The sequence below is a fragment of the Staphylococcus sp. HMSC62D11 genome (assembly GCF_001839145.1).
Taxonomy (GTDB): domain Bacteria; phylum Bacillota; class Bacilli; order Staphylococcales; family Staphylococcaceae; genus Staphylococcus; species Staphylococcus lugdunensis.
In genome coordinates this window covers 54,799-155,911 of the sequence record NZ_KV840197.1, presented here as the reverse complement: position 1 = coordinate 155,911, position 101,113 = coordinate 54,799, and the positions used below count along the sequence as shown (strand labels likewise).

Below are 101,113 nucleotides of genomic sequence, written 5' to 3'. Positions count from 1 at the left end.
AAGCATTTCTACGGACAACGCAAGCTGGGGTGGGCCCATCATTATGAACTTCCTTAAGAGACTCAACAGATAATGTAAATCGGGACAACAATATAAAACATCATAAATAAAGAAACCAGTAAATGAATTTATAAAAAACTCATTTACTGGCTTTTTTCGATGAACGATGCCCCGCCTGGTACGCATTTGTAAAACTAATTGACAAGAGACTGGAACATAATTATGTTTTAAGTTATGAACTCTATATTAGCAGTAGTTGACTGGATTAAAAATACGCTTATACCAAGCTTTTTCAATCCTAGTCATCATTTTCAAAAAGATTAATACTTGAAAGTAAAATAAGATTTCTATCCAGAATATTCTAGTTTATATCACAAATACATCTATAAAAAACCATACAATCATGATAAACATGATGATCGCTTTGGCAATGTTGCTGGTTAAGAAAGCTACGATTGAACCCAAGCTTGCTTTAAAAGCTTTGTTCACATCGAAATCTTGCATAAGTTCAACTGCAAAAACTGCTACAAAAGGAATAATGATAATGCCAAATGGTGGGAAGACAAAACAACCAACGAGCACACCTATAAGTGCAACATACTCACTTATCTTTGAACCACCATATTTATTAACAAAATATTTATTCATTGCAAAATCAGAGATAAACATGAGTACCGTTAACACTATCATTGACACATAAAATATCCACGATAATTCACCATTATTAAATGCGAATTGATAAATTAAAAAACCAACCCACAACATCAAAACAGAGGGTATCACAGGTTTAATAAGTCCAACAAATGCCAAAATAAATGCGAAAATAATTAATAACCACAATAAGACAGTCATATTAAGATATCACCTTTTCTTCAGTAAATTTTTGATCTTTCGTGAAAAAGATTAGCACCATACCAATAAATATTGAGCTTGCTGATACAAAAAAGACATTTTCTAAACCAACCCACTGACTCATGGCACCACCTAATAAATTCCCACATAGCTGCCCAATTACCATCGCATTAGCAAAAAGTGTAGAAGCGTAGCCGGGAAAATCAGGTAAAATATCTTGAAAATAACTGATGCCTAAGCCAAGTAAAATCGCTAAAAAGAAGGCCAGAAAAACTTGCCCAAGCATCATCATATATATGTTATTAAAGATACCAATGCTAAAATAAAACGCACCACCACTTAGTGCTCCAACAATCAATAATGTTCTAGTTTGCAACTTAGTCGCTAACATTCCTAAAATCACCATGAATGGAACTTCTAATCCTGCGCATAAGCTTGCTAATGTCCCCACATAATCTTCAGAAATATGCAACTGTTTTGTTACAAACAACGGCATATTCATGGTATACATCCATTGCCCAATATGTAGCAAAATAAATGCTACAAAAGGCAAAAACAAGGTAACATCTTTCAACATATTCGGCGCTGTGGTTTCAATATGTGCTGTTCCACCAACTTGTTGTTCTCCTGTTAACTTTAAATCTTGATAAAAGAAGACCTGCAATAATAACGTAAATAAAATAATAGCAACTGTTCCTCCGAAGAGTCCAGCGTACCCATTAAAATGGATAAGACGTGAACCTATCAACGGCCCGAAAAGGAAGCCAAAAGAAAACATTGATCGTAACACTGTATTGGCAAATTTAGCATTTTTTCTGGAAGACGATATATTGATAGATTCTCTAGCAGAAGCATATAATTGAGGCATTGCTGGTGCAAATAAACCTTGAAAAATCGCATATGTAATAATAAATAACCAAATATCATGAATATAAAAATATATAGAGAAACTAACTGCCCCCATAAATAAGGCAGTAATAATTAAAAACTTACGATTAATATTATGCGTGTCTGAAAAGCGCGCGACTATAGAATTTATTGTAAATTGACTAACCGCAGCAAGCGCTAATAAAATGCCGAACTGATTGGTTGTCATACCTAATTCATTCGTCGCAAATAATACAAAATAGGGTACCGTAATTGCGATACCCATACCGAGAAGCATCATATTTACCACAAATAATTTATAGTTTTTAATATGGAGTAATGCTTTAAACATAAACGTACCCTCTATCCTTAAAATTAATTAATCTAAATGCCGACAAGGTTAACATGATACATATTGCGGCACGATATCCTATAAATTAGCGTATAAAGTTATACATTAAATTAACAAATGAATCTACTTGTGGCAACTGCAACATATTCGCTTCGTAACTCATAAATGTAGAGCGTATCAGTGGCTGACCTTCAATTAATACTTTTTCACATTCAAATTGATTTTTATCAATGTATTTCATCATAACCTCAGGTAAAATAGTTACTCCTACACCACTCAATAACATCTCTTTACATGTTCCAACTTGATCAACAGTAATGGTTGCATGGAAATCTTGTCCTAAGTTATCATTGTACCATTCTTTAATTTGATTAATATAAATGGGATCTGCTTGAAACTCAATAAATGGAAGTTTATCTACTTCTGCCCGCTTATCTTTAGGGTAAATAAAGTAATGTTCATCATTAAATAAATGGGTGTTTGTTAGGTTCATAACCTTATTTCCCCGCGTAATCATAACATGATAATCACGATGATGTGCTTTGATATGTTCAGTCGAACCTACTTGAACTTGTATTTCAACATTTGGAAACTGTGTATTATATAAACTTAAGACATCTGGAAGCAATGTTTGTCCTATCAAAGAAGAACAACCAATAGATATCGTACCATTGACCTCTCCAATATGCGCCTGCATTTTATCGTAAAATAAACGTTCTCGCTTTAACATATCGCGAGCATGCTCAATAATCATAGCCCCTTCTGTTGTAGTAATGAGTTGCTTTTTTGTACGAATAAAAATATCTACGCCAAAATTATTTTCAATTGCTTTTAATCGCTGTGTGACAGCAGGTTGCGAAATATATAATAATTCTGCAGCTTTGCGCAATGTTTTTGTCTCATCCAATGTTATAAGTAATCTATAGTCTTCAATTTTCATAGTTTCCCCCTACAATCCTCTTGCTTATCCATACATAATAAAGTCATAACTAAAACGTTTAGGATTTAAACAGCGCCCATCATAACAATACTTTATAAAGTAAAAGTACTATTAGTGCATAAGTCATTATTTTGGTAAAACATAAAATAATTAAGTAGATAAACCTACATTATAAAAATACTAATTGTCTAATGTAAAATGTATTTTTAAACTCTTGCTAATAATGACAAGCTTCTGTAGAAAGTCCCATCCCTAACTTGCTTTGCTTGTTGAAATATTAACTGCATTTCTTTGTGTTGGGGCCACCCCAACTTGCGTTGTCCGTTGTCTTTCGCTTCGAAAGTCTTTGTGTTGGGGCCCCACTCCAACTTGCGTTGTCCGTTGCTTTTTGTTTTGAAAGTCTCTATAACGGTTTCTCTTGGCTAATGTTAAACATACATGATTTAAATCTTAGTCTTCTGTAAAGCGTTTTTTTCTTTTATGACGTTGCTGTGGTTGAGGTGCTTGATGGTGATGTCGTTTCGCTTTATGTTTCTTTTGATTCATTTTGCGGTAACAATGCATGATTCGTCGTTCAAGTTCATCAAAATTATCATTTATCTCAATCATCAATTGATGTGCTATCATATAGGCTTCATGATACTGTCTTTTAGTGATTTGTTCATTAACTAACGCATTCATTAAGTCATCTTCATCAACAAGCTCATACTTACCAGTAGGCAATACTAAGACATCTAGAAATAAGTCTAATGTTCTAGCATTACCTTTTTGTGTAATGTTTTTGATATTTATATCGAAATAATATTCTAACGGTTGGCCTTTATCATCAAACATTGCTGTAATACTGTACCGTTTCTTTTCGGGTAAAATCTGCAGCCATTGATAATGGTCATCAGCCACAACCATATGCTTTCCAACTACCGTCACCTCAAGCGGTTCACGTACTTTATTCATCGTCACTAAACCGATAATGCCCTTGAATCTTTTATTATTCACCTTAACTTCTATATATTCCCTTTCTATAAGGCGACGCCAGTGACGTTTATCAATATATTTTACTTTCACAGCCACCAACTCCTTGTCATTATTATATTAGACTAACTATCGTCTGTCATCTTATCCGAAACTTTGTATTAATTACATGCATTTATTTGACTTCGATCATTTATATTCTACTATATATTTATGAATTTTTGTAAAATCGATAATATTACTATGAATTTTGAGATTTAAACTAGATTTTCAAAAATTAAAATTTAAACAAAAGCATATCACTTGGTCCATAATGTATATACTCACATCTAAGCTAAAAATCACCTTCACATATCATTATATAATACCGTTAAACCACAAGAAAAATTCTAAAAAAAAAAGAACACCTTGTGCCGTTAATAAGCACATGGCATTCTTATTTAATATGAAATCACAATTGTGTTTCAAGTTATGCGTCTATTCTACTGCATAAGCTTTAATAATCTCTTGGTGTTGAGGATACTTTTCTAATAATATTGCTTGTGCCAATAATTCAAAGTGTTCAAATTCAAATGCAGGTTGACACATGCAACCAACAATACCGTATCCTTTAGAATGTTTTAAACTTGAGGCAAATATCGTGCCTTTAGGAACAACACATTGCAAGACATCACCATCAGCAACATTTTGTCCTAACTGTTCAACATAGTATTTACCCTCTGTTGTAATCATATGAATTAAAAGCGTTTCACCACTATGGTGATACCATACCTCATCCGCATCAATACGATGAAAATGAGACACATCTGCATCTTTTAATAGAAAATATATACTGCTATATGATGCACGCTTTTTATCATCCGGTCGTAGCGTTTCTTTATAATAGCCTCCCTCGGGATGAGGCATTAATTCAAGTCGATTAATCCATTCTTCTGCAGATATCATTATTTTAAATCCACGTTATGGAAAACGTTTTGAACGTCTTCCAACTCTTCAAGTGCATCAACTAATTTTTCAAATGTTTCTTGATCCTCAGCTGATAATTCTATATCCGTTTGAGGTAACATTTCAAATTCTGCTACTTTGAACTCTTCTACACCTATTGCACGTAATGCTTCTTGCACTTGCGCAAATTGATCTGGTTCTGCATAGACAACATTTAAGCCATCTTCATCAATAACATCTCTCACATCAACATCTTGTTCCATTAATGCTTCTAATACATCATCCGCAGACTTTCCTTCAATAGCAAATGTAGCAGTATCATCAAACATATATGCAACAGAACCTGATACGCCCATGTTTCCTCCATTTTTACCAAAAGCAGCTCGAACGTCTGAGGCTGTACGATTTACATTATTCGTTAACGCATCGACAATTATCATAGAGCCGCTTGGACCAAAACCTTCGTATCTAAGATGGTCAAAGTTTTCTTCTCCTGCACCTTTAGCCTTATCGATTGCCTTGTCAATGATATGATTAGGTACTGAATATGTTTTAGCACGTTCTAACACTAAGCGTAATGCTTGGTTTGAATTTGGATCAGGCTCGCCTGATTTTGCTGCAACATATATTTCTTTACCAAATTTAGCATAAATTCTGCTAGTGTTTTTATCCTTTTGGGCTTTTTTCTCTTTAATATTATTCCATTTACGACCCATAATGTCATCTCACTTTCGTTCTTCTAAATTAACACTATTTATTATACATGATTTTCCAACGATTATATATAACATACAGCACGTAAACATGCCAATTTAGTAACAATTCTATTATATCAATATATGTCCGCCTATCATTAACTCATCTTATATCCGATTGTTTTTATATTGATGATTGAGCTTAAATAAAATTAAAAATACTGACAAAGTAAACTTTGCCAGTACAAACAAACTTAGATTTCTAATAATTCTTCGACATCTTTAAATAAGTCATTAAAACTTTCAATATTGTCATCATTCATATAAATGAAAATTTTACGCTCATCTTCTTCTGAACGTTGTTTACTTAATTTTTCTTTGTCGATAAGTCGACGGATAGAAACAAGTAACTTCGTTCTACTTAAATCTAATTCTTCAATCGCTAATTTTAAAAACGATTGCATCAATACTTTCTCTTCTGAAGTATAATCTTTAGCAAGTTTTAATACTGCTAAATCATTAAGCGTCAGCTTATATTTTTTATCTATATATTCTGACAATAATTTATGCTTCTTATAAAGATTTAGTAATTGATTTAATTTATCTTTACTCAATACTATTGCACCTCCAAATATAAGCGGACAATATATTATAATTATCTACTATGTTTTAGAGGTTGTCGTTTTCATTTGTTTAATATTCATTGCCAAAATTACCAACACATTTGAATTGAATTGCACTACGCATTAATTGCACACTATTTGAATATTTTTATGATTCTTAATGAATCATAACCTAAATTAACTTTAAAATAGTCTTTCCTGAAGTCATGTTCAATAATTCTCATAGTCGTATGTAAATGATCTTCAATTTCTTTTAATAATTCCTGAGTCCAATTGTATTTTTCACGAATATGGCGATTAATGATGTGATTGATATTACCATTTTTCTCGTCAACTTTTTCCGACTTAATTAAACGAATCGATTGTTCGGCTACTTCTTCAAAATGAATTAATACTTCTGTATCACCAAAATAGGTAATTGATGCTTCGCTTTCAAATACTCTCCAATCATATAAAAATAATGTATACTGTGCTTCATTTTCTACTACAATATAATTATCTTTAATTGTTCTGGACTGGTTCATCATCCATTTAATTTGACCAATGATGATGCCTAACACCGTTTTAAAACCATTTTCATCAAAGATATGAATTGCATTAAACGAATTTCTACTAAAATATAAGTTAACACCCATACCATCAAATAACTCTGCCGTTTTCAAAAAGGTTTCAATAATTAATGGGGCACTGTTACTCAAGTCGTTTTCATTATTTAAAAATTGGTGGTTCTCTATATTTAAAAATATAACTTTGCTATATGATAAATCAATTTGTGTTAATATTTTTTCGATATTCTGATACTCTAAAATATTTTTTAATAATAAATGTTGACTATCTTCTAGTAAATATGGTTGTTCAAGGTGAGCATTATCAATAAATAAATAATCAAAACCGATACGTTTTATTTGTGATTCTAATGTTTTAAACATGACTGTTTCGTTAAGCAAACAGCTAATGTCTAAACCAAATCTTAAACCAAATTGCTTATTTTGAATTTTTAAAATAAGCCGATAAATTTCTTTTAGTTCTATTACTTCCATATCAAATACAAGCATGATAATACCACGATCACCATTTGCTAATGATTTCTTATAGTTTAAACGTTCTACTACTTGTACATAAATGCGCTCGATATAATCCATAATTTCTAATGATTGAATTTTAAAGGCAATATGCAAATTATTTGCCGCAATTTTTTTAAACATATCTCCAATTTCAGCATCACTCAGATTATTAATTAATGTTCCAATACCAAAATTAACATAGATAATTAAATTTCTGTATTAATATTAGCTTTTCCTTTGATTTTAATAAAGAATAACTCTTTAAACTCTTCAACAGTATTAATCTGAGTTACAAGTTCAAAATTTTGATTTGTTTTTACTTTATTGTTGTCTATAAATATTTTACGTTCAATATTTTCTTGATAATAATTAATCTGTTGTCTGAGTACTGTTTTTAAATGTTGTTCATTATCCTCACTTAACACTTCATAATTCATTAATAAATATTTATCCTTTATATTTAAACTTCGATAATCATTAGGTGTAATACCAATATAACTTTTAAACATTTTCGTATAGCTAGCCGAATTACTAAACCCTAATTTATCGCTAATATGACTAATGGTTGAATTTTCAGTTAACAAGTATTCAATTGATTCAGCAATTTTTAGTGAATCAACGTATTGTTTAAAACCCATGTTTAAGTTTTGGTGAAACTGTGCGGAAATATTGGATTTTGAGGTGAATAAATTTTGAGATAGTGCATTTAACGTTAGTTTTTCATGAGAGTGTTTATTAATATATTCTAGTATTTGGCTAAGTTCCCCATAAAATAAAAATTTATATTGATTTTCAGCTGTTTCTAAATCAACACTTCCTTCTGTTGCTATTACTTCCACCATTTGTTTAATGTAGTTTTCATTACTAGTTATGGGCATTTGATTAATATAGTTAATCGCAATTTTAAGCATCAGTTGTTTTAATTTATTGATTGATTTTAGTAAGTTCACAGAATACTTATAATCAAAAAATACATAATCGTGATTTTTAAACCAATCGCTCGTAATGTAAAGCATTAATGATTTATGATTCTGTTTAATTGTAAAAATATCTTTATTATTTATGATATATATTTCATCACTAATCGTAGTAGAATTAGCAAAATGCTGAATCGTCAGATCCCCTTGTATAGGTAAAATGACAATAATACCATCGATACATCGTGTTGGTTGATATTCTTCTTTAGTGAGGATTCGAAAAAAAGTATTAGTCATATATCTTCCTCTTTCTAATCTTGCTAGCTCATAACCCTTATATTTTACTTAACATAAAGTCCGCTTTTCCTATAATAATAAGCATAAATTTAACACAATCTAAATATATTAGCAAAAATAAACTAACATATTTATTGTTATGTTTTTTCTATTTTATTGATAACTATAAAATTACATAAAAAAATATTGCGCTTTGGGTTAGTGTAATTCTTTCGCTGATTATTGGCATGCTGTTGCCAAAACTTTACTACACTAAACAAGTAAAACAAAGCGCAAACATCTTTTGATTTAAGATATTTATTTTTCGATTAATTTCGAAAACGGTTTGCTAAGCTTAAAATATCAAGAATAATATTAAGCAAATTAATAAACAGATTAAAGCCCATTTCTCTCGGTGAAAATTGACCCCGTTTCATTCTATTAAAATCATATAAAGTATATAGAAGAAACAGAAACAAGCTGACTACCGTGATAACCGTATAAAATACTGGATTATGAATAAACAGTCCAATAAGAGATGCTACAATCAGTGCCAGTAATGTTACAAACAAATATCTTCCTATACTTGATGCATCTTTTATAAAGAAAAAACCTATCACTCCAAAAATAACAAATGCACCAATAGCTAAGACAATATTTTTATAAAATACATCCGCACCTAAATTTTGTAAGTATGTTGTAAACATCGCGTATGATAATAGTCCCACGATAATCGCATAGATATGAGAAATAATCAAACCATATTTACGCGCTCTTTTAAATATTAAGGTAGAAAAAATAAGAACTAACAATCCTATAGACAATGGCATTCGCCATTCATCAGGAAGGTATTGTCCAAAATAACAACCAATACCAAATATAAGCCAATAATACATAAAATATAACCATACTTGCGAATACGCCCATGATTTAGATTGACTGTGATCTGTCATATGTCTTTGTTTCTTTGAAAAATCATTCATGCTATTGCTCCTTCCTTCAATAGTTATTTATAACACTAAGACAATAAGATAAACATTGTTTTATTGAAAATGAATAATCCAGTTGGATAAATGCATTTACATTTCATTTTTTATTCTCGAAATATTACAAATTAAATTTTTATATTGAAAATAACTTTCATAATTTCCATTTCTAACCCTTATGCAGCAACGTTTATAAATATATTTACATTTCATCGTCATTTATTAATAATATTACAAGATAGTAACAATACCCACAAAGAAAACTATTTTTGATAATATGGGGGTGTAGTGATAAATCGGAAATTAAATATTTAAATTAAAGTGCATGACTTAATGTGCATTTAAATATAAGGAGGACATGAACGTGAAAAAATTAGCATTTGCTATTACAGCTGCATCAGGTGCTGCTGCAGCGCTTACACACCAACATGCCGAAGCCGCAACACAACACACCGTTAAATCTGGTGAATCTTTATGGAGTATCGCTCAACAGCATAACACAACTGTTAACGATATTAAACAAAGTAATAATCTTTCAAATAACTTTGTATTCCCTGGTCAAGTCTTATCAGTTGGTGGAAATAATACCAACAGTAGCCAATATAGTGGTCAAAATTCTTCAGCAACATCTCATACAGTTCAAGCTGGAGAATCATTAAATCTTATTGCCAATCAATATGGTGTGTCAGTTAATGACTTAATGCGCGCTAATAATTTAAATGGCTATTTAATCATGCCAAATCAAACATTAAATATCCCAAGTGGTTCTGGCAATGGTGCTGGTTCTGGTGGCACAACAGTAACACCTTCAAATACAAACACAACACCAACATTTAACCATTCTAATCTATATACTTCCGGTCAATGTACTTGGTATGTATTTGATCGTCGTTCTCAAGCCGGCAAACCAATAAGCACTTATTGGTCAGATGCAAAATATTGGGCTGGAAATGCTGCTAATGATGGTTACCGTGTAGATAACTCACCTGAAGTTGGCGCAATTATGCAAAGTACACCTGGCCCATATGGTCATGTTGCATATGTTGAACGTGTTAATGGCGACGGTAGTATTTTAATTTCTGAAATGAATTATACTTATGGTCCATATAACACAAATACTAGAACTATCCCTGCTTCAGAAGTTTCTAGTTATGCATTTATCCATTAATATAACAATAATCAAAGCGTGAGACCTAGCTCTTACGCTTTTTTATTTTGTTAAAAATTATCTTTTAAGTCCATTTCACTCAAAAGATATAAATAGATAGCTTTGAACTTATTTATAACGGATTAAAATCTAACCGCCTAAAGTTTCTATTGTTAGCGTTATTGCATCATCATTTTATACATCAGACATCACATTCACTTAGTTTAAAGAAAGCCAACGGACAACGCAAGCTGGGCTGGCTGAGACAGCCCGAGTTATACACTACGAAGCAATGAATATGAATAAGCCAGTAAATGCATTTACTAAAAACGCATTTACTGGCTTATTTTTCTAAAAATGATGTCCTAGCCTGTTTTAGCAATATTTTAATTAATAACTTATTATGCTTTATAAGAAAATATGCATAATCAAATAGATAATAGCTGCCAATACAGCTGAAATAGGTAATGTAATTACCCATGTGATAACCATACGTTGCGCTGTACTCCATTTTACGCCTTTCACACGATTAGCTGCACCTACACCTAGAATAGATGAAGATACAACGTGCGTAGTAGATAATGGGAAATGTAGTGATGAAGCCACGAAAATAGTTAATGCTGATGATAAATCAGCTGCTGCACCGTTAGCAGGTCTAATTTTCATGATATTACCACCTACAGTTTTGATGATTTTCCAACCACCAATTGCAGTACCTAAGCCCATTGCGGTAGCACAAGCTACTTTAACCCATAACTGAGGTTCTACTTGGTGTTGCACATCAGCTACGATTAAAGCTAAGGTAATAATCCCCATTGATTTTTGAGCATCGTTTGTCCCGTGTGAGAAGGATTGCAATGCTGCCGTAAAAATTTGGAAAAATCTAAAGTTACGGTTAGATCTTGTTAAATTCGCATTTTTAAAGACAATTTTCACAATGGAATACATGATATAACCTACACAAAATGCAATGATTGGTGAAATAATCAATACGATAATAATTTTGGTAAATCCTTGATAATGAATATCCATGAAAGAACCTGTTGATGCAATTGCTGCACCTGCAATTGAACCAATCAAAGCATGAGATGATGAACTAGGTATACCATAAAACCATGTTACTAAATTCCAAATAATTGCTGAAATAATTGCTGCAAGTACGACAACGAGCCCATTATGTAATTCAAATGGATTTACAATATCCTTTGTAATTGTTCCTGCCACACCAGTAAATGTTAAGGCACCAATAAAATTCATAATTGCAGCTAATAGTATAGCTCTTCTCGGCGTTAAAGCACGAGTAGATACCGCTGTAGCTACCGCGTTTGCAGTATCGTGAAAACCGTTGATAAAGTCAAATATCAATGAAAAAACAACGATAGCTATCGTAATAATTAATACGTAATCCATCTTTAAGAACTCCCTTAGCTATTTTTCATAATGATTGTTTCAAAGTTATTTGCTACAACTTGGCATTTATCAGCGATTTCTTCCATGCTTTGGTAAATGTCTTTTATTTTAATTAATGTCATTGGATCAGTTTCACTATTAAATATATGCTTCATTGATTGACGTAAAATACCATCACAGTTTGTTTCAAATTCTTTAATATTAATAGAATGAATGCGCATATGTGATAATTTTTTATCTACAAGTAAGCCGACCGCTAATTTCATTTCAGCTACTGCTTTTTGAATGTTTTCAACAAATTCTGCCATATATTCATCAGTATATTCGATTGAATACATTTCAAACATTGCAGATGTTTCTTCCATTGCATCTAATACATCATCGATTGCGTTGCATAATGATAGGATATCCTCACGTTCAATAGGTGTAATGAATGTTTGATTTAAATCTGTAATAACTTGATGCATTAATTCATCACCGTGAGATTCATAAGTTTTGATATTGTCAGAATACGCTTTTAAATCTAAATGTGTATTGAAATCCATTTTACCGAATTCCATTGCTGCACGATCTAAATTGAAAACCATTTCTTCAAGTTGAACCATGAACTTATCCTTTTTCTTTGTAAACATTTTAAATCCTCCATTTAAGCGATTGAAAATCATCACTTCCGTAATTTAATACTACTAAAGACAATCCCTATTAAGAAAATTGTTACATTATAATCACTCTAACCCGATTCATTTTCTGACTTTTGTAAATATTTTGTAAGTATGTCATTATGCATCGCGAAAAAATGTTCTCAAATACTGACTTTGTCCCTCTTTGAAAATAGCATAAAATTTACAATATCACAATTCTATTTACAAATTCTTTACAATTAGACAATGTAATCGTAATGCTTGATGCAATAAGTAACTGGAATACACTTTTTAATGACTGTATTTTAAAGCAACTTAATATATGGCCATAACACCATATCTATGAATGATATATTGGCAGTAGTTGACTGGATTGAACATATGCTTATATCAAGCTTTTTCAATCCTAGTCAACCTTGCCGGGGCAGGACTACGAATTCATAATGAATGCTGTCCCGCTCCCTCTCTGTTGGGGCCCACCCAACTTACGTTGTCCGTTGAATTGCTTGGCACATTTCTTTCTGTTGGGGCCCCCACCCCAACTTGCTTTGCTTGGGGAAACTAATTTTATTAGTTTCTTTGTGTTGGGGCCCCTATATCGAGTGGCTGATGGTGCGTTTGGTGTGGTTGTATGTGATGATTGCAAATATGGCGTATATGGTGCTGTATATGGTCATAACGATGTATATAGGGCTTGTATTATTGGTTCCTATGATGTCCATGAATCCTCTTGAGATGAAGTAGGCGTGCAGTAGTGCAATGATGAGTGGTAGACCAAAGTTGAATGTGACTTTAAGTTTTAGTCCTTTTGTCATATCGTATTGGTTGAAACCTAATTTACGCAGTATGGAATAGTTTTCGAGTTCATCTTCGGTTTCATCCATTTGTCTAATATATATAATACAGCCTACTGCGATGAGAAATGTGATGCCTAAAAATGATGTCACAAATAGCACAATTCCTGTTATGCTGGATACTTCGCTTACAATCTGACTACGTGTTTCTAGTTGATGATTCATATCATTAACAATCATCTCCAGTTTAGGTACGTCTTTCCGATGTGTTAAATCAAAGCCATATTGTACTATCTTATCTTTCTTTTTAGCATGTGTTTTAATTTTCTGATAGTCTGAATCATTCAATATAAACGTTGGGTCTCCTAAATCATTATCTTCTTTAAAATAAACGTCATGTATTACCTTGTTTAATTTCACATTAATATGATGTTTTTTAGTACCTATACCTGTAGTACCATGTGGGTAATGTTTCATATACTGTCGAATTGTTCCATCAGGGATAATTAAATCTGCTTCACCTTTCTCTACGTTCCGATTAGGGAAAAAGGCAGCACTTGTGACATTAACATAATATGGTCTAGCAGTATCGCTATTGAATAATTTATTTTTATAAAGGTGTGTATAAATTAATTCTTTATAATTATAGTAATGTTCAATCTGTCGTTGATTTAACATATATGATAATTGATTAGCAGCAGCAGTTTGATTCGTTGTAACATCATATGGAGAGGCCAATAGTACTTCGTTCGTTAACGAGCTGCGACTTATTGCAGCAATACAAAGAACTGTAACAGTAATAGATGAAATAATCGCCATTACCGTTAAGGAAAAGGCGTTTTTACGCACACGATAGACTAAAGACGATGTAAATATGACATCACTCACATTCACAGACCCTTGCTTAAACCTTTTTAATAATTTTAAGACTAAAGATACAGAACTTCTAAAGAAAAAATATGGCCCTATTAATAATAAAATACAAATGATAAACAATACTGAAATATGTACAAAATCAACAAGATGATTCGTAATAAAGTAATAGCTTGTTGCGATCATCAGTAACCCTAATATGCCGAAGATCACTTCCTTAAAACTCAACTTACTATTTCTCAATGCTTTAACTTCCGTATCTTCAAATAATTCTGTAAGCGAATATCTATAAATAAAAATAATCGATTGCACCATAGTTAAGATAAACGCACTACCAATAAGCATACCAGTTTGTAACAGGGCTTCAGCACTAAATACAATTGGCGCAGTCGCTTTAGCGCCTAACAATTTCAAGACAATCATCAATAAAATTTTAGTGCTAAATAAGCCGATTAGAATACCAATAATAGACGTTACGAAATAAATAGCAATCTGCTCAACCATTACAATATGTACTAAATTACGCTTACTTAAGCCTATCACTTGATATAAAGCAAATTCTCGAAAGCGCCGCTTAACAAATAGCATATTTGAATAAATGATGAAAATAAGAATAATCACAAATAAAAAATAACTGCCAAATTGTGTTCCTTCACGGATGACATCGAAAGATTGATTAATATTAATATGGCGCACATACCTAATTGTGACAAAGCTAAAATATAAGACAATACTAATAATAAGTGACAATAAATACAGCGCATAATGCCTCATATTTTGTCTAAAGTTTTTCAAGATAATATGATTAAAATTCATGATGAACCCCACCTAAAACACTTTGTGTGCGAATAATTTCACGATAAAATGTTTCATCGTCATCATCCCCTTGATAGAGCTCAGTAAATATTTGTCCATCTTTCAACATGACTACACGATTAGAAAAGCTTGCTGCTAATGGATCATGCGTGACCATGATAATTGTCGTTTGTCGATATTTATTCATATAGACAAGTCGTTCCAATAAATCTTGAGAACTTTTGGAGTCTAAAGCGCCTGTAGGTTCATCTGCAAAAATAATTTTAGGTAATGTAATAAAAGCGCGTGCGGCAGATGTTCGCTGCCGTTGACCACCAGAAAGTTCTGAAGGGTATTTATCACCCAATTCTGCAATATTTAATGTTTCAACAACTTTATGATAACGCTTCATTGCCATCTCTTTACTAATTTTTTGTACAGATAACGGCAATAAAATATTCTCTTTTACCGTCAATGTATGTAGTAAATTATAATCTTGAAAAATAAACCCAATATCCCGCTTACGCATATCAGATAGCGCTTTATTCGACATTTTTTCTAGTTTATGTCCAGCTAATTCTACTGAACCTTGTGACATATAATCAATTGATCCCAAAATATTTAATAACGTCGTTTTTCCAGAGCCAGAAGGTCCCATTATTGAGACAAATTCACCTTCATCAACTGAAAGATTAATACCTCTTAAAACTTCCTGCTGCATATCTTTACTTCCGTATATTTTAGTTAATTCTTTAACTACTAATATTGACACAACAACACTCCTTACATCCATCTTCACTCTTAATTATAACGAGTCGATATATGTAACGCCGCTATCTTAAGTAACAATACACTTATTTAATATGACAATTTTGTCACTTCTGACAACCGTTTCATAATCTCATTTTGTTTTGGGAAAATTAAAATAAATGTCGTACCTTTACCTATTTCAGACATCACTTCAATTTGGATACCTAATTGTGCTTTAACACTGTCAACCAAATATAATCCCATACCCGAAGAAGCTGTTTCATCACGATTAGCAGTTGATGTATAACCTCGATCAAAAATTCTTGGCAAGTCTTTCTGACTAATGCCTCTGCCCTCATCTTGAATTTTCAAATGGACGTGTTCACCTTTAATATAGCCTGACATATGAATATCAGAGTTTTTACTATATTTTAAAGAATTTGACAAAATTTGCCGAATCATCATGCGGCACCATTTTACATCTGTGTAGACCATTGTATTACCATCAAATGATAAGTTATAGCCAATACCTTTTGCTTGGCTAATGTGTCTTGTTAATTGTATTTCATCAATCACTAAACGTTTTAATGATACTTGTTCAAAGTACATATCTCTATTTTGAGACTCTAAGCGCGTTAAGTATAATTGTTTATCTAACATTTCATTAATTCTAGACCACTCATAAAGCAATGACTGTTTGCGCTGTTGATTTTGTTCCTGATCAATTAACAATTTCATTGCTGTCACAGGCGTTTTAATATCATGAACAAATTCAGTTATTGATTGTTCCGTTACTTTAATCTGATGTTGCTGTTTTGTTACTTTTTCCTTTTGTAAATTCAATTTGCGATACAAATAATCCACGATTTGTTCTTGAAACGGGCTTTCTGCGAGTCCTTTATGCTTTATTTCCTCTATTTCTTTATTTTCATAAAAATGTTGATATAACTTAATTTCTTTTAAAAAAGCAAAGAGTAAAAAGATAGCAGTCATTCCAATGTTTAACACCACTAAATAAATCATACTATCAACAGAAATATCGTAATCAATATAAGAAATACCCAGCATCATTAGGTTTAAAAATAAAAACCATAGCACCCAATTCTTACGTGTCTTGATAAACAGCCAAAACCATTTCACGTTATTCATGAGCCATATATCCTTTACCAACTTTTGTTTCAATCGCAGTATCCATATCTAATTCAGCTAATTTTTTACGCAAACGATTAACATTAACAGTTAAGGTATTATCACTAACAAAGGCTTCGTCTTCCCAGAGTGCTGTAATTAATGTGTCACGCGTCACGATTTGATTTTGTTTCGTAATTAACATTTCTAAGATAATCATCTCTGTTTTAGATAAATAAATCACTTTATCGTCTTTTTGAATACTATCTTTTGATAAATCGACAACTGCTTTTTGCCAATTTAAAATACGCTTTTCTTCTACGCCAAACTCATACACTCGACGATAAATCGCTTGTAATTTTGCAATAAGCACGTTGGTATAAAATGGTTTTTGCATATAATCGTCTGCACCTAATTCCATACTCATTACTTGATCCATTGGGTTATCACGAGATGATAAAAATAAGATGGGCACGTTAGACACTTGGCGCATTTTTCGACACCAATAGAATCCATCATATTTAGGAAGTTGAACATCCATAATAACAATCTCCGGTTGAACTTGTTCATATGTCTCCATCACATTGCTAAAATCTTCTACTCCCATAACGTTAAAATCCCATTGTTCTAGTTCTTTTTTCAATTCTTTAAATAGCGTCTTATCGTCTTCTACGAGTAATATTTGCATGAATTTTCACCTTCATTATTTTGTGTATTTAATCTTTTCTCCATCCTGTATACGCCCTTGAAAATGTTTGATTCTACAATCAATTTCAAATCCACGCATAATTAATCCTTGTAATGGAGCTTGAATAACATAATATATTGGCCAAAATAATCGCGGAATGTAATCATATAAATGTACAATAACCATTTGGGTTCCTTTTAATTGTCTAAATTCCAATTTGCCCTGTTTTTTCAAATTTGGATGTACTAGACGACCTCCAACAAGGTTTAAAGTAATCATGCCATCTACTTCTGCACCAATTTTTATAATGGCAAGTGGTTTATGTTTAACTTTACCATAGATAATGTAATTATCTCCTTCTTTACACGTATTAACAAAAGTGCCTTTTGTATTACCTAGCCAAGTCATAAAATAATCTACTAATTGACTCAGTGTCCATTTTTTTGGCAAAACAATATGCATTGCATTTCTGACATCGTCATACTTAGAAACTTGTAATTCAACGTTAATATGTGGCCGTTTGACTATGTGCTCTGTTTGTTGTACGTTAACACCGTATACGCTCAGACGCTCCACCGTTTCTTTGTCAAAACGACTACCAGTAATATATATAATAGTTGCCACGCTTGTCTTGGCGGCAGCACGTCCAAAATTATCAGCGGCAATTAGGTTTAAATCTCTCGCTGTTGCTTGTGTTAGCTTTGCTGAATGTTTATTTGGATCAATGTAGAAGATAGCGATGTCCATCCCTTCCATTGCACTTAGGACATCTTTATAATTATATATATCTTTCTTTAACCAAGTAATACTTTCAATTTTTGTCTCTTGAGGGTTTGGATATTTAGATAAAGCATATAAAGTTGCCTCATGTTCAATGGCAGAACCAATATGTTTACCTAAAAAGCCACTACCCCCTGCAAGCAATACATTTGGTTTCATCTTAATATCCCCTTTAACAATCACTAAAGATATGAGCAATTATACTTTTAATATACTATACTATAGTAGAATGATAAATTCTAAACGATTGGAGGTCTACTATGGCTCCTATTATACGCGAAATAAGCATTAAAGATGTAGAAAACTTCATACAACTATTGTCGACAGTATATGATGAATCTGAATTCACATTATATAATCCAGGTGAATATGCTCCTACCATTCAACGTGCAAGTAAAAACTTAGAAAAATTTATAACATCTCCGGCAAATACGATTTTCGTGGCCGAACAAGATGAACAACTTGTTGGCTATGCCTTTGTAACTACAAAAAATTATGAACGTACAAAACATGAGGCTATTATATCCTTAGGCGTAAAATATTTATATCAACGTAAAGGTATTGGACAAGCCTTGATAAACGCTGCAGAAGCATGGGCATTAAATCGTCATATTCGTCGTCTTGAAGCTTCTATAGTTCCAGAAAATCAAAGCGCTGTCATATTGTTTAAAAGTTTAGGTTTTATTATTGAAGGCGAGTTGAGAGATAAGCTGTTCATAAATGGTAAATATTATAGCAAGTATGTGTTGGGCAAATTGTTAATTTAGTCCGTAATACCTATATAGCGTTAACGTGTTTTATACTATGATAAAGTACCACTGCTGAACCATATAATTTTATACATAATATTTAAATACGCTATAACGCCACGACCTATAATGTACTTTTTGGTCGTGGCGTTAACTCTTATTTATCATTACCTAATCGGAAATACAATTATTGTTATCATCATTCGATAGGTAGCAGATTAACTGTATTATTCTCTGGTGTATGCGTGTCTAAACTATGATTATTGCCTCGTTCAACACCTGATGAAGACGTATTTCGACTTAGAAATAGCAATACCCGCTTCATGTTTTCTTTAGATTCCGGCTTTTCTAAATGAAATTGATATTGATGATGTAAATGATGTGTACCATCGTAAAAAAGTGTCGTAGTAGGTACATGTTTACTTTTAAGTTTACGGATAAAACTTTCATTTTGGCTGTAAAATGGATCGCCGTCACCTACAGATAAATAAGTGGGAGGAAATTGCTTTGTCACTTGCTGAATCGTCGACATTTGTGAAATATTTTTAAAATCTGTTTCCCAATTGGCAGAACCAGTATAACTGCGCATAAACATTTGAATACGAGGAAATTCAGTTGCACGTACCGTCTGCATATTATAAAAGCCACCGAAAAAAATTGCTCCTTTTAACTGTTCTGGCGTGAATTGTTGTTGGAAACGCATTTCTTCACGCAATTTATCATTTGTTTGCATTGCAGTATATTGACTCATTAATTGGGCACCTGCCGAGTCCCCACCTAATATGACTTGGTCAAAATCAATTGGGAAGTCATGTTGATTATCTTTCATAAATTTTACCGCTGCATCCATTTGTTTTAACGGTGTTGGATATTTATAGTTAGGTGCTAAAGCATAATTAACATTTACAACGACATAACCCTGTTCAGCAATTTTAGAAAGCAATGGATTTTTATACTGCTTATCTCCTGCAACAAACCCACCGCCATGCATCCAAAAGATGATTGGTAACTTGCTATTTTCATTAACTGTTTCAGGTGTAATGATATCTAATTTGCTATTAGGATAACCATGGCTATAAGTAATATCCGTAAAGACTTGGACATTTTTATTATTAATCTGTACTTTATTGTTTGTTCTATGATTATTTTGGTCTGAATCGTAATGATATTTTAAGTCAAGCGCAACCAAACTACCAATAACTAACACGCATATCAACGTAATCCAAGACCATTTTCTAGTCTCTTTCATTTTCTATCCCTTCATCCATAATCAATAGACTTCTTCTACTCAATTTAACATTGTAAAATTAAAGCAACTCGCCTTTTTCATAGTGACGAATTGCTTTTAAGATTAAAACAACTTAATTTAATTGTAAAGCGTAATTGCCATGATTCTTTACGCAATATGTTTTTTATTGTCATTTTTACGTTTAAAATATTTTATAAGTACTGCAACAACAATAAATAATCCTACAACTCCCATAATATTATAAAGTGAGTTAATTAAATCAGCAAAGCCTACGAAGCTTAAAATATATGCTGCAATCATCATGATTATTATAAAAATATGATACTTCTTACTGTACGGTTCAGTAAAACGTGCAGCAAATGAATAGCATAAACCTAATATCGTATTATACATGACAGCTAACATAATTATTGTCAATATCAATCCTAACCAAGAATTGATTTCATTAGCTAGGTTTAATGTAGGTATTGCCGCATCTTTAATATTTGGATATTCTGTTTGTAAAGCAAAGTTAATAAGTGCTAACAAAATAGTATAAACAATACCTCCAAACATTGCACCTGCACCTGAGACGTGACGTTTTGAAGCATCACCCCCGATAGCTACAATGGTACTAAATCCAACAGCAAATGCTAATCCTCCGTATTGTAAACCTTTTAATATGCCCCAAACGATACTTGTTTTAGGAACAACTTGATCAACTTCATTTAAAGGTACTGTGCCTTTAAATAAGTACACAATAGCGATTAACACGACCATCACAATTAAGAATGGCGTTACTATTCCTAACGCCTGTACGATTTTATTGAAGTCTAAAAGTAATGTGCCGTAGATGACCAGTGTCATAATTAATGCACCAAGCCATGTAGGAATACCAAAACTCTCAGTAAATGTAGATCCTGCACCTGCAATCATTGTAACTGCAATACCAAATAAGAAAAAGACAAGAATATAATCGAATATTTTACTAAACTTTTCACCAAAAATGTACTGAAGCGTTGATTCATGGTTTGTCGCTTCAAATGCTGTACCAATTTTAGCTACTTGGCGCCCAATGAATCCTAATATTAAACCAGATAAAACTACACCAATATATGACCATAAACCATAAGGTGTAAAGAATTGCATAACTTCTTGACCGGTTGAAAATCCTGCGCCGACAACAATGCCGACGTAAGCGAAACCTATTTTAACAGCTTCTTTATTCAGCCCCATGTAAATAATTACCTCCTTAAAATTTAGACATTGAGCATTATAACGTACTGATTGCAATATGCAAGTATGCATAAAGCTGTTGTGACGGTGCAAATCAGCGTTATTGCCTATGCTAAACAGCAATAGAGCTCGTTGTAATATTACCCATTTTTTTGTTATGTAGTGCATCTTTGCTTCTGAATTTCTAATTAACCTTAATACTATAACAGTAAACACACGAAAGTAGAAGATAAGATGCAAACCGTTTTCAACAAAAGAAAAGCCCTAAACTCATCAATTGACAAGTTTAAGGGTTTTCTAACGCAGCTTAAATGATATTATGAATGTGCATCTTTATAGCGATTTAATTCGTTGAAATCTACAACAACGTTATCCATACGTTTAGCTGTCTCTTTAAGAATATTTCTTGCCACACTATTCGATGGATCTAATTTCAATATTTGTTTAGCTACTTTAAGTGCTTTTGCATCTGAAATGACTGGCTCAGGAATTGCATGTAGTAACAGCATTTGTAATAAGCTTTTCACTTCTTTACCTTCAGTTAATTGAATAGATGCTTGTGCATGATAATATGCAGAATTCAACGCACCTTCTGCTTCACTCAATGGGTAAACAAGTAATAAAAATGCTAAATCATGTAATTCAGCTGTTTCTTCATCTTTTATCATATCTAAAATGCACGTATAAAACATCATGCTTTCAACTTCATGCGCACTTGAGATATATGCTTCTTCAAATTCTAAATAATCTGCTTCGGACATTAATTCTCTTACAGCATCAAAGTTACCATTTAAAACTAAATTCTTTATTTGTTCTTGCATACTAATGTCCTCCTTTCACAGATGGACTCATTTTCCTTAGTTTAACATAAACCTTACATTTTCGCATGCACTATGCAAAAATTTCACAGTATAACTTTTACATTTTAATTTTATAATTAAAATGTTGATTTTTTGAATGAATATTGTTCAATATCATTTAATATTTTGTCAACAGTTTCTCCCATTGACAAATTTACTGTTGCGGTAAAACTACCCTCCACAATTGGCGCATTCACTTTATAAATATGAAAACTTCCATCATATGCCTCAATTGCTAAGTCTAAATTCATATCTGCCGATCCTAAGTCATAAAAACACAATGCATCTTCTTCTAATTGATTCAGTATTGTTAAAATATCGTCTGCTGACGTTCCATACTTATGATTTTCTCCACCATATGCAATAATATTAACATCTTTTGAGATATCCTTCAGTAAGTCTTTCGTACCATTTGCAATCGCTTCACTATGACTTACCAAAACAATTGCTGTCATAAGTCATCTCTCCCTGCATTTAGTATTTTTACCTTCTGCCATCTATCACAAGTTGTATTACTATAAATTATATAAAATATTACATATGAAATGCCAACATTAATTGTACTTTTCCACTTAAAACCCAACAAGATTCTACCTTCCGTTTTGACCAGGTCATATTCACTTATAAAATATACGATACATGCATTAAAATCAATCTTTCATCATTGTCGAATTTTCATTTTAAGAAACCGCTTGATATATCATTTATGGCTATATAAAGGATGCATAATGTTTTAACTGCATATCACATATTTACTACAACTACTACCAACACATAAATATAAGGAGCGGTACAAAATTCATTATGAATTCGTAATCCCGCTCCCAGCAACATCAAGTTATCAATCGTAATGTAATTTATCAAAATATAAAAAAGCAAGCACATTGGCTCATTAATACTTTTACAAATGGTATTAGCTGTATTGACTTAGCTAAATATTTTACCTTTTTGATTCATTCCAACACGAATTTTATTAAATAGATTTAGCTTTATACATTAAAAATAGGAAATAAGGTGCACCGATAATGGCTACTACAATGCCTGCAGGTATACCTGTTGGTTCTAAAACTAATTTACCAATTGTATCTGAAATAACAAGCAAGAACGCACCTATTACTACTGCTATAGGTAAGAAAAGTTGATGTCTTGGACCAACAATTGTCTTAGCAATATGTGGCCCCATCAAGCCAATAAAAGCAATCGAGCCAGCAACAGCTACGGCAACTGAAGAAAGTATTACTGCTACAAAAAACAACACGATTCTTTCACGTTCTAATTTAACACCTAAGCCTTTTGCAATGTGTTCATGTGTGTTAATTAAATTTAATTCATTAGATTTAAATAATAAATAAGGTAAAATAATCACAATCCATGGTAAGAATGCAAGTACAAATGCCCATTCGTCTCCCCATATACTTCCTGCAAACCAATTCGCGATGAACTCTGACTGATCTTCATCAAATTTAGAAGTTAACGTAATCGAGCCGCCATACAATGCTGCTTGCATTCCAACACCTACAAGCACCATACTCGATGGCGTAATGCCATCTCTTTTATTTAAACTAAATGAAAAAATCAAAAGTGCAGTTGCTACACCACCAATAATACTAATGAGTGGTAACACATAAATGAAATTATCTGGATCAACTTGCCCTATAGAAACAAAAATGGCAATGGCAAAACCGCCACCAGCATTAATACCTAAAATACCTGGTTCTGCAATTGGATTTTTAGTAACACTTTGAATAATCGCGCCACTCATACTTAATGCGGCGCCTGCTAAAATAGTAATAATCATTCTTGGAAACCTAAATTCCATCAAGATAAGCTGGTCAGTATATTCTCCAAAACCAAATAACGTCTTAAAAAAACGATCCATAGGAATTTTATATTCACCGGTCGAAACACTTAGGGCACATGCAAAAAGTAATAACACCGTGATGATAATAAATGTAATGATTTGTTTACGTCTAAGTCTTGGATCAATCATATCGAACGCCCTCCTCTTTTAACAAGATATAAGAAGTAAGGTACACCGATAAATGATATGATTGCACCCACTGGAGCATCTCCTAACATGCGCGCTACTGTATCCGCTACAATCATCAGCAAACCACCCATAATCGCTGTCAATGGCAATACTTTAGCATAATCCGTACCAACTAAAAATCGAACTATGTGAGGTACCATTAAACCAACAAATGCGATTTGCCCTACCATAGAAACTGCCACACCAGCAAGTACCATTGATAAAATTAAACTTAAGCCTCTAATCAGCGTTACATTCTGACCTAATCCTTTTGCTAAAGATTCACCTAGGTTTAAAATCGTCAACTGCTTACTTATGGTTAACATCACGATGATTGCAACAATAATGATCGGACCACTCCACCATAATTGATGCCACGTGGTACCTGATACACCTCCAGCTGACCAAAACGTCAACGATTGATTTAATCGAAATACCAATGCTATCCCTTGACTCAAAGCCGTCAACATTGCACTGACCGCTGCACCAGCTAAAATAATGCGCATGGGATTAAATCCGTCACGTCTTGACCTACCAATCATCAAGACAATCAATCCACCTATCATAGCTCCCAAAAATCCAGCCAACATCATGATTAAAAAAGGTGCACTTGGATAAAAAGCAAACGTTGTTGCCAATCCAAATGATGCACCTGAATTTAAACCAATTAAGCTAGGGTCTGCCAATCCATTTTTAGTTACGCCTTGAATGACAGCACCAGCGACTGCTAAAGCCATCCCAACAAGGACAGCACCTAAATCTCTTGGTATACGAATTTCACTAATAATATTATGCTGCTGATTATGTGGATTATAATTAAAAATTGCTTCCATGATAGTGCCAAAATCAATTTTAGCATCCCCTATTAGGATGGAGCATAATAATGCCATTATTAGCAATATTATTGTCGCTATCAAATAAACAATAAAACTGATTCTTTTCTTACTTACTTTGCTCGACATAAAAACGTATCCTTTTCAAAATATCTTTATGAGTATGTTTTACTAAACAAATCATAGGTAACTAATAATGGTTTGCCTGTACGTGGATCTTCACTTAACACAACATCAATATTAAACACCTGTTCTAAAATTTCCTTTGTAAGTACCTCTTTAGTTGTACCGTTTGCGACGATTTCCCCATCTTTCATAGCAATCAAATGGTCTGAAAAGCGAATAGCCTGGTTAATATCATGTAAGACCATCACAATGGTACACCCTTGTTCTTCGTTTAAACGCTGAACAAGTTCTAAAATTTCTAACTGGTGACAAATATCTAAGTATGTTGTAGGTTCATCCAAAAATATAATGTCGGTTTTTTGTGCTAAGGCCATTGCAATCCATACGCGTTGTCTTTGTCCACCACTTAAGTCATTAATTGAGCGGTGACGGAAGTCATATGTTCCTGTTACAGTTAATGCCCAATCAATTTCTTTTTTATCTTCAGCTGAAAGACGACCAAATCCTTTCTGATGCGGAAAACGGCCATATGAAACAAGTTCACCTACCGTTAAACCATCAGCTACTTCTGGAGATTGTGGTAAGATTGCAATCTTTTTAGCAATTTCTTTTGTTGACTGTGTATGAATACTTTCACCATCAAGTATAATTTGTCCTTTTTTTATCGACAGTAATCGAGATAAAGCTTTCAATAACGTAGATTTCCCACATCCATTTGGTCCAATAATTGATGTTATTTTACCATCAGGAATTTCTACATCAAGGTTATTAATTATCGTATGATCACCATATCCAATTTCAACTTGTTGTCCATTCAAGCGACTCATAATTCCCCAACTTTCTATTTATTCTCATTTATTTCTATTCTATATTTTAATTGTCACAACGCAATTGATAATCATTATCATAAAAGCTATTATAACATCTTTACAAGTTATTGACTAACAAACTTTTTTATTTATACAAAATGGTTGAGACATCAATATATTTTAGGCGATGAACACTATATTGACAGTAGTTGACTGAATTGAAAATACGCTTATACCACGCTTTTTTCATTCCTAGTCAACCTTGCCGGGGCGGGACTACGAATTTATAATGAATGCTGTCCCGCTCCCAACAACAATCATGTGGGATTCAACAAATATAAATAAGCACTACGTGTTCCAACATAGCATGATTATTGTGCAAAACAATACAACCTTTGTTAAGAAGTTCGATTTCTGTTCTATTCCTTTGATTATTCTTCGACAAGAAAACCATTCCCATAGACATCACGCACATCGTGAATCACTAAAAATGCATGATCATCAATACGCTTAATAATGCGCTTTGCTCTTGACACTTGCGTCTTACTGATGACCACGTATAAGACATCTTTTTGCTCTCGTGTATAATACCCATGCCCATTTAATATGGTCAGGCCTCTTCCTACCTGCTCACCAATTGCTTTAGCTACATCTTCAGACTTACTTGAAATAATGGTCATTGCTTTTTTTGTGTTTAATCCTTCAATGACATATTCCATAACTTTAGTACCTATATAGAGTGAAATAACAGTGACTAATACCATTTCTATTGGTAATACTGTTAAAGAAATCAGCACCACAATTAAATCAAAAAAGAGCAAAGCATAAGGTGTACTAACGTCTAAATATTTATTAGCAATCCGTGCAAGAATTGTTGTCCCAGCAGTTGTTCCTCCGGCTAACACGATTATCCCAATACCAAGTCCCACCGAACCACCACCAAATATGCAATTAATAATGATATTTGACGTTTTAATATGCCAGTTTTCAGTTAATCCTAAAAATACAGAGATTAATATGGTTGCCAAAATGGTTAAATACGTGCTTCGTTTACTTAGAAACTTGTAACCTGCGATGATTAAAATAGCATTAGCAACAAAATTAGTCACTGCCGGCGAAATATGAAAGGCATAGTAAAGTATGATTGCCATACCTGTCACACCACCTTCACCTAAATTACCGGAAATAATAAAGGCATTCACACCAGCAGAAAAAATAAAAGAACCTATAATAACAAATACTATATCTCTAATAAGTTTATTCACTATACTCATCCCCTCTGCAATGTCTTAGGTAAAAGCTGTAATATATAAACATCATACGAGACTTTATATGAAATTTAAACCTGTGATGATTAAATTTTCTAAAAGTTGAGACTAAAGTCGCTACTTTTAGAAAATAAGATATAAAAAAAGCGAAAGCAAAGTTCGTTACTTCTTTGCTATTTCGCTCTATTCTTTCTTAATTAATTTACAAGTCAACCGAATTTAATATAAATTACGTAAGTATATATTTCATTGAAGCTTAGAATAAAAAGATTAAAAGTGCTGTAGCGATAATTATGATATTAAATAAATTGATAAAAACGCTAATGTAGCAATGATTTTTCAAGTCATCATTGTATCGATAATAAATACTATAAATTATAGATAATAGTAATAACAGTAAACTTGTTGCACTAAAGGTAGCAACAATGTAAAATCCATAACTACTTAACGCATCTCTAAAGATAAAAATCATAGTTAAAACGATGATATAGTTAAGGATATTAATACCATATATTACACGTTCCATATTATATTCACCCACTTATATAAGTGTCCTATATGTACTTTTTATCGCCTTGCTTAAGCATTTTTTACATAATCCTTTCGATTATAATATAAACATACCCTCTATATAACTACAAGTAGTATGAGCTTTTCAACACTTTTATGATGCACTTCATTTTCAGTTCTATACTTCTGATAACTATTCATTATAATTATTAAAAAAGTAAATACTATGCGTGCCATAAAATCAAGTTAAGCAATGAATTTATAAACAAATTTAAATTTTCTGAATTTTCTATTCACATTTTAGTTCTCTTCTGTTATAATGTGTATAACTTCTTATTAAGAGAAGTTATCTCCTTTGTGTTGTTTATATTAACAAACAAATTTTGCTCGAAGTACTGTGACAGTACCTAGTCCTTACCGTTACAAGTACATTAATATTCATTTCCCATAAAAACCAAGTGCAAAGAGTGTGTCCTTACTGTTCGTGCTTGGTTTTTATCTATTTACTAAACATAAGTACACCCCAATACTATACATTTAGTCATGTAATAGCATAGGGGCTTTTTATTTTTCATTACCAAGCAAATAAGCCAACAAAAGCAGCTGTTAATAATGACACTAAAATACCAGATAATAACATCATAGGCACATATTTAGACACAAAATCTGATGTCTTCTTATCGACAATGCCTTTTAATGTTCCAATAATCATTCCGATTGTCGAGAAGTTTGCAAAAGATACCAAGAATGTTGAAATCACTGCACGTCGATGTGGACTATATGTATCTATGACACTCGAAATTTTCCCCATTACAACAAATTCATTTGTCACAATTTTCTTAGCCATATCTTGTGCCACGTGCCAAGCTTGGTCTATTGGTAACCCTAATAGTAGCGCAAATGGATACATAATTGCACCTAGTATTTGGTCTAAACCAAAGCTAAATTTGAAGCCCATCCAACCAGCAATTAACCCTGTTATAAGATTAATAAAACGATCAAACAAATCTGCTAATGCTACAAAACTAATTACAAAGGCGATAATAATCAGTACTAACTTGCCTGCAGCTAAGACAGAATCGCCTAAAAATGAAAAGAACGGTTGACGTTCTTGTTTATTCGTATTAATACTATAGATAATATCTTCCTGTTCTTCAACCGTCACTGGATTGAGCAATGACGTTACAATAATAGCATTGATAATATTAAGCGGTATTGCCGTTAAGACTAAATCTCCTGGAATCATGCGAACGTAAGCGCCAACAATAGCTCCAGAAATCGAACTCATCGACATCATTGCTACGGTTAACACACGCATTTCATTCATACGCTTTAATTGCTCATTCGAAACAGCTAAAGCTTCTGTATTACCTAAAAACATCATTTCAACACCAAAGAATGATTCAAACTTTGGCTGACGCGTAATTTTTGCTAGTAACCAACCTATGCCCCCAATAATTTTAGGTAACACGTTAAAATACATTAAAATATCAAATAATGGCACAATTAACAAAATAGGAAATAATGCACTGACTGCCATGTCCATCATTTTCCCACTCACAAAACTTTTAAAGGCAAAGCCAGTTCCTTCATTCGCTGATTGAATAACCCAAGCTATCGCGTTAGCTAAACCTCTAACGACTTTTCTTCCCTGTTCAAAGTACACAAAGAACCATGCCAAAAAGAGATTAAGTGCAACTAATATTCCTATTGACTTCCATTGAATATGTTTCCGATTGCGCGAACATGCATAAGCAATGCCTAAAAATACAAATAACCCTATAATATTGATAATTAAAAACATAAGGCACCTACCTTTTTATTTCACCTTAGATGAACAATCTAAGATGAGATTTTGAATACACTTTTTAAAGTAAACATGTAAAATATCTGTAAATTCTACATGAAATATTATACCACGGGCTTACCATAAGAGGATATGACGTTTTAGCAAATTCATAATTACAACAAAATAGTATTCAGTATATAAATTGTTTCTAAACAAAGAAAATGGCAATTTCTACTTTGTTTTTAATAGAAATCGCCATTTTTTTATTAATATTATATTTATCGTGTTGTAGATCTAGTATTTTTCTGGTATTTAGTGATAATTTATCAAATTTTATATAAATAGCTATTGACTGAGGCAAGTCTTCAAGGAAATTAGTATCCATCCAAAGTTATGATAGCACCCTTGAAAATTAAGACAATACTATAAATCATTAATATAAAAACACCCTAAATGAATTCTGACAATACATTTAGGGCGTCTCATTCTATGATTAATATTCTAAATTTGATTGGCGATTAATTATACTATTGATGACGATGAATATCATTATAAATATGATCACCAATAAACTGTGAAGCATGACCTTTCTCAAGTGAACAAAAGTCTTGATAAAACTTCTCAATTTTATCTTTATAGCGTTCTTTATGTTTATCAATGTGTTTGAGTTCTTCAGCTAATTTAAATTCATCAGTGATAATTTCTCCTGGTAAATCATTCATATAATCCATATAGAAGCCACGAAGGCCTTTATCATATTTTTCAATATCATAAGCAAAGAAGAATTGTGGTCGTTTTAGAATACCATAATCAAACATAACAGACGAATAGTCGGTAATTAAGGCATCTGAGATTAAATATAGTTCTGAAATATCATTGTAATTAGAAACATCTATCGCGAAATCTTCATATCCATTTAAATCTAAAGCATTTGCAATTAAATAATGCATACGCAATAAAATCACATAGTCATCACCGATTTGCTTTTGTAAGTTAGCCAAATTGATTTTTAAATCAAATAGATATTGTCCTTTTTTGACAAATTCATCATCTCGCCAAGTCGGTGCATACATGATTACTTTTTTATCTTCTGGGAGATTTAAATCTCTCTTAATTTGATTTAGATAATCTGTATCATTTTGACGTGTGACTAAGACATCATTACGTGGATATCCTATTTCCCAAATACGGGCCTCATCCATCCAAAAAGCAGTTTTAAAGATATTTGTAGAATATCTATTTGGAGACACTAAATAATCCCAGCGTGAAGCTTCAGAATAAAAGTTCTTCTTATAATTTGCTGTTGTTGTTCCTGGCATTCTGACAACTTTCATATCATTAGCCAAACGCTTAAGTGGTGTACCATGCCATGTTTGAATATATACTTGGTTTTCTTTTTTATTTAAGTACAGTGGTAGACGAGCATTAGAAACCCAATATTTTGCTTTAGCATATGCTTGATAATACGCCCTAGAACCTTTTTGCACTTTAATAGCATTTCCTGGAATGACAGTTTGTTCTGGTCTAGTACAAACCCAAATATAATTTAACTGTGGGTAGTGTTGTTGCATATATTCATAAATATATTTCGGACTGTCACTATAATTTTTACCACCAAATGATTCAAAGACAATTGTCTTGTCATCTACAATATCTTTATCATCTGTCAATTGATATCTTGAGCGTTCTTTCGCTTTACTATTAGTAACAATATCTTTGACTAATCTCGTTTTTTTACGTAACTTATTGATATATTTCGCATGGTCCACATCATTCATAGCAAGGAAAAGCACTTCAAGATTATAAAGTAATTTACCATCTCGAATAATATTCCATTTCACTGCTTTAACCACTTTAATTAAACTGTCTTCCAATGCAACATAACGCGCTTTTATATCTCTTAATGATGGATCAAATCCTTGTTTAATTTCATTTTTCATTTTATCTATTAAAAAGCTTTGAATTTTTTTATTATCAGTACGTTGCATCGCATCGAAAAAGCTCTCCACATAATCATCAAATGTCAAAACAAAATCTTGATCACTTAATGTATTGCCATTAAATGGATCATAAACTTCTCCACGATAATAAAATGGGAAGTCAAAAACTCTGACAAAATGTTCAGCGTATTTCAAATATTCCAGTGTAAATGACATATCTGTAAAAATTCTTAAACTTTCATTGAATCTAATGTGATGGGCTTTAATAATAGCTGTTCTGAATAATATATTACAAACTGTATGTTTTCGTAAAAAAGAATTAGGATTTGTTTGGTGTGATAAATACTCTAAACGTACTTTATCTTTATCAACGTACTGTGGTCGATGATTGGTAAACTTATGAATGGGAGCAATCAAGCCATCAAGTCCATTCACATGGTTTAAATAAAAGTCTATTGCATAGCTTGCTAATTGGTCATCCGCATCAAGGAACATCACATATGGGGTATCAACATAGTCTAATGCCACATTTCGTGCATGTGCATGACCTGAGTTATGTTCGATTTGAACGAATGTCACATCTTTATCATACGTTGCTAATTGCTGTTGTAATATTTCTGTCGATGCATCTATTGAACCGTCATCGACAATAATGATATCAAAATCTTGATTTCTCTGTTTTTTTAAACTGGTGATACAATCACCAATATGGTCTTCATTGTTATAATATGTCACAATAACCGATAATTTATTCAATATGTTTCGCTCCATTTTACTTTAGTTACTTATCTCTTGGATAAGTTTTTGATAGTTTTTTACCGCTGCAGCTTCACTAAATTTTTCACTTAATTTTACATCTTCACGCTTGATATTTCTAACTTTTTCTATTCCATTAGCAAAAGCGGTCACGTCGCCCGCATCAATTAATAGCCCATTTTCACCATCAATAATCAGCTCACTAGGTCCATACCGAACGTCATATGATACCACAGGGCAACCGTTATGAATACTTTCCATAATCGTCATGCCAAAGCCTTCATATTGGCTGGTCAGCAATGACGCTGTAGCATGTTGAAAGACACGCTCTGGCTGATTTGTATGCGTATTAAACACTACTTTATCACAAATACCTAATTCAGTTGTTAAGTCTTTTAAAGATGACACTTGATTATCAACATCTTCTCCATAAATATGAAGTTGACTATTATATCCTTTAGCCAAATATTGTTGGAAAGCATGAATAAGATGATCGAGCTGTTTTTCTTTAGCAATCCTGCCAATAAAACAGAAGTAATCATCAACTTTCTCGGATGGTTCGGTCAATAATTGATGTTGAAAATGTGGAATCACTTCAATCTTATCATCACTTATATTAAATTGTTGCTGAATATCTGCCTTTTGATAGTGAGTCAACACAAGATATTTATAAATAGACGCGCTATTTTCTAAAGCCAAACCATAAGACTTTCGGATTTTACCATGTTCAAGATGATTGCTATGAAGTACTAAAATACGTTTAATATTATTTTCACACTGAATCAATGAACGATCTAATAGTCGTGCATCATTGAATACCACGCTGCCATCTGACAAAACATGATTAAAATAATAGGTAAACATTTCTTTTTCAGTATTAAAGACCCGTCGAGACTTATGCTTTGGATAATAAATAATTTGAAACAGTTTATTTTCTTGATCATTTGAAAAATGTTTTTCTAAATAAAGCGTACCCTTTTTTTCATAGTATTGTTCTTTCAACTTGAAGGTGTTTTTGGGGTTATACGTGACGATTCTATGCAGTTTACCGTTTACAGTGTAGTCTTTACGTTGAATTTTAACTTTCGTTTCAGTTGCAAGTAACTCCTCTGTTTTCATTACGTTAGAATGCTTATAATATTTTCTAGTCATTACGTGTTGTTCATGTTGATAATAGTTAACCGTATTTCCCTTTACTTTAGAAGTCAACCCAGGTATTTTAACTGCGGTTTCCTTTGGTCCTCGGTGCAATAGTGACTTCGTTTTTGGTTTTTCTAACAATTTATAATCTGCTAGCCAATCATAAATATTATCAATCTTCAAATTTTCCGTAATAATCCCTTGTTGTTTGAATTTATCATACACTTTTTTATAGTTAGGATTATAGTTTGTCGTCAATATTGTCGATGATTTGTTCAATTTTTCCTCTAAAAATTTAATCCTTTTTAATAATGATTTCGTTCTTCCACCATGCACTGGCGGTAAGGTTGAAGTCACCGTATATAACACATAATCTCCTCCAATATATCAAAGCATCACGCACAGTGATTAACGTCTGCATCAATAGCAAAAAATTTGCAAGTGATATAAAAGCCATTATAGCGCCAACTTCATATTGTCATCTTAACTTAAGATACAAATGAATTTGACGCTATTTAAAGTCGGTATTTTTGTGTCTCAACTTTAATCATCTTTGCTTTAGATATAGTTAAATTAGAGTTGATTATTTCATATTCATAAAATAATTTCAAATTAAATCTATTAATTCGTAGCTTAAAGATTGTTTATCATTTCATTGTTTTAAAGTCTAGCTCTAAAATTATTCTGATAAATTTTGAGTCGTAACAAATTTACGATATTTGTCATGCTCAGCCATTAGCTCTGAATGCGTACCCTCACCAGTTACTTGGCCTTGATCAATAAAGATAATTTGTCCTGCCTTTTTAATTGTCGATAAGCGGTGAGCGATTACAATCGTTGTACGTCCTTTCATGAGCACTTCTAACGCTTCTTGAATTTTTTGTTCACTTTCACTATCTAGATTTGCTGTGGCTTCGTCTAGTAATAAAATATCCGGATTTTTTACAAAGCTACGTGCAATATCGATACGTTGGCGTTGACCACCAGAAAGCTTAAGACCACGTTCACCTACTAACGTGTCATATCCATCATCAAATTGCATAATAAAATCATGACAATTAGCTAACTTACTATATTCAATGAGTTCTTCATCAGAAATTTGTCTATTAATACCATATAAAATATTATCGCGAATGCTCCCACTCATCATGGAGTTAGACTGCATCACATATCCTATTTTATTACGCCATTTAGACAGTGAGATATCATAAATACTTTGGTTATGATACTTGATATCTCCCCCATCAATATCATACATGCGCTCTATTAAGTTGAAGATCGTACTTTTACCAGAACCTGATGGACCTACAAAGGCACTAACCTGACCTTGTGGAATACGAAATGATACATCCTTCAATATATCCTTTACATCATATTTGAATGTCACATGATCAAATGTTAATTCTCCATCGTCAACGATGTTAATTGCTTCTTCGTCAGTGATTTCAGTCTGTTCGGTTGGCTCTTGCATAATTTCATAAATTCTATTACTAGCACCTACTGCTTTTTTGTAATCGGTAACTAATGTCGATAAATTTATCAATGGCATAGATAATTGAATCACATAAAAAATCATCGCAATCAATGTCCCGGCAGTGATGGCACCACTGGCGATACGTATGGCACCAAATCCTAAAATGACAGCAATCGTGATCAGCATAATCACACTCGAAATGGGTTGAATAACTGCTGTAATTTTAGCTTGTTTTAAACCTAAATTATAAATAGATTGCAAGTTTCTGTGCGCGTTATCTAATTCTTTTCTCTCAGTATTAGATACTTTAACTAAACGCATTTCAGTTAATACACGGCCTAATAAACCACTAAAATTAGCAATTTCTGTTTGTGTATTTTTAGAAATATGTTGCATGATACGACCCAAAGGCATGATGATCGCAATAAAAATTGGAATCGTAATAAAGGTTAATAATGTCATTTGCCAATCCATGATAAATAGCATGATGAGAGAACCCACGAGCGTTAGAATTGATGGCAACAAATCAGGTAATTTTTGTGAAATAAATTCATTAATTACCTTTGTGTCATCTGTTAAACGACTCATAAGCTGACCGCTCTCATTTTTATCAAAAAATGGCATTTTTAGTTTAATAATATGTTCCCACAACAAAGAACGTATGGCGTAAATTACTTTTTCACCAATTTTACTTAGCAAATATAGGCCGATACCACTTAACAAAGCATTTAAGATGAAAATGCTACCAAAAATGACGGCAGTACGCCAGTTAACACTACTCATTGAAAATTTATCAACCATCTTACCGGTAAATAGTGGAATTAATAAACCACTAATGCTACCTAAACTAGTAATAATAACTGCTCCTATAATCAACCCAACTGGCCAATTAAGTTTTTTGAACAGGAAAAATAATGGATTTTGTGCTTTCATGCTTTTACCTCTACAATTTTTATCTTATTTATTATGAAGCTTGCTATTTTCTGTTATTTTGACTGTTTTCAATCATTTCTTATTTACTATCACAGTTTATTGTTACTATAACACTGCTAAGCTCCGAGTTCTATAGTATTAGTATAATACTAATATTAAAAAAACACACATTTAATATTTTTTTAAATTCAATAAAGTACTAAAACATCTTAATTATCAGATTTATAGTTTTATTAAAAGTATATTCGTGGTAAAATGTGAGCATTCTAACTTCAAAGAAAAGGACTCAATTTATGAAAAAAATTTTTATAATACTTATATTGGTGCTTGTTAGCTTTACTCAGTTTACCCCTTATCTATTTGCTGCAGAGTCGGATGCTGTGTTAAGCCCAAGTCAAATCGCTACCCAATATGGCTATACTGGCATAACTGCTGCATACGATCCAGAAGGTGCAATTAATGTCAGTCAAACTGGACAAATCTTGTATAATTACCATGGAAATAAAAAATGGTATCTTGCCTCGATGACTAAGCTTATGACGATGTATTTAACATTAGAAGCTGTCAAAAAAGGAGACTTATCGCTTGATGATAAAGTGAAAATCACACAAAATCATTATCGCATGTCAACGTTACCTGAATTAAGTAATACAAAACTCTATCCTGGAGAAGTGTATACCATTGCAGAATTACTACAAATTACTGTATCTAATTCAAGCAATGCAGCTGCATTAATATTAGCTAACAAAGTATCAGGCAACGTCACTTCGTTTACAAAGCTTATGAATAAAAAAGCTAAAGAGCTTGGAATGACGCATACATATTTCACTAACCCAACTGGGGCAGAAAACACGCAACTGCAAGAATTTGCACCTAAACTAACAACAAATGATAATAATTCAACATCTACAGCAAAAGATTATGCAATTCTTGATCAACATGTCATCGCAGATACACCGAATATACTTCACTTTACAAAACAACTCGCACCAACGCAACACGGTGTAACGTATTATACATTTAATCATTCATTAGAAGGTGCTAGCTTAAGCTTACCAGGAACAGATGGTTTAAAAACCGGTTCTAGTGATATTGCTAATTACAACCATACTATTACAACAAAACGTGGTAAGTTTAGAATTAACCAAGTTATTCTAGGCGTAGGTGATTATAATAATCTCGGTGGCGAAAAAGAGAGAAATAAAATGGGCAACGCTATAATGGAAAGTTCGTTCAATCAATATGCATACAAAAAAGTACTTTCTAAGGGCGAACATAATATCAATGGTAAAACATATTATATCAAAAAAGATCTTTACGATGTTGTTCCTAAAACATTACACGCTAAAGACTACCAATTTGTCATTAACGATGGTGAAGTCCATTTAGATTACAAACGTCAATTTATTTCTAAACAATACGGCCCACCAACCGTTCAAGTTCAGAAACCTATGATTCATAAAGCAGATACCATAGCTAAAAGCACATGGAAAGATCATCCAATCATAACATCCACCGCTATTGGTTTACTTATCATTGCCATCGCACTGATTGTTTACCAAGTTATAAAACGTTTGTTTAAAAGAAAATAATAACAACCTAGGATACCTAGTTTAAGGAAGCGGGACAGCATTCATTATGAATTCTTAGTCCCGCTCCGGCAAGGTTGACTGGATTGAAAAAAGTTTGGCGTCCGCGTATTTTCAATCCAGTCAACTACTACCAATATTTAGTTCATAGCCTAAAAAATAATAATGTCCTAGACCCTCTTCATTATTTTTATATTAAATGTCATTGCGAAACGCTTGAGGGAACAAGACAACTTCAGCCACCAATATGAAGTATTGATTATAAAAGAAGCACAAAGACGATTGTAAATTTCAAATCATCTTTGTGCTTCTTTAAGGATTTATATCTCTAACTTTTTATTTTGCATCTTTACCATAAAGCTCTTGTTTAATTTGCGTTGTAGAAATGCCTTCTGTACGTTTTAAATAAACTACTTCGCATTTATCTTTTAAGAAATCAAATTCGCCTTCCCAATCATGACCCATAACAAATGTATCTATCTCATAGCGCTCAACATCTGTTTCTTTTTGACCCCAGTCATTCTCTGGAATTACTAAATCTACGTAACGAATTGACTCAAGCATCATTTTACGTTGTTCATAATCATAATATGACTTTTTATGTTTAATCTGATTAAATTCATCTGAAGAAAGTGCCACAATGAGATAATCTCCCATTTCTCGTGCTCTTCTTAACAATTCAATATGGCCATAATGTAATAAGTCGTAAGTGCCATAAGTAATGACTCGTCTCATGATATGTTAAACTCCTTATCCTTAACTAAAAATTTACAATCTTAATGTAGCATAAATAATTTCTTTACACCATCTTTTAGATGTCACTTTATAATTATTGCATTATTTTTTTAATAACTTCTTGATTCTCTGTTTACTAGTGAAACGCACTTTTTTAGGGGTTACACTAAATTCAAAAGCCAATAAACGCTTAGGTCTTCCAACGCCAACTTCTAACAACGTTTGTCTCCACAATTTATAAGTTTCTTTAGTCCAATGCGATGCACCCTGTTCAACAGCTTGAATCACTCTAAATAAAGCATCTCCTGAATAATGCGTATGCTGCATATCTCTAATATATTGAATGATTGCTTCAATCACAGTTATATCAATTTTAGGATACTTTAATAAATAATTTTGGATCAAATAACTAACAATGAGATTATCTAAACGATGGCTATAATATATCTTCTCATTATCTAATAATAGAATTGACATCATTCTAGAACGTACTTGTCTAGCATCATTTAGATAAGGTAAAAATTGGTCTGCAATTTTAGCAGTAATAGAGTCTTCTCGTTCATTATAGCCTAATACCACGTCTGGAATTAATTGAATATCCCTAGCCTTTAAGAACACACGCCCCATAAATGTATGTTCTTCACAGTAGACGACATCTTCATCAAAGCGCTCATTTTTAAATTTAGCACTAAATAACTTAGCACTTGGTCCGATTGACTGTAGAACTTCCGGACATTCTGCTAATGTAACCCGAGCTTCTTGTTTTAAAACTTCATGCGTAGGAATATCACGCCAATTCCCTTCTTTTCCTCGTACCATTTGTCCGATAACAACATCCGTATCTTCATATTTGTTAAAATAGTGCACTAGTTTGTCGATACTTCCTGATAAATATTGATCATCCGCATCAAGGAATAAGAAGCCCTCGATATCGGCAGACATGGCTTCCAGTGCAATGTTTCTACTCGCAGCAGCACCACGATTAGCTTGTTTTATAATTTTCATATTTTTTACTTCTTTTTGGAGTGCTTCTAATACTTCATGCGTAGCATCTGTAGATCCATCATTTACACATATAATTTCAACATCATGCGTGGTATCAATAGATTTTACTGCCTGACGTATTGTTGTCTCAGCATTATATACAGGTATGATAACTGCTATTTTCATTTTTTCACCAACTTATCAATAAAATTCATCAATAACATTAAACTCTGTGTTGAATTATAATCATGCCAACTCTCAAATAACGGTTTAAGTTGTGTACTATCATTCTTCAATTTATTAATTATCTCCGCTTCATCTGTCACTTTGTAAACTTCAGGAATCGTCCAATAAAATTGATTTAATCCACGCTGATCATGATATTCCGTTTCATCATAAACATAAAATAATGTTGGTTTGTGTAATAAACTTGCTTCAATGGGCAATGAACTATAATCACTGATAAGCACATCAGCCATAATCAATAACTCTTGCGTAGATATTCCTGAAGATTGATGGACGATGCTTGGATGAAATTGACTAATCACACGATACTCTGGCAATGCTTGTTCAATCTTTTCACTGTTTATTTTGCGATTGTTGCCATGGTCTTCACGATATGTAGGAACGTAAACGATGAGTTTCTTCGTTATCCCATGCTGCTGTTTGAGATCGCGCTGCCTTTTTATCATATCCTGCTGTTGATAGTCTACTAAACGAGGCAGCCCAAATTTAAGCATTTGTGCTGCCTGCGCATCAAACGCACCTTCAAAGCACTTCCCCATTTCTTCTCCACCAATAAGATAATAATCTGTCGCATCGTAAACTTTTTTATATTGTGTCACCATTTGTGTGTTTGCAGTATCTACTTGATGATCTTGGAGACCAAATAATTTAAGAGCACCTGATGCGTGCCAGGTTTGAATAATCGTTTGGCCTCTTTTTTTTCGATAACCACCTAACATAAGATAATACGTATCTATTAATATTACCCTAGCTGAGCTTAATGCTTTAATATGTTGAATGACACCTTTATTACCAGCAATTAAGTAGTTTAGATGACCTAATGACTCAACCTCTTGTTGATATTTTTTAGGTCCAATAACCGTAATTTGATATGACTGTTGCACTAATGCTTTAATGATGGGCATCATATCTTCATAAAAAGTCATAAATACAACAATATGTTGCTTATTCACTTTTACAGGAAAAAACAACATATTTAAGCTACGAATAATGGCCATATAGAGTTTCTTGATTAAAATTCTCATAAGTCACCGCCAAAAATATAATATGTTTAAAATTATAAATGATTCTACAATAGATAGAAAATAAAAGCTGTACAATATGCCATAACTATTTCTTAGAAACAAGGCACGATTTTAACGTAATTCTTTTGTTGGAACCCAACTTCTTTTGCTTGTGGAATTTCTTGTCGAAATTCTCTTTGTTGGGGCCCACCCCAACTTGCCTTGTCCGTTGGCTTTCTTTTGGAAAGCCTCTTTGTTGGGGCCCCAACCCCAACTTCCTTTGCTTGTGGAAATGCGTTTCGCATTTCTCTGTGTTGGGGCCCCCGCATTTTTTTAGGCTGGGACATGTTTGGATGTCTCAGCCTAGTGGATGTTGATTATAGGAAGTCTGCAAAGTGATCGCGATAGCGTTTATGGAGTATTGATCCAACGATGAAGAAGAATAGTATGACTATTATATTGTATACTAATAATCTCCAATGCTGAATAAAGTACCATTCATGGAATAATATTGCGGCACGATAAGATTGAGCAATAAAGTAGACTGGATTTAATTTCATAATATTATGGATAATGCCACTCACACCGTGGTCTTTCGGCATCCATAATATAGGTGACATATAAAATAAGATCCTCATAATCGCTTGCATCATCATTTGTGTATCTCGAATTAAAATCCCAAGTGTCGATGTTAATAAAGCTACGGATGCTGTAAAGAAGAACGCAATCGGCACATAAATCAACAATTGTATGATATGAATAGATGGATAAATCCCTGCACCCATACATGCTAAAATAATTAATGTTAACAAGCCAATGTGTCCATAGAACTTACTCGTCACAATATATGTTGGAATAATAGATAATGGAAAGTTCATTTTAGCAACTTGATTAAATTTTTGAGAGATAGAACGCGTACCATCTAATGTTCCTTGATTGATAAAAAACCACATACTAATACCCACTAATAACCATAGTACGAAAGGCACGCCATCAATAGGATTGTTACTTCTAATTCCTAAACCAAACACAAGCCAATAAACCATAATTTGTAACGCTGGATTTAATAATTCCCATGCAATTCCTAAATAGTTATTATGGTTAGAAATTTTAATTTGGAATTGTGCCAAACGTTGAATTAAATAAAAGTTTTTTATATGCTCTTTTAACACAGTTAAGACTGCTGACATCGTATAAACCACACTTTCAAACGTATTACATATTTCTATTTTTACTTGACTGTCCACTGTTATTTGCGCATGCATAACCTGTGTTACACACTCATACGATAACCTGTAGTTGTAAACAGTTACCTTTTATTGTTGCACACGTTTACTTTATTACTTAACCATTATACTATCATTTAACTTAAAAAGTAGCTTTAAGTTGGCAAATATCGATAAATTTCATCCAAACTTATCGTTTTAGCAGTATCTTTCATCAATATGTAATCATCTTAATAGTCGAGTGATATCTTTTATGATGTATCACTGAAATCTTCTATTCACTTTACACCAGGTTAATAAATTTCACAACTGATGTGTGATATATTATAATCTATACAAATGCACGTAAGGAAGGTTTAATTATGAACGTATCGGTAAACATTAAAAATGTTACAAAAGAATATCGCATTTATCGAACAAACAAAGAACGCATTAAAGATGCGCTAATTCCAAAGCATAAAAACAATACCTTTTTCGCTTTAGATGATGTTTCAATTACTGCTCATGAAGGTGATGTGATTGGTCTAGTTGGAATCAACGGTTCAGGCAAATCTACGTTAAGCAATATGATTGGCGGCTCTCTATCCCCTACATCTGGCGATATTGAGCGTCACGGTGATGTAAGTGTCATCGCCATTAACGCTGGACTTAATGGGCAACTTAGTGGTGTTGATAACATTGAGTTTAAAATGCTCTGCATGGGCTTTAAACGCAAAGAAATTAAGAAACTTATGCCACAAATTATTGAATTCAGTGAATTAGGTGAGTTTATTTATCAACCTGTGAAAAAATATTCAAGTGGTATGCGTGCAAAATTAGGTTTTTCAATCAATGTAACTGTTAATCCTGACATATTAGTTATCGATGAAGCTTTATCTGTAGGCGACCAAACGTTCACTCAAAAATGTCTAGATAAAATCTATGAATTTAAAGAACAGAACAAAACCATCTTCTTTGTAAGTCATAACATTCGTCAAGTTAAAGAATTTTGTACGAAAATCGCTTGGATTGAGGGCGGTAAACTCAAAGAATTTGGTGATATTGATGACGTTTTACCTCAATACGAACAATTTTTAAAAGAATTCAGGAAAAAATCCAAAGCAGAACAAAAAGCATTTCGTAAAAACTTGGATGCAAATCGCTTTATCATAAAATAATGACACTAGCTCAAAATTTATGAAACAAAAAAATTCATAAATTTTGAGTTTTTTACTTTTCAAATAACCTAATCAGTACTATGATATAAACAGATGTAACAAATTAGACACATTTTATGCGTTTGGAAAAGTAGGTGATTGAGTCATTACTAACAAGACATCACAACAATTTGCAAACCTTGTACGTGCATACCGTAAGTCATATATCGGTAAAGGCCCAGAAAATATTAAAGTATTCTTTAAAGATAATTGGGCTGTCTGTCACATGACCGGAAGCTTAAGTAAAGTTGAAAATTTCTATTTAAGAAATGACGATTTTAAAAGCATGTTGAAATATGGCAGAACCGAAGAAATAAAAGCTTTATATCAGCAAAACCCTCCAACTGAAATGGAGAAACTTGTTGGTGCAAAATTTGTAAAATTATTTACAGATGTTGATTTAAAAACGGATGAAGTCGTTTCTATATTCGTCTTTGACAAAACAATCGAATAATTATCAATCTAAGGGATTGGTGTAAGGTACTCAGTGCTGTTTGCTAACCCACTTTTTCAAATATGCTAATCAAAGTATGCATTTTAGGAGGTGGTCGAACAAGACTGAGTATTTTTTTTTACTAATTTTTAATATATTCTCATTAGCCATGAGATTAACATTTTAATTTATATAAATAGGAGCGGATTAATTATGAAAATTGTGGCATTATTCCCAGAAACAGAACAAGGTTTAGATAATCAATTATTAAATACAACAAAAGCAATCGGTCTTCCTGATTTTCTTGAACATACAGAGCATGAGCTTGTCATTTTAAAAAATGGAGAAACAGACTTAGATCAACACTTAAGTGATGCAGATATTATTATTAGCGCACCATTCTATCCTGCTTATTTAACTAGAAAACGTATCGAACAAGCACCAAAACTAAAACTTGCTATTACTGCTGGTGTTGGCTCAGACCATGTCGATCTTGAAGCAGCTAGTGAACATGACGTTGCCGTTGTAGAAGTAACAGGTAGCAATACGGTAAGTGTTGCAGAACATGCTGTTATGGACTTACTCATTATTTTAAGAAACTATATGGAAGGTCATCGTCAAGCTGTTGAAGGTGAATGGAACCTTTCTAAAGTAGGTAATCAAGCACGTGAATTACAGCACAAAACAATTGGTATTTTTGGATTTGGCCGTATTGGACAGCTTGTAGCAGAACGTTTAAAACCATTTAATGTTAACATTCAACATTATGATCCTATCAATCAAAAAGATTCTGAACTGTCTCATTTTGTAGAGTTTGAAGAACTTGTACGCACAAGTGATGCAATTACAATTCATGCGCCATTAACACCTTCTACCGACACACTATTTGATGCTGATGTGTTATCTCAAATGAAAACAGGCAGCTATCTTGTTAATACTGCACGAGGTAAAATCGTAGATACTGACGCACTTGTTGCTGCAGTTAATAGTGGTCATATTCAAGGCTATGCTGGAGATGTATGGTATCCACAACCTGCACCTGCAACACACCCTTGGAGAACAATGCCACGTAATGGTATGACGATTCATTATTCCGGCATGACATTAGAATCACAGCAACGTATTGAAGATGGCGTTAAAGATATTTTAACTCGTTTCTTTAACAATGAACCTTTCCAAAAGAAAGATATTATTGTTGATAGTGGACGTATTGCTAGTTCAAGCTATACAGCAAAATAATACTCATAACTAAATCTGTTACGTTATCTTGCTCCCCCTATTCGATCATTGCAATATAACGCCCCTGTTTGAAATTAAATGATATAAATAAAGGAAAAAGTCGAGACAAGTGCATATGGCACATCGTCTCGACTTTATTTTTGCTTATTTCTTATGCTGCTCTTTATGTTCTTTATACTGTGTTTTAGCAACCTTTAACATAAATATAGGGATGCTTTTAAGACGTCCGATACGTTTCCAATCAATTAACAACCGATAAACCCATTCTATATTTAATTTTCTAAATACTTTAGGTGCTCTTTTTTTCATGCCACTAAAGACCTCAAAAGAACCTCCAACACCCATCATTACCGTATGCTTAAACTGATGTTGCTGTGCGACAATCCATTCATCTTGTTTTGGAAAACCCATACCAACAAAAATATAATCGGGATTTAATTTTTTAATTCGTTTTAATACTGTCTCATCATGTGTATCAACATATCCATGATGACTAGCAAACGTAATATATGGATAACGTTGTTGTAAACGACGTTGTGCTTTAGTCACAACTTCATTTTTCGCTCCTAATAAGAATACACGTTGACGCTTTATATTAGCCATTTTTAAACATTGATCCATAAGTTCTATCCCAGGAATACGTCGAGCTAATGGTCGTTTTAAACGCTTTGATGCTTTAACAATGCCCGTGCCATCTGCTACGACGTAATCGGCTTGATTGATTAAGTTTCTATAATGTACGTGTGTAGACGCATAATCAACAATTTCTGGATTAGCAGTTACAATCCACATATTATCGTCTTGCGCTTCATTTTCAACATATGCTGTTATGTTTTCTACCATTTCCAACATGGTCACATTATCAAATCGAACACCTAAAATATCTATTTTGTGAGGCTTGTCGTGATTACTCATAGCAGTATGCTCCTTCGAGTTTTCTATCTAATTATCGACATGCGTGATAACTATATACTTTGAATATATAGTTTATGATACATTATTCCCGTTTGCAATTGTATTCTTAAAAATACATCTAAAGTCCAAAAGTTAAAATATTCAAAGTAGCGTATAATAAAAATATCATGTACTAAAAACAAAAGATTACGAGGTTTATTATGTTGTATTTAGAAGATTTATTTACCACCGTGATAACTTTAAAATTTTATATCATTGTGTTAATTGGTATCTTATATATTTTAATTCATCATTACAGATATCATCCTGTTCTTGCCTATCTTGATATTTTATTAAATTACATACCTGTCTTAACACATGAATTTGGACATATTCTATTTAATAAAATAAGTGGCGGTCGCGCTAAAGATTTAGTTATTGTTACGCGACCATATGAAAGACAGATGACATCACAACAAGGTTATGCGATTACACAATCAACTAGTAAATTAGGTCATGGAATAACAACATTAGGTGGCTATATTTTGCCTCCAATTATGTTACTTGTTGGTGCTGCTTCGGCACATTCTGAGCATCCAATCATTTTTCTAATATGCTATATTGCTATTTTTATCTATTTTCTAATTTTAACGTCTAGAAAATGGTCTCCCATTATCATTTTGATATTGTTGGTAACATTATTATATTTATTTTTACAGCAAGCGCAGTATACTTTTACACATACAATAATGTCTTATAGTTATCATTTTATTTTAGGTGTACTGTTAGGCGAAGTCATCCAATCATCTTGGACAATTGTTAAATTAACATTTCAACGTCCTAAAACCCAATGGGATGGGCAGGCATTAGCAGATATGACACATGTCCCTAGTATCGCATTCAGTTTAATTTGGATTTCGATAAACGGTTACAGTTTATATCTGTTATTCCAATACTCATTTTACTAATAACTACCCCCATCTTATAGCTTAATTTGCATCAGTAAAAATAAAAGGAGCGAGAAATCAAATTCTGACTTCTTGCTCCTACGATATATTTATTCTTATTTTAATGAATATCCTTTGTATGATGCAGTTTTAACGCGTGACCAAAATCATTACGCTTGCTCAACAAAAATATTCTCCGCATTGTCAAAACTTAAGATTGACGTATTATCAGTCCTTTTTAAAATAAGCACTTTATTCGTCTCATCTTTAGCTACTATTTCCACTTCATTGCCAATTGAGATGTCTTTACTTGATAAATAAACCAATAACTCCGTCTTATCTCTCACACGTCTTATTATCACATGCTCTCCTGGTTCAAAATTTAAGATAGAAGTTGTATATTTCTCTTTGTATTCATTACTCCGTGGAATAATACCTCCATGTGGACAAGTGTCTGGATAGTTTAAAATCGCATCTAAGCGTTGTACAAATAAATCAGAAATTTTATGTTCTAATACCTCTGCTTCTTGATGCACTTCTTCCCAATTATACTTCAACACTTCAATTAAAAATAATTCTAACAAGCGATGACGTTTAATAATATCTAATGTATGAATTAAACCTTCTTGAGACAGTTTAACTCCTTTATACGGCTTAGTTTCCACATATCCAGCCTTTTCTAGACGACTCACCATTTCACTAACTGATGGTGGCTTAATTTCAAGATAGAGCGATAACTGCTTATTGGAAACAAATTGATGATCACCATCATTTGCAAGTATAGCTTTAAGATAATCTTCTTTTTCTTCTGTTAACATTTCTTCACCTCACAGACACATTCACCTAATTGTACCATGAAAATACTTGACATGTTAAAAGTTCAGAGTTTATCATGAAATAAATTAGGTTAACCTAAACTTTTTATTAGGGGGGTGTAAACATTTTAGAAGTCTCTAACTTAACACTTCAACTTGACGGTAAAATTGTCTTGAAAGATATTTCTTTTAAAATACCAATACAAGGCGAAATAATTGGTATTATAGGTCCTAACGGTGCCGGCAAGTCATCATTAATTAAATCACTGATTGGTGAGTTTCAAGCAAGCGGGAAACAAACATTATTTAATAAACCGATACAACATCAGTTAAAATCTATGACCTATATTCCTCAAAAAGCCAACATCGATATTGATTTCCCTATTAGTGTAGAACAAGTCATCCTCTCTGGCTGTTATAAGGAAACAGGTTGGTTTACTAAAATTCCGAAAAGTGCACGTCAACATCTCGTCGAAGTTATGGACGATTTAGAACTAACACCGCTGCGCCATAAACAAATCTCACAGCTAAGCGGAGGACAACTACAACGTGTCCTTGTAGCACGTGCTCTAATGTCTGAAAGTAGAATTTATTTTTTAGATGAACCATTTGTTGGTATAGATTTTAGAAGTGAAGATATCATCATGCAAAAATTAGCAGCGTTGAAGCGAAGTGGTAAACTTATTTTTATTGTTTATCATGACTTATCTAAAACTGAAGCCTATTTTGATCGTGTGTTGTTATTAAACAAAACATTGCGCTATTTAGGTCCGACTAAATCCGTTGTTAATAGTGAACTCATCTATGAGACATTCCTCGGAAAATAACACTATTTAAGAAAGGAGTACCATTGCTGTTTATGATAGATTTTCTAAATCAAATATTAGATTACCAATTTTTACATCGTGCCTTAATTACTTCAATTGTTGTAGGTATCGCATGTGGTACTGTCGGTAGTCTAGTCATCTTACGAGGATTATCACTTATGGGTGATGCCATGAGTCATGCAGTGCTACCTGGTGTCGCGGTATCCTTTATCTTACATATACCGTTTTTCATTGGTGCAATGATTTCAGGTATGCTTGCAAGTTTATTTATCGGTTTTATTTCTGATAAAAGTAAAACTAAACCCGATGCAGCTATAGGAATTTGTTTCACCGCTTTCTTGGCACTCGGAGTTATCATGATTAGTTTAATTCAAAGTTCAACTAATTTGTATCACATTTTATTTGGTAATTTATTAGCGATTACGAATCAAGCATTTTTGTCAACACTGATAATCTGTGGACTGATTTTAGTATTAATTATTATTTTTTATCGTCCATTGAAGATTTCAACGTTCGATCCTACATTTAGTAAAATGAGCGGTTTGAACACATCATTGCTACATTATTTTGTCATGCTGCTACTTGCATTAGTTACAGTTGCCAGCATTCAGACTGTGGGTATCATTCTCGTTGTTGCCCTACTAGTTACGCCTGCTTCGACTGCATTTTTAATCACGAAGCAACTATCTACAATGATGATGGTTTCTAGCTTATTGAGTACGATATGTTCAATCATTGGTATGTTCTTTAGTTATCTATACAACTTACCTAGTGGTGCATCTATCGTTATCTGTACGTTTATTACATACGTTATTGTATTTACTTTTAAAAAATTAGCTAACAAACAGAAAAGAGGTATTTCATCATGCGAAAGTTAATTCCCTTTATACTTGCACTGTTATTAGTATTAACAGCTTGCGGAAGTAAAGATACATCGCACAATCATAAAAAACTTAACGTTGTAACAACAAACTCTATTATATATGATATGGTCAAACATGTCGGTGGTAATAATGTAAATATACATAGTATTGTTCCAGTAGGACAAGACCCTCATGAATATGAAGTAAAACCGAAAGATATTAAAAAGCTTACAGATGCTGATGTCATTTTTTACAATGGTTTAAATTTAGAATCTGGTGATGCATGGTTTGAAAATGCTTTAAAACAAGCCGGAAAATCACTGAAAGATAAAAATGTTATTGCTGTTTCCAAAGGCGTTAAACCCATTTATCTAAACGGAGAAAATGGCAATAAAGACAAACTAGACCCACATGCTTGGCTAAGCCTAGACAACGGTATTCAATATGTCAAAAATATTCAACAAGCCTTGAAAGATATTGATAAAAAACATGCTTCATCTTACGACAAGCATGGCAATAAGTATTTAAATAAACTTACAAAATTAAATAATCATAGTAAAGCAAAATTTAATGACATACCGAAAAAAGAACGAACGATGATTACTAGTGAAGGCGCCTTTAAATATTTCTCAAAACAATTCAATATTCATTCAGGATATATTTGGGAGATTAATACCGAAAAACAAGGTACACCTGAACAAATGAAACAAGCAACAAAATTTGTTAAAGATAATAAAGTAAAACATTTACTTGTTGAAACAAGTGTAGATAAAAAAGCTATGCAAAGCCTTTCTGAAGAAACCAATAAAGATATTTATGGCGAAGTTTTTACCGATTCAATTGGTAAAAAAGGAAGCAAAGGCGATTCATACTACAATATGATGAAATATAATATTGATATCATTCATAATAGTATGAAGTAATAGCAGACCTGCTTGCCCCAATCACCTTTGAGGTGAGCAGGTCACCTTTATAATATTAGTATGCTTTGTAGTCCCATATCGTGTATAAATCATACTGACACACTTTGTGTTGTAAACATCATCCTCCGTAAAACTTATAATCAACCTATACACGATATGGTGGTATAAAGCTTATACCATATAAAATTAGTGCGCGTTTGTGTAACCCATACACTCCCCAAACGCGCACTCTTTTTGTTTTAATCTGTCAAACTATCAACGATAACCATTTCATCATAATTAATCGCTTCTCTAATTTTTAATGCAGTACTTTCAGTGATTTCTTCATCTTCAACTAATGAATTTAATACGCGACGTTGCTCTCGTAATGCGTTGAGCTTGATTTTAGTCATTGTATTTTCTGCTTTAGTATTAAAGAAATTATCAGGTGTTAAGTTCTCAATACGCATTAAGTAACCATCACAGACCATACCAATTTCTAAAGTATTGTCACTTGTTGCTTCTTTTGCTAAACGACTTACGACATTATAATGTACTAATTTATTGATTCTCGCCAACTCTGTAAGGTTATCTGTAACGCTCAAAGAAGAAGATGCATTGATACGTGTCTTTACACGACTTTTAAGTAACATACCTCTCACAGCAACAATCATACGTCGGATTAATGAAGCTTGACGATAGACTTGCGTACGTTCAGCATAGCGCATATAGTTTTCAAGTGCACTCGTCGTAATGTTACCTTCCTCAGCAAGATTTTCTAATGTTTTTGTTTCTACATTAAATGCAATTTTTTGTAATCGCTCTAGTTCTTTAGAATTTTCATCATCTTTCGACATCGTTTTTAGAAATGTTAATTTATCATGATATTCTTTAATCACATTACCATATTTATAGCTAGTATCTAATGTCGCATGTTGATTTAAATAATCAATCACATTTTCTAATATATATATTCTTGCTTCTTTAAAGTTTAAACTACCGATTTTCGCTTTAGGTGCATTCGGTGTTATTAGTGGCAAAGCCACTTGAGCAATAACTAAACTAATGATGACCATCCCAGATGCAATAAATAATAAATCATTACGAAACGTAAATGCATGATGATCTGCCAATACATATGGTAATGTCAACGCGATAGCCAATGAAATGGTACCATGTACGCCACATATCGTCATGATTAAGGCATACAAACTTCTCTTTGGCGGTTTTTCATCTGTCTTATCTTCTTCTTTAGACATCATCTTTTGAAAAGGGCTGACAGATAAATAAAAATATGGATATAATACATAAACCCAAATAAACCTAAAGACATATACAGCCAAAGCAATCAGCACGGTTATCGCCATTAAAAATGGTAAATTATGTGGTTCATTATCAATAATTCTAACCACAACTTCAGGCACTAAAAAGCCCAAAATAGAAAAAACAAAACCATTTAGTGCATATCCTAGAATATTCCATGTATGGTTATAGCTCATTTGCAATTGTGTTCTCGTTTGGGCAATACGATCTCTTTCAAAGCCATGAACTAAGCCAGCCACAACCGCCGCAATAATACCTGAAGCATGAAACATTTCAGCAACTAAGTATGTCACAAACGGTGTTAATAGTTGTATGAAGGTAAACATATTAATATTTTCAATGCCTCGACGTGTTAATGTTAAGCGGAATCTTACCAAAGCAACACCGATAATGACACCGACAATGGCACCACCAATTGAGGCAATTAAAAATTGTTCAATCGCTTCAAAAATTGAAAATACACCTGTAATTAAAACGCCCACTGCTATTTTAAATGAAATGATACCTGCAGCATCATTAAGTAAAGACTCACCTTCTAAAATAGTCATTGAACCTTTAGGTAGTATTTTGCCATTTGTTATTGCCTGCACAGCAACTGCATCTGTTGGACAAAGGATAGCTGCTAATGCAAAGGCCGCACCAATGGGCAATTCCGGCCAAATCCAATGTACAAATAATCCTACACCAAGCACTGTCGTAATTACTAAACCTAAAGCCATTAACATAACTGGTTTAATATAACGTCTTAAGTGCACTCTTGATACGTTAACACCCTCTACAAATAGTAATGGTGCAATTAGTGTAACCATAAATAATTCGGTATCAAAGTTAAATTCAACAGGAACAGGAGTTAAGAAAAGTAGCATGCCAAATGTAATTTGAATGAACGCAAGAGGTACTTTAGGTATAAAAGTATGCACAAAAGAGCTTATGATGACGACACCGAGAAATATTAGAATCGTTTCAAATATTTCCAATCTTTCACCTCTCCATTTTTTCTTTGCATAATTGAGTTATTCAATACATTGAGTAATTGCAATCACAATGTCTCTTTTATGTAGATAACAATAAACATAAGCATAGAGGATGACCATAAAGGAAGGAACTGAGCCTAATATTGTTCTATGTCATGCATTGATTAAATTTCAATTAAACTTGTAATAAATTTTAACATGTTGTATACATTATTTTAAATGACTTGCTTAAATAATATATTTAGGTCAATATGTCATTTAATTTCTTCTAGCAGTGTTATGATGAGACCTGCTCGAAGATCATAGTTCTTATTTATCATCGCTATAATCTGATGAATCAGTTTGTTTCTTTTTTCCAACATCTTTTTGCGTAAAATCATAATATAATTTCTCGCGCCGTTCTTCTCTTAATTTAGCACGTGTTTTTAATTCCTCAGGTGTGTTAAATTCCTTTGAGCTCAGCAATATTGTTGACTGTCGTGGCACATCATCTTTGCGATACATATAAGCTCCAGTACGATAGGCAGCACGTGCTACCAAATGCATTCCTACTGGAGAAGTTAAATTAATAAAGACGATAGATAATAACAATCTCACACTAAAGAAACTTTGTTCATTAGTAAAAAATATTAATACTCCTACCAACGTTAATAGCACTGACAATGTAGAACTTTTAGTTGAGGCATGGCTTCTTAAAAAGACATCCTGAAATTTGACTAGGCCTATTGAACTAATCAATGCAATCATACTACCTAGAAATATTAGAATTGAGGCACATAAATTAATTATTTCTTTTGTTAGTTCCATTAAACACACGCCCTCCTCCTATAAATCTAGAAATTGATACAGAGCTTACAAAGGATATGATAGCAATGAGCATGATAGAATCCAAAAATGATACTGTACGATTAATAACACTCAATACGCCTACGATGGACATGATAACAGCACTCGTTGTATCAAAAGCCACTACACGATCCGCTGTTGTTGGCCCTTTAATTAATCTAAACATAGCGATAAGTAATGCAATACCAAAAACAATTAACGCACTCGTCGTAAAGAACATGGTTAAAGTCGCTATCATTATTGCATCACCTCCAAAATTAAGTCTTCATAATGTTTGATATTTCTGAGTAAAGTTGCTTTATCCTTGTCCGACACATCAATACTATGAATAAAAAATTTGTTCGTTTTCTTTGAAATGCGTATAACCGTAGAACCAGGCGTAATAATAATCAATATCGTTAAAAAGGTAATAGCCCAATCATTTTTCAATGTGGTTTCATATGTCAACAACCCAGGATTCATATCATTCGTCTTAAACAAAATATAATTAATGGTCGAGATACTTGATGTAACTAATTGGTATAAATAAACCATTAAAAATTTAAATGCTACCCACAGTTTCTTAGGATAAAATTCTTGATTGAAAAAACGATGCAAAATGTAAATAACAACGATACCAATCACATATCCAGAGAAGAACGTTGAGAACAAGAATGAATCTTCATCTTGAAATAAGACCCATAAAAATGCAATTAAAATATTTAAAACTACTTGTCTCATTTTAGTTCCTCCTTCAAGTGTGGATTAACTAGTTGATGAAATGTGTGTCCATCCATATTCATCTTTGTAGCATCTTCAGTAACATTAAGGACGATCGGTGCAGCAATTCCCATTGTAATGACAACTACAATTAGTACGCTTAAAATACTTTTACGATGTGTCGGTAATGGATTGAAATTTACTTGTTCACCATCCGCATCACCCCAATACATCACAAAAAAGATTCTAAATAAGCTGTACATCGCTATTAAACTCGTCAAAATCAATAACGTTAAACCTATATAATTGCCATTTTGAATGGCACCTTGAAAAATAAGCACCTTCCCTGGAAAACCACTAAATGGCGGCACGCCACCTAATGCAAAAATCATAATGACAAATGCTACACCATACAATGGTTCTTTTTTAGCTAAGCCATTTAAATATTTATACTCCCGATAACCAGTCATATAAACTAAACTACCTATAATGAAAAAGAGCATTGTTTTAACAACCATATCATTAGCTAGATAAAAAATAGCTCCATTAACGCCATCAAAAGTATTAGAACCAAGACCTAGAATAATAAATCCAATTGATAAGACTACTTGATAAGAAGCGATTTTCTTTATGTCATGATAAGCAATCACACCAAACGCACCAATAAGCATCGTGATGCATGCCATAAATACCAGCAATGGATGCGTGACTCCAGTATGTTGATTAAACAGCAAAGTGAAAAAACGAATTAATGCATAGGCACCTACCTTGGTCATTAATGCAGCAAATAGCGCAGCCAACTCTGTATTTAACACAGCATAAGCTTTAGGCAACCACATAAAGATGACCAATGCAGCTTTGGAACCAAATGCAACTATAAAGACTAATGAAATAATAATGATTGTTTTATTATCCTGCATTTGATCAAGCCTTAATGCAATTTGAGTAAAATTCAACGTTCCTACCGTTTTGTACAACAAACCTATACCCAGCAAGAAAATCCACGAACCAATAATATTAAGTACGACATAAATAATTGCCGCTCTTAATTGTTCAACAGATTGTCCTAACGTAACTAGTACAAATGAAGCCAATAACATAATCTCAAACATCACATATAAGTTGAACAAATCAGAAGTTAAAAAGGATCCAATCACACCAACAGTTAAAAATAAAATAAACGTTGGTAAATAATAACGGTTAACTCGATTTTCACCACGACCAAACCCGTATGACATAATTAAAGTAACCACAAATGACGTTATTGTTACCAACAATAAACTAAGAGAATCGCCTAAAAATTGGATGCCGAAGGGTGCTTTCCAACCTCCAAAATCTAAAGTGATTGGCTTATGGTTCAACACATATATTAATAATGCTAAAGAAATAACGGTCGTAACAGACATCGTCCCAATATATAATATTTTTGAAGTATTGTTTTTATTTTTAGTAAAAACTAAGACAAGCGCACAGAGAAAAGGAAGAAGAATGGGTAAAATAAGTAAATTATTGCTCATGATTCTCTTCATCTCCTCTCAGCAAGTTAATTTCTACTTCTTTCGTTACACGATAAGTTCTGTATACTAAGACGAGTAGAAAAGCAGTCATCGCAAAGCCAATAACAATGGCAGTCAAAACAATAGCTTGTAATAAAGGATCAACATAATTCGTATTCGAAGTTCCAATAAGCGGCTCCGTCATATGACTACTATATTTACCCATGCTCATAATAATAAGATTCCCAGCATGCGTGTAAATTGAAATACCAATAACAATTCGAATTAAATTAAGTGATAGGATCATGTATGTTCCTATAAATACTAAGAATCCTATAACTAATAATAAAATGATGTTCATGACTTACCACCACTAATGGATAACATCACTGTAACAATCACGCCAACCACCGTCAGCAAGATGCCTAATTCAAATAAGGTAACCGTAGTTAGGTGCAATTCATCGAAAATAGGCAAATGTAAATGCGCTTCAGATTGATATAAAAACGGCTTGCCAAAAAACATAGGAACAATGGCAGTCGTAACAGAAATTAATGCACCTAAAATCATCAACTTTCTAAAATCAACTGGTAAACTTGCCAATACTTCTGACACGTCAAAGGCCAAGAACATTAGAATAAATGCCGAACTAAAAACAAGTCCACCAATGAAACCGCCACCTGGGTTATTATGCCCAGCCAAGAAAACGTAAAAACCAAATGTTAATAAAATAAACACTACAATTTTAGTAACTGTTTTTAGAACTACATCATTTTCTTTCATCTTGACCCCTCCGATCTTTATAGTTAAGTAATGTGAAGATACCTAATCCAGCGATAATTAAGACCAAGCCCTCAAACATAGTATCTAATGCACGAAAATCTCCTAATATAGCATTGACAATATTTTTTCCACCCGTTAGTTGATAAGCATTAAGATAATACTTAGAGATTGAACTGATGCTTTCTCCATTTTGTGTGATGAAAATAAGCATCATTACTGACCCAGCAACAATCAATGAAATAATAATTTTAATCGTTTCTTTCATCATATTGGGTGCTTTACGAGCCACGTTTGGTAAACGTGAAAAGCTGACAATAAATAGTATCGTTGTAATTGTCTCAACAACAAGTTGTGTAAGTGCCAAATCAGGGGCTTTCATTGCAATAAAAAACAATGCCACAGAAAAGCCAATCACACCATTTAAAATAACCATTGTCAAACGCTGTCTAATAAAGACAAGCGCAATACCAACAATGCTAATTAATATAAGTAAAATCACTTCAAGGGGGCCAAATTCTGAAACATGAACTTCTGCCACTTTGGGAAAACCAACTTGAATCATGCCATAAGCAACAATCACAGAAAAAATCATCAACGTAATAATCAAATAATAATTCAAGCGATTACTCATTAATTTTCTAATACTTTGTCCAGAATATCTTTCAAACCATTGATACACTGAGCGATACGATTGTGTAATTGAAGCCGTTTTTAACATGCCTAAACGGAGATATTTCCAATCAATAAACAGTGTTCCAAGTAAACCTACAGCGATGATAACAATGGTAAAAATTAGCGGTAAATTTATGCCATGCCATTGTGAAACGTGTGGTGCGATAGCTTCAACTTCTGTACCCAACTGAGAAACACTACGTAGTGCAGGTATGACAATGTGTTGCGTAAACAAATTGGGAATAAAGAAAATAATCGGAATAAGCAGACCTAATATCACTGCAGGTATACTAAATAGCCACGGCTCGTGAATATTTTTTCGAGGGACTTTTTGCGTATCAAATTTACCCCAAAAGGTTTCTTTAACCATGTATAATGCATAAATAAAAGTAAAGAGACTTGCAATAACACCAATCGCTGTAACGATGATTGTTAACGTTATATCAAATTGTGCTAGATTACGCGCATGCACTAGTCCGTCGAAGAACATTTCTTTACTTAAGAACCCATTCAATAACGGGACCCCTGCCATGGATAATGCTGCTAATGTCATGACAATATGCATCTTAGGAAAATGATGCCTCATACCTCCAAGACGACGAATATCTCGTGTACCTGCTTCATGATCAATAATGCCTACACCCATAAATAATACACATTTAAATATGGCATGATTCATTAAATGAAATAAACCAGCAAATAAAATCATGATGTATAATTCTGCCATTTTACCTGTAGTTTGTTGTGCAATTCCACCTCCAAGACCAATCATTGACATAATCATGCCGAGTTGACTAATAGTAGAATAAGCCAATATCCCTTTTAAATCATATAATCTTAGCGCTGCGATAGCTCCAAATATCATCGTAATTAAACCGACAAATGTCACAATATAAATATAACTATCACTTAAACCAAGTAATGGTGTGAATTTATATAACAGAAATAATCCAGCTTTCACCATTGTTGCTGAATGCAGATATGCACTAACCGGTGTGGGCGCTGCCATCGCTTTGGGCAGCCATACGTGGAATGGAAATTGGGCTGATTTTGTAAATGCACCAATTAGCATTAGAAGCATAGCGGGAATAAATAGCGGTTGTTGGGAGATGTGGTGTCGTTGCTGTAAAAGCTCAGTAATCGTATTTGTTCCAGTCATCATATAAAGCATGATAAAACCTGCAAGTAGCGCTAGTCCGCCAAACACGGTGATCATAAATGATTGAATAGCACCTAGCTGACTATTTGCATTGCTATACCAATATGAAATAAGTAAAAAAGATGAGATGCTTGTTAATTCCCAAAAAACGTACATCAGAATTGTATTATTGGAAACAACAATACCTAACATAGCAAACATAAATAATAATAAATAGATAAAAAACCGAGGTAAATTATCTTTTCCAGAAGTAAGGTACTGTGTCGCGTAGAAAAATACTGCCACCCCAATGAGTGAAATAATCAAACCAAACATTAGTCCAAGGCCGTCTAAACGTAAATCTACATTAATGTCTATAGATGACATCCAAGGTATATGGATGGCTGGATACTGTTCTTTTAATACTATAGGTATGTGATAAATAAAATAGCTTGATGCCATTATAGGTGCAAGTAGTGCAATGTAACCAGTATATCGTTGACTTGGCTTTATAAATAAAGTGCCTAAAACGACTACCATAACAACGATGAGTGCACCCATAAGATAAACAATGCTCATCAAAAGCCTCCTTTTATGTAAGTGATTACTTATAAATTCAATGCAATCACTGTTTGATTTTTCTCAATTTTCTTAATGCCAATAAACTTCATTGTTTCTTGCGTCGTCTGGTGACCTAAATATTTTTGTATTATCGAAATTGAAATACCCGATTCATAGGCATGATATGCAAATGTTTTGCGCAAAGTTGTTAATCCTATATGTAAAATACCTAATTCTTCTGCTGCTTGATGAATAATTCTATAGGCCTGCTGTCTTGAAAGCGCCTGATGTGTACGTATTGATTGGAATAATAATTGCTGATTAGCCAATTGATAGTCATCAATATAATCTGTCAGTTCTTGACGTAATGTTTCAGGCAACTTAATCTTAATTGACGGTACTGTGTTTTCAATCCAAGCTGTTTTAATATTCCCTCTTTGCGGATTTTTAATATCTTTCACTTCTAATTTTAATAAGTCTGTCAATCTAATGCCGGTATGAATTGCTAATTTGAAAAATAAATAATCTCGCTTAGATTTCATGCTAAGCACTTGATACATACGCTTAATATCTTCTTTATTTCTAATAGGTTCTACTTGATTCATTTGGCCACCTCATAATTGTTTCTCATTTAATAATAATACATATTTAAGTTACATAAAAGAATTATGCTTATATATTCAAATTCATTTGGCTCTTTTGATAATGCGCAACGATATATAAAGTGTAAGGAGGTGAAAATAATGAATCAAATCAATCAACTGACTGTTCAGCTTACTGAAATCAAACTTAATGATGCAGGTAAAGCACAAGAACAAAAACGACGCTTTGCAAAACTGAATCCACAAGCCACTGCAGACCAAATCAAATCATTTTCTCAAATTATAAGTCAACTTACTGGTTTAAAATTTGATAAAGTGGAAGCGATTAAAACTGAAGAAATTGTATAATAAGGAGGACTTATCATGCCAAAAACTCTAGAATTAGTATTTAAAACGGCTGATAATAAAAATGCTAGACTGCAAGTTCCAAATATCGTTGCAACAACCGATGCAGATCATGTTAAAGAAGCCATGAATAACTTAATTGCATTGAAAATTTTAAATCCAACAACTGGTTTACCAGTTAAAGCTATTGCGGCTTATCTCATTGACAAATCAACAACTGCCATTTTTGAAGAAAAGTAACTTGTTCATACTAATATCCATAGCAATTGATTATTATTAACCATTTTTGACGGAGTCTGGGGCATCATTATTTTTCAGGCTCTGAACTCTATATTGATGGTAGTTAACTGGATTGAAAATACGCTTACACCAAGCTTTTCAATCCTAGTCAACCTTGCCGGGGTGGGACTACGAATTCACAATGAATTCTGTCCCGCCCCCTATCTATTTTTTAACAACTATCTTTTATCGTACTTTTATTTCAGCTATAATAAGGCCAATCACTTATTTTAAAGAAAGCGTGTTTACTTATGATATTACTATTTATATTCGGTCTTATTGCCGGTATGGTCGTACCTATTCAAACGTCAATTAATTCAAGGCTAAGCTATTATACGAAGTCATCATTTTATGCATCGACCATTTCCTTTTTCACCGGAACACTTTTTTTAGTTGTGCTTAATTTAATATTCAATCCACAGCTACTACATATCATACATACTCAACAAACTTCTTTTAATTACACATGGTTTGTAGGTGGTTTACTTGGCGTTTGTTTTCTAACAGGTAACTTACTGTTATTACCACGACTGGGTGCTGCTTTGACAGTTGTCATGACCGTAACTGGGCAAATTTTCATGGGGGTAATTATCGATACCTTTGGCATACTTGGAGCTCAGCAACATACGTTCACTACGCTCAAAGCTTTAGGTACATGTTGTTTGCTTTTAGGAATTATTTTAATGAACTATTTGCCGAAATCAAAGTTGACTGAAACCAAACAGCCACGTTTTTATTTATGGCTTATCATTGGTCTCATTTTTGGTTTTGCACCCCCGTTACAAACAACAATTAATAGTTCGCTAGCCCAACAAGTGCATTCCTCCCTTTTTGCATCTCTAGTGTCTTTTAGTGTTGGAACAATGGCTTTATTCATCTTAACATTATTATTTCATCGTAATTTACGTCTTGAGCGTTACCATGAAACGCAAGGAGCATTGCATCCGATACATTTTATCGGAGGTCTGCTAGGCGTAGCATTTGTCACTGCAAACATTGTCCTAATGCCTCATTTAGGTGCAGCTTTAACTACGATTATAGGTATGTTAGGTCAAATGCTTATGGGTGTTATTATTGATCATTTCGGTTTATTGGGGACACCTCAAAATCGTATCACTATAAGAAAAACATTCGGTCTTATCGCCATTGCTTTAGGGATTATTTTGCTGCGGCTTTTTTAATAGACATTTGTCTTGTCTCAAGCCTTAGAACGTGAAATCATTTAATATCGTTCTGAGGCTTTCAATATAGCCAAAATATTGTATAATATTTTTATAAAATAACCCCGAGGTGATTTAACTTGCCCACAATATTCAAACATCGTTTTATTTTCCCCTTACTCCTACTATTAATTGTTCTAGCTATTTGCCTGATGGTTTATCACACGTATTTTAATCAGCCTAAATCTTCCCCAACTTTAATAACCGTGAAACCATACCAATCAGCCTCATTTACCGCTATGGAACAACCTAAATCCTTTTATGAATTACGTTATCACTCAAGCTATGGCTATATAGATCATATTTATGTCAAAAATCAGCAACTCATCCAAAAACAGACACCTTTATTAACTTACTATAATCCTCAATTAGAACCCCTTATTCTTGCACAAAAGAAATTGCTTACTCAAATTAATCATTCAAACGTTTCTAACACATTTAAAGATCAAGCCCGTTTAAAATTTATTAGTGATATTGCAGTTGAACAAAATCATTTAGTAACACGTTTAACTTCTCCAATCAAGGGGTATGTTTTGATAAACAACACGACGCCCTCAAAAGAAAATGATATTATCTTAACGATTACAAGTGAAGAGCATATCATCGTTGGAGATTTACCAGAAACATTCCGCAATAAATTTAAAATAGATGAAGAAGTTACATTACTAACCAGCAATAATCAACAATTTTATGGCAAAATCAATAGTATTTCTCCAATTCCTAAGGCATATCATACAAAAAATTCTGTTTATCGCGTTATAATAAAATCTGATAAAAATTGTCCTCTTGGCACACACATTAAAGTTGCACCGTACCACACAACTTTTGAACTACCACAGTCAGTATTAATTCAAAAAGATTGCGTTTTGATTTCAAAAAATAACAAATTAATTAAAAGAGAAGTAAAATACACTAAGAGTTCAAAAAAAGGGTATATTATTATAACGCAAGGTTTAAATATTAATGACCGCGTTGTAAGACATCCTGAAGCCAAAGATATTTATGATTGAGCACACTTAATGACACTTAACTAATTTTTTTATATAATGAGACTAAACTAAATTACGCCGACATTAATTTGTAATATGAAAATTCTGTTAAATAAAAACTAACTTATCTCAAAACAATATTTTGTTTTATTAAGTGTTTTTATGTTTACTTTTTATTTTTATTTAGTTATAATTAACTAAATAATATAGCATTAAGTGCATTTAAATAAGTTTTATTGACTTCAAACTATCCATAGGCAACGCTTTAATTTTTTTATAAATCTGTATGATTATTAAATTGGGTACGGTGTCTTATAGTAAATGAGGAAATATATTGGGGAGGTTTCACATATGGCAGTTTCAAAAATCAATGATTGCTTTGAATTATTAGCGATGGTTACTTATGCTGACAAATTGAAAGGTATTATAAAGAAAGAATTCTCAATTAGTTTTGAAGAATTCGCAGTTTTAACATATATCAGTCAAAATAAAGAGGATAAATATTATTTGAAAGATATTATTAATCATTTAAATTACAAACAACCACAAGTTGTTAAAGCTGTTAAAAATTTGTCTCAAGAAAACTATTTCGATAAAAGACGTAACGAACATGATGAAAGAACTGTATTAATTTTTGTTAATGCAACACAACGCAAAAAAATCGACAAGCTATTAGAGCAAGTAAACAACCGTATTACAGAAGCAAATAAAGATGCATAAGTCAGCACATAATAATGCAATATTATTGCATAAACGCGATCAGCTATAAGCTAATCGCGTTTTTTATTGACTAGAAAATGAGTGTAATAACAAACTTATTCTAGTTTTACTAATAGTATGATCAAAACACATTTCACTACACAAATTAAGCCATTAAAAACATATTTGTCCATAATCTTTTACTATAGACTATTAAATTTCAATAGATCTCAATCTCGCTTATTATCATGTTAAGAATGACTTGCATCAATAAACTGAGTTAAAAATGACAAAAAGTGATCAGGTTCTTCAATGTGTGGTGCATGTCCTGAGTATTCAAACAACTCCTTTTGGACACGCGTAAAATGGTTATCAATATCATCGTCACTAATTAATGGATCATATTTGCCATCAATAACCAATGTTGGCACATGTATAGTCGCTGGTTGTTCAGCTTGACTATTGCTTATTGAATATAATGCTCTACTGGCAGTCGCATTGTCTTCTGACGTAGCCTTATGATATAAATATTGTGCTTGGAACCATTTCATTGCCCGACTTTGTTCCTTGAAAATGTAAGGAAATAATATCAAAATAGCCTCTGAACGATTGAAACCTTGAATCTCTTCTTGATGCTCAATCATCAACTGTGTAAAACCATGGACGACGGCCTTACGTTTAGAAGAAATCAACGTTAAAGACAACACTCGGCTAGGATATTGTTCAGTAAATTCACGTGCAACCATGCCCCCCATCTCATGGCCGACTAAATGAGCCGTACAGATTCCCAAATGACGCATGATTGCTTTTAAATCCCCAATATGGTCAGATAAGTGATACACATCTGGTCTCGAAGACTTACCATGACCACGTAAATCATATGTAATAACTCGATACTGTGTTTTTAACTCTGCTGCTAAATTATAAAAACCCGCTAAATTACCATTTAAACCATGTAGTAAGATAATGGGAATGCCCTGACCTTCGTCTTTATATACTAATTCTTTTTGGTCAAACGATTTAATTTTGTCCATGACGGCACCTCCCTTTACTAATCTGTATACCCACTCCCGCTAAGAATACGCTAAGAAGTTTAAAAACACTTTATTACTTTTGTATTTATATTCATTTATTATAAAAAGCTTAGCCCATAGCATCCTACATAACATAGCAATACCTATGGCTAAGCTTTTAAAATTTTTATATTTTGGTGCGTGATGATAATTGAATTGTATAGTATATCACTAATACAACAATTAATATCCATATTACTAATGAAAATATTTGAGCTTGATGAGGGTTATGAATAACTGCATCGATTGTTTTTTGTGCAAAGAGAAGGCCTATTCCTGTAAACTCATACCGCTTTAGAAACATGCCTAATAAACTTAGCGCAATTCCTACAAAGAAGACCACTTGATGGCCATACATCGAAACTGGCACAATCCCCAAATTAAAATTGAATGCGCGCATTACAATTAAAATCATAGCTAATATAGCGATAACAACTCCCATAATCATCTCGACACGGTTGCTATATAAATAATTTTTAGCTTCTATTCTAAAATGCAGTAAAACTGTCAATGGAAATAATATAATACAATAACAAATAGACATCGTTGTTGCTGCTTGATAAATAACAAATTGTTTATCATATAAATATGAGATAAGCACAAAATTAATGATGAAGAAAATCGCCGGGTTGATTTGTAAACCAAAAATATTGCGTTGAATGGTCAAGATAATTTGTGCCGGCGACTTCCCTCTATACTCAATATAATCCTCGTTTTTTGCTTCAGATTTAGCTAAATCATGACGATATTTTTCTTCAATATCATCAATAATATTTGAGGGTAAACCTTTATGTGTGAAGTAATCATCGATATTTTCTAGTAATATTTTATCATTAGGACGCATGATAAACTCCTTTACGTAACTGATTCAATAATCAATTGTATCATAAGTTATTCGCATTTACTTAAAGTTTAACATAAGTCACATGACAAAAAGAAAGCGACAAAATACAATCATTTAAAACATGTATTTGTCGCTTCTATTATTAATATGTCAGTGTTGCACAAAAAGTTATTTTGCAATATCTATACGATATAATTTAATATTTTTATCTTTTGGTGAATTTGATGCAAATTGATATGTTGTTTTACCATTTTCAATATAGCCAAAGTTACCACTTACGCTATTGTATTGCACGCGTGCAATCGCTTTGTTACCCACTAGGTGCTTAACATGCTTATATGTTGGGCCATCTGCTTTATTATAAGTCATAGAAATACGTGTAACATAACCATGGTCTTTTTGACCATTTGCAGTAACAACTAAAACACCTTTACTTGTGCGATACTCATAATAATGTTCTTTGCCACTTGGCTCTTTTGAATAGATAGGTGTGCCATATTTTTTAGTTACTTTATTAATAGATTCGCCTATATTAACATCTTCTATATTTTTTTGTCCATGCGTTAATTGTTCTACAGTTTGAGAAGTATTTCCAGATGCAGCTTCAACATGATATATGCCTACGCCACTGATTACCAAGCCAGAAACTAATAATGATGCCATTAATTTTTTCATAAGCTTTCTCTCCTTCTATTGTTTCTATCTTTCATTTGCTCATTCATATTATACCCTACATATTACTAAAATAACACTACTATTACAAATATATTACAAAAATATGTAATTTGTAATATAATAAATATATAAACTGCCGTTTCTTTACTTACTATTGTTGAGGTATATGTGCTTTAATAAACGAACTAACCTGACTAATAAAGTGTTCTTGTTCTTCAATAAAAGGATACAAACTAGAAGCATTAAACACTTCAAACTGTGGTTGTCCTACTAAATCTGCAACTTCTTTTGCCTCTACACTTGTAACTTGCTCACCATGTTCTCCAGAGATAATGTATGTAGGTTGCGTTACTTGGTCAAATGACTGTGCAATTCCTGTTGTTTTAAATACTTCTTCAACCGCTTCTATCTCTTCTTTAGTGGAAATCGCATTTGTGTCTTCAATATGTTTTAAATATTTGTTTAAATGACGCGGTTTATAATATCTATGTTTATCTAAAAATTTCTCTTGTTTATTGTCTTCCCAATTTCTTATTTCATTAGCATACTTACGGAACAAACGTTCAGCAGGCAATTCACCCTCTATTGACGTCGGATTGACTAGCGTTAATGAAGAACAATATTCAGGATAGCGTACGGCTAAATCAGCTATAATGTTAGCTCCTAATTCGTGACCTATAAACGCTGCTTGCTCGATATATAAATAATCGAGCAATAAAATGATATCATCTGCAAATTCATTAAATTTAATGATTCTTGGTTTATCAGAATAACCATGCCCTCTCAAATCTATCAGCACAACTTGAAATGATTCTGCTAACTTCTTAGATAAATCTTTAAATATAGCTGCGTTATCATATGCCGTGTGTATTAATACTACAGGATAACCTTCACCTGCAGTATGATAATGAATCGTAATACCACCTTTTCTTGTAAATAACTCCATTTATTATTCTCCCTTCCCTGCTGATTGTTGAGGTAAAATGTCTAATATTTCTTCAATCGTTGTTATCGTGTAATCTACTTCTTCAGCTAATGGCTCAATTTCCGCATCTTCTTGTTTAAACCATACACTAACCATGCCCATCGCTCTTGCTGGTGCTACATCGTTTAGTGCATCATCACCTACATACATCATTTCATTTGGTGTAACTCCTAATTGAGCAATCATATCTTCAAATATTTTTGGGTGTGGCTTACGGTATCCTACCATTTCCGAGGTCGATAGATAATTAATTACATGTTCAATTCCTAGAGAGTGAAGTCTAAATTGTTTGATCTTTGACTTACCATTGGCAATCACACCAGTAAGATAATTTCGTTCTGTTAACTGTTCTAAAGTGTATAGCGTGTCGTAGTATGGAAAGACATAGCGATAAAAATGCATTTCAAAATCTCGAAATAAATCTTTCCATGTTAAACGATCAATATGAAATTGTTTAATAATTTCTTTATAGAGATTTGGTTTATCGTTGTCCTCATCATCATCTAATTCAATAAATGTCTTTTTAAAATCTGCTAATTGAACATGCACGAAGTAATCATGGAAACGTTCATATTGTTCTTCAATAAACTTATCTCTTGATTTCTTTCTATCTAATAAAGTGCCTTCTAAATCAAATACAACTGCTTTAATACCACTTAAATCCATGTTTGTCCCTCTTTATTATATAATTTGTATTATCGTAGCAAAGACTTATTGTCATCTTAAAAAACGTGCAGATTTTATCAACATTAAAAATAACACGGGGATCCCTATGATGGCTAAAATAATACTTGCCGGAATTTGAACTGGTGCAATAATAATTGCGCCTAGCCAATCGGTTATCACCATCATAGTCCCACCAATTATAATATTCAATATCATTTGAATATATAGTGAGTAACGATGATGTATCCTGCGACTTAATTGCGGAATAATCATACCTATAAAACCTATTATCCCTACATATGCTATTACAATAGCAGACATCATTGAGGCTATAATTAAAACATAGAAAGTAAGCGTGGTTACATTTAAACCTAATGATTGTCCTTTAAGATCTCCAACTTGTAGTAATTTTATTCTCGGTATCATAATAAATAAACATAGTAATAAAGGCAAACATACCACAAGCATTATCCAAGATTCATAAAATTCTGCCGTAGCAAAGCCTCCAAACATATAATTTGCTACATTATTAAGTTGTTTAGGCTTAATCAGTATTAAAATATAAAGTAATGCATTAAACAATGCACCAATCATTAAACCTGTAATAATTAATAATCGCATTGGTTGTTGTTTAGCCATCGTATAGACAATTGCTAGAACTAAGATAAGTGTTAACATGCTTGTACCAATGGAGAAGACAGGTATCCAGAGTACGCTGATACCAATAAATAGTGGTAACGCCGCACCAAATGTGGCACCACTTGCTAAGCCTAATGTGAAGCTATCTGCCAACGGATTATTTAATACAATTTGAAACAGTTGACCAGCTACAGTTAAAACAGCACCAGCTATTAACGCTTCAAGTACCCGTGGTATGCGCACCTTTAGCAATATCATTTGATTAAATTGATCTAATATTGAGCCTAAGTTCCATAACAGACTAGTGCCTATAACTAAACATAATAACACTAGCCAAAGACTTACTACCTGATATCCTTTCATTATCGTCACTCTTTATCTTTTTTATTAAAACCTCACTTGACCACAGTAAATAAGCTATATACTATAAGCAATAAATTAATATACAAAGCAAGCTATATTTTCCAAACATACTGTTTAATTATTAGTCTTACAGCAATAGCCCACACATTTTTACCAACTTTATTATCATTTATAGATGGCTTCTTTTAAATCCTTTAATCCCTCATCAATACGTGGACCAGGTCGTGAAACTTCGTCACCATTCACAACTTCAACTCTACCATTTTTCACTGCTTTCACTTGATTAAATCCACCTCGTTTTTTTACGATATCGTTGTATTCAGATTTTGAAATACCTTCTGTAGATATTAATATATCTGGATTCTTTTTAATAATAGCTTCTTTGCTAACAGCTTTCCAACCTTCAATTGAACTAAAGCTATTTCGTGCATGTAATATAGTTAACATATCGTTAAAAAATGTCTGCCGCCCTGCAGTATAAATGTCTGGTTTAGAGGACACTTCTAAAAACACCTCTTGTTGTCGTTGATGCTGCGGTATACTATCAACTACTTTTTTAATGTTTTGTTTTGTGTCTTGTATCAAAGCTTCTGCTTGCTGCTCGCGATGAGTTACCTTACCTAGTTGTTTAAATGTTTGATACATCTCATCGATAGATTGAGCATCTTTCACATAAATCACTTTGACACCATTTTTTTGTAGCGCTTTAAGTACTTTATCAGATGATGCTTTTTGTGATTCATGCGCAACAATTAAATCTGGTTTTGCTTTTAATAACGCCTCTTTATTTAGATTCATCGCATCAAATTGTTTTCTTCCTTTTTTAATATTTTTAGGATAATCATCCACAGTAGAAACGCCAATGAGTTGTTTCTTCAATCCTAATTCATATAATATTTCTGTATTGCTTGGCATCAATGACACTATTCTTTGATACGGTGTATGCGATTGTTTATCCGCATTTTGATGTTGACTACGTTGCGTTTTATCTGATTGACTACAACCACTTAATATAAGCAGTATCGATAGCAAAAGTATAACCCCATATTTTAACTTCATTATGTTACCACCTTTATATTTATTTCAATATTCATCATATCAAATTTATTAAGCTACTATTATGTGATTTTCAAAAATATTAAAAAAGCACAAAGACGATTTTCAATTTTTTAATCATCTTTGTGCGATTATGTTGGGATTTGTATCCTAGTCTCTACATTATAAACCTTTAAAAATTTTGCACTTATAATTGTAGGTATATTAAAACTTGTATCTTATTACAGCCTAGTGCACTTCAGGTTCTGCACCATATTTATTAGGACCTTTATCACTTTCTAATAGACAGACAATAAGCGCATATAGCGCAGTCACAATAAATGTTATAGTATATACTAAACCAATGAATAGTCCAATATTTCCTGCCATTTCAAATAATGATTTATCGCTAGAATCATTTAACACAATCTTAAAAATATTCTCAATGATTGATAAGCCGTCAAATATTGCAATAATAAGCGGTGCAGCCATGGTGCGACCACAATCATGGAAACGACGAACTGAAATACTAAATAGTGGAAATAAAGCAACAATTTCAACAAGTGTTATCATTGAGTCTTTAATAGGACGTGATATAGGAAACACAATTGATAGGATAGCTATCAAAAAATAAGCCACAATCACTAGCCCCCACGTTATTAAGACAGACGGCCAAAATTCTTTGCGTCTTGTTCTTCCTTCAAGCTTAAATGTATTTAACCAAAATTTTTTGTAAAAACCCACAGCATGATCTCTCCTTATTTGTAATCAAACATTCTTTGTTTATACTTTACCACAGATTAAGATGCCTATTATCTTTTAAGCAATATAGGCACGAATTGCTTCAGAGATATAACAATTTAGGCCTTCTCTTCTATGTCGATTAATATAAGCACTAAAGCGTGTATCCTCTTCATAGAGTGTCGCCATATAGTTTAAAAATATAGTATCGCATTGGGGTACTTGTTGCAATATAATGTTTTTTAACTTAACAATATTAAGGTAAACTTCTGGTTGTGTAGCTGAAACTCCTTGTATTAAGTATTCATTCATGCAATCAAAAAATTGATTCATGGGTACTTCAATACGTTCATCCCACTTTTTACAAGCGCTATTTTGTTGCACTTGCTGTATGCTATAGGACTGATAATAGTCTGTTTGCCCATACTTTATTTTTGCTTCTTTAGCATATTGCGCATGCAAACGTACATGATCATAATCAAGTTCATCTAATGCTTTCTGATGTGATGAAGTGAGATGGTGTTGTAAATCTTGTAATCGCTGTTCTAACTCATAATAACGTTTCAAAATTTGCTGGTAATGTGCTTCAAGCAACTTGTTTTTAGCTTCTATATCACTATGACAATACCTATGAATTTGTGACAAAGATAGTCCCATATTTTTCAAAAACTGTATTTCTTGTAACTTCTCAATATCTGATTCACTATAATAACGATAACCATTTTCCGCAATGATAGAGGGGATGAGCAACCCTATCTCATGATAGTAACGTAATGTTCTAGTACTACTTCCCGTAATATGCGCAACTTCATTAGGTAAAAATGTGTAATGCAAACAACTCACCCCTTTAATATTTTTCATTCATGCATACTTATCTACTACTATAAACAATAACGTTACGTTAATGTCTATATTATTGTTCAAAATATTCATCTAAAAAGTTGTACTTTTTACTATTTGAACTATTGAAATAATTTTTACCAAAATTATCTAATAATGCATGAAACTCATTCGCATCTTGATTTGTAAAATTTACTGGTAATGTGATATGCTGCTTTAATTTATCATAGCTAGCTGTTTGTTGATAGCCTAATTTATGATATAAACGCCGTGTATAACTGTCAGGAATAAATTCAACACCATTGAATATATAAACCATTAAGACATCCGCTGTTTCCGAGCCAATCCCTTTAATTGCTAACAGTTCATCTCTCAATCGCTTATCAAATAAATGTGCAATGTGTTCATAGTCAAAGTGATACATATGTAACCAACTGAACAATTCATGTAGTGCCTTAGCTTTATTTCTATAAAATCCACTAGGACGAATTATACGCTGCAACGTTTCTAACGATAAAGATAAAATACTTTGCGGTTGAAATTGTGTTGCCTCTTTAAGACGAAGCAATGCCATATGTGCATTGTTCCATGCTGTATTTTGAACTAATATCGCACCTGCTATCATTTCTTCTGGAGTTTCTGCAGGCCACCACGCTTGTGGGCCCATCTCTTCGAATAATTTTTTATAAAGTTGCTCAGTTGTTAGCGTTGGCACATTATCACTCCCATTCATAAGATAAAAATACCCTCATAAACAACAGGCTATGAGGGTACTTTAATTCATTTATTTTACATAGACTCAGGTGCTGACACGCCTACTAAAGTTAAGGCATTATGCAATGTAATTCTTACCGCTTCAATAAGTGCAACAAGTGCTTTTGTCTTTTCTTGATGATCTGTCAAAACCTTTTCAGCATTATAAAATTTATGGAATGCTGCAGCTAAGTCTTGAATATAATTTGTTAAACGATGAGGTGCACGGTGCTCGGCAGCATTGTCAATAACTTGTTCAAATTCAGCAACCTTTTTCAATAAGTCAATCGCTTTGTCATTCGTGATCAATGAAAAATCAGCATCTGTAGTGATGTCTATTCCTTGCGCTCTTGCTTGTTTCAAGATAGAACAAATACGCGCATGAGCATATTGTGCATAGTAAATTGGGTTGTCTTGTGATTGTTCTTTTGCAAGTTCCATGTCGAAGTCAAAATGTGAATCTGGACTACGCATAGTTAGGAAGTAACGCGCCGCATCTACGCCTACCTCGTCCATAATTTCACGTAAAGTAATGGCATTTCCAGTACGTTTACTCATTTTTACTTCTTCGCCATTTTGCATTAGACGAACCATTTGCATGATTTGTATTTCTAAACGATCGCTATTTACGCCAAATGTTTCTAAGCTTGCTTTAATACGATTAATATAACCGTGATGATCTGCACCCATTAAATCAATTAAGATATCGTTACCTCGATTAATTTTGTCATAATGATAAGCAGTATCAGGTGTGAAATAAGTATACGAGCCATCACTTTTGATTAAAACACGGTCTTTATCATCTTTAAAATCAGACGTGCGTAACCATGTAGCACCATCTTTTTCGTACGTATAACCGTTTTCTTTCATACGTGCCAATGTGTTTTCAATAGCACCATTGTCATATAACGTTGTCTCACTAAACCAACTATCAAAGTGCGCATTGAAATCAGCCAAATCTCTCTTCAGCTTTACCATTTCGTATTCAACACCTAATTGTCTAAATGTTTTTAAACGGTCATGGTCAGAGTAATCTTTAATTTCCGGATGTTTCTGCGCTAAGTCTTTACCAATTTCAATAATGTCTTTGCCGTTATACCCATCTTCCGGCATTTTATGACTCGTATCACCTAATGCTTCAAAGAATCTTGTTTCAATAGAACGCGCTAAATTCGTGATTTGATTACCGGCGTCATTAATATAATATTCTCGTGTTACATCATATCCTGCAGCAATTAATATATTGGCTAGTGAATCGCCTACTGCTGCGTTTCGAGCATGACCAATATGTAAGTCCCCGGTAGGATTGGCAGATACATATTCTAATAAAATACGTTTGTTTTTAGGCTCACTTGCATAACCATAATGCGCTCCCTTAGAAATGGCTTCAGGAATGATTGCCGTCAAATAATGATTATCTAAATAAAAATTTATAAAGCCTGGTCCTGCGATGTCTACTTGTTTTACATGTGCTTTCGTTGTATCAAGATGATCTACAATGGCTTGAGCAATTTCGCGTGGATTCCGCTTTGCTAATTTAGTTAAGACCATCGCAATGTTGGTAGAATAGTCACCATTTTTACTATCTTTAGGAATTTCGATTTTTATTTCTGGTATTGATTGATCTTGAATGAGTTTAGCTGATTTTATGCTCGTTTTAATTTCATTAATTAATGTCTGCTTTACTTGTTCGATAATATTCATTCGCTTATCTCCTTATAGTTTATTTCATACTGGTACGTGCCCATTTTTTCATCTTCTTGATACAACTCATAATGTATCTTCAATTTGCCACCCGACTTGTTGACAAAATGCAGGATACTCAATGTTTTAACCGTTAAAGTGAGTCGTCCTGCTGAAATATCGTACAAAGTCGTTGTTGTTTTACCTTCAACAAAATGGAGGTTCATATTAATATCGCCTTTGCGAATGAGCTTGACCCCTTGTTGGTCTATTTTAATCGTTACATTTACATTAGCATCTTCTATATTTTCTTCATATCGAATGAATTCGGACTGACGCTGTTGCCATACACCAATCGTTGTCATATCAAATTGTTGCTTATCGCCATTTTGCTTTAAGACTTGCTTTGTATTAATCTTTACAGTCTTAGTCAAAAGTTACTCACCTTAATCTCTAAATAATTACACCACATTATAGCATAAATACTATAGCGCTTGTAGTCGTCAATATACTAAAAATATGGACTTATCGACATATTAAATATCTTATCATTAAAATTAATCTTGCTTTAAAAACTTTGCTATTGAACTACATGGACCAATATCAGAAATACAATATGCATTCGTTAATCATATTCAAAATAGCGATATAGTCAGCATGAGTATGCCGATAAATATGCATCATTCTATGACAATTATTCCCCTTATGAAACTGGACATATCGCTAAGCTCATCATCAACTGCTTCTTTTTTAAAATTATATTGCTTTAACTACTTAAATCGTTAAAAAGCTGAAACAACTCTTGTATAAGTTGCTCCAGCTTTTGCTTTGCTTCTTCATTTTAATCTATCATATACTGTAATTTGCCATCTGCGTCACAATATTTATCTATTCTTTCTAAAAATATCTGCTTCTGATTCAAGTTCTACTATGTCATAATTATATTTATCTACCAACATTTTATACTTATAGAAATAGATGATGCCAAAACAAAGCGTTGTTACAAACAATAATAGTTTAGTCATTTGTTGTCCTCTCATTCTATAAATCAATTCACTTACAAAAATTATACCATTTATTAAGTTGATTACAATATTAATTGATTAATAGACTGTGCTACATTAACATAGAGCAACCTTTTCAAATATATGTATCGCTCTGGTTATTACATAGCGTTTAAGCATCTTGTAATATGTTTATATATAGCAGCTTAGAGTTAATCTATGCTTGATACAACATAGGTTTTTTGACATTTCAAATAAATCATTAACGGTGATTTTAGACAAATTTCCCATTTTTAAAAATGACACGTTCTTTTTGACCATCTATAAAATAATTAAAGTTTTCTGTTTGGAAATCACTTAATAGCACTTTGGAAGTACCATATTTCATACGTTCATTTTCAGTTGTAATAATCATTTTGCGATATAGCCAACCTTCTTTTAACGTGATATCCTTCACTGCAGTGTAATCTAATAGCATAGCTTCTCTCGTTTCAAATGTGTTAAATGCCACAATGATAGCGGCAAACAATTCTTCACCAAGATAATAGACTGTCAAATCGTCACGATGATGTTGACCAACTAACATTCTCCCTTTTTTAAATTCTTTATCTGGAAAATTTATTTCTAAAAAATCTATAAGTTCTTGTTCTCTTAATTTCATCTGCATAACGTCATCTCTCCCATATAATTATTAATTTTATTATATATAAAATTTCAGTATTTGTATATTTTATCACTATGCGCTGAACAGAAATAATTCATATTTTGTTTTAAAATTAATTCATTTAAATGGGAAAATCACGTTAAACATTATTATTCAATCTTACTATATTGCTCATCATCGACGGGTTCTAACCATTCGTTAGAGCTATTTTCTGCTGGAACTTCAATCGCTAAATGTGTAAACCAGCTATCTTTTGTAGCACCATGCCAATGTTTGACTTCTGCTGGTATATGAACCACATCACCTTTCGTTAACTTACGTGCAGGTTCTCCCCAGGCTTGATAATAACCTTCACCTGCTGTTACAAGTAAGATTTGTCCACCTTTATGATGGATATGCCAGTTATTTCTACAACCAGGTTCAAATGTTACATTACCAATAGTTATGCCTTCTGTAGACAACATATTAAGATAACTATCCCCAATAAAATATTCTTTAAATGCGTCATTTTTTTCACCCATTTCAAAAACTGTATCAATATTTTTGTTAGTCATTTTTATCACACTTTCCTAAATTTGTTTCTTTAACCAATGAAAACATATAGAAGCTGGAACAGTAACAAAATGTCCCAGCTTGATGTATAGCTATAATGATGTTGTATCGTTCAAATTAAAACTTAATAACCATACGACCAGTGATTTTACCTTGTTCCATTTCTTCAAAGATATCATTAATATCCTCTAAGTCACGTGTTTTAACTTTAGGAACAACTTTACCTTCTGCAGCAAATTGGAAAGCTTCTTTTAAGTCTTGACGTGTTCCTACTAAAGAACCGACGACTTCAATACCATCTAACACAAGACGTGGTATATCTAAATCCATTTTGTCTACAGGTAAACCAACAGCAACAACACGTGCACCAGCTTTAACAACATCAACTGCTTGGTTAAAAGGTGTCTTCGCTACTGCAGTAATCACTGTGGCATCTAAACCTTTATTATTGGTTAGTTGATTAACGATTTCAGTTGCATCTTGATTTTTAGTGTTCACGACTGCATCGGCACCTAATTCTTTGGCAAAATTCAACTTATCATCACTAATATCAAATGCAACGACTTTAGCATTAAACACATTCTTAGCATATTGAAGTGCTAAATTACCTAAACCACCGATACCAAATATTCCAATCCATTGTCCAGGTTTAATTTTGCTCACTTTAACCGCTTTATATGTTGTAACACCAGCACAAGTAATTGATGAAGCTGCGGCAGGATCTAAGTCATCAGGCACTTTAACGGCATAATTTGCATTTACAATAACCTCTTCTGCCATTGCACCATCGACCGTATAACCTGCATTTTGGACATCACGACATAATGTTTCACGTCCAGAAGTACAATATTCACAACGTCCACAAGCTGCGTACATCCAAGCGATTGACACACGATCGCCGACTTTTAATGCGGTAACATCATCGGCAACTTCAATCACTTTTCCGATTCCTTCATGACCTAGTATTCTACCTGTAACATCACCAAAATCCGCATTTTTCACATGTAAATCAGTATGACAAACACCACAAAATTCTGTCTTAACAAGTGCTTCTCCAGGTTTCAAAGAACGTAAAGTTTTATCTTCTAAACTTACTTTATGATCTTGCGTAACAACAGCTGCTTTCATGATTACTCCACTCCTATCATTCGTTGTAATACAACACTATTATAGTTTAATTATACCATGCAAAAGCTTACTATCGTTAGCAATAACCTAGCTCACAATGTTTTTCATTAAATTATATTTTAAGCATAAAATATATAAAGCATCCGGGATAACAATGTCTTTGACAAGTTAAACAAGCATGTAAGACAGCATTCATATTCCCACGCAGGCAAGCTTGACTAAGATTGAAAAAACTCAGTTTAAGCGTATTTTCTATCCAGTCAACTACTGCCAATATATTGTTACGAACCTAAAATAAATGAGGCGTTATCTCTCAGGCGCTTCTTTATTCTTTGTTATATTACGTACCACTTAAGACCAAACCAAGTGCTTTTAAATACGACGTATTGAGCATAAAAGAAGCACAAAGACGATTTTTAATTTTTAATCATCTTTGTGCGATTATGCTGGGATTTATGTCCCAACCTGATATCTATATCCAAGACTTTACAAGTTTAGTGGTAAACGTGTTGTCTTTATATTTAAATAATATAAGCTTGTATAGCTCAATCTTATTCAAATGCTAAATGTAGCTCAGAGCTCGAATTATTCCACATTTCACTATTATGTGATTGTAAAAATTTCTTGAGTACCTGTTTGTTATTGTCACCAATATGATCTATGATAACATGATGTTTCATTGATTTATCCATCATATTAACATGTTCAGGCATGCTTTTATAACCACGGCGAATGGACTTATTAACGAGCAAGTAACATGCAGTAACGCCTGCATAGTATGGACCTTGTTCACTACGTTCAGTCGTCACCCAACAAAGCCAATATTCCTTTGCATCGTCACCTTCTACTGTTTCTTTATCAGTTATCCATTTCACACCTTTTTCTACTTGAGCTCGTGCATGCATACCTCCAATATCAATAAAAGCTTCTTGGTTGGCAACATCAATAAATACAGGTGCAATATTATCTAAGCTAATTGAGCCAATATTTGTACCTTTATGGCCATCTAAAGGGTCATTTTTAATAATATTAAACTTAAATCCTTTATTCTCTGCCAATCATGACACCTCCATATAAATCAAAAAGTATCTATTTGAACTTTAACTATTATCTATTCTACGCATCAGCTAATGTTACTGAATGGTTATATCAATCATTAATTTAACTCATTGAGTAAATTAATAATTGAACCTTTAACTTCAAGGTCAGCAATATTAAGGATGCGCTCCTTAGGATAGTATAATTTATAATCTTCACGATTAATACCTGTAATACTGGAAATTACTAATGATTGACTACTAATTTCTCGAATATGACCATTTTTTCGTAGCAAATGAATCGGTTGACGGTTAGATCCTGGTCTATCATAATCGTAGGGTAAATCTGAAAAAGCTTCACTAACAAAATAATACGTTGGATCTATGCCAGCTTGAATAAATAATTCTTGTAATTCCGTAATTGTTATAATAGAACCATCAAAAGGAATGTACTTAAACAAATCCCTATTGATAAACCGTCGCGATAAATCGCTTAATATTGCATCATCTTCTTTAATCCAATTTTTAAGATAATAAAGAACAACGGCTTCGTCTAAATCAATATATTGTTCTATGGTCATTGTTCCTTCAAAAAACGGTACAAAGTCATGTGGATGCATTTTAAATATATAGCCTTCTTGATATAAGTGTTTCGCTCGTTTCAAACAATTATTAAGCAATACTTCTCCTCCACGACTAACTGGGTGAAAATAGATTTGCCAATACATTTGGTAACGACTCATAATAAAATTCTCAACAGCATGCATACCACTTTCTTTAATTAGTACTTCATCCTTAGAAGGTCGCATTAATCTCAATATCCGTTCCATATCAAACGTGCCATAAGATACGCCTGTAAAATAAGCATCACGTTGTAAATAATCCATTCTATCTGCATCAATTTGTGATGAAATCATTGAAATCACGAGCTTATTATTATGCGTCTTATTAATAACATCTGCAACTTCTTGTGGGAAGGTATCCGAAACGCGACTTAACACTTCGTTTACTTCTGTATCTCCAACAATAATTGCTTGAGTAAAGGCTTCATGATCAGTATTGAAAATTTTTTCAAAGCTATGTGAAAATGGTCCATGTCCTAAATCATGGAGTAGCGCAGCACATAAAGCGAGTGGTCTGTCACTGTTATCCCACGCTTCACGCCCGTTAAATGACTCATCAATAAGACGTCTGACGATTTCATAAACACCTAAAGAATGGCCGAAACGACTATGTTCGGCTGTATGAAAAGATAAATACAACGTTCCAAGTTGTTTAATACGTCGTAAGCGTTGAAATTCCTTCGTTTTGATTAAGTCCCAAATCAGTTGATCTTTGACATGTATATATCTGTGTATAGGGTCTTTAAACACCTTTTCTTCTGCTAACTTTTTTGTCGCGTATGATGATAAATTCAAAGTTATCCTCCTTTTGAGGCTTGAAATATCATGAATCATGTTGCTGTCTGCTGTGCAAAACGAAGCTATTTTATTTCCTTTTTCATTAAAGCTAAATCCATATGTTCGCCATACATTTCTGGCTGATACGAACGCACGATTTCAAAGCCATGATTTTGATAATATTCAATACCTTTAGCATTTTTATTGTCTACTTCTAAATATACTGTATCGTACTGACCTTTAAATGTTTCTATACCTTTATTTAATAAACTTGTGCCGTATCCTTTATGCTGTGCTTCAGGATGCACATAATGGGCAGATAAAAATAGTTCTTTACCATAAATAAAGTTGGCAAATCCTACAATAATCCCTTCTTCTTCAGCAACTAAAAATAATTGTTCTTTTAAACGTTTCGCTAAATGTTGCTCATTATAAGAAGCTGCCAATAGTTCGTTGACTGTTGATGCAGCATAAATTGCTAAATACGTGTTATACCAAGCTTTTGTAGCAACATCTCGAATGGCTACTGCATCTTGCTCAGTCGCTTTTCTAACTCTATACATGCCTGTCTCTCCTGACCGTTAATGAAGTAATAATAGTTGCATTATATCACATTTTGAGTTATTCATATCATTATTATAGATATGAGACTTAAGCCATTAACTTTTTAGAAATGTTACCCTAGAATACCTCTTTAAAATTTAAAAATCACGCATTTAAAAGATAGCTTATCATCCAACTTGCTAGCTTATATCTTATTACTAAATGCTTGATTCCATTCTGTTGCTCTATCTAATGCTAGTTTATCTTTCATAATATCTCCGGGACGTTCGGCTGTACCAATAATGTATCCTGATAACTCTGCTTTTACAAAATCTAAACTATATTTCATTTGTGTAATACATGGTTTAGCTTTTACTTTAGGTACATCTCCACCTACTAAAATCAAACGAAAATCAATTTGGGACATACGCATTTTAAAATCTTTGTATTGTGGATCTATAAGTGTTTCTGACCAATGATCGATAAATGCCTTTAATGAAGCTGAAACACTATACCAATATACGGGTGATGCAAAAATAACCACATCACTTGCTAACACTTGGTCAATAAGTGCTTTATAATCATCAGAATAAGAAGTGATTTCTCCCTTATCATGTCTAGCATCTCTAACTGGATTTAGCTGATATGTTGTCAAATCTATCCAGTTATATTCAAGTCCTTGTAGTGCATATTTTGTTAATTGTGCCGTATTACCATCAGGACGACTTCCTCCAAATAACACTGTAATCATCATACTCATTCTCCTTTAATTCATAATATCATTATTATTTATGATGCCAATATTGACATTGTTCTTAATACCCATTCTTCTTACTTTCAAGTTCTATAAATACACATTAACATACTCAATATAAAAAAAGACTTCTGACACTTATATAAACGTTATCAGAAATCTTTTTACTTATTATTAAGACATTATTTTTCTATTGGAAATAATTGTTCAATCGTCTCAATATCTTTGTCCGTCAATGTAAGCTGTGCTGCTGCAATATTTTCTTTAACCTGTTCAACTCGTTTAGCTCCAGGTATAACGACATCCAAGGCTGGTCTTGTTAAATAAAAGGCTAATACAATATTAGCTATTGATGTTTGATGCGCTTCCGCAATTGGTTTTAAAGCATTGACACGGCGGACATTATCTTTAAATGTTTCAGGTTGAAAATCCCGACGTGGAGCTCGGTGATCGTCAAATGTCATATCTTCTGTGTATTTGCCAGCTAAAATGCCTGAAGCTAGCGGAAAATATGGAATAAATGTAATATTATTTTCAGCCGCATAAGCCATAATATCCTCATTTTCACGATGCAATAAATTATACTCTAATTGCACAACGTCGACATAACCATCTTTGTTGGCTTCTTTAAGTTGTTCTAAAGTAAAGTTAGAAACGCCAATCGCCCTAATCTTTCCTGCTTCTTTCAATTCTTGCAATGCAGCAACAGCTTGATCTTTAGGCGTTGATTCATCCGGAAAATGTATATAATATAAATCAATATAATCTACTTGTAAACGCGCAAGACTCTCTTCTACTTGTGACTTTAAAAATGCCGGTTCATTATTATGATAAACTTTACCGTCTTCATTTATGACATGAGATCCCTTGGTTGCCACTTGAACTTGCTCTCTTGGATATTCTTTAAGTACTTGACCTACAAGTTCTTCGGAACGTTTAGGTCCGTAAATGAAAGCTGTATCAATTAATGTAATACCATTATCAATTGCTTCACGTACAACTTGTTTACCTTGTTCTTCATCTAAATTAGGATATAGATTGTGTCCACCAACTGCATTGGCACCTAACGCAATAGGGTAAACATCAACATTTGATTTGCCTAATTGTACTTTAGTGGTCAAAACAATACACTCCTTTAACTTTATCTATTTATTATTATTTACCCACATCATGTAAAAACATTCCATACTTCTGCTCAATAAGACTAATAAGTTGACACATTGCTTAATATTTTATTTAATGTAACTATAATAGTTACATTAAGGTGGTGACATGATGAACTTAGAATTTAACATTGCTGTACATGTCTTATGTTTTTTAGCAAAGCATAAAGATAAGCATTATAGTAGTACTGAATTAGCAGAATTGACGTGTTTAAATCCAGTACAACTCAGACGTGTAATGTCACAATTAAACAATAGTAATTATATACAAACAATTCGTGGTAAACATGGAGGATATCAAGCTAATCAACATACGGCTGCTATCACCCTAGCAGAACTTTATTCACAATTTGTTCTCGATAAAACACACACACAACGCTTATTCACAGGCAGTATCGACAGTGATTGTATCATTTCAAATCAAATTGCCACTACCATGTCACACTATCGCGAACAAGAACAGCAACTGATTTTAAATTTTTATCGTGATAAGACAATCGATGATGTGATTGAAGATATAATAAAGGAGGCATAATGTTATGACACATTATGATTTATTAATTATAGGTTTTGGAAAAGCAGGAAAAACGCTTGCAAAATTTGCTGCGAATCAAGGGCAACGTGTCGCAGTAGTTGAACAATCTGCAAACATGTATGGCGGTACATGTATCAATATCCATGTTACTTAGTGCCATACAAAAACCACGCTCATAAGAACGTGGCTAGTAGAATATAGTATCGATAAGACGTTATCGTTAGGTATATTATAGCATAAAAATAGCCTACTGGGGAACGAATCGCCAGTAGGTAAAACTCCACAACCACTACTATATTTTACATTCGCGACTATAAAATATAGCTTGTACGGTTGTGCGCCGTGTTTACAGTTTTCTATCCCACTGTCAAAGTCATAGTCGTATTCATCATTCAGACAAGAATCTACGCCTACTACGGCAAGGTTGATAAATATATTATAGCATAAAAATACCCATACTCCTAAACTAATAGGTGGTATGGCTTGGGTCGCTATGTATATACACCACATTAACCTCTTGTTTGGTATCTGTTAACAACTCAGAAAGAGATAATACTTTTAAGGTCAATTATCCTGATAGCCCTTCAAAATGTCGTTTATTTCGTCTTCTGTTTTAATTTTCGTTGCGTTCACATTTGTTTTATTAATTCTTTTACTTTCGTTAACATCCATTGCATTTAAAAGCTTTTGAGCTGATTTTTGTGTAAATTTATAATCTGTAGTAATACTTATTGTAGCCATACTACCCACATCTTTCTTTTGATATAATTGTATTTCTTCATAGTTATGATAATACTTTATATTGTCTGTATGCAATAGAAATGTGTAATTTTTTCGCATTTTGTTAAATTCATCTAGTTTTAGTTAAGTTTCTTTAATTTTAATTATAGAAAAACCACCCAGTGACATGTGTGGGTGGTCAAGACTTCATGGATTTCGAATGTTTAACATGTAAGTTTATTTTAACATAAAAAAATAGGGCAGTCGATAAGACTACCCTTTCATAATGACGTTGTAAACATATTATAACATATTAACTTATATTTCCCCACAAAACACCCTTGCTATCTGTAGATTTATCCCAAGTTCTGACGGGTAACCATACATTTTTACCATTGTTTGCTGTATACGATACCCAAATGTAACCGTCTTGCTTGCATACAGTGTCATAGATAATGCTTTGACCAGCTTGTAAAACTCCGGCTTGCGGACATGAAGTAAATGGCCCTATATATCTTGTTCTAATCGCGGTATTGGGTGTAAATGTTGCATGTTCCGCTTTGTAATAAGTACCGTATTGATTTACTTTCCAGCCGTTCGAGTTTGTGCGCGTGGCAGGTGTAGAAGCACTGCCAGGTTTATTCACAATCGTTGTAGATGTAGGTTGTTTACCGGCCATATAAGCACGAATTTGTTTGATGAAGTAATCTTTTAACTTCAATCTAGCTTGTTCAGTGATAGAATTGTGTATTGGGTCTAATCCAGCGTGTAACTTCATTGATCTGTGCGGGCATGACGTTTGGCTAAATTCATTGTGTAAGCGCACAGTATTTCTGTTAGCGGGTAAACCCCATTTTTTGAGCTTCTGCGCTGCAAATTGAAATACTGCTTGTTCATTGGCTAGAAATTCTTTATCACTAGCGCTTAATGATTGGTTCACTTCTATACCATAGAAATCGTGGTTACCGCTTCCAGGATTGATACCGTCCGCACAATGCCAAGCAATGCGACTCTCGTCTATAGCTTCCCAAATACCGTTTCTGTCTGCATATGCGTGAGCAATACCACGCGCTAATCTGTCGTAGTTAGCATTCACTAAACTATTGTAATAATTTTGAGAATTTGCTGAACCGGCGTCATTGTGTATGACAACACCATGAGGATTATAGCCGCGTTTGTCCATTGTCCAACCAGTGATGCGTTTTGTATTTACTTCTATTTTTTTAGTTTTCGTTTTATTTGTTTGAGTAGGAGCTTTTTTTGTTTCTGTTTTTAGCACTTTAAACTCTTTTGCTACTGGAGGTACGATAAAGTGCGTTAAGCCATAGTAGTTATCCCAACGTAATGTAGGCTTTTTATTAGCATAGCCGTTCCAATTTTGTTCTAAAATTTGGAACGAGTTAGTATTTCCACCGTTATAAACAATGCCTATGTGCCCGTATTGTGCGTATGTGCCGCTTGTAAATACGGCAATCCAGCCTTTTTGCGGCACTGTTTCTGGCATATTTTCAATAACTTTCCAACCGGTAGGGAATTTATTGTTAGGGAAGTCTTTAGCGTTGCCCCACGCCTTATATTGGTTATCAGTTAACCAAAGAATATAATCTGTAGGTAAGTCGGCACATTGTGCATGATAAAAGTGGTCTACATCAACGCAACCGGGTTCCATTGTGCTAAAAGCGGGGTCGTAACTCGTCCATGTTTTCACTCTATAAGGGCTGTCTACTGTGCCGTTTTTATAAGTGTCTAAACGTGCATTAATTTGTGATTGTGTTTTCATTGTTATTCCTCCACTAACGCTTTTTCGTCTGAATTGTCGCGTTCTTCTTCTGGTACATCTGTGTAGTGACCGCCACTTTTTGCGTCATCGACTGCGACTTCATCGTCATCATCTGAAAATGGTTCTGTTGTGTCGTATGTTTTTGGAGTTAATGCGCTAGGTACAGTTGTTTCAGATTTAAATTGAACCGGATGTGTATCCTCGTTTCTAGGTTTATTCAATTGCATGTCTAAGCCAGCGTCAGAGACGCCTTTTGTGTTTGGATTAGTGATAATACCCAAGCCGGCCAGAAGCGTTAAAATAGTACCTACAATGCCGCTTACGGCCTCCAATTGTTGTGAGATATCTACACCAAAAATTTCAGCAATTTGTTTTGCCAATAAAAAAAGCGTTCCAATCAAAGCTGATAGGGTCGCCTTATTTTTAAGTCTGTTTATCCAATTAATTTTCATTTAATTATCTCCTTTTGAGTAAAATAAAAAGCCGACCCGTATAGGTCAGCTTGAAATTAAATTCTTAACAATCTATCATATATTACGTTTGAAATAGCATATCCGCCATTTTTATTAGGATGTACACCATCTTTGTACATCAAACCGTTTGAATTAGTAGTGTTGAAGTCTCCTAAAGCTCTGTATAAGCTAATAAATCCAATGTCTAAATCTTTAGCGATACGATATAATGCGTTGCTATATTCTGACATTCCTAACGCTGTATTTTGTACATTGTTTCCGCTCGGACTTATCAAAAATACACTTGCTAATGGTTTGCCTTCTTTTATTCGTGAAACGATTTCTTTCATATTTTTTTCGAAATCAGTGATTGTCATACTCGCAGCCATATCATTCGTACCAAGTAAAATACCGAATGTGTTAGCGTTACAACGTTTGATTTGTTTAAACCAGTTGTCACGATCAGTTGCTACGATTTGAGACGATTTCAAACCACCGTTGCCTATTTTATGGATAACTACACCTTTATTGCCTTTATAAGCATAAGAGCCAATAAATGACACGAGACCCTCAACAACTTCAAGTGTAATTGTATGTTTACCTAAATCTAGTTTGATTGGCGTTACTTCTTGTTGTGTAGCATCAACACTTACCCAGTCACCAGCATCTACTTTATAACGCCATTTACCGACATTTAACGTGTGTAACTCATAATAATCTACTTCTTCGTTAAAAGTAATTACAATGCTATCTCCAACTGTAGAACTTTCAACCATAGCAGTATCTAAACCTTTAGCTTTTGGTCCGATGTCCAAATGAGAATCATATTGCGTCCAACTGCCATTTAGTTCTACACTTACTAATCCGTTTCCAGTATGGTTGTTAGCTAAACTAATAAAGCCAATACCACCATCAGCATAACCTAGTTTCATAAATTTCTCTTTAAGTGGTAAAGTTAGTCTGTCTCCACCTCTAAACTCTCCACCTTGAACCCAACTGTCGCCAATAAACGCAATCTCTGTTTTCCCTGCGTAATCTGCATTTAATTGTTTGCTTATGTCAGCTGTGTATGATTTAAGTGTGTGTTTACCAAAAGAATCGATGTTATAATCAGTTTTATCTTGTGCAGCTTCCTTCTCTATAAATTTGCTAGGTATCTTTATTTCATACGGTATATAGCTTTCTGGCACTTTGTCGCTTTTAACAAGCATCGTTGAATTAATCGCACTAGTTAACATACTAAATCTTATATACCAAGCGTCTTGAGGTACAGTCATTTGAGTTGTTGCTGTTGTTGTGATTGGCATAAAGTCAAAGTTTTTATTATAAAAAGCATATGTGGCAAAATTATTGTTTTTAGATAATGTTGTCGCATCTTTAATGTAAATGTAATCACTCGCAGAATAGTTTGCGTTATCTGACAAAAGTCCATTAGTCTGATTAACATATTTGCTAGTCGTCACTTTTGAACTGTCGAATAGGTTGTCTGATTGTTTGACAAAGTTAAGTTTATTCATATCTATAGATTGATCGTAAATCATCTCGTTATTTACAAATCTGTTGGGAATATTAGGGCTTAAACCAGGCAACTTGTAATAAAACTTTTCGTACGAAGTACTTGCATCTCCTTTTTCAATTTGGTATTGCAAGTAACTATAGCCAGCATAAACACCTGGTTTGAGTGTAGAAGTTCTTATGAAATAACAATCATCCGGCGTTTTAAATGTTCTTGGTTGGTTAGGTGTCGTAGCTCTAGACAAACCACTAATGAATTTTTTAGTTACATCATAAAAAGTAACAATATCTGACTGGCTTTGCGTGTATGCTGTGTTAGGTTGTACTGGTAAAAAGTCGCTTGTTACGTAACTTTCCGCTTTGCTTTCTTGACCGTTTAAATAATTTAATAATGTATCAAAACTCAATGTATTAGGATTGAATATATTTTTCCCAGTTAAAAGATAATCTGTTTTATCGTAAGATACCGAACGACTATATATGCTGTTCATTCCTTTTAGTTCTTGTTTTTCTGCATCTGTCAAATCGTTGAAAGATATTTTACCGTCTTTACCAGGTTCGCCTTTAGAACCTTTAAATTTGTCCGGATTTTCATTAACGTAAGTCTTTAAATCCGTTTCTAACTTTTCTTTGAAACTATCGTCTAACAACCCCATAGCGTTTTCTTTCATTACTCTTTCGACTAAGTATTGTAAGCTATCAACATGGACTTCTTTACCAATAGGCCCAGTCATACCGCTGTCAGTAATAGTAAAGTAGAAGTTAGCAACATGTATACTGTCTTTGTCATTTGCTAAGAATAATTTAGCATCCATTTTGCCAACGTGTTGAATTACGTTATCTCTGACTTTGTATTGTATAACGCCTTTTTTAGGCATTAATATATCTAACGGTTCATTTGTAAAAATAGAACCGTCTGAACAGAATAAATCTAATCGAGGTAACATATCTGTCTTTGTAAAGTCTAATACCTCGTTGTTGTTTTTAATTGTAATTCTGATGTAAGCTGAACCGTCGTCCTCTGTATAAAAATTAGCACCTATAAACCCATTTTCTACATTACTTACATTAATATTAGTAACAACATCTTTTAATTTTTGTATCATAAATACACCTCTATTTATATTTGTCTTGAATGAAATATTTTCCAGTCGTTCCAACCTTTTTGTACAAACTGTTTATTGTTGTTGCTTGCGTTTGACACCATTCGATAGCTGTAGCATATTGCATAGTACCAGGTTTTTTAGGGTTCCAACGCATACGATAAAGTGTTTGTTTGCCATTGTTGAAAAAGTTGCTTCTAACAAATTTTGCACCACCAGCTATACCTTTGGCTGGAGTTGTCCAACCTTTTCGTTTAGCGTATGCAATTGAAGCGTTAGGGTTGTTGTCATATACAGCTATACCGAAATAGTTGTATATACCATAGCGCCCACTCGCAAAGTTACTTGTACCGTTTCCACTTTCTAAAAATGCATGTGCGATTAAATAAATTTCATTCACGTTATATTTTTTACAAGCACTAGCAAACGCTTTACCTTGTCCAGCTAAAGTGCCTTTGCCTTTAAGTATTTTGTTGAGTTTATCTACCGATATGCCTTGATATCTTCCTAAATCTAGCATTTGATAGTGTTGTACATTACTTTTCCATATTCGTGTTGGGTTCATAGCATTACTTGTTTGTTGACGAGTAGCATGCACCCAACCTGACCATTGCGTCGTTTTCATAGGTTTGCCATAAGCCATTTGTCTATCAAGCGCTTGTTTAAATGTGTATGGGCTCTTTTCAACGACCACTTTTGGTTTGAGTGGCGTTATTTTAGAATGACTTGATTTATCGACGCTCGTTTCTTTTGGATTAACTTTGATTTTCATTTTAGATGAAGTACTGTGAATTGTTTCAACAAATAATTTATCTTTATTCTTATACATCGCAATAATTTTCTTCTTGATTTCTTCGTACTTATCGTCGTTTGGTATACCGTCGACAATAAGGTCATATCCAATTGCATCTTTCATAGTGCGCCAAATGTTTTTATCTGCTGTTATTGTTGCATTAGATAGCTCTACTTTTTCATATTTCAAGGTATCAACACCGTACACAATAGCTCTTAGTTGATTGAGTAAAAATTGACGTTTGCTGTCTGTTTGACCTCCACAAACTTCAATAACAAACCAACCGTTATGCGCTGGCGCTACTCTGTCAGTAGGACGACATTGCCAAATCATCTCTCTATCTACGAAAACGTGTGGATACTCATTTTCTTCAAGATACTTATTGCGCTGTGCGTAGATATCTTGTACAGAACGCATATGCTGTGACTCTTTGACGTATATACCTTTTAAATCGTTTAAGAAATCTCCGAACGCAATGTGATGATAGTTATATTCAAGTTCTTTGTCATAATTCATTAAAAATGATGTATAAGATAGTTTCTTTACTTCTTTGATTATCGGTTTTGTTTCTTCTTTTGTGTTTTTAGGTTTGTTGTCCGGTTGAGGCTCTGGCTTATTATCTGGTTTGCTGTCTGTCTTTTTCGTTTCTGGCTGATAAGGTGGTCGTACAAAACCACTAATACCGTAATAAGAATGCTTAACTTTTGCTGCTGGAGAACCATTGTAACCATTAGCTCCATACCAATTTTGATCTACACTAGTAAAATAACTTTTCGTAGACGGTCCTACCACTACAGCTGTATGACCAGTACCATTGTTGAATGATCCTTTTCCCCAAACCGCCATATCTCCGGGTTTAGGTACGAAACTAGCTGTATTACGATAAAATCTAAACCCTTTTGGATAGTGATACCATGCCATTGCTATAGCGTTACCAGATGTAAAGAAACCCCAATACCTTTTGAATATATAGTTAGGTAAATCCCAACACTGCGCACCGTAATAGCCGTCAACATTCAACCTTTTTCCTATTCTTGACTTAGCCCATGCAGCAACTTCACTCGCTGTAGGTTTTCTGTTTTTTGGGTTAGGTAATCCCATTCGTACACCTCATTTCAAAATAAAAAAGCCGACGCAATGCGTCGACCTTTTATTAAATACTATTTGCACTTACCGAACCAGAAACAGCCCCAAAAATTGAAACCTAATAAGAATTTGAACATAGTTTACACCTCCCTTCAAATACCAAAGACTATTCTTAGTATTGCTACGATTAGAGAACCGACAATGGTTCCAACCAATCCCAGCACCCACATTTTTATTTCTTTGATATTCTTTTTATTCTCTTTTTTATTCTCTTGATCTAGTTCACGTTCTCTATTGATGCTGTCCAGAGTAAAATTCATTTTTTGATTGACTAAATTTTGATTGTGTTGACCGTCTTTTATTTGCTCCAAAGAGGTAAAAATTTTCTCGTCATTATCTTCTAATCTACTTACTCGACGCTCGAGGTCGCCTCTTTGGTTATTATCAACCATATACTCACCCACTTTTAATATTTAAACAACATTACAATTGAGAGTCTTCGACATACTCAACGTCTGTTAATTCTTTGTATTGTTCGGAAGTAATCCACTTTGATTTTACAAAAATCTTCATTTGTTCATTGGTATATAATCCCATTTTGTAATATTTAATAACCCATTTGCCCATGTTAGTGGCCTCCTTGTAATTGTGCGACTTGTAACATTAAATTTGATACAACCGCGTTATTTTCTTCTAACTTACTATTCATACCAGCAACTTGTATTGTTAAATCGGCAATTAGTGTGTCCTTTTCGTCGACTGTCACATCATCTTTTTTTAGGGTATTTTCAAAATCTTCTTTGGATTGACCCACCCATTTTTGGCCGTCGTAATAAAAAGGCGCATATATACCTTGCGGAGGCTGTTCTTCTGTGTATTTTTCTTCTGGATAGACGTATTCGCCCTCCTCATTTTGATAAACCAAAACTTGTTGCCCATTTTTCCATAAGTAAACAACTTTCATATCCTCACTCCGTCCATTCGATTTGTGCATATGCATAATCTGTAGATGTCCACTGCGTACTGTCATATAAAACGTTGAATGTAACCGTTCCGGACGGCGTTAAAGTAACGCGACCACCGTATCTATTTCTTGGTACTGCAACTGGTTGCATAACCATATCTTGGACAAAATCTTTTGGTAACAAAGCAATAGTTTGGCCATGTTGAATATTAGTTGCGTTAATTCTAACGTATTTTCTTGTAATGCCATTTTCTGTAATAGAACGATAAGCCGATTTAAAGCCGTTTTGCACAGAATTGTCATTACCAGGAGTTACACCGTTAATTAATTGTAAATCGACCCAACCGGTGTCTATTATGTCGTTACTGAATTTTGTCCACGCTGTCCAATTGTTAGCGCCGTTTTTGGTGCGTAAGAACAATTGGTTAGTGTTATAAGGTGTGAATATAAATTTCATGTAGTTTTCGTTTGTATATATTACAAACAGCATACCGTTACTTTTTATATTTTCTGGCAAATTACTTGCGGCATATAGGTAATAAAAACCACTACTATTTATCATTGATTCTGGAGCGTTTAAGTCAAGGTTGTACAAGCTTATTGTACGTCCGTCAGAACTCGTTAAGGCTTTCTTTTGCCAGTTCAAAGCGTCCATTTTGCTATCAACTTGACTAGGCGTGATAAAGCCATTGTTTTTTAAAGTCTCATTAAATTGATTTACTTTATCATCTATAGATTGATTAGCATTGGTTACGTTGTCAGTGAAAGTTTTTGAACTATCGTCAGTTAGTTTTTGGAAAGTGCTTAATGACAAGTTGTAGTCAGTTAAAACAGAGTCACGTTTTGCGTCTATTTGACGTAATGACTCATCGCTAAGCTTAGTGATTTCGTTAGATGCAGTTACTTGAGCGTTAGCAATATTTTGCGATGCTTCCGCTCCAGCTTGATTGATTTGTGAAGTAGCGTCTTTTGCTGTTTGTTTGATAGTTTCGACAAGACTTTCTAAGCTTCCAATATCTTCTTGTAGTTGTTGAACTTTCAACTCTAATTGAGTGCGTAAATCGTCGAACATTCTAATATATTCAACTTTGATGTCGCTTTCAATTTGGTTAACAAGGCTATCTCTTACCATAAATGTGAATGTACCTAGAACAACAGTATCGTCTTTGCCAGTGTTATTAACATCGTTTAGAGATAAATAAACCTCTCCTAAAACTCTGCTATCTGTTGCGTTTTTTAAAAACCATTGTGGTACAGTGACACCAATTAAACCTCTCATCGGGTCTATAAAATCAATATCTAGTACACCTGAAGTTGTTGGTCTTTGTTTCTCGTTATTGTTCATTTCTTTAAAGAATGCATAACCTTTAACGTTCTTGTCGCTAATCAATAGCGGTTTATCATCTTTAGATACAACAAATTGAAATTGTGCTGTGTTTTTATCTAAATTATAAAAACCAATACCTCTGTCAGATATTGGCTTTAAATATGCTTCTTCTTCTAAATTGATGCGACCGACTTTTTGTAATTCCATTATTTAACCCCCCAAGTAACCAACGCGATAGCGCAGCCACGTTCTTCGGTGTAAGGTGTAGTAATTTCTTGAACCCAACCGCGTCCATTAACGTTATCTTTGTAACCAATTCCAGCACGAGAATTAATAAAGTCATTCGCTACTACATCTTTTTCAACGTTAGTATAGATTTGACCGATTAACCCGACTGTGTTCCATTCTGGTCTATCAGAACGTGACACATAAGGTAAATCTGGGTTGTAGTCCGGATTTTCTACCGGCTCGTCACGCCATTCGTGCGTAACATTGCCCTCATCGTCTACAAATTCTCTTTGTACACGTTTAGTAACAGTAACGCCGTATTCATTAACTAAATATCTGTCTTTATGATGATAAGACTTGTCATTGGCTACAAGTGCTGCTGTACCTGATATAACGCCCAAAATACGTTCGTTTGGTTGTGCTTTTCTAATTTTGCCGTTATCCAAAGTAACAATAGTGCCTAACTCAATTGCTTGGCCTGATTGGCTTTCGTATAACTCTGCGATATCAGCACTATTTTGTGTTAATTTGCCAGCTAGCGTTAAATTACCGCTGTAAGTACTTAAGTCAAACTTGATATTTGATGTTGAAGCGTTACCACTTGAACCATAACCACCAACGATGTGATAGTTACCAGGAGATTTGACACGGTTACTGTTTATAATCATTTGTGTATGTCCTGATTTTTCTGTTTCTGAATTTAATGAACTTAATATTCCAGAACGTGAACCATAAGCTTTAGATCCAGAGCCAGAACCTATGACATAACTACGATTACTATACGCTCTTGAATTACCTGTAGAGGCAATCACTGCGCTTGCTTCTGCTGTTGCTGCTGAACCTGTAGAACCGATGCTTGCTCCGCCTTTAAATGAAGTTGGGGCTACATCATATTTTTCCCCAGCGATCCACGCTGCATTTGCGTAGTTGTCGGCTGTTACACCACTTATAGTAGCTGTATTATTTGTTACCCTTAAACCAACACCGGAGCCGTTACCTCGTAAGTTACAGTTTGTTATTTTGACGTCGTGTAGGCTACTACCAACACCAATACCGATGTTGTTAGACGAATTACAAATGTTGATGTTGTTAAGGATATATCTCGAACCTCTGTTAGTACCACCAAACAACCTAATGTCGACATCTGCATTTCTAAAGTTTCTTACGTTGATGTTATTTAAAACTACGTTTTCTGACATGAATTGTACTGCTATAGCCGGCTGTTTAGTGTCTAGTTTGCCATTGTCTAATACACCAAAATCATTGTCGCCAATAGCCGTAAAGTTATTTACTGATACATTGCGATAAGCACTGATTAACAGTGCTCTTGGTGTAGAGCCAGGATAAACACCATTATATTTAGGATATAGAGCCAAACAGTTGTTTAATACAACATCATAAGCAGTTTTACTTTTAGGGTCTGTTTTAGCTCTGTGGTGGCCAATATGACGTATGTTATAAGCTCTTGTATCTTCTACGGACAAGTGATTATTAACAAACACTGCAGTTGCCGCACTTGCTGTTTCATGAGCTTTAATCTCTACGCCACCAAAATTACCTTGTGTTTTGTTGTCTGATAAAAAGACAAACTGTGAACCGTCGTCTATCTCAATACCGTTGTTGTTACTTCCACCAGTAGGAGAATGAGCATAACAGTTTGAAATTGTAATATATCTTGAGTGGTGCGTTGTAATACCGTCATCCCCACAAGCATAAGCTTCACAGTTATCAATGTGAATGTGTCTACTTTCTAATGATGACGGCACTCTATTTCCGTCCCCCTCGTAGTAGTAAGCGTCATTTGCATAAGTAACGTCAATACAATGCAACAATGCATCGTGAGATTTAATATTATAAATGTAACCGTTTGTCACACCAGCAAATCTGATGTTAGATGAACGAGAGCCTCCGGTTGGTTGCAACGCTTTATTTTGTCTAAATTTATTTCCGTCAAATTCAAAATTTTCCAAGGAAATATTTTTAGCTGCACCACTCATTTTTAAGTTAGTGATGCCGATATTTTCAGCCGGCGTATTGTCCATAAACTTAATTTTAGTAATATCTTTACCTTGTCCGACTAAACGCGAGTTATTAGGCATTTTGATACCAGTTGTTAAATAAGTACCAGCGCTCATAGTAACAAGTACGTTACCGTCGCCCAACGCGTCTTGAAAGGCTTTTGTACTATCTTTTTGGCCCGTTGGATCTCCGCCAAAATCATCAACGTTAACAATACGTCTAATACGTTTGTCTAATTCGTTGAATGCTGCTTCACGCTCTCCTTTTTCACGTAAAAAGTCATGTAATAATCGAGCGTCTAACGTTTCGAAATTCTTTGCATCAATTGATGTTCGACTTGCTCTTAATTCTTGTACGCCGTCGCCATTATGCCCCAAAACAAGCTCCTCTATTTGTTTTTGTAAATAGTTAAAATATTCATTTGAATATATCTTAACACCACTTTGCAACTCGTGTATAACTTGTTCTGTTTTATGTGCAGGCTTTTGTGTTTTTTCGTGATACTTTTTATATTCTTCATTCTTATTAAGCGCACGCTCGATAATTTCGTAATTATCTTCGTTTTGGCTAACGAATTTATTACCAAATAACGAGTGTAGCTTTTTTGTTAATTCAATCATTGGCAGCCTCCTTAGCCATAAAATGAGTAGTAGTTGTTAATTAGTTCATACATGATGACCTCATGACCTTTGTCATTGAAATGCACACCGTCCGGCATGCTTGATTTTCTGAACGACGGGCTGTAAGGTCTAAATTGTTCATATCTATAAGCATCGAAAACCGGTACATCTAATTCGTTACAAGCATCAACTTGCGCGTTGACATAATCTAATAAAGTTTTACCATTTTCGTTTTTATCTGTGTCTTTGCGTTTGATTTTTCCGTCGTCAACATAACACTGTCTAGCAGCCGTCATAACGATTATTTTTGATTTAGGGTTATTCGTCTTGATGTTTTGAATTGCGCTGTAGAATGCCCCGTAAAACGTTTTTAAATCAGTTTTATCAGTACCGATATCAATGTTATTAATCCAGTCATCATCTGTGCCTTGTACGATGATTAAATCGGCTTTTATCTTAGAAGCTTGTTCATATATGCTGTTGTCTTTAGTTGTAGACATCGTCGCACCACTAACAGCCAAATTCGTTTGTTTAGCTTTAATCTTTTTAGCTAACAACTGTGTAAAGTTTGTTTTAGCATAAGAACCTTTAGCGATACTATCGCCAATTGTTCCAATGCTTTTAATTTTTCTGATGTTCGATTTTGGTGCGAAGTCATGCACGATTGTTCCGTTCGCAGTTGTAACATTTTTAGAGTTAGCTTCTTTTAATTTCTTATTTAAATCTTCCGTTTTACTAAGTAAATCACTTGTTGTCTTAGTTGCAGCACGTAACTCGGCTTGCATTGCTTTAGCGTCTTTTGCTGGATCTGATTTATTAGTTTTCAGTGCTTTAACATAGCTTGCAGCATTGTTTACAGCTTTCATATATCTATCTTGTAATCTGAAATCGCCTAGCACTACATCTTGTTTAATAATGTTGTTATAAACGTCATATTCTGTCGTTATTTCAACAATACGAACCAAGTCATTAACGCCAATCAATTCGTCGATAACTCTTACAACGTCGCCGATTTTTGGTAATGCCTCTGGAAACTTCTTACGTAAAGCCACAAAGTCTAAAGATATAGAAAGCGTTCTGCTTTCCATAATAGCCAATTCCATCGCTTTCTTAAGTGTGTTTTCTTTAGTCATTCGGCCGTCGATAATTGGTGGAGCCTCTCTCTTGCCTATAACTTGAGCTAACGGATCAGTGTATTCAAACTGCAAACTTGCTTCATTGAATGTTTGTTGGTTATCAAATCCGCCATAACCTCTAATGTAGGTGTAGCATTTAGAAGCATCTTCTTGAACTTTTACGTTATTAGCATTCACACCCGCTTTAATAAAGTAATCAGCCTCATGTTGGACTTTATCATAGAGGTTAAACGTTTTAGTTGAAGTGTCGTATTTAAACTCTAAATCGTATTGTTCTAATCCTTTTTTGAATATCTCTAAACGTGTGTCATGGTTGCCTAGATTTTCAAATTTATAAGAACTAACTTTAGAATGTAGTTTGTATTTATAGCCAGTACCTTTGAAAACCAAGTCGAAATACCTTTGACCGGTAAAACTACCGTTATAAACCTCATAAATTCTAGAACAGTTTAAATCGTCAAGCTCGACTAATCTGGCTTTGATTGACAACTTTTCTTTTTGTCCAATAGATGTTTTATCTATCATTACAATTCTAAATTCTCTATGATCGTTTGCGCCACCGACATTAGTTATCGTCCACATTTTTGTTATAGCTCCAACAGCGTCAAATGTGTATCGGTTTTCGATTATATCGATGTCTAGCGTGCTATCTTCGTTTATTTTTTCATTCACTTTACATGTTGCAGGGAGAGAATACCCGACACCTTGTAAACTCTTTAATAATATTGGCATTGGTTCTCCTCCTATCTAAAGTAAAGTTTGTGTTTGAATGTGATTTTTTGCATTGGTACGTTAGCTCTGAAATAGTTACTCCCAGGATACAAAACAGGTTGCTGTTGTGTGATGTTGTACTTATCGATACGTAAGTTATTTCTATAAGTGTGTAAGCCGTCAAACTTAATAACATCGCCCGGTTTTATTTCTATACCTTTAATTCGAGCTATGTCACTATGTTCAGTATAGAATGTGAATTCTTGCGTTTTCTTAACTCTCTCGCCGACTTTAATTTCAACAATTGATTTTTGGTTAAATTGGTTAATAGGTACATCGCCGTCGTAAGTGACAAAGTCGTACATTGTGTTATAAAATGTAAATTTTCTTTCGCTTTCTGATTTATTGAAAGGTAAATCGTCAGGAACTGCCCATTTTTCCATATTCGGGTCTTTTTCAAGGTCTGTACTATATGCGATACTTTCAAAATATGGTAAATCAACTGTTTCAAATTCTATGTCTATTTCTCCAGTTAATTTAGTGGTATCTATTGATATAGAATTGACCAACCCTACAAATATTTGTCTGCCGTCAACATATTCAAGCTCAAAATCTTGCGTTTTATGGCTGAACAAACTTTCGAATTTAATTTCTGGGTTAGGCGTTGCTAACTCACGTAAATAGTAATGACCGCTTAACAAGTTCTGCAAGCCGGTTTTAAGATGAGAAGCATAAGCCATTTTAGATACTTTGTATCGTACTTTTAAACTTACTTTTTTTAATTCTTCGTTAGTTGAATTGTAAAAGCGGCCGTTTACTCTCTCGATTTTTTCGAACTCTCTTGAATAACCAGCACCCTCTACATCAAAAGAAACAACCTCTAATGCTTTTTGAGTAAAAGGGTTGTCACTGATTTTATATTTATTTTTGTCTTTAATTATTTCTACATCATGTGCTATCAATTAACAACCCTCCTAAAATTGACTAATTACAGCTGCTTTTGAATTTGTTTCTTCAATGTAAGATTTGATAGCTGGTATATCACTTTCATTTCTAACATTTACATTTACGATAGGTCTGTTGTTCTCTTGTAAGCTGTGTCTCACATCTTTAGACATATGAGCGTCTACAGAGCCGTTTAAAGAGCCTCCTAAGCCGTCTGTTAAGTCTGATGACAGTGATGTGTTTAAATCAGGCTGGAAAGCATTAGTAAGGTTCTTAGCTACATTACGAACTGCGTTAATCGGTTTGTTTTGGTCTGTTAAAATACCTATTCCTAAACCTTGTGATACATATTCTCCAAGGCCTCTAAATACACGAGACGGAGAATGTATACCTAAAGCTCTTTTTGCCGCACTTACAGCACTAGAAGCTACATTTCTAGCAGCATCAACAACCCAAGACATACCTCTTTTAATACCGTTGACCAAACCACGCATTAAATCTAAACCGACACTGACAAATCTACCAACAAAATTTTTGATAGCATTCCAAGCATTTTGCATGCCGTTTCGGCAAGAGTCAACAACTCTGTGGAAACCATTTACAACACCTTGTACAAATCTGACCATTGCACTAATGATTGAAATAACCCAATTTCGAGCTGTATTAACGATGTAATTATACGCTTGCACCATTTTTTGCCAAACAGATTGAGCCACGCGGCCAAACCAACTCGTTACAGATGACCATATTCGAGTGACAAAACCGACTATAGCGGACCATATCTGACCCCAACTTGTGATATTAGTACCAAGAATTTTGTTTAAAATACTGAAAATAAAGCTAGATATCTGATTAAAAATTGATACAATCGCACTCCAAATCGTATTTAAAACATTAGAAATCGTATTGTACAAAGTAGTCCAAGCACCAGAAAAGTCGCCAGATAAAAATTGAATGAATGCAGTAAAAATACCTACAATCAATTGAACTGCCGCTGATATAACCGCTCCTATAGCCGTGAATATCACTTGTATAGCTGTCCATAACGCTTGGAAAGCAACAATTAACAATTGGATAACACCCATAACGGCAACACCTAAAATTTGCATAAACATTTGTCCTAATGCTTGTAAGATAGGCATTATCGGTTGTAACGTTGTCATTATTGAGTTCCAAAGTTGTGTTAACCAGCCAACTACGGCTGAAATCGCTGTAGAAATGGCTGTAGTTATGCCATTCCAAGCTTCGATGATCATATTTCTAAAATCAGCGTTTGTTTTCCATAAATAGACAATTACTGTTACTAGTCCAGCAATTGCAGCAACTACCATGCCGATAGGGCTAAATATCAATGAAAACGTTGCAGCCAATCCCTCTAACAAACTAGTAACGGATGCAATAGGGGTCATTAATAAACCAAATGCACCCTTTAAAACATTGACTACTGTAGTTATTAGACTACTACTTGCGATAAATCTACCTATAGACGTTATAGCTTGTAATATTGTCATACCAAACACGTTGCTTAACAAACTACCTATCGCTATGATTGGCGCCATTAAAGCCCACATAGCACCACCTAAAATAATCAATACACCAATAATTTTGGCTACTGCTGGATGTGCTTCAAACAACTTAGCTACAAACTGTGCTAAACCATTGATGAAGTTGAGTAAAGCGCTAGCTATAGGTGCCATTGCTGTACCAAACGCGACAAGTATTCTAATGATGTTACCAATTAAACTCATGATAACTGGTCCGTTTTGCTGTACGTATTGTATAAACTGTTTAAAGCCCTCTGATTTGCCTACTTGTTCTGACCATGTTCTAAATTGACTAGTCATTTTAACTAACCAATCAAATATACCGGCGCTATTTGCAGCAAACGCGTGCATAAGGTTACCAATACCCATGAACACATTTGCGAATATTTGGCCTATTTTAGGTAAATTCGTTTTTGTATATTCGATAAAGCTTTGTATTGCATTTTGTCCGGCAACACTGTTAGCCCATTTTTGGAACGAAATACTCATATTCTGTAAGCCTTGCGACATAAACTTGAATAAAGGCATAAATTGAGTAAATATGTTGACTAAGCCGTCGCCAAAGCGTCCAGCAGCGTTTAATAAATCTCCAAATATTTGAACACCTACCGTATTTAACGCTTGAAACGCTTTTTTAGCTGTGTTTGATGTTGCAACCCATTTTTCAAACTTTTGAGCGTTGAAATCAACCAAATCAGCTACACCACTTAAAAATGGTGTAAGACTTTTTAACGCTGTTTGGACACCGTTCATAGCCGATGACATCGCGCCAAAAATAGAGTCAGCATTCATCTTTATAATTTGTGTCCATTCATCTTTTAAGCCTTGTAAACTTTTCTTATAAGCGTCTGTCGCATCTGTTGATTGTAATAAGCCGTCGTTTAACATTTTAATAGCACTGATGCCCATTCCAGCCATTGCAACAGCACCTAAACCAGCAACAGAGAATGCACCAGCTAAACCGATAACACCGCCACCTAATACACCAACAGCGTTTAATACGGCCATGAGTGCGGGTACTAGTCCAGCGATAACGGGGATAAGTGCTTGCACACTTGCAATCATTACGCCTTTAATTTGCTGACCGAATATTGTTCCAAATGTTCTTATTTTAGTTGCTAGAGCGTCCATTTTATCGCCGTATTCATCAAGCGATTGGCCTAATGCTCTAGTAAGTATTTGTGCTCTTGTCAAACCTCTTGTGTCAAAATTAACTCTGACTGTTTTGTCAAACAAAGTAGCAAGTGCAATTTTAGACGATGCAATAGCTCTTTTTAGACCACTATTATTACCGTCAATCTTTACATTCTTTTCTCTTATACCAGCTAATTTTGCTTTTATACCGTCGATAACACGACGTAAAGGGCTAGCATTACCGTCAATGTCAACGTTATGCTCACGCCACTTCATCGCCATGGCTTTAGCGCGTTGCAAAGCTTTTTGAAACTTCGATATATCAGCTTTAACATCTGTCTCTATTTCATCTGGTATAGAGGTTTTGGCTAAACTTTGAGCTTTTCGCACGTTGTTTTGAAAATCTCTAATGTTAGCCATGATTTTGGCCATAAATCTCGAGTCCACTCGCTAACCTCCTTTGCTTTGTTGTTCTAAGAAACGTCTAGTACCAGCTTTAAATAGTTCACGTCTTCGTTTTTCGTCTTCAAGTCTAGCTTTTTTGATACGTTCATAGCTGCCAGGCTCTCTAATCTCATAACGTTGTCTTTCAATGTCTTTAGTCATTCTTTTTAGTGACTTACTAGCTTGTACTAATCCGTTCGCTTGAGCTATTTGTATAGTTAGCTCGCGTTTATCTAAATATCTATCTTGACCGCCGATAATCCAATCTTTCCATTCGGCGGGAGTCATAAGCATTAACTCGTCTTTAGGTATGTAACCAACATACCTAGATGTTAGTTGTCTTATTTCTGCGTAATCGAGTAAGGTTCTGCGCCCATGATTTCTTTGTAGTTCTCTTTCATGAACTCGATGCCAGCTTTCGTTGTTTCTTTGTCCTCCGCTTTCGCCATTTGAGGAGCTTTGTTCATCTGTATCCAGAACATTTTCGATTTTTGTTTGAAAAAACCGCTATTATTCAATACGTTTAAAGCACCTTGTAACAGCTCTAATGTGTCTTCTTTTTCTAAAATAACTTCTGCTAATGCATTTTCGATATCTTCTCGAGACGGTGCGTTTTTGCTTAAATAAGCTGTAGCACATTCCCAAAAATTTGCGATAGCGTTTGTATCACGTTCTAAAATACCGTTGTAAATAATGTTGAAACCAGGTGTAACAATCGTTTCGCCGTTTTTACCTTTTGTTTCTTCTGAAAATTTCTTAGCTTTAATGTCAAATGCGAATAACGCTTTAGCTTCTACGTCCTCGCCGTTAATTT

Annotated in this window: 98 protein-coding genes and 1 pseudogene (1 of these 99 cut by a window edge); 17 read left to right on the top strand and 82 right to left on the bottom strand. The window is 33.6% G+C overall.

The window, feature by feature from the left end; translation table 11 throughout:
- Window positions 1–366: 366 nt before the first annotated feature.
- The 10 genes from HMPREF3267_RS08925 to HMPREF3267_RS08885 form a co-directional block, all read right to left on the bottom strand.
- Complete coding sequence (locus HMPREF3267_RS08925; RefSeq protein WP_002479385.1) at window positions 367–852, bottom strand: DUF456 domain-containing protein; 486 nt, start codon at window positions 850–852, stop codon at window positions 367–369.
- Between the two features lies 1 nt (window position 853).
- Window positions 854–2,071 carry a sugar efflux transporter gene (locus HMPREF3267_RS08920; protein ID WP_002459795.1) on the bottom strand — a complete coding sequence of 406 codons (1,218 nt, stop codon included), beginning with the start codon at window positions 2,069–2,071 and terminating at the stop codon, window positions 854–856.
- A gap of 85 nt (window positions 2,072–2,156) precedes the next feature.
- The gene (locus tag HMPREF3267_RS08915) at window positions 2,157–3,011 is read right to left on the bottom strand and encodes a LysR family transcriptional regulator (RefSeq protein WP_002459796.1); all 855 of its coding nucleotides are present in this window, start codon (window positions 3,009–3,011) and stop codon (window positions 2,157–2,159) included.
- Between the two features lie 450 nt (window positions 3,012–3,461).
- Entirely contained in the window at window positions 3,462–4,076 is a 615-nt protein-coding gene (locus HMPREF3267_RS08910; RefSeq protein WP_002493006.1) for a ribonuclease FAU-1 family protein, read from the bottom strand.
- Window positions 4,077–4,460: 384 nt separating this feature from the next.
- Complete coding sequence (locus HMPREF3267_RS08905; protein ID WP_002459798.1) at window positions 4,461–4,928, bottom strand: cupin domain-containing protein; 468 nt, start codon at window positions 4,926–4,928, stop codon at window positions 4,461–4,463.
- Complete coding sequence (locus HMPREF3267_RS08900; RefSeq protein WP_062078632.1) at window positions 4,928–5,644, bottom strand: YebC/PmpR family DNA-binding transcriptional regulator; 717 nt, start codon at window positions 5,642–5,644, stop codon at window positions 4,928–4,930. Before HMPREF3267_RS08900 ends, HMPREF3267_RS08905 begins: the two co-directional genes overlap by 1 nt.
- 233 nt (window positions 5,645–5,877) lie before the next feature.
- Window positions 5,878–6,237: a transcriptional regulator, SarA/Rot family gene (locus HMPREF3267_RS08895; RefSeq protein ID WP_002459800.1), complete on the bottom strand. Its 360-nt coding sequence runs from the start codon at window positions 6,235–6,237 to the stop codon at window positions 5,878–5,880.
- Window positions 6,238–6,380: 143 nt separating this feature from the next.
- The gene (locus HMPREF3267_RS12775) at window positions 6,381–7,451 is read right to left on the bottom strand and encodes a hypothetical protein (protein WP_256320356.1); all 1,071 of its coding nucleotides are present in this window, start codon (window positions 7,449–7,451) and stop codon (window positions 6,381–6,383) included.
- Between the two features lie 65 nt (window positions 7,452–7,516).
- Window positions 7,517–8,524, bottom strand: coding sequence for a helix-turn-helix transcriptional regulator (locus tag HMPREF3267_RS12770; RefSeq protein WP_242254838.1), 1,008 nt, complete (start codon window positions 8,522–8,524; stop codon window positions 7,517–7,519).
- Between the two features lie 308 nt (window positions 8,525–8,832).
- Window positions 8,833–9,456 (bottom strand): Bax inhibitor-1/YccA family protein, encoded by a 624-nt coding sequence (locus HMPREF3267_RS08885; protein ID WP_371089515.1) that lies wholly within the window; start codon window positions 9,454–9,456, stop codon window positions 8,833–8,835.
- 397 nt (window positions 9,457–9,853) lie between these two features.
- Here HMPREF3267_RS08885 and HMPREF3267_RS08880 point away from each other — a divergent pair, with 397 nt between their 5' ends.
- Window positions 9,854–10,657 carry a CHAP domain-containing protein gene (locus tag HMPREF3267_RS08880; protein WP_002479388.1) on the top strand — a complete coding sequence of 268 codons (804 nt, stop codon included), beginning with the start codon at window positions 9,854–9,856 and terminating at the stop codon, window positions 10,655–10,657.
- 387 nt (window positions 10,658–11,044) lie between these two features.
- Here the strand turns inward: HMPREF3267_RS08880 and HMPREF3267_RS08875 are convergent, their stop codons facing one another.
- The 7 genes from HMPREF3267_RS08875 to HMPREF3267_RS08845 all read right to left on the bottom strand — a co-directional run bounded on the left by HMPREF3267_RS08875 (window position 11,045) and on the right by HMPREF3267_RS08845 (window position 18,654).
- A complete protein-coding gene (locus tag HMPREF3267_RS08875; protein ID WP_002459804.1) occupies window positions 11,045–12,046 on the bottom strand; it encodes an inorganic phosphate transporter in 1,002 nt (333 codons plus the stop codon).
- Window positions 12,047–12,060: 14 nt separating this feature from the next.
- Window positions 12,061–12,678: a DUF47 domain-containing protein gene (locus HMPREF3267_RS08870; RefSeq protein ID WP_002479389.1), complete on the bottom strand. Its 618-nt coding sequence runs from the start codon at window positions 12,676–12,678 to the stop codon at window positions 12,061–12,063.
- A gap of 602 nt (window positions 12,679–13,280) precedes the next feature.
- Window positions 13,281–15,170 carry an FtsX-like permease family protein gene (locus HMPREF3267_RS08865; protein ID WP_062078628.1) on the bottom strand — a complete coding sequence of 630 codons (1,890 nt, stop codon included), beginning with the start codon at window positions 15,168–15,170 and terminating at the stop codon, window positions 13,281–13,283.
- Complete coding sequence (locus HMPREF3267_RS08860; protein WP_002479391.1) at window positions 15,160–15,921, bottom strand: ABC transporter ATP-binding protein; 762 nt, start codon at window positions 15,919–15,921, stop codon at window positions 15,160–15,162. Before HMPREF3267_RS08860 ends, HMPREF3267_RS08865 begins: the two co-directional genes overlap by 11 nt.
- 86 nt (window positions 15,922–16,007) lie before the next feature.
- A complete protein-coding gene (locus HMPREF3267_RS08855) occupies window positions 16,008–17,048 on the bottom strand; it encodes a sensor histidine kinase (RefSeq protein ID WP_002459808.1) in 1,041 nt (346 codons plus the stop codon).
- On the bottom strand, window positions 17,041–17,715 hold the full coding sequence (gene graR, locus HMPREF3267_RS08850; RefSeq protein WP_002459809.1) for a response regulator transcription factor GraR/ApsR: 675 nt from the start codon (window positions 17,713–17,715) through the stop codon (window positions 17,041–17,043). Before graR ends, HMPREF3267_RS08855 begins: the two co-directional genes overlap by 8 nt.
- Before the next feature lie 15 nt (window positions 17,716–17,730).
- Complete coding sequence (locus HMPREF3267_RS08845) at window positions 17,731–18,654, bottom strand: NAD-dependent epimerase/dehydratase family protein (protein WP_062078626.1); 924 nt, start codon at window positions 18,652–18,654, stop codon at window positions 17,731–17,733.
- 101 nt (window positions 18,655–18,755) lie between these two features.
- Between HMPREF3267_RS08845 and HMPREF3267_RS08840 the strand changes: the two genes are divergently transcribed.
- Complete coding sequence (locus HMPREF3267_RS08840) at window positions 18,756–19,262, top strand: GNAT family N-acetyltransferase (RefSeq protein ID WP_002459811.1); 507 nt, start codon at window positions 18,756–18,758, stop codon at window positions 19,260–19,262.
- 181 nt (window positions 19,263–19,443) lie between these two features.
- Here the strand turns inward: HMPREF3267_RS08840 and HMPREF3267_RS08835 are convergent, their stop codons facing one another.
- From HMPREF3267_RS08835 to HMPREF3267_RS08770, 13 genes are all read right to left on the bottom strand, one after another.
- Window positions 19,444–20,493: an alpha/beta hydrolase gene (locus HMPREF3267_RS08835; RefSeq protein WP_002479393.1), complete on the bottom strand. Its 1,050-nt coding sequence runs from the start codon at window positions 20,491–20,493 to the stop codon at window positions 19,444–19,446.
- 147 nt (window positions 20,494–20,640) lie between these two features.
- Window positions 20,641–21,708 carry a YkvI family membrane protein gene (locus HMPREF3267_RS08830; protein ID WP_002479394.1) on the bottom strand — a complete coding sequence of 356 codons (1,068 nt, stop codon included), beginning with the start codon at window positions 21,706–21,708 and terminating at the stop codon, window positions 20,641–20,643.
- Between the two features lie 317 nt (window positions 21,709–22,025).
- Entirely contained in the window at window positions 22,026–22,529 is a 504-nt protein-coding gene (locus tag HMPREF3267_RS08825) for a hypothetical protein (protein ID WP_002459814.1), read from the bottom strand.
- Window positions 22,530–22,645: 116 nt separating this feature from the next.
- Window positions 22,646–23,023 (bottom strand): dihydroxyacetone kinase phosphoryl donor subunit DhaM, encoded by a 378-nt coding sequence (gene dhaM / locus HMPREF3267_RS08820; RefSeq protein ID WP_002459815.1) that lies wholly within the window; start codon window positions 23,021–23,023, stop codon window positions 22,646–22,648.
- A 518-nt stretch (window positions 23,024–23,541) separates the two neighbouring features.
- On the bottom strand, window positions 23,542–24,558 hold the full coding sequence (locus HMPREF3267_RS08815; RefSeq protein WP_002493018.1) for a FecCD family ABC transporter permease: 1,017 nt from the start codon (window positions 24,556–24,558) through the stop codon (window positions 23,542–23,544).
- Window positions 24,555–25,559, bottom strand: coding sequence for a FecCD family ABC transporter permease (locus HMPREF3267_RS08810; protein WP_002459817.1), 1,005 nt, complete (start codon window positions 25,557–25,559; stop codon window positions 24,555–24,557). The genes HMPREF3267_RS08815 and HMPREF3267_RS08810 overlap by 4 nt, the downstream gene beginning before the upstream one ends.
- A gap of 26 nt (window positions 25,560–25,585) precedes the next feature.
- Window positions 25,586–26,383: an ABC transporter ATP-binding protein gene (locus HMPREF3267_RS08805; RefSeq protein WP_002459818.1), complete on the bottom strand. Its 798-nt coding sequence runs from the start codon at window positions 26,381–26,383 to the stop codon at window positions 25,586–25,588.
- Window positions 26,384–26,796: 413 nt separating this feature from the next.
- Complete coding sequence (locus HMPREF3267_RS08800) at window positions 26,797–27,639, bottom strand: YitT family protein (RefSeq protein WP_002459819.1); 843 nt, start codon at window positions 27,637–27,639, stop codon at window positions 26,797–26,799.
- Between the two features lie 250 nt (window positions 27,640–27,889).
- Entirely contained in the window at window positions 27,890–28,159 is a 270-nt protein-coding gene (locus tag HMPREF3267_RS08795) for a hypothetical protein (protein ID WP_002459820.1), read from the bottom strand.
- Between the two features lie 558 nt (window positions 28,160–28,717).
- Complete coding sequence (locus HMPREF3267_RS08790; RefSeq protein ID WP_002459821.1) at window positions 28,718–29,947, bottom strand: NupC/NupG family nucleoside CNT transporter; 1,230 nt, start codon at window positions 29,945–29,947, stop codon at window positions 28,718–28,720.
- A gap of 512 nt (window positions 29,948–30,459) precedes the next feature.
- A complete protein-coding gene (locus tag HMPREF3267_RS12350) occupies window positions 30,460–32,628 on the bottom strand; it encodes a bifunctional glycosyltransferase/CDP-glycerol:glycerophosphate glycerophosphotransferase (RefSeq protein ID WP_081095656.1) in 2,169 nt (722 codons plus the stop codon).
- 21 nt (window positions 32,629–32,649) lie between these two features.
- Entirely contained in the window at window positions 32,650–34,137 is a 1,488-nt protein-coding gene (locus HMPREF3267_RS08775; RefSeq protein ID WP_062078622.1) for a glycosyltransferase, read from the bottom strand.
- A gap of 310 nt (window positions 34,138–34,447) precedes the next feature.
- Window positions 34,448–36,175 carry an ABC transporter ATP-binding protein gene (locus HMPREF3267_RS08770; protein ID WP_002479400.1) on the bottom strand — a complete coding sequence of 576 codons (1,728 nt, stop codon included), beginning with the start codon at window positions 36,173–36,175 and terminating at the stop codon, window positions 34,448–34,450.
- A gap of 293 nt (window positions 36,176–36,468) precedes the next feature.
- On the opposite strand from HMPREF3267_RS08770, the gene pbp4 reads away from it, so the two are divergent.
- Entirely contained in the window at window positions 36,469–37,767 is a 1,299-nt protein-coding gene (gene pbp4, locus HMPREF3267_RS08765) for a penicillin-binding protein PBP4 (RefSeq protein ID WP_002459826.1), read from the top strand.
- A gap of 333 nt (window positions 37,768–38,100) precedes the next feature.
- On the opposite strand, the gene tagD is transcribed toward pbp4, so the two are convergent.
- From tagD to HMPREF3267_RS08740, 5 genes are all read right to left on the bottom strand, one after another.
- On the bottom strand, window positions 38,101–38,499 hold the full coding sequence (gene tagD / locus HMPREF3267_RS08760; RefSeq protein WP_002459827.1) for a glycerol-3-phosphate cytidylyltransferase: 399 nt from the start codon (window positions 38,497–38,499) through the stop codon (window positions 38,101–38,103).
- 102 nt (window positions 38,500–38,601) lie between these two features.
- Window positions 38,602–39,669: a glycosyltransferase family 2 protein gene (locus HMPREF3267_RS08755; protein WP_002459828.1), complete on the bottom strand. Its 1,068-nt coding sequence runs from the start codon at window positions 39,667–39,669 to the stop codon at window positions 38,602–38,604.
- Window positions 39,666–40,754: a teichoic acid glycerol-phosphate primase TarB gene (tarB, locus tag HMPREF3267_RS08750; protein ID WP_002459829.1), complete on the bottom strand. Its 1,089-nt coding sequence runs from the start codon at window positions 40,752–40,754 to the stop codon at window positions 39,666–39,668. The genes HMPREF3267_RS08755 and tarB overlap by 4 nt, the downstream gene beginning before the upstream one ends.
- A gap of 92 nt (window positions 40,755–40,846) precedes the next feature.
- Complete coding sequence (locus HMPREF3267_RS08745) at window positions 40,847–41,038, bottom strand: hypothetical protein (RefSeq protein ID WP_062078620.1); 192 nt, start codon at window positions 41,036–41,038, stop codon at window positions 40,847–40,849.
- A 72-nt stretch (window positions 41,039–41,110) separates the two neighbouring features.
- Complete coding sequence (locus HMPREF3267_RS08740; protein WP_002492956.1) at window positions 41,111–41,923, bottom strand: ABC transporter permease; 813 nt, start codon at window positions 41,921–41,923, stop codon at window positions 41,111–41,113.
- Window positions 41,924–42,321: 398 nt separating this feature from the next.
- On the opposite strand from HMPREF3267_RS08740, the gene tagH reads away from it, so the two are divergent.
- From tagH to HMPREF3267_RS08725, 3 genes are all read left to right on the top strand, one after another.
- Window positions 42,322–43,116, top strand: a complete 795-nt coding sequence (gene tagH / locus HMPREF3267_RS08735) for a teichoic acids export ABC transporter ATP-binding subunit TagH (RefSeq protein WP_002459832.1) — start codon at window positions 42,322–42,324, stop codon at window positions 43,114–43,116.
- Between the two features lie 145 nt (window positions 43,117–43,261).
- On the top strand, window positions 43,262–43,609 hold the full coding sequence (locus HMPREF3267_RS08730; RefSeq protein WP_014533359.1) for a Na-translocating system protein MpsC family protein: 348 nt from the start codon (window positions 43,262–43,264) through the stop codon (window positions 43,607–43,609).
- 192 nt (window positions 43,610–43,801) lie between these two features.
- Window positions 43,802–44,827 carry an NAD-dependent formate dehydrogenase gene (locus HMPREF3267_RS08725; protein ID WP_002492941.1) on the top strand — a complete coding sequence of 342 codons (1,026 nt, stop codon included), beginning with the start codon at window positions 43,802–43,804 and terminating at the stop codon, window positions 44,825–44,827.
- Between the two features lie 144 nt (window positions 44,828–44,971).
- Here HMPREF3267_RS08725 and tarA read toward each other — a convergent pair whose 3' ends face one another.
- Window positions 44,972–45,742, bottom strand: coding sequence for an N-acetylglucosaminyldiphosphoundecaprenol N-acetyl-beta-D-mannosaminyltransferase TarA (gene tarA / locus HMPREF3267_RS08720; RefSeq protein WP_002459835.1), 771 nt, complete (start codon window positions 45,740–45,742; stop codon window positions 44,972–44,974).
- Between the two features lie 200 nt (window positions 45,743–45,942).
- On the opposite strand from tarA, the gene HMPREF3267_RS08715 reads away from it, so the two are divergent.
- Window positions 45,943–46,689 carry a M50 family metallopeptidase gene (locus tag HMPREF3267_RS08715; protein ID WP_002479405.1) on the top strand — a complete coding sequence of 249 codons (747 nt, stop codon included), beginning with the start codon at window positions 45,943–45,945 and terminating at the stop codon, window positions 46,687–46,689.
- Between the two features lie 149 nt (window positions 46,690–46,838).
- Here the strand turns inward: HMPREF3267_RS08715 and HMPREF3267_RS08710 are convergent, their stop codons facing one another.
- The gene (locus HMPREF3267_RS08710; RefSeq protein ID WP_002459837.1) at window positions 46,839–47,486 is read right to left on the bottom strand and encodes a metal-dependent transcriptional regulator; all 648 of its coding nucleotides are present in this window, start codon (window positions 47,484–47,486) and stop codon (window positions 46,839–46,841) included.
- A 122-nt stretch (window positions 47,487–47,608) separates the two neighbouring features.
- Here HMPREF3267_RS08710 and HMPREF3267_RS08705 point away from each other — a divergent pair, with 122 nt between their 5' ends.
- The 3 genes from HMPREF3267_RS08705 to mntC are packed head-to-tail and all read left to right on the top strand — an operon-like array spanning window position 47,609 to window position 50,096.
- Entirely contained in the window at window positions 47,609–48,310 is a 702-nt protein-coding gene (locus HMPREF3267_RS08705) for a metal ABC transporter ATP-binding protein (RefSeq protein WP_037540836.1), read from the top strand.
- Between the two features lie 32 nt (window positions 48,311–48,342).
- Window positions 48,343–49,188, top strand: coding sequence for a metal ABC transporter permease (locus tag HMPREF3267_RS08700; protein ID WP_037540834.1), 846 nt, complete (start codon window positions 48,343–48,345; stop codon window positions 49,186–49,188).
- On the top strand, window positions 49,176–50,096 hold the full coding sequence (gene mntC, locus HMPREF3267_RS08695; RefSeq protein ID WP_002459840.1) for a manganese ABC transporter substrate-binding lipoprotein MntC: 921 nt from the start codon (window positions 49,176–49,178) through the stop codon (window positions 50,094–50,096). The genes HMPREF3267_RS08700 and mntC overlap by 13 nt, the downstream gene beginning before the upstream one ends.
- Before the next feature lie 239 nt (window positions 50,097–50,335).
- Here the strand turns inward: mntC and HMPREF3267_RS08690 are convergent, their stop codons facing one another.
- The 9 genes from HMPREF3267_RS08690 to HMPREF3267_RS08650 all read right to left on the bottom strand — a co-directional run bounded on the left by HMPREF3267_RS08690 (window position 50,336) and on the right by HMPREF3267_RS08650 (window position 59,172).
- Window positions 50,336–52,375 (bottom strand): cation:proton antiporter, encoded by a 2,040-nt coding sequence (locus tag HMPREF3267_RS08690; protein WP_002492980.1) that lies wholly within the window; start codon window positions 52,373–52,375, stop codon window positions 50,336–50,338.
- A gap of 306 nt (window positions 52,376–52,681) precedes the next feature.
- Window positions 52,682–53,179: a Na+/H+ antiporter subunit G gene (locus HMPREF3267_RS08685; protein ID WP_002459842.1), complete on the bottom strand. Its 498-nt coding sequence runs from the start codon at window positions 53,177–53,179 to the stop codon at window positions 52,682–52,684.
- Window positions 53,154–53,456 carry a Na+/H+ antiporter Mnh2 subunit F gene (gene mnhF2, locus HMPREF3267_RS08680; RefSeq protein WP_002459843.1) on the bottom strand — a complete coding sequence of 101 codons (303 nt, stop codon included), beginning with the start codon at window positions 53,454–53,456 and terminating at the stop codon, window positions 53,154–53,156. Before mnhF2 ends, HMPREF3267_RS08685 begins: the two co-directional genes overlap by 26 nt.
- On the bottom strand, window positions 53,456–53,938 hold the full coding sequence (gene mnhE2, locus HMPREF3267_RS08675) for a Na+/H+ antiporter Mnh2 subunit E (RefSeq protein ID WP_002459844.1): 483 nt from the start codon (window positions 53,936–53,938) through the stop codon (window positions 53,456–53,458). Before mnhE2 ends, mnhF2 begins: the two co-directional genes overlap by 1 nt.
- Window positions 53,935–55,434: a Na+/H+ antiporter Mnh2 subunit D gene (gene mnhD2 / locus HMPREF3267_RS08670; protein WP_062078618.1), complete on the bottom strand. Its 1,500-nt coding sequence runs from the start codon at window positions 55,432–55,434 to the stop codon at window positions 53,935–53,937. The genes mnhE2 and mnhD2 overlap by 4 nt, the downstream gene beginning before the upstream one ends.
- A complete protein-coding gene (mnhC2, locus tag HMPREF3267_RS08665) occupies window positions 55,424–55,774 on the bottom strand; it encodes a Na+/H+ antiporter Mnh2 subunit C (RefSeq protein ID WP_002479408.1) in 351 nt (116 codons plus the stop codon). The genes mnhD2 and mnhC2 overlap by 11 nt, the downstream gene beginning before the upstream one ends.
- Window positions 55,771–56,196 carry a Na+/H+ antiporter Mnh2 subunit B gene (mnhB2, locus tag HMPREF3267_RS08660; protein ID WP_002459847.1) on the bottom strand — a complete coding sequence of 142 codons (426 nt, stop codon included), beginning with the start codon at window positions 56,194–56,196 and terminating at the stop codon, window positions 55,771–55,773. Before mnhB2 ends, mnhC2 begins: the two co-directional genes overlap by 4 nt.
- Window positions 56,183–58,585: a DUF4040 family protein gene (locus HMPREF3267_RS08655; RefSeq protein ID WP_062078616.1), complete on the bottom strand. Its 2,403-nt coding sequence runs from the start codon at window positions 58,583–58,585 to the stop codon at window positions 56,183–56,185. The genes mnhB2 and HMPREF3267_RS08655 overlap by 14 nt, the downstream gene beginning before the upstream one ends.
- Before the next feature lie 29 nt (window positions 58,586–58,614).
- Complete coding sequence (locus tag HMPREF3267_RS08650; RefSeq protein WP_002492948.1) at window positions 58,615–59,172, bottom strand: tyrosine-type recombinase/integrase; 558 nt, start codon at window positions 59,170–59,172, stop codon at window positions 58,615–58,617.
- A gap of 138 nt (window positions 59,173–59,310) precedes the next feature.
- On the opposite strand from HMPREF3267_RS08650, the gene HMPREF3267_RS08645 reads away from it, so the two are divergent.
- The 5 genes from HMPREF3267_RS08645 (at window position 59,311) to sarA (ending at window position 62,722) form a co-directional block, all read left to right on the top strand.
- On the top strand, window positions 59,311–59,517 hold the full coding sequence (locus HMPREF3267_RS08645) for a sigS mRNA-stabilizing protein SroA (protein ID WP_002479411.1): 207 nt from the start codon (window positions 59,311–59,313) through the stop codon (window positions 59,515–59,517).
- A gap of 15 nt (window positions 59,518–59,532) precedes the next feature.
- The gene (locus tag HMPREF3267_RS08640; RefSeq protein WP_002459851.1) at window positions 59,533–59,754 is read left to right on the top strand and encodes a DUF2922 domain-containing protein; all 222 of its coding nucleotides are present in this window, start codon (window positions 59,533–59,535) and stop codon (window positions 59,752–59,754) included.
- A gap of 290 nt (window positions 59,755–60,044) precedes the next feature.
- On the top strand, window positions 60,045–60,974 hold the full coding sequence (locus HMPREF3267_RS08635) for a DMT family transporter (RefSeq protein WP_002479412.1): 930 nt from the start codon (window positions 60,045–60,047) through the stop codon (window positions 60,972–60,974).
- 119 nt (window positions 60,975–61,093) lie between these two features.
- A complete protein-coding gene (locus HMPREF3267_RS08630) occupies window positions 61,094–62,023 on the top strand; it encodes an efflux RND transporter periplasmic adaptor subunit (protein ID WP_002479413.1) in 930 nt (309 codons plus the stop codon).
- A gap of 330 nt (window positions 62,024–62,353) precedes the next feature.
- A complete protein-coding gene (sarA, locus tag HMPREF3267_RS08625; RefSeq protein WP_002459854.1) occupies window positions 62,354–62,722 on the top strand; it encodes a global transcriptional regulator SarA in 369 nt (122 codons plus the stop codon).
- 230 nt (window positions 62,723–62,952) lie between these two features.
- Here sarA and HMPREF3267_RS08620 read toward each other — a convergent pair whose 3' ends face one another.
- The 21 genes from HMPREF3267_RS08620 to HMPREF3267_RS08525 form a co-directional block, all read right to left on the bottom strand.
- Complete coding sequence (locus HMPREF3267_RS08620; RefSeq protein ID WP_037540832.1) at window positions 62,953–63,735, bottom strand: alpha/beta fold hydrolase; 783 nt, start codon at window positions 63,733–63,735, stop codon at window positions 62,953–62,955.
- Between the two features lie 166 nt (window positions 63,736–63,901).
- Window positions 63,902–64,618, bottom strand: coding sequence for a hypothetical protein (locus HMPREF3267_RS08615; protein WP_002459856.1), 717 nt, complete (start codon window positions 64,616–64,618; stop codon window positions 63,902–63,904).
- Between the two features lie 168 nt (window positions 64,619–64,786).
- Complete coding sequence (locus HMPREF3267_RS08610) at window positions 64,787–65,293, bottom strand: SA0570 family protein (protein WP_062078614.1); 507 nt, start codon at window positions 65,291–65,293, stop codon at window positions 64,787–64,789.
- 151 nt (window positions 65,294–65,444) lie between these two features.
- Window positions 65,445–66,239: an alpha/beta fold hydrolase gene (locus tag HMPREF3267_RS08605; RefSeq protein WP_002459858.1), complete on the bottom strand. Its 795-nt coding sequence runs from the start codon at window positions 66,237–66,239 to the stop codon at window positions 65,445–65,447.
- A gap of 3 nt (window positions 66,240–66,242) precedes the next feature.
- Window positions 66,243–66,944 carry an HAD family hydrolase gene (locus tag HMPREF3267_RS08600; RefSeq protein ID WP_002459859.1) on the bottom strand — a complete coding sequence of 234 codons (702 nt, stop codon included), beginning with the start codon at window positions 66,942–66,944 and terminating at the stop codon, window positions 66,243–66,245.
- Window positions 66,945–66,995: 51 nt separating this feature from the next.
- Window positions 66,996–67,946 (bottom strand): FecCD family ABC transporter permease, encoded by a 951-nt coding sequence (locus tag HMPREF3267_RS08595; RefSeq protein ID WP_002459860.1) that lies wholly within the window; start codon window positions 67,944–67,946, stop codon window positions 66,996–66,998.
- A gap of 165 nt (window positions 67,947–68,111) precedes the next feature.
- Window positions 68,112–69,005, bottom strand: coding sequence for an ABC transporter substrate-binding protein (locus tag HMPREF3267_RS08590; protein WP_012990954.1), 894 nt, complete (start codon window positions 69,003–69,005; stop codon window positions 68,112–68,114).
- A gap of 225 nt (window positions 69,006–69,230) precedes the next feature.
- Window positions 69,231–69,725 (bottom strand): DUF805 domain-containing protein, encoded by a 495-nt coding sequence (locus tag HMPREF3267_RS08585; protein WP_002459862.1) that lies wholly within the window; start codon window positions 69,723–69,725, stop codon window positions 69,231–69,233.
- A gap of 75 nt (window positions 69,726–69,800) precedes the next feature.
- Entirely contained in the window at window positions 69,801–70,565 is a 765-nt protein-coding gene (locus HMPREF3267_RS08580; RefSeq protein ID WP_225306497.1) for a MerR family transcriptional regulator, read from the bottom strand.
- Window positions 70,566–70,635: 70 nt separating this feature from the next.
- Entirely contained in the window at window positions 70,636–71,295 is a 660-nt protein-coding gene (locus HMPREF3267_RS08575; RefSeq protein ID WP_037540831.1) for an endonuclease III domain-containing protein, read from the bottom strand.
- A gap of 56 nt (window positions 71,296–71,351) precedes the next feature.
- Complete coding sequence (gene argS, locus HMPREF3267_RS08570) at window positions 71,352–73,019, bottom strand: arginine--tRNA ligase (protein WP_002479418.1); 1,668 nt, start codon at window positions 73,017–73,019, stop codon at window positions 71,352–71,354.
- On the bottom strand, window positions 73,016–73,432 hold the full coding sequence (locus HMPREF3267_RS08565) for a YwiB family protein (protein ID WP_002479419.1): 417 nt from the start codon (window positions 73,430–73,432) through the stop codon (window positions 73,016–73,018). The genes argS and HMPREF3267_RS08565 overlap by 4 nt, the downstream gene beginning before the upstream one ends.
- A 450-nt stretch (window positions 73,433–73,882) precedes the next feature.
- Entirely contained in the window at window positions 73,883–74,023 is a 141-nt protein-coding gene (locus HMPREF3267_RS12640; RefSeq protein WP_002479420.1) for a hypothetical protein, read from the bottom strand.
- A gap of 253 nt (window positions 74,024–74,276) precedes the next feature.
- Window positions 74,277–74,669 carry a hypothetical protein gene (locus HMPREF3267_RS08560; protein ID WP_002459868.1) on the bottom strand — a complete coding sequence of 131 codons (393 nt, stop codon included), beginning with the start codon at window positions 74,667–74,669 and terminating at the stop codon, window positions 74,277–74,279.
- Between the two features lie 146 nt (window positions 74,670–74,815).
- Window positions 74,816–75,220, bottom strand: a complete 405-nt coding sequence (locus HMPREF3267_RS08555; protein WP_002459869.1) for a cupin domain-containing protein — start codon at window positions 75,218–75,220, stop codon at window positions 74,816–74,818.
- 115 nt (window positions 75,221–75,335) lie between these two features.
- Window positions 75,336–76,346, bottom strand: a complete 1,011-nt coding sequence (gene adhP, locus HMPREF3267_RS08550; RefSeq protein WP_002492995.1) for an alcohol dehydrogenase AdhP — start codon at window positions 76,344–76,346, stop codon at window positions 75,336–75,338.
- A gap of 551 nt (window positions 76,347–76,897) precedes the next feature.
- Window positions 76,898–77,404, bottom strand: a complete 507-nt coding sequence (locus tag HMPREF3267_RS08545) for a YwhD family protein (protein WP_002479423.1) — start codon at window positions 77,402–77,404, stop codon at window positions 76,898–76,900.
- A 98-nt stretch (window positions 77,405–77,502) separates the two neighbouring features.
- Complete coding sequence (locus HMPREF3267_RS08540; protein ID WP_002459872.1) at window positions 77,503–78,840, bottom strand: HD domain-containing protein; 1,338 nt, start codon at window positions 78,838–78,840, stop codon at window positions 77,503–77,505.
- Window positions 78,841–78,866: 26 nt separating this feature from the next.
- Window positions 78,867–79,346 (bottom strand): GNAT family N-acetyltransferase, encoded by a 480-nt coding sequence (locus HMPREF3267_RS08535; protein ID WP_002459873.1) that lies wholly within the window; start codon window positions 79,344–79,346, stop codon window positions 78,867–78,869.
- Window positions 79,347–79,531: 185 nt separating this feature from the next.
- Window positions 79,532–80,077 (bottom strand): flavodoxin family protein, encoded by a 546-nt coding sequence (locus tag HMPREF3267_RS08530; RefSeq protein ID WP_002479425.1) that lies wholly within the window; start codon window positions 80,075–80,077, stop codon window positions 79,532–79,534.
- 185 nt (window positions 80,078–80,262) lie between these two features.
- Window positions 80,263–81,201 (bottom strand): aldo/keto reductase, encoded by a 939-nt coding sequence (locus tag HMPREF3267_RS08525; protein WP_002459875.1) that lies wholly within the window; start codon window positions 81,199–81,201, stop codon window positions 80,263–80,265.
- Between the two features lie 154 nt (window positions 81,202–81,355).
- Here HMPREF3267_RS08525 and hypR point away from each other — a divergent pair, with 154 nt between their 5' ends.
- Together hypR and HMPREF3267_RS12345 are read left to right on the top strand one after the other, a co-directional pair.
- Window positions 81,356–81,778, top strand: coding sequence for a redox-sensitive transcriptional regulator HypR (gene hypR / locus HMPREF3267_RS08520; protein ID WP_002459876.1), 423 nt, complete (start codon window positions 81,356–81,358; stop codon window positions 81,776–81,778).
- A gap of 4 nt (window positions 81,779–81,782) precedes the next feature.
- A pseudogene (locus HMPREF3267_RS12345) lies at window positions 81,783–81,920 on the top strand (FAD-binding protein); the annotation flags it as partial.
- Between the two features lie 422 nt (window positions 81,921–82,342).
- Here HMPREF3267_RS12345 and HMPREF3267_RS08510 read toward each other — a convergent pair.
- The 15 genes from HMPREF3267_RS08510 to HMPREF3267_RS08440 all read right to left on the bottom strand — a co-directional run.
- Window positions 82,343–82,618 carry a hypothetical protein gene (locus HMPREF3267_RS08510; protein WP_014533277.1) on the bottom strand — a complete coding sequence of 92 codons (276 nt, stop codon included), beginning with the start codon at window positions 82,616–82,618 and terminating at the stop codon, window positions 82,343–82,345.
- A gap of 193 nt (window positions 82,619–82,811) precedes the next feature.
- The gene (locus HMPREF3267_RS08505; RefSeq protein WP_062078610.1) at window positions 82,812–84,278 is read right to left on the bottom strand and encodes an SH3 domain-containing protein; all 1,467 of its coding nucleotides are present in this window, start codon (window positions 84,276–84,278) and stop codon (window positions 82,812–82,814) included.
- Window positions 84,279–84,280: 2 nt separating this feature from the next.
- Window positions 84,281–84,730 carry a phage holin gene (locus HMPREF3267_RS08500; protein ID WP_012990962.1) on the bottom strand — a complete coding sequence of 150 codons (450 nt, stop codon included), beginning with the start codon at window positions 84,728–84,730 and terminating at the stop codon, window positions 84,281–84,283.
- 56 nt (window positions 84,731–84,786) lie between these two features.
- A complete protein-coding gene (locus HMPREF3267_RS08495; RefSeq protein WP_062078608.1) occupies window positions 84,787–87,351 on the bottom strand; it encodes an SGNH/GDSL hydrolase family protein in 2,565 nt (854 codons plus the stop codon).
- 10 nt (window positions 87,352–87,361) lie between these two features.
- Entirely contained in the window at window positions 87,362–89,242 is a 1,881-nt protein-coding gene (locus tag HMPREF3267_RS08490; protein ID WP_062078606.1) for a glucosaminidase domain-containing protein, read from the bottom strand.
- 137 nt (window positions 89,243–89,379) lie between these two features.
- A complete protein-coding gene (locus HMPREF3267_RS08485) occupies window positions 89,380–89,679 on the bottom strand; it encodes a DUF2951 family protein (protein WP_062078604.1) in 300 nt (99 codons plus the stop codon).
- Window positions 89,680–89,710: 31 nt separating this feature from the next.
- Entirely contained in the window at window positions 89,711–89,854 is a 144-nt protein-coding gene (locus HMPREF3267_RS08480; RefSeq protein WP_062078602.1) for an XkdX family protein, read from the bottom strand.
- Between the two features lies 1 nt (window position 89,855).
- Window positions 89,856–90,191 carry a hypothetical protein gene (locus tag HMPREF3267_RS08475; protein WP_062078600.1) on the bottom strand — a complete coding sequence of 112 codons (336 nt, stop codon included), beginning with the start codon at window positions 90,189–90,191 and terminating at the stop codon, window positions 89,856–89,858.
- A 4-nt stretch (window positions 90,192–90,195) separates the two neighbouring features.
- Complete coding sequence (locus HMPREF3267_RS08470) at window positions 90,196–91,725, bottom strand: BppU family phage baseplate upper protein (RefSeq protein ID WP_062078598.1); 1,530 nt, start codon at window positions 91,723–91,725, stop codon at window positions 90,196–90,198.
- Window positions 91,725–94,385 (bottom strand): peptidase G2 autoproteolytic cleavage domain-containing protein, encoded by a 2,661-nt coding sequence (locus tag HMPREF3267_RS08465; protein ID WP_062078596.1) that lies wholly within the window; start codon window positions 94,383–94,385, stop codon window positions 91,725–91,727. The genes HMPREF3267_RS08470 and HMPREF3267_RS08465 overlap by 1 nt, the downstream gene beginning before the upstream one ends.
- A gap of 11 nt (window positions 94,386–94,396) precedes the next feature.
- Window positions 94,397–96,253, bottom strand: a complete 1,857-nt coding sequence (locus HMPREF3267_RS08460; protein ID WP_062078594.1) for an SGNH/GDSL hydrolase family protein — start codon at window positions 96,251–96,253, stop codon at window positions 94,397–94,399.
- An 11-nt stretch (window positions 96,254–96,264) separates the two neighbouring features.
- Entirely contained in the window at window positions 96,265–97,194 is a 930-nt protein-coding gene (locus tag HMPREF3267_RS08455) for a phage tail family protein (RefSeq protein WP_062078592.1), read from the bottom strand.
- A gap of 12 nt (window positions 97,195–97,206) precedes the next feature.
- Entirely contained in the window at window positions 97,207–100,302 is a 3,096-nt protein-coding gene (locus tag HMPREF3267_RS08450; RefSeq protein WP_062078590.1) for a phage tail protein, read from the bottom strand.
- Between the two features lie 3 nt (window positions 100,303–100,305).
- Window positions 100,306–100,593, bottom strand: a complete 288-nt coding sequence (locus tag HMPREF3267_RS08445) for a hypothetical protein (protein ID WP_062078588.1) — start codon at window positions 100,591–100,593, stop codon at window positions 100,306–100,308.
- A 47-nt stretch (window positions 100,594–100,640) separates the two neighbouring features.
- Window positions 100,641–101,113, bottom strand: partial view of a tail assembly chaperone gene (locus tag HMPREF3267_RS08440; protein ID WP_062078586.1) — the 3' portion only. The gene runs 31 nt beyond the window's last position; 473 of the gene's 504 nt are visible here — the last part of the coding sequence; its start codon lies off the right edge, out of view; its stop codon occupies window positions 100,641–100,643.

What these genes read in the sequence shown, in the direction of transcription:
- HMPREF3267_RS08770 (WP_002479400.1), bottom strand. Translation starts at nt 36,175, where the DNA reads ATGAAAGCACAAAATCCATTATTTTTCCTGTTCAAAAAACTTAATTGG.
- HMPREF3267_RS08795 (WP_002459820.1), bottom strand. Translation starts at nt 28,159, where the DNA reads ATGGAACGTGTAATATATGGTATTAATATCCTTAACTATATCATCGTT.
- HMPREF3267_RS08590 (WP_012990954.1), bottom strand. Translation starts at nt 69,005, where the DNA reads ATGAAGTTAAAATATGGGGTTATACTTTTGCTATCGATACTGCTTATA.
- HMPREF3267_RS08620 (WP_037540832.1), bottom strand. Translation starts at nt 63,735, where the DNA reads ATGGACAAAATTAAATCGTTTGACCAAAAAGAATTAGTATATAAAGAC.
- HMPREF3267_RS08445 (WP_062078588.1), bottom strand. Translation starts at nt 100,593, where the DNA reads ATGCTTATGACTCCCGCCGAATGGAAAGATTGGATTATCGGCGGTCAA.
- mnhC2 (WP_002479408.1), bottom strand. Translation starts at nt 55,774, where the DNA reads ATGAACATCATTTTATTATTAGTTATAGGATTCTTAGTATTTATAGGA.
- HMPREF3267_RS08740 (WP_002492956.1), bottom strand. Translation starts at nt 41,923, where the DNA reads ATGTCAGCAGTCTTAACTGTGTTAAAAGAGCATATAAAAAACTTTTAT.
- HMPREF3267_RS08540 (WP_002459872.1), bottom strand. Translation starts at nt 78,840, where the DNA reads ATGATTCATGATATTTCAAGCCTCAAAAGGAGGATAACTTTGAATTTA.
- HMPREF3267_RS08605 (WP_002459858.1), bottom strand. Translation starts at nt 66,239, where the DNA reads ATGGAGTTATTTACAAGAAAAGGTGGTATTACGATTCATTATCATACT.
- HMPREF3267_RS08710 (WP_002459837.1), bottom strand. Translation starts at nt 47,486, where the DNA reads ATGTTAACAGAAGAAAAAGAAGATTATCTTAAAGCTATACTTGCAAAT.
- mntC (WP_002459840.1), top strand. Translation starts at nt 49,176, where the DNA reads ATGCGAAAGTTAATTCCCTTTATACTTGCACTGTTATTAGTATTAACA.
- HMPREF3267_RS08745 (WP_062078620.1), bottom strand. Translation starts at nt 41,038, where the DNA reads ATGCGAAACGCATTTCCACAAGCAAAGGAAGTTGGGGTTGGGGCCCCA.
- argS (WP_002479418.1), bottom strand. Translation starts at nt 73,019, where the DNA reads ATGAATATTATCGAACAAGTAAAGCAGACATTAATTAATGAAATTAAA.
- HMPREF3267_RS08810 (WP_002459817.1), bottom strand. Translation starts at nt 25,559, where the DNA reads ATGTCGAGCAAAGTAAGTAAGAAAAGAATCAGTTTTATTGTTTATTTG.
- HMPREF3267_RS08555 (WP_002459869.1), bottom strand. Translation starts at nt 75,220, where the DNA reads ATGACTAACAAAAATATTGATACAGTTTTTGAAATGGGTGAAAAAAAT.
- HMPREF3267_RS08495 (WP_062078608.1), bottom strand. Translation starts at nt 87,351, where the DNA reads ATGATACAAAAATTAAAAGATGTTGTTACTAATATTAATGTAAGTAAT.
- HMPREF3267_RS08475 (WP_062078600.1), bottom strand. Translation starts at nt 90,191, where the DNA reads ATGAAAGTTGTTTACTTATGGAAAAATGGGCAACAAGTTTTGGTTTAT.
- HMPREF3267_RS08460 (WP_062078594.1), bottom strand. Translation starts at nt 96,253, where the DNA reads ATGCCAATATTATTAAAGAGTTTACAAGGTGTCGGGTATTCTCTCCCT.
- mnhE2 (WP_002459844.1), bottom strand. Translation starts at nt 53,938, where the DNA reads ATGAGACAAGTAGTTTTAAATATTTTAATTGCATTTTTATGGGTCTTA.
- HMPREF3267_RS08925 (WP_002479385.1), bottom strand. Translation starts at nt 852, where the DNA reads ATGACTGTCTTATTGTGGTTATTAATTATTTTCGCATTTATTTTGGCA.
- HMPREF3267_RS08505 (WP_062078610.1), bottom strand. Translation starts at nt 84,278, where the DNA reads ATGAAAACACAATCACAAATTAATGCACGTTTAGACACTTATAAAAAC.
- HMPREF3267_RS08805 (WP_002459818.1), bottom strand. Translation starts at nt 26,383, where the DNA reads ATGAGTCGCTTGAATGGACAACAAGTTGAAATTGGATATGGTGATCAT.
- HMPREF3267_RS08800 (WP_002459819.1), bottom strand. Translation starts at nt 27,639, where the DNA reads ATGAGTATAGTGAATAAACTTATTAGAGATATAGTATTTGTTATTATA.
- HMPREF3267_RS08500 (WP_012990962.1), bottom strand. Translation starts at nt 84,730, where the DNA reads ATGAAAATTAATTGGATAAACAGACTTAAAAATAAGGCGACCCTATCA.
- HMPREF3267_RS08830 (WP_002479394.1), bottom strand. Translation starts at nt 21,708, where the DNA reads ATGGGGCTGAATAAAGAAGCTGTTAAAATAGGTTTCGCTTACGTCGGC.
- HMPREF3267_RS08480 (WP_062078602.1), bottom strand. Translation starts at nt 89,854, where the DNA reads ATGGGCAAATGGGTTATTAAATATTACAAAATGGGATTATATACCAAT.
- HMPREF3267_RS08535 (WP_002459873.1), bottom strand. Translation starts at nt 79,346, where the DNA reads ATGTATAGAGTTAGAAAAGCGACTGAGCAAGATGCAGTAGCCATTCGA.
- tagH (WP_002459832.1), top strand. Translation starts at nt 42,322, where the DNA reads ATGAACGTATCGGTAAACATTAAAAATGTTACAAAAGAATATCGCATT.
- HMPREF3267_RS08610 (WP_062078614.1), bottom strand. Translation starts at nt 65,293, where the DNA reads ATGAAAAAATTAATGGCATCATTATTAGTTTCTGGCTTGGTAATCAGT.
- mnhD2 (WP_062078618.1), bottom strand. Translation starts at nt 55,434, where the DNA reads ATGAGCAATAATTTACTTATTTTACCCATTCTTCTTCCTTTTCTCTGT.
- HMPREF3267_RS08510 (WP_014533277.1), bottom strand. Translation starts at nt 82,618, where the DNA reads ATGCGAAAAAATTACACATTTCTATTGCATACAGACAATATAAAGTAT.
- HMPREF3267_RS08920 (WP_002459795.1), bottom strand. Translation starts at nt 2,071, where the DNA reads ATGTTTAAAGCATTACTCCATATTAAAAACTATAAATTATTTGTGGTA.
- pbp4 (WP_002459826.1), top strand. Translation starts at nt 36,469, where the DNA reads ATGAAAAAAATTTTTATAATACTTATATTGGTGCTTGTTAGCTTTACT.
- HMPREF3267_RS08575 (WP_037540831.1), bottom strand. Translation starts at nt 71,295, where the DNA reads ATGAATGGGAGTGATAATGTGCCAACGCTAACAACTGAGCAACTTTAT.
- HMPREF3267_RS08465 (WP_062078596.1), bottom strand. Translation starts at nt 94,385, where the DNA reads ATGATTGAATTAACAAAAAAGCTACACTCGTTATTTGGTAATAAATTC.
- HMPREF3267_RS08905 (WP_002459798.1), bottom strand. Translation starts at nt 4,928, where the DNA reads ATGATATCTGCAGAAGAATGGATTAATCGACTTGAATTAATGCCTCAT.
- HMPREF3267_RS08915 (WP_002459796.1), bottom strand. Translation starts at nt 3,011, where the DNA reads ATGAAAATTGAAGACTATAGATTACTTATAACATTGGATGAGACAAAA.
- HMPREF3267_RS08855 (WP_002459808.1), bottom strand. Translation starts at nt 17,048, where the DNA reads ATGAATAACGTGAAATGGTTTTGGCTGTTTATCAAGACACGTAAGAAT.
- HMPREF3267_RS08490 (WP_062078606.1), bottom strand. Translation starts at nt 89,242, where the DNA reads ATGGGATTACCTAACCCAAAAAACAGAAAACCTACAGCGAGTGAAGTT.
- HMPREF3267_RS08835 (WP_002479393.1), bottom strand. Translation starts at nt 20,493, where the DNA reads ATGAAAGAGACTAGAAAATGGTCTTGGATTACGTTGATATGCGTGTTA.
- HMPREF3267_RS08845 (WP_062078626.1), bottom strand. Translation starts at nt 18,654, where the DNA reads ATGAAACCAAATGTATTGCTTGCAGGGGGTAGTGGCTTTTTAGGTAAA.
- HMPREF3267_RS08875 (WP_002459804.1), bottom strand. Translation starts at nt 12,046, where the DNA reads ATGGATTACGTATTAATTATTACGATAGCTATCGTTGTTTTTTCATTG.
- mnhB2 (WP_002459847.1), bottom strand. Translation starts at nt 56,196, where the DNA reads ATGAAAGAAAATGATGTAGTTCTAAAAACAGTTACTAAAATTGTAGTG.
- HMPREF3267_RS08650 (WP_002492948.1), bottom strand. Translation starts at nt 59,172, where the DNA reads ATGAATCAAGTAGAACCTATTAGAAATAAAGAAGATATTAAGCGTATG.
- sarA (WP_002459854.1), top strand. Translation starts at nt 62,354, where the DNA reads ATGGCAGTTTCAAAAATCAATGATTGCTTTGAATTATTAGCGATGGTT.
- HMPREF3267_RS08885 (WP_371089515.1), bottom strand. Translation starts at nt 9,456, where the DNA reads ATGACAGATCACAGTCAATCTAAATCATGGGCGTATTCGCAAGTATGG.
- HMPREF3267_RS08640 (WP_002459851.1), top strand. Translation starts at nt 59,533, where the DNA reads ATGCCAAAAACTCTAGAATTAGTATTTAAAACGGCTGATAATAAAAAT.
- HMPREF3267_RS12640 (WP_002479420.1), bottom strand. Translation starts at nt 74,023, where the DNA reads ATGACTAAACTATTATTGTTTGTAACAACGCTTTGTTTTGGCATCATC.
- HMPREF3267_RS08645 (WP_002479411.1), top strand. Translation starts at nt 59,311, where the DNA reads ATGAATCAAATCAATCAACTGACTGTTCAGCTTACTGAAATCAAACTT.
- tarB (WP_002459829.1), bottom strand. Translation starts at nt 40,754, where the DNA reads ATGAGAATTTTAATCAAGAAACTCTATATGGCCATTATTCGTAGCTTA.
- HMPREF3267_RS08865 (WP_062078628.1), bottom strand. Translation starts at nt 15,170, where the DNA reads ATGAATTTTAATCATATTATCTTGAAAAACTTTAGACAAAATATGAGG.
- HMPREF3267_RS12775 (WP_256320356.1), bottom strand. Translation starts at nt 7,451, where the DNA reads ATGTTTAAAAAAATTGCGGCAAATAATTTGCATATTGCCTTTAAAATT.
- HMPREF3267_RS08870 (WP_002479389.1), bottom strand. Translation starts at nt 12,678, where the DNA reads ATGTTTACAAAGAAAAAGGATAAGTTCATGGTTCAACTTGAAGAAATG.
- dhaM (WP_002459815.1), bottom strand. Translation starts at nt 23,023, where the DNA reads ATGACAGCAATTGTTTTGGTAAGTCATAGTGAAGCGATTGCAAATGGT.
- HMPREF3267_RS08900 (WP_062078632.1), bottom strand. Translation starts at nt 5,644, where the DNA reads ATGGGTCGTAAATGGAATAATATTAAAGAGAAAAAAGCCCAAAAGGAT.
- mnhF2 (WP_002459843.1), bottom strand. Translation starts at nt 53,456, where the DNA reads ATGATAGCGACTTTAACCATGTTCTTTACGACGAGTGCGTTAATTGTT.
- HMPREF3267_RS08635 (WP_002479412.1), top strand. Translation starts at nt 60,045, where the DNA reads ATGATATTACTATTTATATTCGGTCTTATTGCCGGTATGGTCGTACCT.
- HMPREF3267_RS08685 (WP_002459842.1), bottom strand. Translation starts at nt 53,179, where the DNA reads ATGGAACTAACAAAAGAAATAATTAATTTATGTGCCTCAATTCTAATA.
- HMPREF3267_RS08600 (WP_002459859.1), bottom strand. Translation starts at nt 66,944, where the DNA reads ATGGATTTAAGTGGTATTAAAGCAGTTGTATTTGATTTAGAAGGCACT.
- HMPREF3267_RS08700 (WP_037540834.1), top strand. Translation starts at nt 48,343, where the DNA reads ATGATAGATTTTCTAAATCAAATATTAGATTACCAATTTTTACATCGT.
- HMPREF3267_RS08595 (WP_002459860.1), bottom strand. Translation starts at nt 67,946, where the DNA reads ATGAAAGGATATCAGGTAGTAAGTCTTTGGCTAGTGTTATTATGTTTA.
- HMPREF3267_RS08755 (WP_002459828.1), bottom strand. Translation starts at nt 39,669, where the DNA reads ATGAAAATAGCAGTTATCATACCTGTATATAATGCTGAGACAACAATA.
- HMPREF3267_RS08530 (WP_002479425.1), bottom strand. Translation starts at nt 80,077, where the DNA reads ATGATTACAGTGTTATTTGGAGGAAGTCGTCCTGATGGTAATACGGCA.
- HMPREF3267_RS08615 (WP_002459856.1), bottom strand. Translation starts at nt 64,618, where the DNA reads ATGCGTCCTAATGATAAAATATTACTAGAAAATATCGATGATTACTTC.
- HMPREF3267_RS08560 (WP_002459868.1), bottom strand. Translation starts at nt 74,669, where the DNA reads ATGCAGATGAAATTAAGAGAACAAGAACTTATAGATTTTTTAGAAATA.
- HMPREF3267_RS08470 (WP_062078598.1), bottom strand. Translation starts at nt 91,725, where the DNA reads ATGGAATTACAAAAAGTCGGTCGCATCAATTTAGAAGAAGAAGCATAT.
- HMPREF3267_RS08840 (WP_002459811.1), top strand. Translation starts at nt 18,756, where the DNA reads ATGGCTCCTATTATACGCGAAATAAGCATTAAAGATGTAGAAAACTTC.
- HMPREF3267_RS08655 (WP_062078616.1), bottom strand. Translation starts at nt 58,585, where the DNA reads ATGAGCATTGTTTATCTTATGGGTGCACTCATCGTTGTTATGGTAGTC.
- HMPREF3267_RS08815 (WP_002493018.1), bottom strand. Translation starts at nt 24,558, where the DNA reads ATGATTGATCCAAGACTTAGACGTAAACAAATCATTACATTTATTATC.
- HMPREF3267_RS08790 (WP_002459821.1), bottom strand. Translation starts at nt 29,947, where the DNA reads ATGTTTTTAATTATCAATATTATAGGGTTATTTGTATTTTTAGGCATT.
- HMPREF3267_RS12770 (WP_242254838.1), bottom strand. Translation starts at nt 8,524, where the DNA reads ATGACTAATACTTTTTTTCGAATCCTCACTAAAGAAGAATATCAACCA.
- adhP (WP_002492995.1), bottom strand. Translation starts at nt 76,346, where the DNA reads ATGAAAGCAGCTGTTGTTACGCAAGATCATAAAGTAAGTTTAGAAGAT.
- HMPREF3267_RS08715 (WP_002479405.1), top strand. Translation starts at nt 45,943, where the DNA reads ATGTTGTATTTAGAAGATTTATTTACCACCGTGATAACTTTAAAATTT.
- graR (WP_002459809.1), bottom strand. Translation starts at nt 17,715, where the DNA reads ATGCAAATATTACTCGTAGAAGACGATAAGACGCTATTTAAAGAATTG.
- hypR (WP_002459876.1), top strand. Translation starts at nt 81,356, where the DNA reads ATGAACTTAGAATTTAACATTGCTGTACATGTCTTATGTTTTTTAGCA.
- tarA (WP_002459835.1), bottom strand. Translation starts at nt 45,742, where the DNA reads ATGAGTAATCACGACAAGCCTCACAAAATAGATATTTTAGGTGTTCGA.
- HMPREF3267_RS08725 (WP_002492941.1), top strand. Translation starts at nt 43,802, where the DNA reads ATGAAAATTGTGGCATTATTCCCAGAAACAGAACAAGGTTTAGATAAT.
- HMPREF3267_RS08825 (WP_002459814.1), bottom strand. Translation starts at nt 22,529, where the DNA reads ATGCAAGAACAAATAAAGAATTTAGTTTTAAATGGTAACTTTGATGCT.
- tagD (WP_002459827.1), bottom strand. Translation starts at nt 38,499, where the DNA reads ATGAGACGAGTCATTACTTATGGCACTTACGACTTATTACATTATGGC.
- HMPREF3267_RS08485 (WP_062078604.1), bottom strand. Translation starts at nt 89,679, where the DNA reads ATGGTTGATAATAACCAAAGAGGCGACCTCGAGCGTCGAGTAAGTAGA.